The 81292-nt window shown below is 34.4% G+C and carries 71 protein-coding genes, 1 tRNA gene and 2 pseudogenes; 35 read left to right on the top strand and 39 right to left on the bottom strand.

What is annotated here, in order from left to right:
- Positions 1 to 2639: FmdE family protein (locus MXE27_RS10475; RefSeq protein WP_248612383.1), on the top strand; the 2639-nt coding region annotated here is incomplete at its 5' end.
- A 397-nt stretch (positions 2640 to 3036) separates the two neighbouring features.
- Here MXE27_RS10475 and hisB read toward each other — a convergent pair.
- From hisB to MXE27_RS10430, 9 genes are all read right to left on the bottom strand, one after another.
- The gene (gene hisB / locus MXE27_RS10470) at positions 3037 to 3624 is read right to left on the bottom strand and encodes an imidazoleglycerol-phosphate dehydratase HisB (RefSeq protein ID WP_248612382.1); all 588 of its coding nucleotides are present in this window, start codon (positions 3622 to 3624) and stop codon (positions 3037 to 3039) included.
- Positions 3590 to 3811 (bottom strand): ferredoxin family protein, encoded by a 222-nt coding sequence (locus MXE27_RS10465; RefSeq protein WP_248612381.1) that lies wholly within the window; start codon positions 3809 to 3811, stop codon positions 3590 to 3592. Before MXE27_RS10465 ends, hisB begins: the two co-directional genes overlap by 35 nt.
- Positions 3812 to 3870: 59 nt before the next feature.
- A complete protein-coding gene (locus tag MXE27_RS10460) occupies positions 3871 to 4566 on the bottom strand; it encodes a TOBE domain-containing protein (protein WP_248612380.1) in 696 nt (231 codons plus the stop codon).
- A gap of 57 nt (positions 4567 to 4623) precedes the next feature.
- Positions 4624 to 6183, bottom strand: coding sequence for a flippase (locus MXE27_RS10455; protein ID WP_248612379.1), 1560 nt, complete (start codon positions 6181 to 6183; stop codon positions 4624 to 4626).
- 168 nt (positions 6184 to 6351) lie between these two features.
- The gene (locus MXE27_RS10450; protein ID WP_248612378.1) at positions 6352 to 6954 is read right to left on the bottom strand and encodes a flavodoxin family protein; all 603 of its coding nucleotides are present in this window, start codon (positions 6952 to 6954) and stop codon (positions 6352 to 6354) included.
- Between the two features lie 93 nt (positions 6955 to 7047).
- The gene (locus tag MXE27_RS10445; protein ID WP_248612377.1) at positions 7048 to 8865 is read right to left on the bottom strand and encodes a DUF2070 family protein; all 1818 of its coding nucleotides are present in this window, start codon (positions 8863 to 8865) and stop codon (positions 7048 to 7050) included.
- A gap of 152 nt (positions 8866 to 9017) precedes the next feature.
- Positions 9018 to 10238 (bottom strand): bifunctional 5,6,7,8-tetrahydromethanopterin hydro-lyase/3-hexulose-6-phosphate synthase, encoded by a 1221-nt coding sequence (locus MXE27_RS10440; protein WP_248612376.1) that lies wholly within the window; start codon positions 10236 to 10238, stop codon positions 9018 to 9020.
- Between the two features lie 215 nt (positions 10239 to 10453).
- Complete coding sequence (locus MXE27_RS10435; protein ID WP_248612375.1) at positions 10454 to 10879, bottom strand: hypothetical protein; 426 nt, start codon at positions 10877 to 10879, stop codon at positions 10454 to 10456.
- 270 nt (positions 10880 to 11149) lie between these two features.
- The gene (locus tag MXE27_RS10430) at positions 11150 to 12451 is read right to left on the bottom strand and encodes a TrpB-like pyridoxal phosphate-dependent enzyme (protein ID WP_248612374.1); all 1302 of its coding nucleotides are present in this window, start codon (positions 12449 to 12451) and stop codon (positions 11150 to 11152) included.
- Positions 12452 to 12823: 372 nt separating this feature from the next.
- On the opposite strand from MXE27_RS10430, the gene MXE27_RS10425 reads away from it, so the two are divergent.
- The 8 genes from MXE27_RS10425 (at position 12824) to albA (ending at position 22857) form a co-directional block, all read left to right on the top strand.
- Positions 12824 to 13882 (top strand): DUF1786 domain-containing protein, encoded by a 1059-nt coding sequence (locus tag MXE27_RS10425; RefSeq protein WP_248612373.1) that lies wholly within the window; start codon positions 12824 to 12826, stop codon positions 13880 to 13882.
- Positions 13883 to 13913: 31 nt separating this feature from the next.
- Positions 13914 to 14570, top strand: a complete 657-nt coding sequence (locus tag MXE27_RS10420; protein ID WP_248612372.1) for a CehA/McbA family metallohydrolase — start codon at positions 13914 to 13916, stop codon at positions 14568 to 14570.
- A gap of 86 nt (positions 14571 to 14656) precedes the next feature.
- The gene (locus tag MXE27_RS10415; protein WP_248612371.1) at positions 14657 to 15460 is read left to right on the top strand and encodes a DUF63 family protein; all 804 of its coding nucleotides are present in this window, start codon (positions 14657 to 14659) and stop codon (positions 15458 to 15460) included.
- Between the two features lie 244 nt (positions 15461 to 15704).
- A complete protein-coding gene (locus tag MXE27_RS10410; protein WP_248612388.1) occupies positions 15705 to 17222 on the top strand; it encodes a 2-isopropylmalate synthase in 1518 nt (505 codons plus the stop codon).
- 58 nt (positions 17223 to 17280) lie between these two features.
- Entirely contained in the window at positions 17281 to 20100 is a 2820-nt protein-coding gene (locus MXE27_RS10405; RefSeq protein WP_248612370.1) for a PAS domain S-box protein, read from the top strand.
- A gap of 125 nt (positions 20101 to 20225) precedes the next feature.
- Positions 20226 to 20984, top strand: a complete 759-nt coding sequence (locus MXE27_RS10400; RefSeq protein ID WP_248612369.1) for a response regulator — start codon at positions 20226 to 20228, stop codon at positions 20982 to 20984.
- 97 nt (positions 20985 to 21081) lie between these two features.
- Positions 21082 to 22440 (top strand): nitrogenase component 1, encoded by a 1359-nt coding sequence (locus tag MXE27_RS10395; protein WP_248612368.1) that lies wholly within the window; start codon positions 21082 to 21084, stop codon positions 22438 to 22440.
- Between the two features lie 141 nt (positions 22441 to 22581).
- The gene (gene albA, locus MXE27_RS10390; RefSeq protein ID WP_248612387.1) at positions 22582 to 22857 is read left to right on the top strand and encodes a DNA-binding protein Alba; all 276 of its coding nucleotides are present in this window, start codon (positions 22582 to 22584) and stop codon (positions 22855 to 22857) included.
- 174 nt (positions 22858 to 23031) lie between these two features.
- On the opposite strand, the gene MXE27_RS10385 is transcribed toward albA, so the two are convergent.
- The 7 genes from MXE27_RS10385 to MXE27_RS10355 all read right to left on the bottom strand — a co-directional run bounded on the left by MXE27_RS10385 (position 23032) and on the right by MXE27_RS10355 (position 28555).
- Positions 23032 to 24261, bottom strand: a complete 1230-nt coding sequence (locus MXE27_RS10385) for a beta-alanine-activating enzyme beta-propeller domain-containing protein (RefSeq protein ID WP_248612367.1) — start codon at positions 24259 to 24261, stop codon at positions 23032 to 23034.
- A gap of 85 nt (positions 24262 to 24346) precedes the next feature.
- On the bottom strand, positions 24347 to 25567 hold the full coding sequence (locus MXE27_RS10380) for an ABC transporter permease (RefSeq protein WP_248612386.1): 1221 nt from the start codon (positions 25565 to 25567) through the stop codon (positions 24347 to 24349).
- Positions 25564 to 26655 carry an ATP-binding cassette domain-containing protein gene (locus tag MXE27_RS10375; protein WP_248612366.1) on the bottom strand — a complete coding sequence of 364 codons (1092 nt, stop codon included), beginning with the start codon at positions 26653 to 26655 and terminating at the stop codon, positions 25564 to 25566. Before MXE27_RS10375 ends, MXE27_RS10380 begins: the two co-directional genes overlap by 4 nt.
- A gap of 51 nt (positions 26656 to 26706) precedes the next feature.
- Positions 26707 to 27165: a PadR family transcriptional regulator gene (locus MXE27_RS10370; RefSeq protein WP_248612365.1), complete on the bottom strand. Its 459-nt coding sequence runs from the start codon at positions 27163 to 27165 to the stop codon at positions 26707 to 26709.
- A gap of 299 nt (positions 27166 to 27464) precedes the next feature.
- Positions 27465 to 27848, bottom strand: a complete 384-nt coding sequence (locus MXE27_RS10365; RefSeq protein WP_248612364.1) for an SHOCT-like domain-containing protein — start codon at positions 27846 to 27848, stop codon at positions 27465 to 27467.
- Between the two features lie 24 nt (positions 27849 to 27872).
- Positions 27873 to 28232 carry a DUF2089 domain-containing protein gene (locus MXE27_RS10360; RefSeq protein ID WP_248612363.1) on the bottom strand — a complete coding sequence of 120 codons (360 nt, stop codon included), beginning with the start codon at positions 28230 to 28232 and terminating at the stop codon, positions 27873 to 27875.
- Between the two features lie 14 nt (positions 28233 to 28246).
- Positions 28247 to 28555, bottom strand: a complete 309-nt coding sequence (locus MXE27_RS10355) for a hypothetical protein (protein WP_248612362.1) — start codon at positions 28553 to 28555, stop codon at positions 28247 to 28249.
- 268 nt (positions 28556 to 28823) lie between these two features.
- Here MXE27_RS10355 and MXE27_RS10350 point away from each other — a divergent pair, with 268 nt between their 5' ends.
- Together MXE27_RS10350 and MXE27_RS10345 are read left to right on the top strand one after the other, a co-directional pair.
- Entirely contained in the window at positions 28824 to 29585 is a 762-nt protein-coding gene (locus MXE27_RS10350) for a sugar phosphate isomerase/epimerase family protein (RefSeq protein WP_248612361.1), read from the top strand.
- Positions 29586 to 29708: 123 nt separating this feature from the next.
- Positions 29709 to 30314, top strand: a complete 606-nt coding sequence (locus tag MXE27_RS10345; protein WP_248612360.1) for a TMEM175 family protein — start codon at positions 29709 to 29711, stop codon at positions 30312 to 30314.
- Positions 30315 to 30361: 47 nt separating this feature from the next.
- Here the strand turns inward: MXE27_RS10345 and MXE27_RS12060 are convergent.
- Positions 30362 to 30499: pseudogene (locus MXE27_RS12060) on the bottom strand (acetolactate decarboxylase); the annotation flags it as partial.
- A gap of 270 nt (positions 30500 to 30769) precedes the next feature.
- Positions 30770 to 30940: an acetolactate decarboxylase gene (locus MXE27_RS12055; protein WP_425438291.1), complete on the bottom strand. Its 171-nt coding sequence runs from the start codon at positions 30938 to 30940 to the stop codon at positions 30770 to 30772.
- A gap of 190 nt (positions 30941 to 31130) precedes the next feature.
- Between MXE27_RS12055 and MXE27_RS10340 the strand changes: the two genes are divergently transcribed.
- A complete protein-coding gene (locus MXE27_RS10340) occupies positions 31131 to 31358 on the top strand; it encodes a hypothetical protein (RefSeq protein ID WP_248612359.1) in 228 nt (75 codons plus the stop codon).
- Here MXE27_RS10340 and MXE27_RS10335 read toward each other — a convergent pair whose 3' ends face one another.
- The 5 genes from MXE27_RS10335 to MXE27_RS10315 form a co-directional block, all read right to left on the bottom strand.
- Positions 31359 to 32162, bottom strand: coding sequence for an HAD family hydrolase (locus tag MXE27_RS10335; RefSeq protein ID WP_248612358.1), 804 nt, complete (start codon positions 32160 to 32162; stop codon positions 31359 to 31361).
- Between the two features lie 76 nt (positions 32163 to 32238).
- A complete protein-coding gene (locus tag MXE27_RS10330) occupies positions 32239 to 32874 on the bottom strand; it encodes a LysE family transporter (RefSeq protein ID WP_248612357.1) in 636 nt (211 codons plus the stop codon).
- Between the two features lie 76 nt (positions 32875 to 32950).
- A complete protein-coding gene (locus MXE27_RS10325) occupies positions 32951 to 33115 on the bottom strand; it encodes a hypothetical protein (RefSeq protein WP_248612356.1) in 165 nt (54 codons plus the stop codon).
- Positions 33116 to 33249: 134 nt separating this feature from the next.
- Entirely contained in the window at positions 33250 to 34236 is a 987-nt protein-coding gene (gene ala, locus MXE27_RS10320; RefSeq protein WP_248612355.1) for an alanine dehydrogenase, read from the bottom strand.
- A 212-nt stretch (positions 34237 to 34448) separates the two neighbouring features.
- Positions 34449 to 35153 (bottom strand): methyltransferase family protein, encoded by a 705-nt coding sequence (locus MXE27_RS10315; protein WP_248612354.1) that lies wholly within the window; start codon positions 35151 to 35153, stop codon positions 34449 to 34451.
- Between the two features lie 262 nt (positions 35154 to 35415).
- Here MXE27_RS10315 and gatA point away from each other — a divergent pair, with 262 nt between their 5' ends.
- Together gatA and MXE27_RS10305 are read left to right on the top strand one after the other, a co-directional pair.
- The gene (gene gatA, locus MXE27_RS10310) at positions 35416 to 36792 is read left to right on the top strand and encodes an Asp-tRNA(Asn)/Glu-tRNA(Gln) amidotransferase subunit GatA (RefSeq protein ID WP_248612353.1); all 1377 of its coding nucleotides are present in this window, start codon (positions 35416 to 35418) and stop codon (positions 36790 to 36792) included.
- A gap of 75 nt (positions 36793 to 36867) precedes the next feature.
- Complete coding sequence (locus tag MXE27_RS10305; protein WP_282731775.1) at positions 36868 to 38367, top strand: AAA family ATPase; 1500 nt, start codon at positions 36868 to 36870, stop codon at positions 38365 to 38367.
- Between the two features lie 247 nt (positions 38368 to 38614).
- Here MXE27_RS10305 and MXE27_RS10300 read toward each other — a convergent pair whose 3' ends face one another.
- The 4 genes from MXE27_RS10300 to sepS form a co-directional block, all read right to left on the bottom strand.
- On the bottom strand, positions 38615 to 39355 hold the full coding sequence (locus MXE27_RS10300) for an ATPase domain-containing protein (RefSeq protein WP_248612352.1): 741 nt from the start codon (positions 39353 to 39355) through the stop codon (positions 38615 to 38617).
- A 184-nt stretch (positions 39356 to 39539) separates the two neighbouring features.
- Positions 39540 to 40217: a 3,4-dihydroxy-2-butanone-4-phosphate synthase gene (ribB, locus tag MXE27_RS10295; RefSeq protein WP_248612351.1), complete on the bottom strand. Its 678-nt coding sequence runs from the start codon at positions 40215 to 40217 to the stop codon at positions 39540 to 39542.
- Positions 40218 to 40252: 35 nt separating this feature from the next.
- Entirely contained in the window at positions 40253 to 40636 is a 384-nt protein-coding gene (locus tag MXE27_RS10290; RefSeq protein ID WP_425438288.1) for a DUF120 domain-containing protein, read from the bottom strand.
- A gap of 241 nt (positions 40637 to 40877) precedes the next feature.
- Positions 40878 to 42473, bottom strand: coding sequence for an O-phosphoserine--tRNA ligase (gene sepS / locus MXE27_RS10285; RefSeq protein WP_248612350.1), 1596 nt, complete (start codon positions 42471 to 42473; stop codon positions 40878 to 40880).
- A 223-nt stretch (positions 42474 to 42696) separates the two neighbouring features.
- Here sepS and tfrA point away from each other — a divergent pair, with 223 nt between their 5' ends.
- A complete protein-coding gene (gene tfrA, locus MXE27_RS10280) occupies positions 42697 to 44346 on the top strand; it encodes a fumarate reductase (CoM/CoB) subunit TfrA (protein WP_248612349.1) in 1650 nt (549 codons plus the stop codon).
- Between the two features lie 4 nt (positions 44347 to 44350).
- Here the strand turns inward: tfrA and MXE27_RS10275 are convergent, their stop codons facing one another.
- The 3 genes from MXE27_RS10275 to MXE27_RS10265 all read right to left on the bottom strand — a co-directional run bounded on the left by MXE27_RS10275 (position 44351) and on the right by MXE27_RS10265 (position 51253).
- The gene (locus tag MXE27_RS10275) at positions 44351 to 45052 is read right to left on the bottom strand and encodes an HAD family hydrolase (RefSeq protein WP_248612348.1); all 702 of its coding nucleotides are present in this window, start codon (positions 45050 to 45052) and stop codon (positions 44351 to 44353) included.
- A 49-nt stretch (positions 45053 to 45101) separates the two neighbouring features.
- Complete coding sequence (locus MXE27_RS10270) at positions 45102 to 46391, bottom strand: amidohydrolase family protein (protein ID WP_248612347.1); 1290 nt, start codon at positions 46389 to 46391, stop codon at positions 45102 to 45104.
- A gap of 86 nt (positions 46392 to 46477) precedes the next feature.
- On the bottom strand, positions 46478 to 51253 hold the full coding sequence (locus MXE27_RS10265; protein WP_248612346.1) for a PAS domain S-box protein: 4776 nt from the start codon (positions 51251 to 51253) through the stop codon (positions 46478 to 46480).
- Positions 51254 to 51439: 186 nt separating this feature from the next.
- Here MXE27_RS10265 and hisG point away from each other — a divergent pair, with 186 nt between their 5' ends.
- A complete protein-coding gene (hisG, locus tag MXE27_RS10260) occupies positions 51440 to 52300 on the top strand; it encodes an ATP phosphoribosyltransferase (RefSeq protein WP_248612345.1) in 861 nt (286 codons plus the stop codon).
- Positions 52301 to 52324: 24 nt separating this feature from the next.
- Entirely contained in the window at positions 52325 to 53104 is a 780-nt protein-coding gene (locus tag MXE27_RS10255) for a fumarylacetoacetate hydrolase family protein (RefSeq protein WP_248612344.1), read from the top strand.
- A 1-nt stretch (position 53105) separates the two neighbouring features.
- Here the strand turns inward: MXE27_RS10255 and MXE27_RS10250 are convergent, their stop codons facing one another.
- The 5 genes from MXE27_RS10250 to MXE27_RS10230 all read right to left on the bottom strand — a co-directional run bounded on the left by MXE27_RS10250 (position 53106) and on the right by MXE27_RS10230 (position 58069).
- Complete coding sequence (locus MXE27_RS10250) at positions 53106 to 53495, bottom strand: DUF8058 family membrane protein (RefSeq protein ID WP_248612343.1); 390 nt, start codon at positions 53493 to 53495, stop codon at positions 53106 to 53108.
- A gap of 129 nt (positions 53496 to 53624) precedes the next feature.
- A complete protein-coding gene (locus tag MXE27_RS10245; RefSeq protein ID WP_248612342.1) occupies positions 53625 to 53828 on the bottom strand; it encodes a hypothetical protein in 204 nt (67 codons plus the stop codon).
- A gap of 46 nt (positions 53829 to 53874) precedes the next feature.
- Entirely contained in the window at positions 53875 to 56733 is a 2859-nt protein-coding gene (leuS, locus tag MXE27_RS10240; protein WP_248612341.1) for a leucine--tRNA ligase, read from the bottom strand.
- 171 nt (positions 56734 to 56904) lie between these two features.
- Complete coding sequence (gene cutA, locus MXE27_RS10235; RefSeq protein WP_248612340.1) at positions 56905 to 57249, bottom strand: divalent-cation tolerance protein CutA; 345 nt, start codon at positions 57247 to 57249, stop codon at positions 56905 to 56907.
- 28 nt (positions 57250 to 57277) lie between these two features.
- Complete coding sequence (locus tag MXE27_RS10230; protein ID WP_248612339.1) at positions 57278 to 58069, bottom strand: NAD+ synthase; 792 nt, start codon at positions 58067 to 58069, stop codon at positions 57278 to 57280.
- 208 nt (positions 58070 to 58277) lie between these two features.
- Here MXE27_RS10230 and MXE27_RS10225 point away from each other — a divergent pair, with 208 nt between their 5' ends.
- The 3 genes from MXE27_RS10225 to MXE27_RS10215 all read left to right on the top strand — a co-directional run bounded on the left by MXE27_RS10225 (position 58278) and on the right by MXE27_RS10215 (position 61062).
- On the top strand, positions 58278 to 59252 hold the full coding sequence (locus tag MXE27_RS10225) for a TRC40/GET3/ArsA family transport-energizing ATPase (RefSeq protein WP_248612338.1): 975 nt from the start codon (positions 58278 to 58280) through the stop codon (positions 59250 to 59252).
- Positions 59253 to 59619: 367 nt separating this feature from the next.
- Positions 59620 to 60645 carry a H(2)-dependent methylenetetrahydromethanopterin dehydrogenase-related protein gene (locus tag MXE27_RS10220; protein WP_248612337.1) on the top strand — a complete coding sequence of 342 codons (1026 nt, stop codon included), beginning with the start codon at positions 59620 to 59622 and terminating at the stop codon, positions 60643 to 60645.
- Between the two features lie 42 nt (positions 60646 to 60687).
- Positions 60688 to 61062 (top strand): cupin domain-containing protein, encoded by a 375-nt coding sequence (locus MXE27_RS10215; protein ID WP_248612336.1) that lies wholly within the window; start codon positions 60688 to 60690, stop codon positions 61060 to 61062.
- A gap of 1 nt (position 61063) precedes the next feature.
- On the opposite strand, the gene MXE27_RS10210 is transcribed toward MXE27_RS10215, so the two are convergent.
- Positions 61064 to 61696 (bottom strand): cobalt-precorrin-7 (C(5))-methyltransferase, encoded by a 633-nt coding sequence (locus MXE27_RS10210; RefSeq protein WP_248612335.1) that lies wholly within the window; start codon positions 61694 to 61696, stop codon positions 61064 to 61066.
- 301 nt (positions 61697 to 61997) lie between these two features.
- Here MXE27_RS10210 and MXE27_RS12050 point away from each other — a divergent pair, with 301 nt between their 5' ends.
- The 5 genes from MXE27_RS12050 (at position 61998) to MXE27_RS10190 (ending at position 69298) form a co-directional block, all read left to right on the top strand.
- Complete coding sequence (locus MXE27_RS12050; RefSeq protein WP_425438290.1) at positions 61998 to 62168, top strand: hypothetical protein; 171 nt, start codon at positions 61998 to 62000, stop codon at positions 62166 to 62168.
- Positions 62169 to 62435: 267 nt separating this feature from the next.
- Positions 62436 to 63623, top strand: a complete 1188-nt coding sequence (locus MXE27_RS10205; protein ID WP_248612334.1) for a redox-regulated ATPase YchF — start codon at positions 62436 to 62438, stop codon at positions 63621 to 63623.
- 297 nt (positions 63624 to 63920) lie between these two features.
- On the top strand, positions 63921 to 65324 hold the full coding sequence (locus tag MXE27_RS10200; protein ID WP_248612333.1) for an energy-coupling factor transporter transmembrane protein EcfT: 1404 nt from the start codon (positions 63921 to 63923) through the stop codon (positions 65322 to 65324).
- A gap of 196 nt (positions 65325 to 65520) precedes the next feature.
- On the top strand, positions 65521 to 66030 hold the full coding sequence (locus MXE27_RS10195; protein WP_248612332.1) for a hypothetical protein: 510 nt from the start codon (positions 65521 to 65523) through the stop codon (positions 66028 to 66030).
- A 508-nt stretch (positions 66031 to 66538) separates the two neighbouring features.
- The gene (locus MXE27_RS10190) at positions 66539 to 69298 is read left to right on the top strand and encodes a cation-translocating P-type ATPase (protein ID WP_248612331.1); all 2760 of its coding nucleotides are present in this window, start codon (positions 66539 to 66541) and stop codon (positions 69296 to 69298) included.
- On the opposite strand, the gene MXE27_RS10185 is transcribed toward MXE27_RS10190, so the two are convergent.
- On the bottom strand, positions 69273 to 71384 hold the full coding sequence (locus tag MXE27_RS10185; RefSeq protein ID WP_248612330.1) for a phage holin family protein: 2112 nt from the start codon (positions 71382 to 71384) through the stop codon (positions 69273 to 69275). The two genes, MXE27_RS10190 and MXE27_RS10185, sit on opposite strands and share 26 nt — an antisense overlap.
- A 1-nt stretch (position 71385) precedes the next feature.
- On the bottom strand, positions 71386 to 72273 hold the full coding sequence (locus MXE27_RS10180; RefSeq protein ID WP_248612329.1) for a metallophosphoesterase: 888 nt from the start codon (positions 72271 to 72273) through the stop codon (positions 71386 to 71388).
- Between the two features lie 115 nt (positions 72274 to 72388).
- Between MXE27_RS10180 and MXE27_RS10175 the strand changes: the two genes are divergently transcribed.
- A complete protein-coding gene (locus MXE27_RS10175) occupies positions 72389 to 72727 on the top strand; it encodes a hypothetical protein (RefSeq protein ID WP_248612328.1) in 339 nt (112 codons plus the stop codon).
- A 30-nt stretch (positions 72728 to 72757) separates the two neighbouring features.
- Complete coding sequence (locus tag MXE27_RS10170) at positions 72758 to 73771, top strand: potassium channel family protein (RefSeq protein ID WP_248612327.1); 1014 nt, start codon at positions 72758 to 72760, stop codon at positions 73769 to 73771.
- A 9-nt stretch (positions 73772 to 73780) separates the two neighbouring features.
- On the opposite strand, the gene sfsA is transcribed toward MXE27_RS10170, so the two are convergent.
- Positions 73781 to 74488, bottom strand: coding sequence for a DNA/RNA nuclease SfsA (gene sfsA / locus MXE27_RS10165; protein WP_248612326.1), 708 nt, complete (start codon positions 74486 to 74488; stop codon positions 73781 to 73783).
- Between the two features lie 149 nt (positions 74489 to 74637).
- On the opposite strand from sfsA, the gene cfbD reads away from it, so the two are divergent.
- From cfbD to MXE27_RS10125, 8 genes and pseudogenes are all read left to right on the top strand, one after another.
- Entirely contained in the window at positions 74638 to 75717 is a 1080-nt protein-coding gene (gene cfbD, locus MXE27_RS10160; protein ID WP_248612325.1) for a Ni-sirohydrochlorin a,c-diamide reductive cyclase catalytic subunit, read from the top strand.
- A 143-nt stretch (positions 75718 to 75860) separates the two neighbouring features.
- Positions 75861 to 76865: a sugar phosphate nucleotidyltransferase gene (locus tag MXE27_RS10155; RefSeq protein ID WP_248612324.1), complete on the top strand. Its 1005-nt coding sequence runs from the start codon at positions 75861 to 75863 to the stop codon at positions 76863 to 76865.
- A gap of 16 nt (positions 76866 to 76881) precedes the next feature.
- Positions 76882 to 77478, top strand: coding sequence for an imidazole glycerol phosphate synthase subunit HisH (gene hisH, locus MXE27_RS10150; RefSeq protein ID WP_248612323.1), 597 nt, complete (start codon positions 76882 to 76884; stop codon positions 77476 to 77478).
- Between the two features lie 29 nt (positions 77479 to 77507).
- The gene (locus tag MXE27_RS10145; protein ID WP_248612322.1) at positions 77508 to 78872 is read left to right on the top strand and encodes an AIR synthase-related protein; all 1365 of its coding nucleotides are present in this window, start codon (positions 77508 to 77510) and stop codon (positions 78870 to 78872) included.
- A gap of 66 nt (positions 78873 to 78938) precedes the next feature.
- Positions 78939 to 79361 carry a hypothetical protein gene (locus MXE27_RS10140; RefSeq protein ID WP_248612321.1) on the top strand — a complete coding sequence of 141 codons (423 nt, stop codon included), beginning with the start codon at positions 78939 to 78941 and terminating at the stop codon, positions 79359 to 79361.
- A 111-nt stretch (positions 79362 to 79472) separates the two neighbouring features.
- Positions 79473 to 79544, top strand: a tRNA-Arg gene (locus tag MXE27_RS10135).
- Positions 79545 to 79765: 221 nt separating this feature from the next.
- Positions 79766 to 80683, top strand: coding sequence for a hypothetical protein (locus MXE27_RS10130; RefSeq protein ID WP_248612320.1), 918 nt, complete (start codon positions 79766 to 79768; stop codon positions 80681 to 80683).
- A gap of 73 nt (positions 80684 to 80756) precedes the next feature.
- Positions 80757 to 81292, top strand: a pseudogene (locus tag MXE27_RS10125) (coenzyme F390 synthetase); the annotation flags it as partial.

Here is an 81292-nt window from a genome sequence, read left to right as displayed (position 1 = left end):
ACGCCATATTCAATATGAATGCAACAGCAGCCTACAAACTAGGGCGTGAAGTAACTAAAAAAGCAAACCAACTACTTAACTTCACCAACGCAGACAGCGTACTGGTTATAACAACTGCGGGTGTTCCTAAATTAAATGGCGAAACCAGTGAGTATTGTATTGAAGGTATACTAAATCAAGCGAATGGATTGATCACCTATGGTAAAGGTAATCTGTTAATGCTCAGACAATCTGCAACAGATCCTATTGATTTCGCATTCATAGTCAAAAAAGGAACCACTTTAAATGTTGTGGTTTTTTTAAATGGTACTACCAAGGTAGCATATCTGGGCACTATATCTGAAAACATGACTAAATCTCAATGGAACACATTTGTTGCAAATGTTACTGGAGAAAATGCGTTTGCATTCGCCAGTTTAGCAAATGCGTGGGCAGCTGGTGTTTCTACAGATGTTCTACTAGAAGCTGCTTTTCATGGACACGTTTGTGAAGGAACTTTAGGTGGATACACCATAGTTCAAACATTACTCCAATATTATCCTCCAATAAAGGCAACTTCTGGAGGTGCGGGTTCGCCTGGTGATGTAACTAGTTATAAGATTATTGGGGTTCCTGGAGGATCTGATGATGATGCAGTCATGTACTTTTTAGATGCAACTCCTGGTAAAAGTGGTTATGTAGGATTTGACACTACTTCTACTGGTGCAACTACTAACATGATTGGATTTATCCGATGGATCGATACAACCTACAAATTAGTAACCAATGCCGATGGAAGTCAGACCTATGAAGTAAATGTGGCTGGAACTGGGACTTTTATTGTAATGATCTTTGATAGTGAAGCTAATAAAAAACTTTTCCAGCAGGAAACTGGAGTTATTGTAAACGGTAGCTTAGAAGAGTTAAAATACAATACTTGGTGGATTAATAAGCTTAAAACAGATCCTGGAAGTCTGGTGAAAATAACCTACGAATTAGCTAACTTGACAGAAGAACAGTACTACTATATTGTGGGAACAGCATCAAACATAACATTCCCTACTGCTGTCAATGCAACTAACAAGGGTCAAGTCAGATTCCCTGCTCAAGAAGCACATGGATTGGACTTAAACTACATAAAATCTTTAAGTTTAATTTTGCCTAATGCTACCCGTGCCACTAACACAAGCACAACGACTGGAACATTGAACTATACTCAGATCAAGCAGATCGGTATAGATGCAGTAAACTTAGCTAAACAAATATTCCAAAATGAGATGGGTATTGATCTAGAAATAGATGATAAAGATCTAGCAGTATTTACATCTGCAGGATATGTCTATCTCAATGGTCAAACCACAGAAGCAGCTTGGGATGGAATCTATGAACTATTGGGCTCAAGATTAAGTAGATCAACTCTTTTACCAATCCACATGGCAATTTGGAAACCATTATGGTTTGCATTTGTTTTAAGAGGAGAGGATGGTGACACTTTAAGCACAATTTATCTCAGATACAACCCAGAAAATGGTACTTTCTTTATCGGAACCAACCCTGAGGGTGATCAGGTAAATGATATAGGACCTAATGCTTTAAACAACGCAACTACAGATACTAATCTGGGTAAATATGTTATCCCTGATGGTAACTACTTCAATATACAGAGTATTGCCAATGCATGGAGAAAAGACCCACCATTTGATCAGCTAATAACTTTCCTATTCCACGACCATGCTTGTCCTGGAGTACAACCTGGATTCTTTATAACTGATTATATACTAACCAATTATGCATTAACCGGTGATCAAATTTATAACTGGATGGCATCAAGTATATACTGTAAAGATGACAGTATAATCTATTTATTAGGTGTATCTCCGGGAATGGGAACCTACCTTAATCAGAGATTGACCAATGAAGAAACTGAATCAGAATTTTTGCTTGGTGGAACTGAAGAAGGAGTCTTGTTGATATGGGATCCTGCTACTAAAACTGCAAGAGCAGTTATTATCAGTTTCAAATGGCCGACTTATATTTTAGATGGTTTAACCACCAGCAATGCACAAAGAGCACGGATGATTGATGTATTCATTGATCTCTACAAAACTGGAACCAGCCCATATATGAATCAGGCCATGAGTATTGTGACATCTCATGATACTTATCTAACCGAAGATGAGTTCAACAAGATAAAACAGGGTGGAAACGAAACTACCAGCGCATTATCGTTCCTTAAGAACGTACCTTTAAGAAGTTTAGCAGCAGCTATAGCTCTTCAGGCCGGTTCTCAGAACAATAATGGCACTAGTAACAATGGCACTCATGTAGTGAATAATGGTGGTTCTACCAATAATGGTGGATCTTCCAATAATGGTGGATCTAGTAACACGGGTTCAACTAGTAATGGTGGTTCTTCTTCTAGCGGATCTACATCTGTAGGTTTAAGTTCCACACCAGTCAGTGCTGCATCTGAGACCACTACAGAGCCTACCGAGGAAGCAGGATCTTCCCCTCAAAAAGCTTACGAAGTATCAAAAGCAAGTACTTCAACTGACCCAAATAATTCCAACTGGTACATTTACGGTATAGTAGGAGTTCTAGCTTTAGGCGCACTAGTCGGCTTTGGATTCATGAGAGGCGGAATCAGCGGAAAAATCTAGATAAAAAAAACTAAACTTTTTAGGCTAAAAGCTGATGAAAATCAGCAAAAGCCACTTTTATTTTTTCTAAAATATTCTTATTGCCTATTTCTTAAAAATATACTGTTTAGCATACATCTCATATCCTCTTGATCGTATTCCGCATGCACATATCAGTATAATAATGACAAAAAGCATTCATAAAACTAAACAGAATTGATTCTACTATTGAAATAAACTTAAGAATAATTAAGTAAATTGGCAGTATTTTCACTTTAAAAATATACTTGATAATTGAAGACGTTATTAAAATAATTGGAATTTAAAAAAATAATAGTTCTAAATTAAAACATAATGCCTTTTTCAGATTTATAATAAAAAAATAATTTTTAAATTAAACAATCTTAATTTTAATTAATTACAGAGTTCCTTTTGTGCTGGGTATCTGGTCATGTTCTATTTTTACAGCATCCTTTAAAGCTCTTGATAGAGCTTTAAATAGAGCTTCAATCTGGTGGTGATCATTAATACCTTCAACACTGGCATTTATATTAATTCTGGCGCTGCTGGCAAATGATTCTAAAAAGTGTTCCACGTTTTCTGTGGATAAATCACCTACTTTGGCTTTAGTAAACTCTATGTCCACTACACAGTAACTTCTGCCGCTAATATCTACTGCAACTGTAGCCAATGCTTCATCCATGGGAACAATAGAATGAGCAATTCTTACTATCCCTTGTTTATCTCCAACTGATTCATTAAAGGCTTCCCCTAATAAAATACCCACATCTTCTACTGTATGGTGATCGTCAACCCCTATATCTCCTTGGGCTTTAATTTCAAGGTCAAAAAATCCATGTCTGGTAAATGATTCTAACATGTGGTCAAAAAATTCCACGCCTGTTTCAACTTCGTACTTTCCATTCCCATCTAAATCTAATGAAATATCAATGGACGTTTCGGAAGTTTCTCTACTCTTTTTGGTTTTCCTTTTCTTTTTCGACATCTGTATCCCTTAAAACTCTTATAGCGCCAACAGGGCAAATACCAGCACATAATGTGCAAACGTGACAATATTCAAGATCGGAAGCATGGGCAGTTTTATTTATGTGCCATATTTTACCCCCTTTGGGGCAAATTTGTTCACATTTTCCACAACCTGTGCATTTTTCTTCATCCACATCTATCCTCATATGTATTCCTCTAAATGATAATTTATAACTTATAACTTCTAAGTTATAAATTGTAATAATTAATTATTCACAATCGATATTGAAACAGCTTTAAATCCAATAAAAATATTTTTGCCTAAGTCTAATCCTAACTTTTCCTTAGAATATTGGGTAACATCTACATCAAGGCTGGATTCATTGCTTAAAATTACTTCAAGGCGCACCATTCCTTCATTTAATTTTAATCCAATAATCTGACCGGGCATGATATTTCTAATGCTTGATTCTTGGGGTTTAAGCATTACGATAATATCTTCAGGACTTATTAATAATGTAACATCATCATCTACATTGAAGTCCCGGCTTAAAGGTAAAATAATATCTTGTCCACTAAAATCAATATGCATTACTTTTTTTTCATTGTCAATGTTTTTCACACGTCCCGGTAACTCATTTAAGTCAGAGACTTTTTGCAAAACTTTATTAATTTTAGTATATTCTTTAATTATTTTTTTACCTAAACTGGATAATTTACTTCCCCCTCCTCCACCACGTCCACCTCTGGTGGTGAAAACAACACCATGGCCAACTGTTTCTTCCATTACTTCAATATATTTTAATGCAGATCGGTAGGGAATTCCTGTTTTTTTGGAGGCACCCATTATTGAGCCACATTTATCAATTTTTTTTAATAATTCAAAGCGGGTACTGTCCATAATCAGGGTCTTCCCATTTATATTCAGACTATACTCTGGTTTATTTCGTGCGTGGGCCATGGTTAAAACCTCTAACTATTAGATATAGTAATTCCTTTTCTATAAACTTATCCACATTTATGTGGAGTATTTCTCTATAAATTTAATAAACTTTTCAAAAATTCTTGAAAATGGGCCAATTTTCCCCCCAATTCTGCGCATCATCCGAATATCTCTTTTTTCAAATCCTTTAATTAAAGTAAACACGACTAAGAATATTAAAGGAGCTATTAAGATGGCTAAAAACAACCCTAAAATTGTTTGAGGAAGTAAAAATATTCCTAAACCCATTACTATGGATGCGAGAGTTATTTTAAGAAAAGCCATATATGGTGCTTTAATTTGGGTAATTTGAAAGGTTTTCCACATTACAACCATCATTATAATAAAAGTTGATATGGTAGTGGCTCCTGCTGCACCTTCAATACCAAATAAGGGAACCATTAGTACATTCAGCACAATGTTAATGGCTGTTCCTCCTAAAAGGACGTACATGGGTATTCGGGGATCTCCTATTCCTTGTGCTATACTGGAAGAGGTCATAAATAAACTGTAAAATGCCATTCCCATAACCAGAATGGTCAGTGCATTGGCACCATGAACATATTGGCTACCAAATAACAGATTTAGGAGTGGATATGAAAACAAGGCAATCCCTACACATATGGGAAATACTGTTAAAATAACGATTCGGTATGATTGAACAATATATGTCTCTAAAAGCGCTTTATCTTTTAAACTGAATGCTTCAGAAGCTGCAGGAAGTACGGCTGTAGCTACTGAAAGTGAAATTACCAGGGGAAGTCTTGCTATTGGGTCTGCTGTTGTATAATAACTGGCAAATTTAGTGGCCATGAAATAACCTATTACAAAAACGCCTACATCGTATATGGCCATTTCTGAAAGTGCAGTAATGATTACTGGAATGGAAAACTTCAAAAGATTTGCCATCAACCCTAATTCCTGGCGAAAATTGAATTTATTCTCAGGCTCGGGTTTAGGAAGATATTTGTATAAATATTTTTTAAATAGGATTACAGCGGATATTGCTGATGCCATAAAACCAAGACCAGTACCAATAACAGCCCCTGCAGCATAAAAACCTACTGAAACCAGGACCACAGCAAAAACAATCATGAAAATTTGTTCAACAGCACGGGTGGCCACAATATATTCCATTTTATAAAGTCCCTGAAAAGCACCTCTAAATGCCCCTACTATTACACTAAATGGCGTTATTAATGCTACAGCTTGTAAAGGATAAGCTAAAAGAGGTTTATGGAAAAATTCATTGGCAATGATTGGTCCAGCAAAGAACATGAATAATGAGAAGGTTATTCCTAAAAACATCATCAGCTTAAGGGAAGTGAAAACCACTTGTCTGGCCATTTGATCTTCGCCAAGGGCCTTATGCTGAGCTACGTATTTTGCAATGGCTGGAGGGAGTCCTCCTGCAGAAAGTATCTGAAAAATCCCTTGAAAAGGTAAGGTCAGCCCTACGAGCCCATATCCATCGGGACCTAAGAGTCGGGCCATTAAAACCCGATAAATATAACCTCCCATTCTAAATATGAGGTTACTGATCATTATGATAGTACTGCCGCGTAGTAATTTTGCCGTGCCCTTACTTGTGCTCATTGAATCACCGAAAATCTGAGAATTTTTTAAAAACTAATAATGGTTAATTGGATTAGATATTAGGGTATTGGTTAATAAACTTGATTGAAAATGGAATATAATTTTTGTAAAAAAGACGGCCCTTTCAGGGATTAAAGAAAAATAAGAAATTTTTATTTAATAATAAATTCAAGGTTTTTCATGGTTTGCCGGACCATATCTTTCTAAGTACCTATGAAACATATTTGTGGTTTTTTTTAAATTTTTAAAACCTTCTACATCTTCTTTTACTCCATTTAAGGTGTCCTGTGACCAGAAAGAAGCGCCTATGTTGGCTCCAAATGACCCCCCACTAACTGGGATTATTCCATTTAATATATAATACGTATGTATCTGTTGTAAAGCCAGTTCTTGGCCCCCAGAACGATCTCCTCCAACAGCAATACCCATTCCAATTTTTCCTCTTAAAAAATCATAATCTGCTGCACCCAGTGCACGACAACGGTCCATTACTGCTTTAATTTGAGCACTAATTCCTCCGTTGTACATGGGGGAGGCAATAATTATGCCTTGAGCTTCATCTAGGAGTTCATAAACTTCGAACATATCATCTTTAAGAAAACATTCCTTTTTACGAAGACAGTAATCACAGTGGCGGCAAGGCCCTATTTCTTTTCCTCGAACTCCAAAAAACTCGGCATGATACCCTTTATCTTCCATTTGATTCAAAGCTTCTTTCAAAACATAATCCGTGGCTTGTTTTCTTGGACTCCCACATATTCCCACAATCATGATAATTCCCTCTATTAAAGATTGTTTATAAGATTGTAATAAAATTTGTTTATTTATCCTTTGATTTTTTTATCGTTTTAGTCCTTCAAATAATCATGTGTTGGGGATGAGTATTAAAATAAATATGATTAAAAAGGCCAAACCTAATATAAGGACTCCAAAAATCCTCCCAACCGCCACTATAGAACTGATGGTTGTCATAAATCCAGTAGTAAATGTCGGGCCAAATGTTTTTATATTTTCTATTTCACAGGTTTTACCAGCTACTGAAACTGCTTCTAAATCATCTAAAGCTTCTTTTAAACAAAGATTTATTGAATCAATTATTTCATCATTTTTAGCATGTCCAACTGGATTATGTGCATTGGATAGTGTATTTACAGAATGTGTGTCACTGGTCATGATTTCAACATGATCAATATTTTCAGGTATATTCTCCATAATTTCTTCTCTAAATCCTCTAACCATATTATTTGCATCTAAAAGAACATAAGCTACTTTTTGACTTCGATTATTGTCATAACTTGTTTCTAGAATCATAACCTTAATTCCACTATCTCCTATACCATCTTCTTTTGATATACGGAGTAGAGGATCTTCAGCACACCCAACTCTAATTTTTCCATGCATTTTTGGAGTTTCAATACCTTCAATAGCTTTAATAATATCTTGAACTTCATTATTTCCGGGCAAAATCTCTGCTGCACCCTCTTTAAAACAATTATGGCAATCCACTATAATTGCATTATTTACCTTACAAGAAGATTTGGCCAAGTTCATTAATCCAAATCCAATCCCAAAATCAATATCATCTGCTCCTGATGGAGCAAATGTTAGCAAAATAAGTAAATTTTGGTTAAAATATTGTATTCCAATGATGGCATTGTTATGCTGCAATCTTATAAATTCACTGGTGTTTTCTGAATAATCCATATCTTTAAGAGCGTTTTTGACAACTTTTTCAATTTTATATATCTCTTTGGTGGAAACGGGATTGAAGTCATGGGTGCATGGGCCATGGGATACCATAGTAAACGTTTCAAATCTATTGGCTAAAATTGTGGGCATATTGGCTCCACCAAGATTACCTGCAGGCCCTGGATGGATACAGGGGGTTAAGAAAAGTGCTTTGATCCCGTTTTTCCCTTTAAAACTCAAAATTCCTATTAGCGAGGTTATGTTTTCTCCAAAATCCTCAAATAATTTTTCCATTTCTTGCGAATTATATGTAAAATGGGAAATAAATAGACTAAATAATTCTAATCCTTTAATGCCATAATTTCGTTTTATAGGGGATTCAATTACTTTTATAAATAGATATATGGCAACCATAAGTATAACGAATGCTATTAATGTTTTAATAATGATAATAGGGATTGTAGAATACGGTTGATTAATGATTGATGAGGTAAGTGCTAAAAAAGCGCCAATTATTAGAATAGGTTGAATGGCTGAAATTATACTGGATTTTAGAAAGTGCATATTGGATATGCCCCATATAACCATGATTCGTATTGTAAATGCGATATAACAACCTAATAAAAGATAATTCATAAAATATTCTGAAGAAGGGTCGTATAGTTCTGAACTCAATAGAGAAAATCCTGCGATTATTATCAGGGAAAAAAGAGACAATAACATGGAGTGTTTAAGCCGTATGGGATTCCCCTTTGAATAATCTATTAAAATTTTAGTTAAAACACCACTTATTATTGACATTGCTCCAAATATCAAAAAATAAGTCCCTAGTCTGTAAAAAGGGGATGTAAATTCGGTTAACATTAAAGAGGAGTTATCACTCAAATATCCTAAAAGTATGCTAATAATTATGATCGCTAAAATTGAAACTTTAGTCGAAAGCTTTGTCAAATGTTTTGTCAATCCAAGCACTTTACTATCAACATCCAACAAATAATCCCTCTAAAACAGGTTAATTTATCAATACATTTATTTGATGTTTTTATTATAAAAAAGATTTTCAATTATATGCTATCTTTAAAGTAATTATTTTTAAAAGAATAAAAAATTAATTTAAGAGCAGATTATGCTCTTATACATTTAATTTAGATTGATTCGTCTTCGTCCAAGGCCAATCTCATGGTGTCGGGGTCTTGCGGCATATGATCTAAGAAATCTTCGGCTGCTCTTCGAACATCTCTAGAACCAATTATGTATCTGCCGACAACGATGATATCTGCACCACTATCTAACGCTTCACCCACTTTTGCAGGAGTTATTCCTCCAGCGACTGCTACTAAACCATTTTTACCAATGAGTTCTTTAATTTCTTTAATGTTACCCCATTCGGTCATTTCACTCACATCTTCGCCACGTTCTGCTTTTAAAGTTTCTAAATCAACATTCCTGTGGAGTAAGACGATATCTGGTTTGTAATTAATGGTTTTGAGCTTTTCAACAAAGTTATCCACATTCATCATATCTAATATGGAGTATATGCCTTGTTTTTGAGCTTCATGGATAGCTTTGTCGATAGATTCTACAGTTCCAAGTCCTGAAATAGCTACTGCATCAGCAGTTTCATCTGCAGCCATTTTAACTTCTATTCGGCCAACATCTAGAGTTTTAAGATCAGCAATAATGAATGCGTCGTTTCTCATTTCTCTAATTTTACTGACGATACCTACTCCGAATTTTTTAACTAGTGGGGTACCGGCCTCCAGGAGTATTCGTTCTCGGTTTGGTAGGTTATTAATGATCCTTTCCATTTCATCCATATTGTCTAAGTCCAGAGCAACCTGTAAGTATGGAGGATTCCATAATCTCACGGCCCTGAATCCCATTATAGGATGGCTTCCTCTGTCTTTTTCACCTAAAACTTTACTGATGGATGGGTATTCTTCCATAGCCCTTCTTATTGCCAATTTTGTTGCCCCGTAATTGTACTGATATATTTTACGGTAATCTTCTGCCTCAGGGTGTATGAATACACTTACAATGATTACTAAATCTTCCACCTGGTCTTGAGGAATTATTCCTTCTTCCACGGCATCAGCCACTGCTCTTCCAACTGCAGTTTGGGCTGGACCAAATATTTTCTCCGCATCTTTCAAGTCTCCCACAGTCACTTTAGGAACAATGAGGGTAGCAGGTTTGGTCATGAGATTAGGACGAATCACTGAAAGTAGTGGTGTGTGTCCCAGGGAGAGTTGGGTTATACCATTGGCAAATGCTGCGCCGGCATGGCTCTCTTTATCTCCAATAATTAAATCAACGTGAGCGATTTCATTTCCGCTTCCAATTAAAGCTTCACCTATTTTATACATAAAAGTCCTCCTATGTTAAGTCTATGTTTAGTTTAGATATAAATAATATATCTTTACTATTTCCAACTTCGCATTTTATAAGATGATAAAAGTTCACTTCTCTTTTAATAATCTATAATTCTTTTTAATATATTTTATACATAAATTTAGCTTCAAAATAAGGAATAATAATAAAAAATAAGGTAAATTAAAAAAAATAGTCGTTTAAAAGTTATTTATTCAGAGGTACTGGTTGACCCATCTTCGTTTTTCTTGTCCGGGGTTTCGGTGTTCTCTGTTTTATCATCACTTTTATTGTCTGTTTTGTCGCTCTGGTCATTGCTATTATTGCTATTATTGCTGTTGTTGGTGTTCTTTCTATTAGATTTATTTGAGTAACTTGAAGAAGAACTATCTGTATTGGTAGTGGTTGGGGTGGTATTCGTGTATGTGCTGTTATTTGAAGTTATATTTGATAGTGGGTTTTCAAAATCTTCTGTTGATTCTCCACTGGATACATATAATAGGGCGGCATTAACTGCGCCAAGTAGAATAACTATTACTACCATAAAGGCAATAATGTAGTTTCGATTATCCCTCTTCTTTTTTTCACGTTTAGTTGTGCGTTCATATGAGGGCCTTAATGATGGTCCATTAGCCATATTTTCACCTGATATAATATTCAATAAGAATTATTGTATGATGATCAATTCTTAAATAAAAGGATAAGTCATGATGATATTTATATATATCGAAGAATAAATTGAACACAGTTTAAAATTCTTTATTTTAAAATAAAACATATATTCTTGGTTTAAACTAAGCTTATTCAATTATAAACCATTTTCAACATATATTGGCGCTGTTTTTACGAATAAAAGAAATATTAAAAGTTAAAAATAAACAATAAGGAAATTAAATTAATTTCCTGATTACTTGCAGTCATCAGGCAGAATTCCAGCCAAGTGATCTGCATAACCTTGTAGATCCAGCATTCCATGCCCTGAGAAACTGACGATAATTGTTTTTTCTTCTCCAGTTTCTTTGCATACTTTAGCTTCGTCCATAGCAACTTTAAGTGCGTGGCATGTTTCAGGAGCAGGAACAACTCCTTCTGCTTTAGCAAATGTCACCCCGGCGTTAAATATTTCATTCTGCGAAACAGTTCTACCTTCGACCAATTTTTCTTTTACTAGTAAAGCTACTTGTGGAGACATTCCATGGTATCTTAGACCTCCTGCATGCACTGAAGGGGGTATAAAGTCATGTCCCAGACTGTACATTTTCATCCGGGGGGTCATTCCAGCAGTATCTCCAAAGTCATAGCAATATTCTCCCTGGGTTAATGTGGGGCATGATTTGGGTTCTGCAGCCAGGAACTTACAATCAATTTTTCCATCGATCTGGTCTTTTATGAATGGGAAAATTGCTCCTCCAAAGTTACTACCCCCTCCTACACATCCAATCATCACATCTGGAGATTCATTTGCTATTTCTAATTGTTTTTTAGTTTCAAGTCCAATAACTGTCTGATGAAGTAAAACATGGTTTAGAACACTTCCTAATGAATAGTAAGCTTTCTCATTTTGTAGAGCTTCTTCCATAGCTTCGGATATAGCAATACCTAAAGATCCAGGGTGTTCAGGATTTTCTGCAAGAATTTTACGTCCAAATTCAGTTTCATTACTTGGTGAAGGAATTACATTTCCACCGTATAGTTCCATTATTGTTTTTCGGAATGGTTTTTGATTAAACGATACTTTAACCATGTATACTTTACATTCCAGGTCCATCATGGAACATGCCAGTGATAAAGCGGTTCCCCATTGTCCAGCACCGGTTTCAGTAGTTAATTTTTCAACTCCGTCCTGCTTGGCGTAATATGCCTGGGCAATGGCTGTATTTAGTTTATGACTACCTGTGGGTGAATAATCTTCCCGTTTGTAATATATTTTAGCAGGAGTGTCCAGCATATCTTCCAGGCCAGTAGCCCTAAATAATGGGCTGGGTCGTCCTATCATTTTGTAAACTTTCCGAACTTCTTTCGGGATTTTAATCCATCTTTCAGTGGACATTTCTTGCTCTAAAACTCCTTTGGAGAATATTTTAGGCAAGTTTGCCAGATTTCCTCCTTCTTCGGAGTCTTTATATTCTGGCAAAGGCACTGGTAAGTCTGCATTGATGTTATACCATTTTTTTGGAATATCTTTTTCATCGAGAGTTATCTTGTACATTTGATCACCTTTTCATTTTCAGTTCCCGTAATTTAATAACTAATTATTTTTATATTCTATGGATTTATTTAAACTTTCTTGTACATTTCTGTACATCACATATTGACTTATTACATTTTCTGTAGTAATTGTATAATATCTGGGCATTAATAAATCCCTTAAATTCATGTCCTGCACGTTATTTTGTTTAATATTTAATTAACGCAGAAAATAAATTCATTTCTAATTATTTAATAAATGAATATTCAATAAATTTTTTCATAATTTAATAAAATCCAAAGGAGATGAACTGCTTTTTTTTTTAAATATAATTTTATCAAGTATTCTGTTTATGACTAAAGTATATATTTTTATTTAAACTAAATTATTCTCATGAAGATTCTGGCAATAGATATAGGTACCGGCACCCAGGATATGATGTTACATGATTCTAATAAAAACATGGAAAATGCTATAAAAATGGTTATTCCTTCTCCTACGCATATAATGGCTAATAAAGTCCAAAAAACAGATCAAAATATTTATTTTGGCGGAGATATTATGGGTGGAGGCCCAATAAACCGCGCTATAAAACACCACTTAGAAAAGGGCCATAAAGTAGTTATGGAAGAAAATGCTGCTAAAACCATTCGTGATAATCTAAAAAGGGTAAAATCATTGGGAATCACGGTTTTACATGATGAAAAATACGTAAGTGAAAAATATCCTGATTTTAAGAAAATAGAATTGAAAGATGTGGATCTTGATAGATTTCAAGAATCTCTGGCATCATTTGGATGCGACCTTGAATTTGATTATTTAGGAATTGCAGTACAGGATCATGGCTATAATGAAAAAATGGGAGATAGAAATTTCAGATTCATGAAAATAAAAGAAAAATTAGATGAACCTCTCGCACCTGAAGAATTTGCTTACTGGGGAGATATACCGGAATATTTTACCCGGATGAAGGCAGTAGAAAGGACTTTATCTGGATTTAAACCACTATTGATGGATTCTAAATTTGCTGCTATGTGTGGAGCAACCTGTGATCCAAAGGTTAATAAGTTAGATAGTTATGTGGTTATGGATGTTGGCAATGGCCATACAACTGCAGCATCAATTTCTAACGGAAAAATAATGGGTGTTTTTGAACATCATACTGGCTCTTTAAATTCTGAAAAAATAGAAAGGTTCTTAAATAAGCTGGTGGACGCCACTCTTTCGCACGAAGAAGTTCATAGGGATCATGGGCACGGTGCATGGGTTTTAAATTCTATTGATGAGTTAGATAAAGTTGTAGTCACTGGCCCCAGAAGAGAGTTGGTAGATAAAACCAATCTACCTGTCTATCACGCAGCTCCGGCAGGGGATGTAATGATGACCGGGCCGGTGGGCCTAATTAAAAGTATAAATTATAAAATAGAGAATAATATTGAATTCATTAATTAATAAAAACAATTCAGGAATTTAAGTTGATAAAATGATAATCGATCCTCACATACACACTATTTATTCGGGAGACGCAACTGGAGCTCCTAGGGAGATTATAGAAAGAGCAAGAACTGTTGGGCTTGATGCAATAGCCATAGCAGATCACAACACTATGAAAGGGTCACTAATAGCACAGAGGGAAGTAAAGGATTTTAAAGATATCCTAGTAATTCCTGCTATGGAAATTAGTACTAATAAAGGACATATAGTGGCTTTAGGAATATATGAGGAAATTAATAAAGGTCTTTCTCCTGAGGAAACTTTGGAATTAATACATGAGATGAATGGGGTTGCTATTGTCCCTCACCCATTTGTGAGATATAGGGAGGGACTTTTCTGCAAAATTAAAGATTTAAAAGTAGATGCTATTGAAACCATGAATTCACGTTATATTTTTGGCTATTCCAACTGGAAGGCTAAAAAACTGGCTATTGAAAAAAACATACCTGAGATTGGAGCCAGTGATTCTCACTTTGTAGGTGCTGTAGGTAGTTGTGTTACTGATGTAGATGCTGATTTTTCTGTAGAGGACATATTAATATCCATAAAATCTGGAAAAACTACGGCTTATGGTGATCGCACTCCTCTTCCTTTGATAATTAAAGAAGTGATTAATAAGAAGATTAAAAGGGTTTATGAATATTAAAATATTCTAAAACCAAAACAACCGGTTAATGTTATATCTTGGTTATCATTCGATAGAATTAAATTATAAAAACATCCATTAATTTTATGCTTGGAGAGATAGCTAATTCATTGCCACAATTTATTCAAGATAATTTTTTATATCTTCATCCCGGGTACACGTTATTAAATACTATCGTATTTGGGCTTATTTTGGGATTATCTGTATTGTTAATTATCAAAATGTTTAAATGGATTGATAAAGATCCTGGAGATTTGTTTATACCATTAATCCCCTTTATATTTTTAGGATCCGGGGCACGTGCATTAGTCGATAATGGGATTTATCCCCTACACTTACTTCTGGTCACCCCTGGAATTTATGTCATGGTGGGATTTACAACAATAATTACTCTTTTAGGGTCGGTGTATCTTGAAAAAAAATTTAAATGGGATTATCGGTATATTATTTTCATTTTCGGGGTTATATTATGTATTCCTAATATGATTCATCTTCAAAACATAGATTTGACTGCAACAATCATGGTGTTAGGTGCTTGGGCACTTTTTACTGGAATATTCTACTTTTTAAAATCTAAATTAGATTTACTTAAAGAGAAATTTAATTTAGCAGTTTTATCTGCTCATTTATTTGACGCAGCCTCTACCTTTATCGCCGTTGACTTCTATGGATATGGCGAACAGCATGTCCTTCCATTGGCATTAACTAATATGGGGGGAACGGCCTTTGTAATGTTTCCCTTAAAGATACTGGTTATTTTACTTGCATTATATATAATTGACACAAATATTGAGGATAAAACGACAAAAAACACATTAAAATTAAGTATATTTGTTTTGGGGCTGGCACCGGGAGTTAGAAACTTTTTAAGTTTAATAACCGGTCTTTAAAATCTATTTCATTAGCAGTGATTTTTTAGAAAATCCATTATTTAGAATTTCCATAATTTTACTAAACAACTCTCTTTATTGATAATATTTTTATGATGGGTAGTTAATAGATTTATCATACATAAAATTTTGTCCAATAACTCAAAACCATTAACTAATGAAAAAAGAGGTTATGGATAAAAACCAGAAAATGCGCGGTTCAAATTGTTTAGAACCACAAAAGCCAAACCAACGAGGAATATCTATGTACATAGAAAAAGTGAAGAAAAACATGAATTTACCGGAAACGGTGCGTATACTCGATACCACCTTAAGAGACGGTGAACAAACACCAGGAGTGGCCTTAACCGTAGATGAAAAGATACGGATAGCCAAAAAACTGGATCAACTCGGTGTAAACACAATAGAAGCAGGATTCCCTGCAGCTTCAGAAGGAGAAAAAGAAGCATCTCGTGAAATATTATCCCTGGGATTAGATGCCCAGGTTTGTGGTTTGGCAAGAACTTTGAAAGTAGATTTAGATGCTGCAATTGATTGTGATGTAGATTATATACACACATTCATTGGCACTTCTCCTCTTCACAGAGAATTTAAGCTTAAAATGAGTAAAGAAGAAATTTTAAGTAAATCTGTTGATGCGATTGAATATATAAAAGATCATGGCATTATTGCTGAGTTTTCAGCAGAGGATGCTACTAGAACCGAATTTGATTATCTCTCTAAAATCTATAAATCTGTGGAAGAGGCAGGAGCAGATTATATTAATGTTCCGGATACTGTGGGCGTTTTAGTTCCTACTGCCATGAATTGGCTGATTGGGGAGCTAAAAAAAGATATAAATATTCCTATAAGTGTTCATTGCCATGATGACTTTGGACTGGCCGTTGCTAATTCTTTAGCAGCTGTGGAAGCCGGTGCTAGCCAAGTACACGCCACAGTCAATGGACTCGGGGAAAGGGCGGGCAATGCTTCTTTAGAAGAAGTCGCTATGTCATTAATAACTCGCTATGATATTCAACTGGACATGCGCACATCTCAACTGGTGAATCTCTCTGAATTTGTTTCAAGAATAACTGGAATCAAAATGCCTCCTAATAAAGCTATTGTTGGAGAAAATGCATTTGCCCATGAAGCAGGGATCCATGTTCACGGGGTACTGGAAAAAGCAGAAACATATGAGCCCATTACTCCAGAAATGGTGGGACACACCCGAAGAATTGTATTGGGAAAACATACTGGTGCTAATGCACTCCGATCTAAATTAGATGAGTATGGAATTGAAATGACCGAAGATCAGTTTTGCACAGTCTATGACCAAATTAAAAATCTTGGTGATAAAGGTAAAAAAGTCACTGACGCTGATTTAAAAGCTATAGCTGTAACTATACTTGGTCGGGCTAAAAAACAAATCGTTAAAATGGAAGGCTTTGCTGTTATGACTGGGGAAAATGTAATGCCCACGGCAACTGTAAAACTCCGGATACATGATGAAGTCAAAACAGCGGCTAAAGCAGGAGTAGGCCCTGTAGATGCGGCAATTAATGCTATACAAAGTCTAATTAGTGAAACTGCATATATAGAATTGAAAGAATATCATATAGAGGCTATTACTGGCGGAACCAATGCTTTAGCAGAAGTATTTGTTATAATGAGTGATCAGGATGGCAATAATGCTACTGGTCGATCAACTAGAGAAGATGTTGTAATGGCCAGTGTAGAGGCGGTTTTAGATGCAATCAATAAAATATTAATGGTAATATGATAAAAATAATATCATAACTTTAATATTTTTTATTTATCTTCATAGCCTGGTATCAAAAATGAATCTTCGTAAAAAAACTTTGGTTATGATTGGGGCTACTTTACTAGCTTTAGTTTTAATTCTTTTTGCAAGTTCTGAAGCTTTATTGATGAATGGTTTAGGCAATCTTGAAAAACAAAATATTGCTCATGATGTCAAAAGGGCTGAAAATGCGATTAATCAGGAGATATACTCACTAAACGGATTAAATGAAGATTGGGCATCATGGGATGATACTTATAATTTTTTAAAAGATAACAATACTAAATTTATAGCAAGTAATCTGGGAAATAGTACTTTTAAAAGTTTAAAATTGGATTTAATATTATTTTTGGATTCGGAAGGTAACTTGTTCTATGTAAGGGCCATAGATTCTAATGGGACACTTACTAGCATAGTTCCTTCGGGAATGGATAATTATATTTCTAACTCAAGTTCGCTGGTAATAAAAAATACTTCAACTTCGGTTAAAGGATTAATTAATTTAGATAATGGTCCTATGATGATTTCTGCTCAACCAATACTTACCAGCAATGGCAAAGGCCCTTCAAGAGGAACCTTAATAATGGGTCGGTATATGGATGAAGAAGGCATTGGAATCATTTCAAATATAACTCAAATTTCTTTAAAAGGAGCGGGTTTAAAAAATATGGCTAATGCCAGTGATGATTTCAAAACAGCTAAAACTTTTTTTAATGACGATAATCCTATTGTAATACAAAATTTGAATTCGGATTCTATTGCAGGATATGTAATATTGCAGGATATTGAGGGAAATCCGGCTATGTTATTGCGCGTAAACGAATCCCGATCTCTATATAATGAAGGACAAAATAGTATTTTTTATTTTATTTTAATGCTGATGATTGCAGGAGTAGTAATGGGATTATCCATATTATTTTATCTAGATAAAGCAATATTGTCCAAGTTATTTGTTTTAACTAATAATGTAAAAATAATAGGGAAAAGTAAGAATTTTTCAGGAAGAATACCGGTAAATGGGGATGGAGATGAACTTTCTCAGTTTGCCCAGTCTATAAATGTAATGCTGGAAAAACTTGAAAAATCACATATAATTTTGGCTAAAAGCGAAGAAAGGTTTAGACAACTAGCTGAAAATATAGAAGAAGTATTCTGGATTTTTGATGTTAATAAAGGCAATTTTTTATATTTAAGTCCTGCTTATGAGAAAATATGGGGACATAATGTTGAAAGTGTATGTAAAAATCCCAAAAAATGGATTGAATATGTTCATCCTGATGATAAATCTATTATAAAAAATTTTTTTCCATTTCCGCATAATAGTAAAGGGGATACCACAGTTGAATATAGAATAATCACTTCTGATAATGAAATAAAATGGATCAGATCTCACTTCTCGGTCATAACCGATGATCGTGGCGAAGTGAATCGATTAGTTGGTATTTCAGAGGAAATAACTGAAAGAAAAAAACATGAAAGAGAATTAGAGAATACTAAAAACCGGCTTGATTTTTTAATTTCGGCCACTCCCGCAGTCATATATACGGTGGATAATAATCCTCCCTATAAAACTAATTTTATCAGTGAAAATGTGGAAAAAGTACTGGGATATGATATTGAAAAATTCTTAGCGGATCCCTATTTCTGGACCAAAAAGATCCATCCTGATGATCTCCACCAAGCAGAGTTGGATATGGAATTGCTTGTAGAAAAAGGACACCATACTTATGAATACCGTATAAAAAAATCAGATGGAACTTATATCTGGTTGAGGGATGATGCAAATGTGGTTAAAGATGAAGAAGGCAAAGCTGTAGAGATTGCAGGTTATTGGATAGATATTACCAAACGTAAAAAAGCAGAAAAAGCCTTAGCTAAATCAGAAAGCATATATCGTACTATTTTTGAGAATACCGGCACCGCAACAGCAATGATTAAAAAAGACATGACTATTTCACTGATAAATACAGAATTTGAAAAATTATCGGGATACACTAAAAATGAAATTGAGGGAAGATTGAAGTACACTGACATGATTTTTGAAAAAGAATCAGAAAAAGTCGATGAGTGTCATCGCCAAAATATGGAATATCCTGATTTAAATCCCTGCAACTATGAAACTATACTGCGTGACCATAGCGGGGACCTTAAAAATATAATGGTTACTATTGCTTTAATTCCTGAAATGGAATATACTTTAGCTTCAATTATTGATGTCACAGAACATAAAAAAGCAGATAATAAAATAAGATCATCATTAAAAGAAAAAGAGATACTACTGCGTGAATTACATCACCGGGTAAAAAATAATCTCCAGGTAATATCCAGTTTGCTTTCTCTCCAATCCCGATATATAGACGATGAAGAAGTTTTAAATCTATTTAAAGATAGTCAAAATCGTGTTAAATCCATGACTCTTGTTCATGAAAAACTTTATCAATCACAGAATTTGTCGGAAGTGGATTTAAAGGTATATGTTAAAGAATTAGCAGGAGTGATATTCCGCTCTTATGGTGTTTCTACTTCCAAAGTGACATTAGATTTAGACATAGAACAGTCTGTAGAATTGAATACAGCTATTCCATTAGGATTAATAATCACCGAACTGCTTACAAACTCTTTAAAATATGCTTTCCCCTCAAAAGAATCTGGCGAAATAAAAATATCTTTTCATGAAAATGACTCGGGAAAATATGTTTTAAAGGTAGCAGATAATGGTGTGGGACTTCCTGAGGGCTTAGATGTAATGAAATCTAAATCATTAGGACTAAGGTTAGTTCGAACATTAGCTAATCAACTTGGCGGGGATATTGAAATCGGAAATCCTCCTGGGGCAAATTTCAAGATCATCTTTTAATAAATAAATACCATAAATTTAATAATAACTCTAAGACAATTAGGAATTAAACAAGTTAATTCATTTAAATATTTTAATATTTCGCAGGTGAATATTATAATCGAGTATGTAGGAAGGTGGAATAAATGTCTCGCGCAAAAATAATGGTCGTTGAAGATGAAATGATAACTGCAGAAGATATGAAGGATGGGCTGGAGGAATTAGGTTACAATGTAATTGCAGTTGTTTCAACTGGTGAAGAAGCGGTTAAATTAGCAGAAGAGATGTCTCCAGATTTGGTGCTTATGGACATTATGCTTGCTGGTAAGATGGATGGTATAGAAGCAGCAGAAAATATCAGGGGCCGTTTTGGAATACCGGTAATATATCTTACTGCATATTCTGATGAAAATACAGTGGCCCGTGCTAAGATAACTGAACCCTCAGGATATATCATTAAAGGCGGGGTTGACTATTTAAATAAGCCATTTGAAGAAGGGGAATTACATACTGCTATTGAAATTACTCTATACAAACATAAAATGGAATTAAGACTGCGTGAAAATCAGAGGTGGTTAGCCGCTGTTCTTAAAAATATTTCTGAGGCATTAATTGTGACGGGATCAAATCGCCAGATAAAATTCATGAATTACATGGCCGAAGAAATCACTGGATGGCTACAAGAAGATGCATTGGGAAATGACTTGATAGAAGTTTTAAATCCATTAAGTGGTCAACTAGCACTTCTAAAGATGGATGATGTTTCAATGGCTCGGAAAGTCGAACTTTCCAAGGAAATAATTAGAGATAAAGAGAACAATAGAATCACAATTCATGGTTCCATGTCCCCAATAAAAAACGAAAAAGGCGACGTGGAAGGATGGGTGATTGTATTTCGACAATGATTCCATAGGCCTTATTCAAGCCATATCTGCCCAATTTTTTTGAATTTTTGATTAAGTATGCAAATTTCAATATACTTGGGATAACATAATTAATAATATGGAACCCGTGCATACATGCAAATTATTTGGAGCAATACGAGCCATATTGGGTATTAAAAATGCTTTACCTATAATCCATGGTCCTGCAGGGTGTTCATACCATATTCGTTATTTATTGGGTCTTAGAAGCGGATCAAATCTTCAGCTATGCTCTACTGAACTTACTCAAGAAGATGTTGTTTTTGGTGCGGAAGAAAAACTTTCCCATACTATTTTGGAAGCAGATAATCTATACTCACCTGATTTAATTGTTGTTTTGAGTTCATGTTCTACCAGCCTTATTGGAGAAAATATTTTTAGAGTTGCTAAAGAATGCAAACCTAAAATAAAATCTGAAATTATTGCTATTAGTGCTGGGGGATTTGAAGGCGATCAAACTGATGGCTATATTGAAGTTATGATGGCTTTAATTGAATGGAGCATTTCAAAAATAAAATTGGATAATTCAAATGAGGAATCCCTTAACTCATTAAAAAATAATTATTTAGCAGCTGATCGTTTTAAGAAAAGAATTCCAGCAGTTAATGAAACCAATAAACCTCATATTTTAGAATCAGATACACAATTGAGAAAAAATAAAATATTTCCTCATAGAAATAAATTTTTAAATTTAATCGGAATATTTAGGGGTGGATTTGATTTATTTAATCTTAAAAAGACATTGAAACGCATGGGTGTCACATTAAACTGTGTTTTAACCGCTGGAAGTACTTTAGAAGATTTAAAAAGAATTCATCGTGCAAATTTAAATTATTCTTTGTGTGACATCTCGGGCATAGAACCATCTTTATTATTAAAAGAAAGATTTTCAACAGAATTTATGCATTATCCTTTTCCTTTAGGATTTTCCAATTCATATAACTTTTTTAAAAATATAATTGATTTTTTAGAGATAGAATACTCCTTGGAAAATGAAAAGAATGAATATTATGGAGTTATGAAAAACTATAAAGATAAATTGGCTGGTTATAAAGTGGCCATTATAGCGGGACCTACTCGGGGAACTGCTTTAATGGATTTCACTATTGAACTGGGCATGAAACCTGTTTTAATATCTTTGGATTTGTTGGGGAGCTACACTATGGAAAATCTAAACAAAATTATTGTAGATTGTGATGTATCTCCTGGTGACAAACCGGAAATTCTTCAAAAACCAGATTTAATGCAAATTAGAGATTTAATTAACCATAGCAAACCCGATTTAATAGTGGGTGGTATGGGCGAATTGGGATTGTCCAATGAATTTGAAATTCCTCTTCTGGATGTAATGCATGCTCAAGAGATTACTATGGGCTGGGAAGGGGCAGTTAAGACAGCAGAAAACATATATGATGTCTTGGATTCCGGCCAAAAATAATATAAAATGGATGTTAACGGTTAATACGGATTATTTTAAAGTATTTTCTTGAGTATTATTCTTTTGGAGATGCATATCACAAATTATATATAATATTGAGTTACTGAAACAAATATAGTCATTCTTTCGGAGGTTAAAGTGATGTCAGAGGAAAATGTTGTATACATTGGAAACAAGCCCGTAATGAACTATGTTTTAGCTGTAGTGACTCAAATGAACGGTGGAACTACTGATGTGGTTTTAAAAGCCAGAGGCAGAGCCATAAGCCGAGCAGTTGATGTTGCAGAAATTGTTAGAAACCGGTTCATCCCAGACATTGACGTAAATAATATTGACATTAGTACTGAGGAAATCATAGGTAACGAGGGAACAGCAACAAACGTTTCAGCAATTGAAATACTTCTTCGAAAAGATTAGTAGAATTAAAAAATGAAACTAAATAGTTTCATTATTTCTTTAATTTTTATTTTAATACTTAATTAGTGAAAACTATCAAATATCCTCTGATTTACTTATTTTCAAGAGATTAAAACTAGAAATAAATCTTTTTTAACTAACTCTTATAAAAAAAGAGTATATGAATGAAAAATATCATTCATTCTTTTTGCGTCGTTTCATAATGGTTCTAATAGCGATAAGGGCTATTATGACTAATATTACTATTCCTGCAGTATAGTAGGTAAATATGGAAGTAGGTCCCTGTTCCTTAGAACTGTTTAGAGAATAAACATAACCGTCGCCGCTGGCCATGTAAATTGTTTCGCCATAAACAACAGGGGAAGAACTTATTGGTGAATTGAAAAGGAAGTACCCGGGAGAATAAGTCCATTCTTCTTTACCACTGTATTTGTTCAGGACATAAAGTGTGCCGTCATCTGAACCAAATGCAATTTTATTATCAAATAATGCGGCAGTTGATTTAACAGCTCCTCCTGTTTTATAAGACCATTTAAGTGTTCCATCCCGAGTATCAAGACAGGTCATATTTCCTTCATCAGATCCAATAAATAAACTATTTTCATTTTTGTCGAGGGTAGGAGAAGATCTTACTTTATTTCCAAGGCTATATTTCCAGTTTAAAGATCCATCGTCACGGTTTACCGAGTAAATATTTCCATCATTTGATCCAACATACACAGAACCATTATAATATGCTGGTGAGGAATAAATGGCATCTCCTGCAGTATAACTCCAAATTTCATCTCCATTATCTGCATCTAAAGCAAATAACTTTCCATTAATTGATCCTACATATAATGTACCGTTTACAATAACTGGGGATGATTTAACTGCATTTCCTGTGTCAAACTCCCATTTTTTCTCACCATCATCTGTATCTAAAGCATATACTCGTCCATCATTGGATCCTACATATACTGTATTATTTAAAGCAGCAGCAGTCGATTCAATGGAGTTTCCGCTTTTGAATTTCCATTCAACATCTCCATTTTTTGAGTCCATTGCATATAAATAACCATCTTTAGATCCTACATATAAAGTATCGTTTTTCACTATTGGTGAAGCTATAATGGCCCCATCAGTATCATAATCCCATAATTTAGTTCCATCTTCTAAATTAATTGCATAAATATTTCCATTAGTAGATCCTATGTACATCATTTTATTAAATAAAGCTGCGGATGATTGAATCGAAGCACCAGTTTGGAAGTACCATGTTTGGGACGTAAAATCCGCATCTTCTTTTAAAAATCCAGTATTTTCTATATTTTCATGAAACATCTGCCAATCGACAGCTGAAACAGGACTTATTAAGATGCACATCATAACAAGTCCAATAATAATGTTTTTCTTTTTAAACATCTTATCACCATATTCTAAGAAATTAAGCATCAAATAAAGGAAATAAATGATTTCCTTAATTAATCTTTAATTCTTCAAGTTTGTATTATATGTCTCTGTTGAATTTAGTAACACCTAATGCGAAGAATAACAGGGTAAAACCTGCTAAAACAGCTATATCTAACCACACATCTCCAATACTAGCTCCTTTTAACATCACGGCTCTTAATGCATCATTAGCATAAGTTAAGGGCACGATGTAAGCAATTTTTTGGAATATCCAGGGCATAGTTTCTAGGGGGTAAAATACTCCTGAAACAAACATCATGGGCATGGTAAATGGCATCACCATTTGCATATAGTCTTCCTGTGTGCCCACGCGAGCAGAGATCATTATCCCGAATCCTACAAAACATAATGCGGAAAGCACCAGTAGTAACAATGTAAGTGCCATACTTCCCTTTATGATTATGCCGAATAGAAGTATGGCTGCTACAATTAAAATCATGGCCCTGACAGTTTCAATAATCAATTTCGAAATAATTTTGCCTCCAACGACTGTGGAAACACTGGTGGGGGTCATGAATAACCTGGCTAATTCTCCTCTTTCTCTCTCACCAGCAATAGATTCTCCCATACCAAACATGCAGGAGAACATTATAGTCATTGCCAGAACAGCAGGCACCAGGAAGTCAATATATTGGATGTCTCCATATATTTTGTCTATCTGGAAGTTAATAGTGTTCACCAAACTCTGGAAACTATTTGCAACACTCTGTGGCTGTGATGCAGCAGATTGTGTTGAATTCACCTGAACATTGGATTGATTACTTGAAGAACTTTGTAATTGCCCAGAACCACTATTTTGCATTTTTTCAATACCTACTTCGGCAGAAATACGACTAAATAATGATTGGGTGGCTGGAATAATTGCCTGACTCGCCATTTGATCTGAAGAGTCTACATAAAGCACAACACTCTGAGCCTGATTACTTGTTAAATTATCATAATTTGAGGGTAATATAATGGCGGCTTTCACCTGACCAGATTCAACCATCGATTTACCTTTATCGGGATCACTTATAATTCCTTTTACTTCATAAAGACTCATATTTTTAATTTCATTCAAAGTGTGGTTAGTAAGAGATCCATGACTTTGATCAACCACTACAACGGGTATATTTTCAAGACTTCCACCCATCCCATAACCAAAAAGAGTTATCATAATTATGGGAAACAACATTAAAGATATAAGGCGCGGTTTATGTCTCCAAAGAACCATTAGGTCTTTTTTGAGCATCCAAACGACCTTTTTGGTCTCCATTATTCTTCCTCCGTCTTATTTTTTTCTTTAGCCGTAACTTTCATAAAAACATCTTCTAAAGAGGGATCTTTGGTTGAAATAGAAGTGATATTTCCATTATTTTGCATGATAGTCCAGATAACATCATTAACTGCTGTTTTGCAGTTTTCATCCATTTGCATTATTATCCTACCGGAATGATGTTGGGTAATCTCGAATACAACAGGCAGCTTTGTTATTTCAGTAACTAGATTTTCGTCCAGATTGCTGACCATTATACTCATCTGTTTAGAACTATCCTCCTGGCGTTCTAACTCTGCAACTGCAGTTTTTAGGTCATTGAAAGTGTTTTCTTTTCCCACTGGATTTTCCTGCCCTATTTTATCAATAATTGTCCCTATTTTTGCTTTTTTCTCGGATTCTTCCTGTTTTATCATGGTGTCTTTGAGGCCTTGAGGAGTATCATATGCTGCTAAGACTCCTTGATTAATTATTCCTACATTATCACATAGTAGTTCGACCTCATACATGTCGTGAGAACATAAAATGATGGTATGGCCCTTTTCATTCAGTTCACTTATTAAATCCCAGAGCACTCTTTTTGTTGTGGGGTCAAGACCAATAGTAGGTTCGTCTAAAAACAGTATATCTGGCTGATGAACAAGACTAGCTACTACAGAAACTTTTTGCTTTTGTCCTCCGGACATTTGGCTTACTTGTTTGTCTGCAGCATATTTAATATCAACCAGTTCCATTAATTCATCAATTCTTTTTTCTTTTAAGTCACGAGGCATACCATAAAAGTCTGCACATAATTCTGCGTTTTCTCTAGCAGTTAAATCACCATAAAGGCTTACTAATTGGGGAACCATTCCAATTTTAGTTCTTACTTCATTTGGCTTTTTTTTCACATCATATCCTGCCACATTAGCAGTTCCTGATGTGGGGGATATTAGGCAAGTGAGCATTTTTATAGTGGTTGTTTTTCCAGCACCATTGGGGCCTAAAAAACCAAAAATGCTTTTGTTTGGAATTTTCATATTTAGTTCATCCACTGCCCGGAAATCACCATATTTTTTGGTGAGATCAAATGTTTCTATTGCATATTTCATTTTTTGACACATCCTTTGCATTGGTGGACCATTAAATTCAATAAATTAAAGTTATTTTTCATCTTCCGCTGGGATTTCAGACCAGAAATTTTCCCAAATTTTTGCAATATGCTCTTCTACAATGTATTTTATTTTAAGTACAGTTGCTTCGCCTTTGGGAGTGATTTCATAATATTTGACTTTTCTTTTTCCTTGACGTTCCCAGGTACCTTCAATAAGTCCTTTTTTTTCTAAATCATGGAGTATGGGGTAAACTAAGCTCGGTCCAGGTGGTTTAATTTTTTCATGCACATTTTTGAGGTTATAAAAATCATTGAGTTTATTCATTATTTCATAACCATGTGTCTTTTCTTTGTAGATCATCCAAAGAATTACAGTTTTTCCAAATCCTCTCATAAATCCTTTGATTATTTTTTCATCATATAGGTCCAAGCACATCTTTTCATTTTTAATAGATATTTGATTATCAACTTCATTTTCATTTTTTGAGGCTATTTTTTCCTCTTTCAATTAATTTCCCCCTATTTAAATCAATAAATATCACTATTTTATTTTTCACAAAAATTACTTACGATTTATTGATATATCATAAAACCGATATATTAGAATTGCGATATACTGATTATTTGATACAATATATAAATGTTTTCATGGCGGTGGGGATTTATAATATGAAATTCATTTAAAAAGAGCAAGTATCTTTTAATAAATCGTGGCCAAACAATTGCTGCCTTCTATTGGGACGCAAAAATTTAATAGAAAAATTTTGTCTGGATGAACCTATTATCAAATTCATCCATAGCTAGCAATTATTCTACATAGACCTTAATTTTCGTTTTATTCTCTTCATCTTCCACATCAACAATCTTACCTTCTGCTCCATTTTTCACAGCGTCGATAATTTCTTCTATATTGATTTGATCAAGGCCTGATTCCTTTAATTTAGGATCGTAGGTTTTTGCAAGTTTTAATCCCACATCTACTAGTGAAATAGGGATGTTAATATTTACTTTAGGCTTATCATCCATGGTTCTAACTCGAACCTTTAACCATTTCGCACCACTTTTAGGTATAATTTCGTCATCACTTTTTTCTAGAGCGCTAAGCAATTCCATGCCTTCCTCTGCAGTAATTTTTCCTTCTTCAACCATTTCTAAAATTTGCATTCTTTCTTCAGACACATTTTTATTCATATTTAACCCTCCTATTAAATATAATCATTCATTAAGCAGTTTTAAAGCTTCGTCCTTACTAATTTCTCCATTGCTGAGTTTTTCTAAAACCTCTTTTTGGTTAATGGATGTTTTATCAACTTTATGTCCCAAAGCAAAAATCACGTCATCCAGTTTATTCCTTACTGTGGGATAAGATATTCCTAATTCTTTTTCAATTTCTTTGATGTTGCCCCTGTTTTTAATAAAAACTTCAACAAAATATTGCTGTTCTTTAGTTAATCTGCAAAATTTGCATAACTCAAACTCCCCTTTTATAGTTGTTTCGCATTTTTTACAGTATATTTCCGTGATTTTTGTTTCATTTTGACAGATTGGGCAGTTTCCCAGCACTTCACGTTTCATAAATCTCTCAACCCTTATAATGTGTAAATTTTCACTACAATTTTTTCATTATTTTCGTCGTAGGCTTCAACATTTAACAGTTCAAATGGCTCCATGGCTTTCAAATTTTCAATAATGTAATCGACATCTTCACTATTCATTTTTTTTAAAAAATTAGCTATAACTGCACCTTTATTTGGCGTAGATTTATTATTTTTTGATTTTGGAGGACTATACTTGATAATTAATTTAATAATCCATTTAATAATCCCTAATCGTAGGGCGGGGATTGGAAATGAAAATTTGCCAGTTTTTATATATATTTTTATTTTTTTCGCCATCATGTTATTCGCCTAATTACGCTCACTTTAAATAATCAACTCAATCGGAATCTAACTTAATATTTTCAATTTGTACTATATAAATATATTGAATATATTAATATTAATTTCAATATTGTCAAATATAATATTAATATTTTTAATTTATCAGAGATTTTTATAGATTTCGAGTTTTTTTCTCTAGATAATTAAAAAACAATAAACTGATGATATTTCCAATTCGGTAATTATTAAAAAACTTAATAAAATAAAGAGGCTAAAAAAATAAAACATGAAAATTGGTTTTTCTACTCTGGCACTATTCATGAATTCATTTGAGTATTTTTTGGAAATTGCATCTAATGGGGGATTTCAATTAATGGAAATCTTATGTGAGGGTCCTTACTGGCCGCGTAATATGATAGCGAACAGTGGAAACTTAGAAATCTTTGATTCTTATGATATTGATATATTTCTTCATGCACCTACTATTGACATCAATCCTGCCAGTTTAAATCCAGGTATACGGGAAGAGTCCCAAAGACAGATGAAGGAAACTTCAGACTTTGCAGCTTTAATTGGGGCTAAAGCCATTACTACTCATCCAGGAATGATCCAGCGTCAGGAAGAAAGAGTTAGAAATTTTGCTATTAAACATGCAATAGTAAATCTCACTGAATGTGCTGATTATGCTCAATCAAGAGGAATCTTTTTTTCAATAGAGAATATGCCTTATCGCTACAAATATCTATGTAATACGGCGTTGGAACATGAATTTTTTGTTAAAAAATGTGGGTGTATGGCCACTGTAGACATGGGACATGCTAATACTACAACTCATCCTGCAGAATTTTTAAAGATTAAAAACACATATTACTATCATCTAAGTGATAATAATGGTGAAAAGGATCAGCATCTATCTTTGGGGGAGGGAAATCTTGATTTAAGTCTTTTAAAGGGTATTAAAAGGGGAATAATAGAACTTAATAATTACGATGCAGTTTTAAAAAGTAAAAAAATACTGGATGCGCTAAATGGTAATGAAATCAATTAAAAAACCATTTTTATTAACTTAATAAGGCTTATATTGATAAACTAAAACGGGTATATGTTTTGAGTTATATGCTATTAATTGTATTTTGTTAAATATTCTGTAAATTTTATATGGGGGTGTTTTATGAAAACTACTCAAAAACAACGATTAATGACTACTAATCGAATTGAAACCTTGGTAGATGGTATATTTGCTATTGCAATGACTCTTTTGGTTTTAACACTGGAAGTTCCGGATTTTCCTTCTCCTGTAACTAATGCCACTCTTCAGGCCTATTTATTAAGTATTTCTTCTAAATTTTTTATTTATGCTTTAAGCTTTATTTTACTGGCGGTTTTTTGGAGAATACATCATGTGCAATTTCATAATATAAAAAAGTCTGACAGTAAATTAATATGGATAAATGTAATATGGGTAATGTTTGTGGCTCTTGTACCTTTTTCCACGTCTTTGGTGGGAGATTATGGATCTTTAGAAGTTGCAGCTGTTTTTTTTAACATTAACATGTTTTTTATCGGAATATTGTCATTTTTCAACTGGTATTATGCTGTTCATCATGGATTGATGGATAATATGGTAATAAAAGAGTATAAACGGCATCTTAGATTGTATTTATTGTTACCTGTGGTTGCCATAATTGCTATTTTAATGAGCTTTATAATTCCTGCCTGGAGCCAGCTGTCTTTTATTCTTATAAGTCCATTTAAAATAATAAATGATAAATTATAAGATTATGCATCATTGGAAATCACCTGAACTTCTTCTATTTATTGAAGTTAACTGGGGCCTCTTGTGAGATTAAAATCAAGTACATGCCCTCCGGTGGTTTCACCAGCTGAGATAAAGTGCATGTTAAAATCCTGTTGATTGATAGAAACATGGGTAAGAGGACACCCGAATCCAACTAAAACTCCAGTAACATTTTTTTATAGAATACTGTCTGATTTTAATAATTTCGGATAAAGGATTCATTAAATCTTCGGAAGCTGGCTTATTTCGTACTGTAATGTGTTCAAAGGTACATGAGGCCGGGAAAACTAAAAGTTGGAACTTTTCTGGAAATTAGATGATGTATCTTGAAATGTTTGATAATTAACTGAATTAATTTTAAAAATTTGTCTTGGCTTGAATTTTGTGGCCATTGCAAAGGGAACTTCTAACTTGTCAGAAGCCCTTTTAATTTCTCATGTGAATTTTATTTGATAAATTATCCCATTTTTTATTACTATTTTTCCATCCATATAATTGAAAGTTCCACTCCCAGTATCGCCATGGCTTTTAAGTTCTCTGACTGTATCATGGCCTAAGTAATCACCATTTGCTAATGTGTTGAGAGTAGAAACTTGACATAATATATTCTAATCGTTTAAATCAGATGAAATGAGTATTTCAGGATTGATCCAACAGATATCATCATCATTAAAATTAAATAGATTTTAGGGGATTGCACAATTGCACAGGTTAATAAAATACTTAGACTAGGACTATAACTAAATTATGTATGGAGGTTAGTTAAACCTTTAAAAAAAATATGGGGGAGATTCCATGAGCTGTTACTTGAGGCACATGAAAAATGTCATGAAGGAAGCAGGTTTAGATCCGCAAGATAAATATGAACGAAAAGAAGTTGATCTTGCTATACGTCGGGTGGTTGGAGAAAAAGAAGATCAAAAATGCAATTTAGTGTGGAAAAAAGTAAAAATTTGGCTGCATGATGTGGAGAAATATACTGAACTAGTGGATGGATTGAAAGAGGAGTACGAACATTTATAATTAAAAATTAATATTGAGAATTTCTCGAATGTTGTATATTACTACGTCTGCAGCAGAAAAAACCTTTTCTGGAACGTCTTCTTCCTGTTGCAAAGTTAGAACACCAATATCTGCTTCTTCAAAAGCTAAAATATCATTAGAACCATTTCCAACCATCATAACTTTGTATTTTTCTTTTAATTGCCTAACGATTTCTTTTTTCCGTTTTGTACTTGCAGTACCAAATACATTGTTGGGGGGGATGGAAATAAATTGTGCTAATTGTTTTAAAGATCCTTTTCGATCACCGGATGCAATGAATATGTCTATATTCATTTTTTTAAGAGTATTTATTACTTCAGATACTTCTGGAAATATTTTACCACCTGCGGTTATCGTAAATTCAACTTTATTAGTATCCATATCCATAATAAATCCAGATCCGCTGCATATCTGGACATTGTATTTTTTATCCAGCACGGCTTTTATACTGTCCTGTATGTCTTTTATCGTGGAATTATCTTGCTTTAAAGATTTTAAAACGTCTTCTTTATTAACATCATTGGTGGAGTAACTGATATCAAAATCCACATTATTGTTTTTAATAAACTGGTAAATTGTTTGATCTCCCTTTGCATTAATCAAACACTTCGCAGGGTCTGTTTGCAATACTACAAGTGCTCTATTTCCAGTATAATCGACTATATCCATAGAATTCATATAATCGCAAATTTCACTCGTTTTAATATTTTTAAGAGCACGATAACGTTTTATTAAAGTTCCAGAGTTGTCAAATACAACAGCTTTAGGTTTCAGGGAATTCATACAATTGAAAATTAGTGGAATATCTATTTAAAATTATTTAATTTTTTGTCAGTATAAATAATTATTAAAAATTTTTTTAAATAAATCCCCATGAATTCATGAAGAAGTAACCTCCTACGCCAATTAAGAAAATTCCACAGATCTTCATAACATTTTTGTAAGTATTTTGATTCATTAGGCTGGTGCTTCTAGATGAGAAAAAGGAAACTGCGCTGAACCAAACGAGATCAGATGACCAGTGCCCAATTAAAAACCCTATTAGTCCTATAACTCCTGCCATACCCACTCCCTTAAATAAAAATGCGCCCCCTATAGTGGCCCACCATATAAAAAAGTAGGGGTTACTCACGCTTGTTACAATTCCACTTAATATGGATTGATATTTGGTTTTATCAACCGTTATTTCTTTGTTTTGATTTGAAATAGGGGAATTTTTTACTAATTGTAATCCCATGAGCATGAGGACAATTCCCCCAACTAATCCAATAATAAATGCGGCTAGGGGTGATCCAATAACCCCTCCTAAACCAGTCATGATTAATAGAACAATGGCTAATTCTACAAGCATGTGGCCGCTTACGATTAAGGGGCCTGATAAAAAACCTTTTTGCATGGAATCAGAAATAGTAACTGTTAGCATGGGCCCTGGAGCAATAGCACCAGATAATCCTACTAAAAAGGCAGTTAATGTAAATAAAGCTACATCTATCATTAAATCACTAAGAATATGTGTAAAAAAATCAGTTGAACTGATGGGAAATTTTATTAAAAGATTAATTTAAAAATTGCTAATTACATTCATTTAAAATTTTTGTAATTTCATTAAGGTGGTAATCAATTTCTTCGACCTGTTCTTTTTTAAAGGATCTAGAACGGCTTAAATATCTAAGGCGCTCAGAAACGTGGTTCATTTTATTAAGAATATCAGTAATGTATACTCTGTTCTGGTACATCTAAACACCAAATAAGTATATGTCAAACTAGAGTATATACTTGTGGTTAGTAAATTATGGGTCAAAGATTATTGTTATATAATAACCTAATAGAAAGTTCTTGTCTGTTTATTTCATAAAAAGAAATAAAAAATTCACTCCAGAAAATCAATGGAGCGACCTATCTTCATTTCAATTGCTTTTTCATAAACCGTCCAGGATGTGGCAATGTCCTGAACTGCCAGTCCTGTGGAATCAAATATGGTAATTTCTTCATCAGATATTCTGCCTGGGTTTTTCCCTATTATAACATCACCCAGATTACCTGCTAAATCCTGTTCCTGGAGCAGCCCCCTGCTAAATGGAACATTTATCTCTCCGCTGTGACTGGCCTGATCCCAGTTGTCAATGAAAACTCTTGACTTTAAAACTAATTCTGTTTCTAATTCTTCTTTTCCAGGTGCATCAGCCCCCATGGCATTTATATGGGTTCCTGGTGAAATCCATTCAGTTTTAATTACAGGGTGATCTACAGGTGTCACAGTCACAACAATGTCTTTGTTTTCTACAGCTTTTTGAGGAGAATCTACTGCTTTTACTGGGATATCGTATGTTTCAGACATTTTCTTAGCAAAGGCCTCTCTAGAAGAGCAGGTACGACAGTAAACTTCAGCTTCCTGAATATCTATTACTTCATTTAAGGCCATAAGTTGAGTATAAGCTTGTTTTCCAGCACCGACAAGCCCCAAAGTTTCTACATCTTTCCTTGCTAAGTATTTGGCAGCAACTCCTCCTGCTGCACCGGTTCGCATATTGGTAATCCAGGTACCGTCCATAATGGCCAGGGGGAAACCGGTTTCAGGATCCACTAATTCTATCATAGCCATTACCGTGGGTAAATCCTGTTTTTGGGGATTGGTGGGATGTACATTAACACATTTCACTCCGGATTCCCCCAAGTCCTGCAGATAGCAGGGCATAATTCGCAAATCCCCTTTTTCAAAAAATAAATATTCTTTGGCAGGCATCTGAACTCTTTTGTGGGCGTGTTCGGCATATGCCATTTCAACAGCATCTAAAACTTGATCCATCTGGATAAGTTCTTTTATTTCACTTTGGGTTAAAATTATAGTTTTTTTCATTGATGCACCTGATTTTTTTATCCAATCAGATATCTTAACTTCACTATTTTTACTAATCCCATTTCCACAATCCTTAAACTTAATTCAAGAATTTTGATGAAATCTTGTTGGTACTTTATAGGCAGTTTCCTACTTAAATGTTACTATTTGTGTATAATAATTCCTATTTTGTGAAATATTTAATATCTAAAATTAATCAACTAGAAACATATTCAAATCATAAATGGAACATTGGATTTATATTCTCCATATTCTGGATATTCTATTGTAATTTCTTTTTCTTCCTTTTTACAAACATCTAAATACTTATAAATCAATATGGGTGCAAATATTAAAGTTAATGGTGTAGGCCAACCAAAAAACCACCCTAAAATAATCAGTATGAATCCTAAATACTGCGGATGTCTGCTGTACTTATAAATTCCTCCGGTAACTAACCCGTGGTCTTTAGAATGGATATAAAGAGTTATCCAGGCCAGTAAAATTAGTATGGTCCCTATTAATATTAAAATAGAACCATAAATCATGGCCATATCAAAACCCAAACCCACCCCTAGAAAATTAACTTCTAAAACATTAGGTGGTAGTTGTGTTCCAGGGGTAAAAAAATATTTAGATGCCAGTAGGATTGTCAGTGGTATTCCATACATTTCCACAAATAATGATATAAAAAATGCCACCACCAGCCCGTATTCTAACCAACCGGCTTTCCGGCGAAATGACAGTGGAATTAAAAATGCGACAAATAACAATATAAAAAACAGAACAATTTGCCATTTTTGAGTAACCACGGCAGTTATCACGTTACTGGTCAAATAAGCGTAGAAATGTATGTAGAATTCTTGGAACCAGAATAATGGTATCAAAAAGAACATTAACAATATAATTCGCGGAATAATATTTTTTAAGGAGTTCATTTTTCCAGTACCATTATAATCTTTTAAATTAATGAGATAATTATATTCTAAATGAACTTCTATTTTTATATCATTGGATAATATAATATCTGTATAATATCTCAAATAGTAAATTTATAAAGAGTCATGTTAGTAACTACATTAGTAATAAATCATTGAAATAATGATGTTATACGTTATATTCACGTTTATATGGTTCATGAAATAAGTACTGTTAGGATTTTGCATGGACTTTCTTTTAAATGAATAATCGGGTGTTATTATGAATCTCCTGGAAAAATGTAAATCAATTAAGAATCATGAAATTACTGCCATAGATAATTTAAATGGATATGTTAAAGTAATTGAAGAAAAAAATCCGGACATTAATGCATTTCTAGAGATAAATCATGAAAAAGCCTTGAAAACGGCTGAAGAGATTGATTCTAGAATAGAAAATGGCGATAAAGTTGGAAAACTGGCAGGTATGGTCATTGGTATCAAAAGTAATATTAATGTAGAAGATTTCATCATATCTGCTGCTTCCAATACGTTAGAAAATTATCAGGGAAGTTACGATGCCACAGTCATAAAGAGAATAAAAGAAAACGATGGAATAATCATTGGAATGACTAACATGGATGAATTCGCAGCAGGAAGTTCCACTGAGTCTTCTTATTTCGGCCCAACAGATAATCCTACAGCACCGGGCCGTATACCTGGTGGGTCCAGTGGTGGAAGTGCGGCTGCCATTGCTGCTGAAATGTGTGATCTGGCATTAGGTTCTGATACTGGTGGATCAATTCGAAATCCGGCATCCCACTGTGGAGTCATGGGATTTAAACCAACCTATGGTGGAGTTTCCAGGCAAGGTCTTCTTGATTTAGCCATGAGTCTTGACCAAATAGGTCCTTTGGCTCGAGATACTTCGGGAATTGCTTTAATGTTAGATGTAATATCTGGAATGGATCCTAAAGAGTGCACTACTTTGGACTGGGAAGTACCACAGTTCACTTCCCTTGTGGAAAATGGTGAAGATTCACTAAAAGGAATGAAGCTGGGTGTAGTAAAACAATTCCAGGAAGTCACAGATGATGCAATAGTTAAAATTATTGAAAAATCCATTGATAAAATGAGCGATATGGGTGCAGAGGTAGTGGAATTAAGCTTTGATAATATTGATTTATGCCTACCTACTTACTACCTCATAAACTATGTGGAATTTTTCTCAGCCACCCGTAAATATGACGGCCGAAAATATGGATACAAAATAGAGGATGTTTGTGGTGAAGAAGTACTGCGAAGAATTCATATGGGTTCCTATATAAGTCAACAAGAATTCAGTGGAAAATATTATAAGAAGGCCTTACAGGCTAGATCCCTCATCCGGAAGGAAATAACCCAATTATTAAATGGAGTAGATGTCATTGTGAGCCCTACAGTTCCTAAATTACCACACAAATTAGGAGATACTTTAGAACCAATGGAAATGTACGCCTATGATGTATTGACTGTAATTGCAAACTTAGCAGGAATACCGGCATCCAGCCAAAAAGCAGGGGATGTAAATGGAATCCCTGTCGGATTACAAATGCAAGCAAAACCTCTGGACGATGACAAGATAATCCATGCTATGGCCGCATTGGAATCATCCTCTTAATTATTTTTTTAATTATTTAAATCTTAGTCAAATTTTCTTATTTAATTAAATGAGTTATGATAAAAGGCTGAAATCATGAAGATTGGACTAGTGCATCTTAAAGGAGCAGTCCCGGCATTTGAAAATTTTGGACACCTCCCCACTCATATAGTTGGACAAAACGGCATGGTTGAAGGGAATAACGCTCATAAAGTTTTAGATGGGTTAATAATTCCTGGTGGGAGTATAGTTGAATCAGGAAGTCTCACACCGGATTTGGCAGATGAGATAAAGAAGATGAATAGTCAGGGGAAATTCATTTTAGGAATATGTTCAGGGTTCCAGGTTCTTGCAAAAGAAACCGATATCGGTCGCAAATCACCTTGCCCAATAATAAAAGAAGGTCTGGGACTTTTAGATGTGAATTTTCAGCCCATGATCAGCAATGACCAGGTAGAGGCTAGGATAACAGATGAATCGTTTTTAACCCAGGGTTTGGTGGGTGAGAACATCAGTGGGTTCCACTGCCACACTTATGGTAAAATAGATGGTGATGCTGATCCTGTATTTTATTCCCATATTAGGCGGGTAAATTATACGGATGATCCTCAAGAAGTACTGGCAGGGGTTAAAAATCATGAAGGGAATGTTGTAGGAACCATGATTCATGGTTGCCTTGATAAAAACCCGCCACTGGTGGATAACATCCTGAATTACATTGATGCCAGTGAACAGGATAAGCTTCAAATAAAAACTGATAATCAGGAACTTTTAGATAGGTTAAAAGGTGAACTGGGTATAGGTACTGGGATAACTGTTCCTCCTTATAATAATACTTCAAAAAAACTTCCTTTGATGATCATGGTGGGAAGTACAGGTTCTGATTCGGGTAAAACATTTTTAAACACAGGACTTGCAGGGGCGCTGCGTAAAAAAGGACTTAAAGTAGGGATATTAAAAGTAGGCCCAGATATAAGGGATATCGTACCTGCTCTATATTTAATTAAAGAAGAGATGGAACCTCATTCATCAATAAAAATTGGAAATCTGGGATGGATGGACTTAGAAAATGTTTTAAAAAGTTTAAGTTCCTATGGTTATGATATAGTCCTTATTGAGGGAGTCATGAGTGTTTTCACAGGCATTTTAAATGAAAAAACTCCTTATTCATCTGCAGAAATTGCCAAAGCTGCTAATATTCCTATATTATTAGTTTCCGGCTGCAGTAAAGGAGGCATAGAAACAGCATCAGTGGATTTAATCTCTCACGCCATCATGTTACAAAAATTAGGCTTAAGTGTGCCGGGAATTATTTTAAACAGAGTTTATGATCCTGTAATATTTGAAAAAGCAGCAGAGTTCATTAAAAAATCTCTGGATGTAGAAATGGTAGCCAGTGTTCCTAAGGTTAAAATGGTTGAAAGGGGTAGCACTCCCGAGGTTGAAATCAAACTAGAAGATTTCTGTTTAGCTGCTCTTGAAACAGTTGAAAAATATTTGGATGCTGATGAAATATTAAAAATGGCTAAAACTCCACAATTTGGGAAGTATATGTCTATTGGCGATTTAGATAAGAAATTTGGTTCTTTTAGATAGTTAAATATTATATTTTAATTATTTGGCATATCTAATACTTTTTGAAAGTTTTAGACTATAGTCTAATAGATGATAAGTGAAAATTGATTTTGACTGTTTAGTTGGTAAAATTTTTGTATTTAATTAAATCATCAAAAATAAAACTGAAAAATTGTTTTGTGAGATAAGGTGAATGGGCCAATGGTTAGGTATTTAAAAGTAAAAATTAGAAAAAATATTTTTATTTTAAAAAATAGGGTTAAGTTGATTAACCCTCAAAATTGCCCTGTAATTCAGAATCTTCGCAATATTCTTCCCCATTCTGGATGATTATACCATCTGAGCCAATGTCATAAGTTAAAAACTGGGTAGGGGTTTTAGTACTCCTCATTTTTATTATATCCATAACTCTTTCCCGGCGTCCAGTATACGGGTTCTCCCTTCTCACCAGTTTAATTGCACCATAAACTGAGAAAAGAGCCAATTCATTGAATTCATTGGATGTTGCACTATCCAGTATAAGGACAGAGGTAATTCCTCTCTGTTTTAATTCATATACCAAAAGATCGAACTGATTTCTAAAATCATAGGGGGTTAATTTAGCAGTATATCCACCTAAACTGTCTATTATCACTACTTCAGTTTCGGGAGGTATGTCATGGAGTATTTTGGTGAAGTTACCTTTCATGGGATCCATATCCATACTTATCTCAGCCTCTGTGATTCTAGCCCTAATACCGGTTAATTCTACGAAAGTCAATAAACCTTGTTCTTCTAATTCTTGAGTGTTCCATCCAAATGAATTTGCCTGAACATGTAAATCATATGAATCTTCTTCTGCAGTTATATATGCGGTTGAATAACCGGCTTCACAGCTACTTATTGCAAATTTAAGACCAAAGATTGTTTTTCCACACCCTGCATCTCCAGTAATTAGCACGGACCTGCCATAGGGAAAGCCTCCCAAGGCATCATCTAATCCACCAATACCAATTTGAATTCTATCCATAAATACTTCCTCCATCTGATAAAATTAATTAGAATTAAAAAATTATTTATTATTAATACACATTATTATTTTGATCAATAGTTAATCAGTTAATATTATAATTTTATCTCCTTATTAAAATATTAAGCTAAGTTTAAATTAATTTATAAAATTATTAAAATATTAAAAAAATGAGAATTAGAATTTATAAACCTTTAAATTCTTTATATGCCTCAATTAAGTCAGCACCATTTAAAAAAACCAGACCATGTTCTTCTGCGTATTTTCTAGCATCATCAGTACTTAGTGAACCACCAGTAACATCGTCCATCATTTCACAGCACACTGCGACTTCTGTCAAACCGGCCATTTCCATGAGGGCTATGCTCATTTCGGTATGGCCCTTTCTTTTAAGGACGTGGCCTTCAGCGGCTCTTAAGAGCGTAACATGTCCTGGAGCTCTGAATAATTTTCCTAATTCTTTCTGAGTCCCTTTTTTACACATTAAGCCTAATTCTTTTATGGTGAATGCACGATCGTTGTCTGTAACTCCGGTGAATGTTTCGCGATGATTTAGAGTTATAGAAAATGCTGATTTTTCATCATATGGGATGTCTGTAGGGGATAATTCACTTAAAACTGGATATTTTTCTGCAGCGGCTTCCATTATGTCTGTCATAAAGGGTATTCCTAATTTATCTGAATTTTCTGAAGATAATGGTACGCAGAAAAGACCTCCTGCATCATTTCTCATTGTGGTCATGTGTTGAGGGGTCATAAATTCCGCTGCGACAATCATATCAGTTTCGCGTTCACGGTTATCGGCGTCAAATACTAGTACTATTTCACCGTTTTTTAATGCTTCTAAAGCTTTTTGAATCATGTAATCACTACCTGGATATATTTTAAAAAGAAATATCACTCTTTTATATTTAATGTCACACTATCGCCATCCCTTAAATGAAGAGATTTACGGAGACCTTCAGCGGCAACGAACTCTAAAAACTCTTCTGGATGAGTTGTTTTGGCTGGAAAAATGATAGCGCCTTTCACATTGTCCTGTAAATTTGCTTCAACCAACAAAACATTTCCAAAACCTTTTGAACCTTTTATAACTTCTGAATTTTTATTTTTAATTGAATGGATTTTATCTAAATCTTCTTTTTCAATTAAAATATTTAAAGTTCCCTTAAATGGAATAAAACCTAATTTATCTTTAAATTGGGATGTATATATGTCTTGTGACATGAAATACTCTCCTTTCCCTGATCCGGAAGTAATGAGACCATTTATTTTCATCATAATTCCTCTCTATTTCTATTATATTAAAATATTAATCTGGTTTTAGGTCCGTAAAACTCAGAAATTATTTATTTTTCCTATTAAAGTTCGCAATAATCAATTATCCGCACTAACTGTTTAAGATGTGGGAGTATGAAACTACTTACTCATGGCATGATATGTATAAGTTTCTATCATTAATTTTTACTAGTACTTGAAGTTTTATTATAAATTAAATCATCCTAATAATTTTTTAAATACTTTAAATCAGATTACAAACTAATGTTGAGAATATAGGCCCCCTAATATCAATTTCTTTATTATTTCCGGTTATATATTTCATAGCCACATTATCCAGCTGCAAATTTATATCTGAAAGGGAACGTGCAATGGTGCTTCTAATTGTAATTTCATTTCTTCCACTCACCACCATTTCTTCAATTTTGTAAGCAGCATCAGCGGCTAAAGATTCAATATAACTTATATTTGTAGGGATTCCTTTATTCAATGCATCTCTTATAAGTTCATTTTCCATTTTTCCTTCCATAGGAACTCCCACAATATTTCCATTATAAATATATATTTCATTGCTGGCTGCAGGTCCTAAAAGCTTAGTATTCTCCTCTTCTTCAACAGCTTTTAGATTGATTGGTTTGCCTAAAAATTCTCCTTCAAATATTTTAAATTCACAAGGGGATTCTGCAGATGCATTTTCTTTCCAGGCTTCTAAAATGCGGGTCATTAATAACTTCCCTTCTTCTGTCACAGGATAATAATTAATACGAAGCATGGTGGCTAAATCTCTATCTGAAAGTGATAATTTACGGTATATTTGGGGGTAAACCATCTCACGAATATCATTTTCTTGATGCAGCACCATAGCTATTCTTTCTGCACCTACTCCCAAATTCATCACTTCTTGGTCAATGCCATATTTTGCCAAGGCAATGGGCGAATAAAGTCCAAAAGTCGCGATTTCTACCCAATCTTTTAAGCGGGGATGATAACCATAAACCTCAGTTTGAGTTTCAGGTATGTAATATTTTGATTTTTTTTCGTCTGGAATGAATTTAAACTTGGAAAACCCAAAGTATTCCAATAAACTTTCTGAAACTGCTTTGCCCACATCTAAGGAGACATTCTCATCAACTATTACACATGATGCAGAGTGATAGGTCATAAGATGGCTGGAATCTTCTCTTTGTTCTCTTCTAAAACAACGATCAATTGAAAAGAGCTTCAATGGCAGTTGGGAGTTATTGTGGATGTTTTGCAGTGAGATAAACCAGCCAGAAGTCATGTGTGATCGGAGGGTGGTGCGGCTGGGCACGGGCTGCAGCTGATGAATTTCAGGGAAAACTCTCTCAAGAATCCTTAACCCCATATCGTCCTGTATTTCTAATGCATTAGAAACATCATGAACTAAATCGTCACCGGAGACATCTCCTTTTTTATACCCTCTAAAAACATCTTGCAGATTTTTCAGTAATTCCTCGTTCACATTCACGCCTAGACTTTCTATTTTTTCTATTTTATCCATTCCCAGTCCAATATCTGGCCGTGGCAGACCGGCTAGATAGAAACAACGGTCCAAAACTGCAGGAGCCTCTGGGCCGAACTGCTTGTAAACATGATCTTCTTCAATAAAAAGAGGATTTACAGTTTCTTGAAATCCTAATTGGAGATATGCTTGTCTAATTTCCCATATAGTATCGTATAATGTGTGAGTTTTCCCGGTGCAAAATCTTAACCGGGGGTACTGTTGATCATGGTGAGGGGGTTTCAAAAGTTTACCACTTTCAACCCAGGCCTTCTCAAAATCTTTTTTAGCAAGTTTAATAATCTTTTTCTTATTCAATTTATGCCTCCAAGTATTTTTAGAGTACCCATCGTAAAATTTAGAATTTTTATCATTTTGTATTTATTTATCTTTATTTTATATATTGGATAATGTTTAAAATTTTTATTTGGTTTTATTTATATTGATAGGATGCTCCATTTAGAGAGAATATTTAAGAATATTTTTTTAACAAAGGATGAAACCATAAAATTATAATAATCATGATAAGCAATTTCAAAACATGGAAAGCGAGATATATCAGTGTGATGTTTTAATCATTGGGTCTGGAGGAGCTGGCTGTAGAGCAGCTATAGAAGTTTCTAAATATAATTTAAAACCTATTATTATTTCTAAAGGATTATCTTTTAAATCCGGTTGTACAGGAATGGCTGAAGGGGGATATAATGCGGCTTTTGCATTTGTAGATAGTGATGATAATCCGGATATTCACTATGAAGATACTTTAAAAGGTGGGGGATTTCTTAATGATCCTGAATTGGCCAGAATATTAGTGGACGAATCTTCAAAACGATTGGTAGATCTAGAAAACTTTGGGGCCCTTTTTGATCGTCAAGAATCTGGAGAATTAAATCAGAGACCTTTTGGGGGCCAGAGATATAGGAGAACCTGTTTCCAGGGCGATAGGACTGGTCATGAAATGATTACGGCATTAAAAGAGGAAATAATTAAGCAGGGAATCGAAACTTTGGATGAGGTAATGATAACTGCTTTGATTTTGGATGAAAGTGGAAAAAAAGTTCAAGGAGCCGTAGGTGTATCACTAAAAGATTCTAGACTAATGATATTCCGGGCAAAATCAACTATTTTGGCTGCTGGTGGTGCTGGACAAATTTATCCAGTGACTTCTAACACTATTCAAAAGGGGGGTGATGGTTTTGCATTGGCTTGGAATGCTGGAGCCGATTTAATTGACATGGAACAGGTGCAGTTCCACCCTACAGGGATGGTATATCCTGATTCTCGAAAAGGGGTTTTAGTAACCGAAGCAGTTCGTGGAGAAGGAGGATTATTGCTTGATAAGGATGAAAACCGTTTCATGGGCAATTACGACTCTCGCATGGAATTAGCTACTAGGGATGTGGTTGCTAGGGCTATTTACAATGAGATAATGGAAGGAAGAGGTACAGAAAATGGGGGGGTATTTCTGGATGTAACTCACCTGGCCCCTGGGTTAATAGAAGAAAAACTGGAAACCATGCTGCTCCAATTTTTGGATGTGGGTGTGGACATTCGAAAAGAACCAATGGAAGTAGCTCCCACAGCTCACCACTTCATGGGGGGAGTTAAAATTGATAAAGATGGCAAAACCACTCTTAAAAATCTTTTTGCAGCAGGCGAGGTTACTGGGGGAGTGCATGGTGCTAACAGGTTAGGTGGAAATGCCCTAGCTGACACCCAGGTTTTTGGGCAAAGAGCAGGGGAATCAGCTGCAAAAAATGCTCTAAAATCAGATGATGGATTGAACAAGGTATTCATTGAAAGAGAAAAAAATAGGATAGAGGGTAAAATCAAAAAAGGAGATATTTCTCCTCAACAAATAAAAAAAGAACTTCAACAAACCATGTGGGAAAATGTGGCCATAATACGAACTGAAATGAGTCTTAGAATGGCTTTAAGGGTTATAAATCAATTAGAATCTCATTTGCAGAATATGGATGTTTCTGGGGAGTCTAAATTTAACAGGGATTTGCAAAATGCGTTAGAAGTTGAAAACATGATTGAAACAGCTAAAATGGTCATCACTGGGGCAGTATTGCGACAGGAAAGTAGGGGTTCTCATTATCGTGAAGATTTCTCTGAGACCCGGGATGACTGGAAAAAGAGTATAGTTTTAAATAGAAATGGCAAAATTGGTTTAATTCCAAGGTAATGAACTATTTTCTGATTTTCTTTTCTTTTTTTACAATTTCTAAAAATTTTTTAAAGTCATTTAAATTATCTAAAACAAAATCCGCACCACTGTCTTCTAATTCATTAATTGAGTATTCTCCGCTGGCAACTCCTATGGTGAGTACGCCTGCCATTATTCCTGCAGCCACATCCAGTGGAGTGTCACCAACAACAAAAATATTGTCTTTATCGGGAATAATCCCAAAATCATTTTTAGCCCTTTTTAAGGCTGTTTTAACCAGATTAGGCCGGTAATAACTGTCACTCCCAAAACCACCCAACTTGAAATAATGCCCCAGATTAACATGGTTGAGTTTAGCATAAGCAATAGTTTCCAGGTTACCAGTTAAAAGTCCCAAAACAACTTTTTTGTTTTCAAGCTCTTTTAGAAGTACTTGACACCCATCCATTACTTTAATTTTATCAAACTTCACATTAGCAATAAAATACTGGGAGAGACAATCAATAAAATCATTCTTCAAGGGACAGATTTCATTTTCATCAAGGCCTTCTTCAAGCAAAACTTCATGCATTATTTGAGGGTCTGTCTTTCCATGATAGTTAATTACATCAACGCAAGTATTTACATTAAAAATTTTTCTAAATGCATGGATAAATGCCTGGTGGTGACACTCAGATCTGTCAATTAATGTTTTATCTATATCAAATAGCACTAACTGCTTCATGAAATAACACCAAACACTTAATTTTCAATGAAGTTGGGATTCAAGTTTTTCAATCTTTAGAAAGCATCTCAACTGCGGCATTTTCAGCGATTTCAATAGCTTGGATTTCAGGGAAACTTATAACTTTTTTATTTTCCATTAAAATTTGCCCATTACAAATAGTGGTGTTAACATCACATCCATTGGCAGAATAAACAATATGGGATTTAGGATGTCTAAATGGAGTAAGATGAGATGTTTTCATATCTAAAAGAATCAGGTCTGCTTTTTTACCAACTTCAATAGTTCCCAGGTCATTTTTCATTCCCAAAGCATCGGCCCCATTTGCAGTGGCCATCTGAAACACTGTTTCTGCAGATAATGCTTCGGGATCCATATTATTGACTTTTTGCAGAAGGGCTGCCAGTTTCATTTCTTCTAAAATGTCCAGATTATTATTAGAAGCAGCGCCATCAGTACCTAGGGAAACACAAACTCCTTTTTTAATCATTTCATCAACTGGTGAAACTCCTGAAGCGAGTTTCATATTACTGGCCGGGTTATGGGATAATTTAACGCCTTTATTTTTTATAATTTCTACTTCTTCTGGAGAAAGATGCACAGCATGCGCTGCCAGAACATTTTCTCCCAAAAAACCAATATCATTCAAGTATTCGAATGGTCGTTTGCCATGTGCTTCTTTCACCTGCTGGATTTCATTCTCAGTTTCTGAAACATGGATATGGATGAGAGCACCATACTTGTCGGATTTTTCACGAACACCTTCTAGAAGTTCTTTAGAACAAGTATATGGTGAATGAGGTCCAAAAGCAACACTTATCCTTCCATCAGCGGCGCCATGGCATTTTTTTATTACCCTTTCAGTTTCTTCAAATTCTGCTTTTCTTTTTTCTCCATCACCTAAATCAATCATGCCATGACTTAAAACTCCTCTAAGTCCGGTTTCCTCTACAGCTCGCGCCACGTCATCCATAAAGAAGTACATATCGTTAAAGGTGGTGGTGCCTGATTTGATCATTTCTATACATGCCAAAAGAGCACCAGCATAACAATATTCTCCATTTAAATGGGATTCCATGGGCCATATGTGTTCATTAAGCCATACATCTAATGGCAAATCATCTGCTAACCCGCGTAAAAGTGTCATGGACAGGTGAGTATGGGTGTTAACCAGACCGGGCATCAAAATTTTATTCTCAGCATTAATTACTTTATCTGCATTAACATCAATTTCATGGGAAATTTCCACTATTTTATCATTTTCAATTAACACAGATCCTTTATTATGATTTCCGCCTAATATTTTAGCATTTTTTATTAAAATAGTCTGAGTTTCCATATTCACCGCCTCTAAATCATTAAAAACAATATTATTTTTGAATAGATAAATTTTTGCTTAAGAACCATTAAAGAAAAAATTATTATTTAAACCCTTTGGGAATACACCAGTTCTTTGAATGTAATTTTAAATAGTGCTCTGTTTTCACTTTTAATTTCCATGTTACCATCAATTTGATCTACTAAACTAGTAACTAAATAAAGCCCTAATGTAGGTTTTTTTTCCAGATCAATTTGTTTGGGAAATCCAATCCCATTATCTTGGACAATCAATTCATATTTTCCATTAAGTTCATGGAGTGAAATTCTAATCTCTCCATCGACGCTTCCTTCTGAAAAAGCGTGTTTTAAGCTGTTTGAAACCAGTTCATTTACAATTAGGCAGCAGGGAACTGCGGTTTCAATATTTACATAGATTTCATCTAGATCTGTTATTAAAAGAATTTTGCGAGGACGGGCGGAATATTGTTCAAACAGGTAATTTGATAATTTTTCAATATAAGTTTTTAAATTAACTTTGGAAAGTTGATCAGATTGATATAATAATTCGTGGACAATAGACATTGTTTTTATTCGATTTTGACTATCCTCAATCATTTCTAGAGTGTTTCTTTTAGAGTCCCAGTATTTTTGTAGATTCAATAAACTGGATATTATCTGCATATTGTTTTTAACTCTATGGTGGATCTCTCTAAGCAAGGTTTCTTTTTCTTCGAGAGATTTTTTTATTTCTTTTTCTGTATTTTTGTTTTGGATAGCTAAAGCATAAAATTCTGCAATTCTCTCAATAGATTTGATATCATTTTGGATATAATCTCTATTAGAATTGGCCAGTGCAATTTGACCCACTAATTTTTCCCTTAAAAATACGGGTACTGATAAAAATCGTCTTAATTTCACATGCCCCTCAGGGGTTCCGTGTGACGATTCGTGAGTTTGTGGAGTGTTGGTGAAAAATGATTTACCTGTATTTAAACAGTGTCCCCAAAGCCCCTCATATTTTCCTTGGACATTTTCCGTAAATGATCCTCTTTCTCCATTTATCATTACCTTACAATTGGCCATCATAGGGGTAAGTGTGTGTGCGATGTTGTATTTAGTTTGAGGATCTATGGATGAAACAAATCCTTGATCACTGTCTGTCAACTGTTTTGATTCTTTTAAAATAGCGAATGCAACGTCTTCTATTGTTGAATCAGGAGATATTATTGGAGAGTATATGCGAGCTAAGGCCTGAGTAATTTTAAGTTCCCTTCTTAATTTAATACGGGATTGTTTTTTATCGGTTATATTCAGTACTGACACTAAACTATTTTTAGTGCCGGGAATCATAGCAACGCTCATGTAAACGTCTATTATATCTCCATTTCGAGTTTTAACTCGACTTTCATAATTTTTAGGAACTTTAGTTGGATCAATTCGTCTTAGTTTGTGATATTTTTTCATTCTTTCTAACTGGTCTTTTCTAAAAAATTCAGTCCAACACATTTTATTTTCAATATTGTCTTTAGAATAACCTGTAAGTTTAGTAAATTCTTCATTTACCAATGATAATACCATGTTGTCTTCACTAATGGCCATGGCAGTACCTGTGTTTTCAAAAATGGCCCTGTACGTTGTTTCCGAAACCTTTAAAGCTTCTTCTGCTTTTTGACGACCCACTACTTTCCAGACGGCATCTATGAGTAATTCTAATTGTAGCAAATCGGTTTTAGTATAATCATTTTCTTTGTTGGCCACACCAACTACTGCTACAACTTCACCTTTACTAAAAACAGGAAGGGTCATGTATTTGTAAATGGGAGTATTTATCCGCCGATATCCTTTTTTAGGGATGTAAGACTTTTTAAAATCATTTAAAATTAGAGGGGTTCCTTTAAGGACGGTTTCACTCAAAACACCGGTTTTTTCTAACTCATAACTGTTATTTGATTCAGAAATAGAACATTCTTCCATAATGCTCTTAGAACAGCTTTTTAAGACAAATTGCTTTTTATATGGGTTATAATGATAAATATGACCTATTTTACTTCCAGTGAGCTCAATAGCCTTCTCAAGTGCATAATCCAATAAATTCTGGACTGATTTTGGAGTATACTGTAAAATTTTCACTAAAATTTTTAGTCTATTTTCATTTAATTTTAATTCTTCTTCCGTCTGTTTTTGTTTTGTTAAATCATCGTAAACTGCCACTAATTCTCCGGAGGGTAATTTGTAAATATAATTCTCACGCCAACCAGAGATTCTTTCGTCTTCATAAAAGGAAGTAGGGAATTTTTCAGGAGTACCTGTTCTCCATACTCGTTGTAAAACTTCCAATATTCCAAATTTTTCGGCACCCGGAAAAACTTCAGTAATTTTTTCACCAATTACATCTTCTCTATTCAGATTTTCTATTCTAGCACCGGCTTGGTTGAAATCTTTAAATATGAAATTTTTACCATTTTCCACGGCATCATAAACTGCAACTGCAGTGTTAATATTTTCAAATATCCCTTTATATTCTTGTTCTGATATTTTAAGAGATTTTTCAATATCTTTTAATCGAGTAATATCCGACATAACTCCAATCATCCCTGCTAAATTGCCTTCAGGGTCATTAAAAGTATTTTTTGTAAATAGGATATCGTGAATGGTGCCGTCACCATATTTAACAGGGGCCTCATAGATCTGGGTGCCTGGATTATCAAACAACTCTCTGTCTTTTTCATGGAATTTATTTGCTAAATCTAGAGGATTAATATCATAAACAGTTTTACCGATAATTTCTTCTTTATAAACACCTAATTTATCTTCAAAAGCTTTATTACAACCCTGATATTTGTAATCAGTATCTTTGTAAAATACGGGGCTGGGAATACTATCCATTAAGTACTGCAGAAAATTATACTGTTCTTTCAATGTTTTTTCAACATTTTTAAGGTCTGTAACGTCTCTAATAACACCTACTAAATATTTTTCTCCGGATTTATCAGTGTAAAGTATTTTTTTAGTGATTATGGTTCTTTTATCTTTGTTAACTGTGGTAATCTGTTCTTCATTGATATTTTCCTGCCCACTTTCAAATACTTCTTCATCTTTTTCCCAGAAGATATCGGCCTCATGGTGAGGGAAGAAATCATAATCTGATTTGTGTAATAAATCTTCTTTTGAATGACCTATAAACTCACAAAAAGCGTCATTTATCAAAATCCAACGATGATTCTTATCTTTTACAAATACTGGATCAGGTATCGAGTTAATAATTTTATCAAGGTAATTTTTGGATCTCCATATTTCGTCTTCCATTTTTTTCCTTTCACTTATATCTAGATTCATACCGATAATTCTCGTGGCAACATTGTTTTCATCGAATTCAACACCTTTAGCCACGCCTAAAATCCATTTTATAGTTTTATCCTTACAAATAACACGATATTCTATTTCAAAATTTTTTACTTTTTCTTTAATCTGCTTATTAAGCTTCTGGCTGATTTTTTCCCGGTCTTCAGGATGGATTAAATTAACCCAACTATTATAATTGGGAAAAAATTCATTTACCGCATAACCGAACATTTTGTAATATTCTGGTGAAAAGTAAACTTTTCCCGTTGCAATGTTCCAATCGAATATAGCGGCGTTGGCACTTTGCAAGGCTACTTTCAATCTTTCTTCACTACTTAATAGCTTGGATTGAGTTTTTTTCAATTCAGTAATATCTATAGCGGATGCTAACCATTCTTTCGTGCCTGGGATGGATACCACGGAAACATACATATGTAGCAAATCGCCATTTTTCTTAATAAAGCAAGATTCATATTTGGAGGGTACTGAAACATCGCCTTTGACTCTTTTTTGATGGTAATCTATCATTAAATCAATATAATCTGGATGGACGAATTCCATCCATTTCATCTTCCCTTCTACTTCTCTTTGGGAATAACCTGAAACTTTCTGCCACTCAGAGTTAACCATGAGTATTTTTCCATCACTATCAAAAAGTAATGTGGCCGATCCGGCGTGATCAAAAATAGTACGATATTTTTTTTCAGAATCAATAATTTTCTGGGCTGCTATTTTTTTATCGGTTATGTTCTGGCTGAAAACTGCTAACTTGGTAACTTTACCATCTTCAATTATAGGATTAATTCGGTGATGAAAATAAGCCCCTTCATATTCGCCTTCAAACTCAACGCTTTGCTTGGTTTTTATGGATGTTTTAAAATAGTTAGAGCGACAATCCATAAATTTCTGATCAACAATATTTTTGAGCTCAGTACCAACCATTTTTTCTTTGGTTAATCCAAAATAATTGGCAACTGTATTGTTGGCAGCCATTACAATTCCATCGGTATCAACTAAAAATAAAGAATCATTTGAAGAATCAAGTATGGCATTAGAAACTCTTTCACTATCTTTTAACTTTTTATCATTTTTGCTTTTATATATGGCAAGTTCAAGAGCATATTTTAGTTCATTAGGATCGTAAGGTTTTATTAAATACCCATAAGGTTGTGTATGTTTTGCTTTTTTAACAGTCGCTTCATCTGAATGGGCGGTTAAGTATATTATGGGGATATTATATTTTATTATCTCTTCAGCCGCATCTATCCCATCCATATCTCCTTTTAAACTAATATCCATCAAAACTAAATCTGGCATTATCTCTTTTGTTTTATCTATTGCTTCATGGCCTCTGGAAGCAACATAAGGGACTTCGTATCCCAATGATTCCAGTCTTCTCCTTAGATCTAGAGATTCAATGGCATCATCTTCCACTATCAATATTTTAAAAGGGGACATTAAATGCCTCGCAGCAACTACATAATACCATATGCAGTATAATATATGTGCCTCTTTTATTAAATATTCCAGCTTTTCCATAACTTACAAAAATCACAATATTTAAAATGAGATAGATAATGAATGGAATATTCAATACTTTAATCAAGTATATTCTGCAAATAACTATTTGATGAAAAATATGCTGAATTGCAGCAAATACTAATGGTTTATTGGGAACATATGCATAATTACTCATCTATTTAATATTATTTCGTGGTGATGATAATGAAACTTAGAATAGCTCTCCCCTCAAAAGGGAGGATAAGTGAACCTGCAGTTAACTTACTGGCTAAAGCCGGCATAGGTCTAAAGGATAATACTAATCGAAAATTATTTTCAGATACTTATCATCCGGATATAAGTGTCATGTTTACTCGGGCTGCAGATATACCTGAATTTGTTGCGGATGGTGCGGCGGATATGGGAATAACTGGTTTAGACTTGATTGAAGAAAAAGATGTGAATGTTGAAATATTAGAAGACCTAAATTTTGGGAAGGCAAGTTTAGTTTTAGCTGTACCCGAAGAATCACCTATCGCCTCTTTACAAGATATTAAATCAGGCACTGTTGTGGCCACAGAATTCCCTAATCTCACCAATAGATACCTTAAAAATAATGGCATTGATGCTAAAATTGTTGAATTAAGTGGTTCCACGGAAATTGCCCCATTCATTGGTGTAGCGGACATCATAACTGATCTAACTAGTACTGGAACTACATTAAAAATGAACCATCTGAAAATAGTTGATACAATATTAAATAGCTCCATAAAACTAATTGCTAATCCTCAAAGCTACCATGAAAAAGGAGAGATTATTGAGGAAGTACGTACTGGTATAAGGGGTGTAATGGATGCTGAAGGCAAGAAACTGATTATGCTCAATGTCAATGAAAATCAGCTTGATCAGGTTACCAAGGCTATGCCGGGTATGACTGGCCCCACTGTTTCCCGGGTTTTATCCAGTGATGATATAATGGCTGTCCATGCAGTAGTGGATGAACATGAAGTATTTAATCTTGTGAATCGCCTTAAAAAATTAGGGGCAAGGGACATTTTGGTAGTTCCTATCGAAAGGATAATATGATTTTTTTAAAGAATTGGTGATGAGTTGAAATTTTTAAGATTTAAAAAACGGGGAAAGATAAAAACAGGATATTTAAAGGGGGAAGAAATAATTGAAACATCTTTTCCAATTCTAGATGCATTGAAATCCCCTGAAAAAGCATTTAAATCAAGCATACAATCGTTCCTAAAAGAAGAAGTTCAAATATTGTCTCCGGTCATACCTTCAAAAATAATCTGTGTGGGTTTAAATTACAGGGATCATGCGCGGGAATTGAATATGGAAATCCCGGAAGAACCCATAATATTTATGAAGCCACCTTCAGGGATCATTGGTCAAGAAGATGAAATCATATATCCTCAAACATCTCAGGAAGTTGATTACGAGGCAGAAATGGCAATTATAATTTCGGATAAAGCCAAAAATGTAACTTCAACTGGGGCTGTGGATTTCATCGGAGGTTATACTGCGATGAATGATGTTACTGCTCGGGATATTCAGAGAAAAGATGGGCAATGGACAAGAGCCAAAAGTTTTGATACTTTCTGCCCGTTAGGGCCATGTATAGAAACTGAAATGGATCCAGATAATCAAAACATCTCTTTAAAATTAAATGGGGAATTTAAACAGAATTCCAATACAAAAAACATGATTTTTAAAGTAAGTGATTTGGTGGAATTTATATCGGATGCTATGACTTTAAATCCAGGGGATGTTATTGCAACTGGTACTCCTCCGGGGGTTGGGCAAATGTATCCTGGAGATTCAGTACAGGTCCAGATAGAAGATATTGGAATACTGGAAAATAAAGTTATAAAATATTAAATCAGGTTAAACGTTCTAATTTAATTTCATACTCTTTTTTAAAGTTTAAAACTAATGCTGCTGATGTTAAAATTAGAAATATGGCAAAAATCCCTACCAAAACAGGTTCTCCTTTTTGAAGGTAGTATCCCGGACTCATTATCAGAGTATAAAATAACATTCCCAGAGCAACTAAATTTAAATTGTAAGCTTTCCTTTTTTTCTTCAAAATACTGATTCCTGAAATTATTAGCATCATTGCAGTAGTGAATTCAGCTATTAAATGTAGAGTAATTTCGGCAGGTTTAACTAAAAATTCCCCTACTTGCCCTGTTAAAATAAATAGTATCCACGTGGCAGTTATTAAAATGCCCATAAAAAGGGAGTAACTTGCAACTATATTTCTTATCATCATTATAATCACTGTTTTTGATTTAAATATGGCGATTAATATATTTTAGCACATAATTATCTTTTAAAAAAGATGAAATTCTATTTTTAGCGAGGTATTATTTAAAAAATAGAAAAATCAAGGTAAATATCAACCATTTTTCATGGCCCATGGAACCCACAATGCAACACATAGGGCCCCTATAATAACTATTGATATTATAAACGCAGCTATGTTCTGAATGATACTGAAATTTTCAGCATAGAAAAATAGCCACAGTCCCAATGCCAACAACCACATAAAACCGATAATTATGGTGGCATATACTCGTTTAGCTTCTGGTTTTTTCTCCATTGAAAATCCTCCATAAATTAAAGTGTGGGAATAATATTTTTTACAATTATTCCATATAAATTGCAGGTTTATAGGGCATGGCATTTTTGGATTTACCTTCTGGATCATAGTCTGGTTCGTCATGAATACTAATTTCAGCGCCAGCTTCCAGGGAGACATAGTCAAGGGCATCAGTGAGTATCTGGTATTCATCCAAATAACCTACATATTTGATTCGGGTCATTTCTCGGCTTATTTTTTTAGCAAACTCTGCAATTTCTTTTTTATCGTCATGAACATTTTTTTGAATAGATTGCCCCATGATTCTACCAATATCAGGTCTACCTACTTCTTGGGCAATATCAAAAACTTCCCATTTCCATTTAGGCGCTAAATATATATGGATCTTGCTAGGAGCAACATCAACAATCTTTTTAATCTCCGAAATGTCCTGCACCAACCCCTGCACGATTTCTTCTGCTTTCTGGATATTTTCATCGATTAATTCTTCATCATAAACTGGCCATGGTGCGTTGGAAACAAATCCTTCTCCACCATATTTTTCCCATAGTTCTTCACATGTGTGGGGAGTGAAAGGGGCCAGTAATCTAATCCATGATTCTAGGACGGTTTTTAGTACTTCTGCAATCTTTAAACGCTCTTCTTCATCACTAAGGTGATGTTCTATACGGCGGAAATAGTGATCCATATCTTTTTTTAGGAGGAAAAGTGCATCTTGAACTGCTTTTCTGGTCTGGAATCCGTCTAAAGCTTCACTCGCCTCTTTGATTCTTAAATGGAGCTGTCCTAATATCCACTTACTTATAAATCGTTCCGGCGGATTAGAATTCATTTCAGCGAAATTCAAAGGTGATTCATTGATTTTCTCCACTTTTTCTGCAAATTCCACAAACCACTCTAACCGCCTTTTAGTTCCTTTAACTTCTTTTTCTCTCCAATCAAAGTCCTGCCACGGCTCGGCAGAAGACATTAAAAACAGTCTTACGACATCCGCGCCATGTTTTTCAATAGCATCAAAGAGAAGTATCACATTGCCTTTGGATGATGACATTTTATGTCCTTCTAAAAGGCCCATTCCAAAAACAACAGCTCCTTTAGGCCATTTATCTTCAGGAAATATCGCTGCATGATGGAATATATGGAATGTAAGATGGTTTCCTATCAGATCTTTTGCTGAAAGTCTCCAGTCCAGAGGATACCAGTAGTTGAATTCGTCCTGCATTTCTTTAGTGAGTTGTTCTGGCAGGGCAACATTGGTATTATGGCCTAGAAGAACCTTGTTAAATAATTCATCATTTAAATCATCAGGGTTGATATCTTTCATATATTTGGCAAGGGTATAGTAAGACATGTAAATTGTTGAGTCAGTTAAGGGTTCAATAAGCCATTGAGAATCCCAGGGGATTTTGGTTCCAAGGCCAATACGCCTGGAACAAGCCCAATCATGGAGCCAACCAATATAATACTCAAAATTAGCTCTAACTTCTTCGGGAATAATATTCATTTTTTCCAGGCAATTTCTGGTGGTATTTTTCCAGTCTTCATCAGAATATTTCATGAACCATTGGTCTTCCATGATTTTAACAACACATTTTCCACCGCAACGACAAATAACTGGCCTTTCTGCGAAGTCATACATTGAATCAGCTTTACCTTCCTCTTTTAAGGTAGCACTGATTTCATCTCTAACAATAGCAACTTTACCTCCAGCATAATCAGGAATGTGCGGGCTCATGGTACCTTTGGCATGTTCTATTTTGTAAAGTTCGTTAGTAGCATCCTTAATTTTAGGATCGTTCTGATTTTCAACTTTAAAACTTTCAATTACATCTTGAGCCGGAAACTCACCATAATCTTTAAGGGTTATCACATTAATGGGCTGAATTCTATCAACAATTTCTTTAATATCATATTTTTCTAGAACTTCAGCATTGTTCTTAAGATCATTTAATGCTATTAAATCTGCAGGAGCGTGGCCTGGAACTGAGAAAACCACACCACTAGCATATTCCGGGTCTACAAAGCTGGCAGGGAGAATGGGATGTTCTTTTCCAGTGACAATATTTTTAACCATCCTACCTATTAGTGGCTGTGGATCCACTTCTTCTATAATTTCCAGGTCTTTGCGTTGGTTTGATAAGTTAATGTAAGATTCTTTACTGATTAACCATTCTTCACCACATGTTTTAACCTTGAAATATTCAACTTCAGGGTTCAACCATAAATTTGTGGCACCATAGATTGTTTCAGGACGGAAAGTAGCAGGAACCAGATAATAGCCATCTATTTCAAATTTAAGAAGGGTTAGCTCATTAATTCCCACACCTTCTCCTTCTAGGAGGTCGTGATCACCCACTGGATTTTTACACTCTACACAGTATTTTACAGGGTGAGCTCCTCTTCTTACTAGTCCCTTATCTTTAAGCTGGCGAATTTGCCATTCAATAAATTTTTGATAAGATTCATCAGTAGTCCTAAATTCTCTTCTCCAATCTATGGAAAAACCTAAATGTTCCATTACGTTGTGATATTCGCTACTGAAATAGTTTACTATGTATTCTGGATCTGAAAACTTTGCAAGTTCTTTTTCGGGCACTTTATGGACGTTTTGGTAGATATTAAGTGTCCAAGGGTCTTGACGTTGTATCCGTTTAGCAATGCCTATAACTGGGGCCCCGGTTACATGCCACCCCATAGGAAATAGTACATTAAAACCTTGCATTCTCTTAAATCTGGCATAAACATCCGGAACGGTATAAGTACGCCCATGTCCAATATGCATGGCTCCACTAGGGTAAGGATAAGCTACAGTTAAGAATATTTTTTCCCGGTTATCTGGATCAGATTGAAATATCTTTGATTCTCGCCATTTTTTCTGCCATTTGATCTCCATATTTTTCTGCAATCGATCACCGCCATTGTAAAATTGATTTTTTTTAAAATTTAAAAGTATATATATTTTTAATAATGATAATTAGCTTCATGATTGACTATATTATAATTTATAAGTATTTAAACGAAGTATAATCCCATATTATGGTTCTAAGTAAATATTAAATACAATTATTTAATTAGTTTATTTATTCGAATAAGAATTATTTAAAGGGTCAGTGTCTACTTCTTTTTTTAACCAGTTGAAATATTCTCCAGACCCTGCTATTATTGGAAAAGCCACTATACATGGATTTTCATAGCTGTGAAGTTCTTTTGTACGGGTTATTATCTTATTAATATTTTTGGAAGTAGTTTTTAGCATTAAAATTGATTCTGAGTCTTCTTCCAGTTTTTCAGCCCACCAGTAAAATGATTTAATTTTTGGAATTATATTGCTACAAGCTGCCAATCGTTCTTCTACTAATTTTTTACCAATAAATATTGATTCTTCTTTACTGGAAGTAGTTATGTAAATTAAAGCGAACATTTAATCCTCTTTATTTAATTTAAGATTATTACCTTAAAACAGGTATTTCTGGAGAACACAATTTATGATTGGATTTTTTGACCTTTTCTCGAATTCTTTTAACGTCATTTGGAGAAATATCCATTTTTTTAGCAATTATTTCATCTTCCATACTTTGATCAATCATTAGATAAAGCAACTGGTCAAGGAGATTGTAAGTCATTCCCAACTCCTCTTCGTCTGTTTGCCCTGGCAACAATCCTGCGGTGGGTGCTTTTCTAATAATTTCTGCAGGAACTTCTAATATGGATGCAATCTGCCTAACATGAGTTTTATAGAGGTCTCCAATAGGGAGCATATCTACTCCTCCGTCACCATACTTGGTAAAGTAACCCACTAAAAGTTCGCTTAAGTTGCCTGTTCCTGCCACTAATAAATTCAAGGAATTAGCATGGTAGTACAGAATCATCATCCTTATTCTAGCTTTTAAATTAGCTTCTGCTAATTGGTTAGCTTCATGAGAACATAGCTCTTTAAATGGTTCTATTAAAGAATCTATGTGTATGGTCTCACATTCAATACCCAGATTTTCTCCAACCAACAGGGCATGTTTTATGTCTTCTGCAGAAGTGGTTTCACTAGGCATGATTAGGCCCATAACATTTTCTTTTCCTAATGATCTCTCACAGAGATAGGCAACAGTTGAAGAGTCAATGCCGCCACTCAATCCTAATACAACACCATTAGAATTGGATTCATCAACTTTTCTTTTTATAAACTCTTCTATTTTTGCTATACTGGTTTCTTCATTTATATTAGGAATGAGATTTATTTCTACCATATAATTCCTCATTAAGTAGATTATGTTTTAGTTTTTGAATTAATCTTATTGAATATTGTGTGCAGTATAATGTTTATAACTAATCATAAGATAAGTTTAAAAGCTAGAATAATATATTCGATATAACTAATATAAGAAGGAAAAACATATTCTCTAAATACCTTTTTATTCTGACTTAATTCAGTTAATGTAATATAGGAGGCATATAATGGCTTTTAAAGACTTATTTAAGTTTAACAAAGGAAAAACAACTTTTGTATTTGTAGGTGGAAAAGGAGGAGTAGGTAAAACAACAATGTCTGCAGCTACTGCAATTTGGATGGCAGAATCTGGTAAAAGGACTCTTATAATATCTACTGATCCAGCACACTCTTTAGGTGATTCTCTGGAAAGACCACTAAGCCACGTACCTACGTTCATTCAGGAAAATTTATATGCGTTGGAAATTGATCCTGAAGTTGCTATGGACGAATATCAGGCAAAAATGAAACAACAAGCGGCATTAAACCCAGGAATGGGTATGGATATGCTTCAAGATCAAATGGATATGGCTTCTATGGCTCCGGGAATAGATGAAGCAGCTGCTTTTGATAAATTTCTCCAGTACCTAACTACTGATGAGTATGATGTGGTTGTATTTGATACTGCACCTACGGGACACACTTTAAGGCTTCTTTCCTTCCCTGAAATGATGGATTCCTGGGTAGGGAAAATGATTAAAGTCCGAAAACAAATTGGGAGCATGGCTAAAGCATTCAAAAATATCTTACCATTCATGGGAGATGAAGAAGAAGAGGATAAAGCTTTAGAGGACATGGAAGTCACTAAAAAGAAAATAAAAGAAGCCCGAGCAGTAATGTCTGATCCGGAAAGGACTTCATTTAAAATGGTAGTAATTCCTGAAGAAATGTCCATATATGAGTCTGAAAGAGCAATGCAGGCTTTGGATAAATACAATATCCATGCAGATGGGGTAATTGTGAATCAGGTTTTGCCCGAAGTATCGGACTGTGAATTCTGTGAATCCCGACGTAAATTGCAACAAGAAAGATTAAAAATGATTCAAGCCAAATTTTCAGATCAACTGGTTGCTGAGGTACCTTTACTCAAGGAGGAAGCTAAGGGAATTGATACTTTAGAAAAAGTTGCTGAATTATTATATGGTAAACCTACAGGAGAATAATTAAAATCCTGTATTTTATTTTATTTAAAAAAACAATCATATAATCAATTTTTTCGGTTATAATTCTATATTTTTCCTAAGATTGGTTTTAAGGTTTAATTAATCTTGGAAATGTTTTTAAACTTCTCGCCTTAGGGTTTTTTTTTAAGTTAGTATTAAAATATTAATTAAATTTTATATATTTTTATTATTTTTGAGAATTTTAAATAGTAAAACAGAAAAAAGTTATTTGTATAAACATTTATCTTATCATTAAATTGGATAAAAAAATGAGATTTGTCAAAAATATTTACTGTACTAATTATAAAACTAGTATAGGAATTTTTTAAAAAGGACTCTAAATTTAATAATTATAGTGGTGATTAATATGAAAGTATCAGTATATGGTGCAGGAAACCAGGACCTTTATGTAAACCAATTAAAATTGCCTGAAAAATACGGCGGAGAAGCCCCATATGGTGGAAGTCGAATGGCCATTGAATATGCCAAAGCAGGCCATGACGTAATGTTAGCTGAACCTAATCGGGGAATGTTAACTGATGAGCACTGGAAGATTGTGGAAGAAGCAGGAGTAAAAGTAACTTCGGATGATGCAGAAGCAGCAAAACATGCGGAAATAGCAGTTTTATTCACTCCTTTTGGTAAAAAAACCTTTGAAATTGCTAAGGAAATAACCAAACACATGCCTGAAAATGGAGTTATTGCTAACACATGCACTGTTTCCCCAATAGTCCTTTACTATGTTTTAGAAAGAGAACTTAGAAGAGACCGGAAAGATATAGGAATTGCTTCTATGCATCCTGCGGCTGTCCCTGGAACTCCTCAGCACGGACACTATGTTATTGGAGGACATTCATCCAGTGAAATGGATATTGCTACTGAAGAACAAATTCAAAAATGCGTATCTCTAGCAGAAAGCTGCGGTAAAGATGCTTATGTCGTTCCTGCAGACGTATCCTCTGCAGTGGCAGATATGGGATCTTTGGTCACTGCAGTTACATTATCTGGAGTATTGGATTACTACTACATAGGTACTCAGATTATTAAAGCACCAGAAGAAATGGTTGAAAAACAAATTCTGATGACTTTACAGACCATCGCATCGTTAGTGGAATCTTCTGGAGTAAATGGTATGCTTAAAGCAGTGAACCCAGAACTGCTAATTAAGAGTGCTAAATCCATGCACTTACTGGAAGAACAGGAAGAACTGGATGCTGCTTTAAATACTCTGGATAAATTAGATGACAATGTAAAACAATGGATTGAAAAAGGTACCATCCAACCAACTAATCTTGTAGCAGCTCAAGCTCTGGCTAGAGAACTGCAGAACTTAATGGGCGAAACTGCAGCTGAAGGTACCATCAGAAGATGTATGAGAAAAATGTTTGAATAACTCAACATTTTCTATTTTTTAATTTTATTTTTAATGATTCACATGTTGATTAGAGATATAAAAACTGCTAAATATTTTGTAACAACTGATAAAACGACTTTATGTGAATTATTACACCCTCAACGTGAGGAAGAAGAAGTTAAAATGAATTGTAGTATTTCGTGCGCTACTCTTCCACCAGGGGATGTTTCTCATCCGCATCGTTTAAAAACTTCTGGTGAAGTATATGTTATTTTACAGGGTAAGGGTATAATGCATATAGATGATGAAGAAGCGTTTTTAGAACCAGGACAAGCAGTTTATATACCTCCCGGTGCCATGCAGTTTATCCAAAATATTTCAAATAAAGAATTAAAGTTTCTTTGTGTAGTATCTCCTCCATGGAGTGCAGAAGATGATGAAATATGTTTGGAATGATTTAATAAATAATCATAACGCACATATAAGTGAATTCACTTTTAGCTATTTCTTTTAATGTACCTGTAACCATTTTCTCATCAGGATAACTCATTCTCTCACAAACAGTTACTTTTCGTGACGGATTAATGCCATTGTCCAGTAAAAACTGAGCCATATCCTTGGTGCTGCGTGAGGGGAGAGTAATGGTCGGTCGACCATTATCTAAAATTTTTAATATCTCACTAAAGTCTTCCCTACCGTGGAATGTCATAAGATCTGCGCTGTCCCAGGGTAATTCTGCTCGAGCAGCACAGAGTTGTAGGGAACTGATTCCGGGAATAACTTCTAAATCAATTTCAATACCCTTTTCAGCAATTATTCTTTGTATTGGTTTTAAAACACCAGAAAAACCTGGATCTCCTGTTGAAAGTACACATACTGATCTTTCTTTTTTCACTAAATCCACAGCAAGCTCTAATTTTTCCTGCACATCTTTAACATTAAGTATGATTATTTCATTAGCTTCTGGAAAAAGATCCAACGCTCTTTCACTTCCCATGGTTATTTCTGCTGTTTTAACAGCTTTCTTAGCGGCAGGGGTTACAAAATCTGCAGATCCCGGACCTATTCCGGCTACAAAAAGTTTTGACATTTTATTTCCTCTTGAAATGTATTTTTAATGGATTCTTTGAGTTTAATATAATATGTACTTCTTTTTTGATAAACCTTAATTAAATTTGAGTTATAACTATTAATTGTGGTGAAAACTGTGACCAAGAAAAATTATCAAACAACATCTTCATGTATTCCAGGGATAAATCTCTTAAATGGGAATCCTCCTCTTAGGGGGGTATAAATAAAGCAAACTATTCTAATCAAATACTAAAAGAAACCAAAAAATTCAGTATTAACTTCCCACCTAAAGGACTGGTGAAAAGGTTGATTATTGTGGAATTGCATCGGGTAGGGATAAAGACAAATCCGAGTTATTTGATATTTACTGTGGGGAACTAGATGTTCCTCTAATAGAAGAATGCACTCTATCTTTAGAATGTAAATTAAGAGATATCTATGAAATGGAATCTCATGACCTTTGTTGGAGAGATAGTATATGCATACAGTGAAGAAAAGTATATGGGTGATGGCAAAATGGACCCTTTACTATTAACCAAAACTGGATAACTATGGAAAATGGGGTAAAAGGTAGTTAAGGCCTGGAGTATTGGGAGTTCATTGGAATAGATTCTGGAAATTCTTTTTTTATTTTAAAAATCCTTTTTATTTTTTTTCTTTAATCACAATCAGAAAACTTATGCCTATTGAATTAGATTATATAATAAAGCAATTAATTTTACATTTTCATATTATCAATTAATTCAAGAAGTGATATCATGCTCCAAATCGCAGTTACAGGAAAACCAAATGTCGGAAAATCATCATTCTTTAATTCAGCTACATTATCTGAGGCCGAAGTGGCGGGTTACCCCTTTACAACAATCGATGCAAACAAAGCAGTTGCCCATGTAGATACAAAATGTCCCTGCAAGGAATTAGAACTAGTTTGCAGCCCTAAAAATTCGCAATGTGAAAGCGGAAGAAGATTAATCCCGGTTGAACTTATAGATGTGGCTGGTCTTGTGCCAGGGGCTCATGAAGGTCGAGGTTTAGGTAACAAATTTTTAGATGAACTACGCCAAGCTAGAGTTTTCATCCATGTAATTGATGCATCAGGATCCACTGACGAAGAAGGAAGGCCCGTAGATGCGGGAAGCCATGACCCATTAGAAGACGTGGAATTTCTAGAAAATGAAATTACCATGTGGATGTATGCTATATTAGAACGTAACTGGGAGCGATTGGTTAGAAAAGCAATGTCTGAACGATTAGACATGGCAAAAGTCATTTACGAACAACTTTCAGGAACAGGCATCCGTCTAGAAGATATTATTGAAGCTCGAAGGGCAATGGAAACCGATTATACGGACTGGGAAAAAGAAGAACTTATTGGATTTTTAGATAAACTACTTAAAATTGCAAAACCCATGCTGATTGTGGCCAATAAAGCTGATTTACCCAGTGCCGCTGAAAATATTAAACGGCTGCAGGAAAAATATGATAATGTAATTCCAGCATCTGCTGAATCCGAATTAGCTCTTAATAGGGCAGCTCAAGCGGGGTTAATAAAATATCAATCGGGTGAAGATGACTTTGAGATACCGGAGTCGAATAAACTTACTGATAACCAGAAAAAAGCATTAGAATATATCCGAGAACATGTTTTAAAAGTTTATGGGGGTACTGGTGTTCAAAAAGCTTTAAATAAAGCAGTGTTTGAGTTATTGGACATGATTGTGGTTTATCCTGTTGAAGATGAACATAAATTCTGTGATCAAAAAGGAAACATTTTACCTGATGCTTTGCTGGTTTCGCGAGGTTCTAAACCAAGAGATATGGCATATGTAATCCATACTGATATTGGGGAAAAGTTCCTCCATGCAGTGGATGCCCGTAAAAACATGAGGGTGGGCAGTGACCACGAGCTGGAAGATGGGGATATAATTAGTATAATCACACGTTAGATGAGATTATTAAAATACATGTTATTTTTTTATTTTAAATAAATCCGTAGACTTTTCATTTTATTCTATATTATGAAATGTTGCATGTGATTATAAGTTTTTTAAATCATTTTATTTGATTTTAGTGGTTTAATTAGATTTTTTAAAGAGTTTTTTTATTTAGAAACTAAATTGGCTAATAATAGATTTACAAAACTTTAATAGAAAAATTTATATATTTTAACTTATACTTTTTACATTAGTATATATTAAGATTAAAAACTTTTATGATACGTTTAAAATAAATGGAGGGAATCAATGAATTTTCCTGAAAAGACACTTATAGTGGTTTTTTTGGTAGTAATTGTTCTTAATATTGTCCCAGCCCACGCAGTATCCGTTGGTGAAGTTAATAATAGAGTAATTGATGATCTTAATCGTTACAATAACTACGGATTTTGGGGTAAAATCTGGTATTTTGGTGAAATTTGCTCCTCACTAAATGAAGCAAACAATGAATATCAATCTGAAGTAAATAACCTTGCAGATCAACGTGAAATTATCAGTGAAGATTATCAAAATAAAAAATCTGAGATGAATGATATAAATTCTGATATTGAAAAATTTAAATCTGAGAGTGAAAAAGAATCTCAACAGAGAGAAAAAGATGCCAATGAAGCTAGGAAAGCTATAAATCACAATAAACAGATATATAATAAACATACAATTAAAAAAAGTAAAATTAACAGTTCTAAGTCTAAACCTTCAAAAACGATAAATGGTACTACTAAGATTAATGATACTAAGATTAATGATACTAAGATTAATGATACTAAGATTAATGATACTAAGATTAATGATACTAAGATTAATGATACTAAGATTAATGATACTAAGATTAATGATACGAGGATAAATGATACTAAGGTTAATGGCACGGATGTAAATAGTACAAATGGTACTAATAAAAGCCAAAATAACAATACTATTATAATTTCAGACCCTGCTCACAAAGATGCAGATAAATACATAAAAAAATACTTAAAAGATCACAATTTAAGCTACAAAGAACTAATAACCGATGTGCATGGTTTAAAAAAAGGTTATATTGTACAAATAATAAAAGGAAATGTTTTTAAATATTGGTTATATCAGAACTACAATAGTACTACTGGAATGGTTACATTAATCACTGGAAATGGAAATACAGTCAATATTAAATTGGAAAATTTTACAAACTCTTTCACAGGTTTATCCTATGAACTGAATGACACACAATTAAAAACATCTGATGCAGTAAAAGAAATACAAGCAATACAGATACAAAATGAACTAGAATCATATAATAATGTTTTAGCATTAGCAGAAAAACTTGATTCATGCACTGTCTTATTTGGCCAACTTGCACTTGCCTTAGGAGTTAGCAGTCTCTTATTTTTAGCTCATGCGGCGGTGTTTTTTTGCTTTGCGGGTATTATAGGTGTTTTTGCTATGTTAATAGGCGCCTTTTTCCCACCACTATTATTTATTATGGCGTTGATGTCAGGCATTTTGGTATTTCTATCTTTGTTATACGTGACCTTAGGTAAATTCTGCGCTCTTTTTTCATTAATATTCTTTGGTTTTCATGAACTGAATACCAATTTTTTACAGGGCACTATTGCAAAAATAAAAGATAACCAGAATAATATTGAAAAAAAATATAAATCTGAAGATTTATAATTTTTTTTTTTTTTTTTAATTGTAGTCATTTAAGTGCCTAATTTCTGAAATACGTAATGATATGATTTGATAATATGCATACGGGGGTATTTTCCTGCGAAATAAAACTAAAAAATCAGATAAATCTAATAAATTTAGTATATTAAAAAAAATTTTAATCATTTTTTTATTAATAGTAGTCATATGTACAGTTTTAATGATAAAGGTTAGTAATGGGGGCATATTTGACAATTTTAACTGTTCAAAACAGATTTCTGGTAATTACAACAATACTAATCATTTAATCAACGATAACGAACGTATTTTTGAATACACGGGTAATGGAACTTTCTGGGTAGGGGTAATTAAAGATACGAATAATGAAAACTTAAAACCGTTATTAGATCCTTTTGAAGACGATAAAAATTTTACTAACATTACAAAAGAAAACATCACTGTCAACGGGCATCAAATTGTTTTTGAAGTGCATACTATGGAAGTTGATCTAACGGCTATATCTTCTAGCCTATCTTATTTAAGCAAAAATAACATGAAAAATGGCATTTCCCGTCAACCATTTGCTAAATTTCAGGCTAAATGGCATTGTAACGAATCAAACTTGACCTTTGTCTTCACAGGTTTTGTTCCATATAACAAGATTCCTGAAATGAAACAAATGATAAAGTCCATTAAATGCCACAGTAAAAAACCATTTATTTTATTTTAAAAGTCTTATAACATATTTTTAATATAAGATGTGTTATAAGTAATATTCTATATTAATTTTTAGAGAGTTTTTATTTTTATTATAATTATTTCAAATTTCCTCAATAAAACTGGAAATTTATTTAAGTATTCAAAAGTGCTTATTTTACTACAATATTACTTTAAATAGTAAATAAAGACAATATCTTTCTTTTTTTGGGTTAAGGGATAATGTCCTGGATAAAAAGGAATATGAAAAAATTTCTTGTAGGGACCATGCTCATTTTTTTAGGATTACACCAGAGGGTTTCCTTATTTTAGGGAGAGTTGTGTCTAATATTTATCTGATTTTCGCTTAAACAACCGTATTATCTTTAGTTCCAAAGCATATGGAAATTAGTACTAAAAAATTCACATTCATTAATTTTCACTTTTTTTGGTTAATATAATATTATATTTTACAAACTACAAAAAAATTAATAGATTTTATTAAATGGATCAATTTCAAAAGGTACATTTCAAGTGTAATTATGGAGATTTACCAACTCTCTAATGAAGAAGTTTTCAAGAGATTAAAGACTTCAAATAATGGTTTGGATCATAAAGATGTCCAAAAGCGTTTAAAAGAGTATGGGCTAAATCAGATCAAGGAAGTTAAAAGAAAGTCATTGATCTATTCATTTTTAGCTAATTTTTATAATGTCCTGGCTTTATTATTGTGGATGGCCAGTATTTTGGCGTTTATTACTAATACTCCTCAACTGGGGATTGCTATTATGGGGGTCATCATAATCAATGCCATCTTTAGTTTCTGGCAAGAATTTGAAGCTGAAAAAGCCACAGAGGCATTGAAAAAAATTTTACCATTAAAAGCCAAAGTCATCCGTGAGGGATGTGAGATCGAAATACTGGCTAATCAACTAGTTCCTGGAGATTTTATGGTACTAGAAGAAGGAAATAATATATCTGCTGATGCCCGTTTAGTTGAAGCTTACCAAATGAAAGTAGATAATTCCACATTAACTGGGGAGTCCCGACCTGTGAGGAAAGTATCAGGCCCAGTGGAAGAAGAGGATAACTGCATTGAATCGCATAATTTAATATTTGCTGGTACCAGTGTAACTTCAGGATCTGGAAAAGCAGTTGTTTTTAAAACAGGAATTCAAACAGAGTTCAGCAAAATTGCTGCACTAACTCAGACTATAAAAGGAGAAACCAGTCCTCTACAAAAACAAATCTCTCGTTTGGCAAGGATAATTGCATTCATTGCTATTATAATGGGAATATCTCTTTTTATAATAAATCTTTACGTGGTTAGACTCCCTTTAGAACTAGCATTCTTATTTGCCATTGGTTTAACAGTGGCTAATGTACCCGAAGGACTTTTACCCACAGTAACAATGGCTTTGGCAGCATCTGCTAAGAAAATGGTGGGAAAAAATGCACTGATAAAAAGATTATCCAGTGTAGAAACTCTTGGATCTACCACGATTATATGCACTGATAAAACAGGGACTTTAACTAAAAATGAAATGACAGTACGTAAAGTATGGATTCCTGATAAAATTGTGGATGTGACTGGTGCAGGATATGAACCTAAAGGAGATTTTATTTGCAATGAAAAACCAGTTACCCATCGTGATATTAAAGAAATAAAATTATTGATGCGAGCAGCTTCTTTTGCCAATGATGCTAAATTAATTCCTCCTCAAGAAAATGATGGGTCTTGGGGTGCCCTTGGTGACCCTACAGAAGCTGCTCTTTTAGTAGCAGCTCAAAAAATTGGATTTAATTGGGAAGCAGAGATGGAGAAGATGCCTCGATTTTTAGAGATTCCCTTCGACTCAAAACGTAAAACAATGAGCTCCATCCACCAGAAGCCTGATAAAAAAGTAGTCTACATTAAAGGGGCCCCTAAAAAAATCATCTCTTTATCCAATTATATCTCTATAAATGGAAAACAAGAGCCTTTATCAGAAAAAAAGAAATCAGAACTCATTAAAAACCATGATGAACTGGCATCTTTAGGATTAAGAATTTTAGCGATGGGATACCGCAATCTCCCAGATGATCTAACAAAATTTTCTCCAGAAAATGTTGAAAAAGATATTACACTGGTGGGTATGGTTGCTATGCAAGATCCTCCGCGCCCTGAGATTAAAGATGCTGTGGCTGAATGTCATAGATCAGGTATCCGGATTATCATGATTACTGGTGATTATGGCCTCACTGCTGGGGCTATTGCCCAGGAAGTGGGGATTATTTCTAATATTGACTACCGAATTGTTAAAGGAAAAGAATTAGAACTTATGAATGATCAAGAAGTCATACAAATCCTTAAATCTGGTGAAAACGTTATTTTCGCCAGAGCAATTCCAGAACATAAAATGCGAATAGCTTCTCTTTTAGAAGAACAGGATGAAATAGTGGCTATGACAGGGGATGGAGTAAATGATGCTCCTGCTTTAAGAAAAGCAGATATTGGTGTATCTATGGGTATAACTGGCACTGATGTGGCCAAAGAAGCATCAGATATGGTCCTCACTGATGACAATTTTGCCAGTATAGTGGCTGCAATAAAAGAAGGCCGCACTATATATGAGAATATAAGAAAATTCATCACCTATATCTTTGCTCATGAAACAGCAGAAATAATCCCTTTTGTTTTAATGGTTATCTTCAAAATCCCACTCCCAATTACTGTAATGCAGATACTAGCCATTGATTTAGGCACGGATACATTACCTGCTCTGGCTCTGGGTAAAGGGCCTTCAGAAGCAGATGTTATGGATAGGCCTCCTAGACCACGCAGTGAAAGACTTCTAAATTTGCCCGTAATTTTAAGAGGATATATATTTTTAGGAATAGTTGAAGCTGTTTTAGTAATATCTGGATATTTCTGGGTACTTTATCGAGCTGGATGGACATTAGGTCAAGATTTAGCATTCACAGATCCACTATATCACATGGCTACTACAATGGTATTTTCAGGAATTGTGATGGCTCAAATTGGAAGCCTTTTGGCCTGCCAAACTACTCGCATGTCAAGTTTCAAGATTGGTTTGCTTAAAAATAGGTGGATTATATGGGGCATATTATTTGAAATAGTCGTTTTGCTGTCTATACTATATATTCCAGGATTGCAGGCTATATTTGGTACTATTGGGCTGGGGATTACTGAATGGATGTATATAATTACATTTGCCCCTATAATGTTATTTTCAGATGAATTAAGGAAATATTTGGTTAGAAAAAGAGAGAAAACTAATTTTTCTTTTGAATCTCCCTGATTTTGTTTTTCAATATTCGGTGCAATTCTTCGGCACCCACAATTTCTCCAACTTCTAATTCCCATGTTGTGGGGAACATGATGAATGGTTTTGATTGTCCCCCACCTAAACCTCCATGGCTTCCAACTAACTCTTCAAAAGCAGCTACTTCATCTTTTTCACTATCATAAAAACTATTTACCATGATATCTGGAGCATACTCAAAGGTACTACTTCTTAAAAGATGGGAAGATGCATTTTCTCCGAAGGGTTTCAATGGATTTTCACCATCTATCTTTCCAGATTCCAAATAATAAACTCCATTTCTCCCTATTGCCATAGGCCCCCATTGTTTTGAAAAAACCATAATGAATCCTATACCTTCGTGCTGAACTAAACCCGGTATTAAATCAGGGAATAATGTTTTTATATCCTCATATGATAATCTTTCTTTCCACTGGGTGAGATAGATTAATCCCAAATTTCCAGATGCAAGCACAATAACTTCTGCATCTTCTCCATTTTTGGGCACGGGCTTTCGAGAAACTTCATAATCTTTTATATATTCCAGTACTTTCCCTTTGGCGATAGAACTTTTTTTAATACTGTCCAGGGTAGTATCTACTACTTTTCGACTTTTACCTACAGCATAGTCCTTTTTATCTTTTATATATACTTTTCCACTGTCAAATGGTCCGGTTATTGCCTGGGAGAAATGATCTTCATTGGATGACAGTTGGCTGTATACATTAATTTCTTCAGGCAGCAGTTTCTGTACCAGATCTTCTAAACTCATCCCATATCTCTGTTTAAATGTAGCACCATTGCTTTGGCCATGGTCAGATTGCACCACAAAATAGTAGGGTCTTTTAGTGTATTTTGAAGCATTTTCAAGCCTTTTAAACTGTTTATCAAGGCCTTGAAGGGCATGGAAAGCGTCAGAATCCCTAATTCCGGAGTGATGGGCAATTTCATCGTAACCTAAATAAGTAGAATATGCAATATCTATATCTGAAGCTAGCATATCTCCAATAAGGGTGTAAGTTGTTATTTCCCTCAGAAAAACATTGGCACCTGCCCTTACAAATGCATAAATAAAACCTCTTTTTATTCGAGGCCTTATATCTTTATACCAGTGGGCGACTTGCGAAAACATATCTAACCCCGCATCAAAGAAGAATAAAGTAAGCATTCTGCCGAAATTGGAGGGGTTTGAGAAAAAGTAATACCAAGTTTCATTATAAAATTTAGAGAGTTTTTTTAATTTGCTGTAAGTGAATATAACATTTTCCGCATCACCGGAAAATAGATTAGACCTGCTAGCTCCATTTGATGCTAATAATCCTTTGCCATCGGAGATGCGTTTTTCGATTACGGGAGCATCTGATAGGCCGGTAGAAACCATTATTTTATTATTATTTGTCTTTTCAACCCATCTGAATGCGGGAAGATCTTTATTATTGCCATGGAGGATACCTGCTTGGCTGGCCCCTGTTTGACTGGATAAATCCGTTTCCCATGGAATTATTTTATGGATTCCGTCTTTTAACCACCGGGCAAGAGTTGGCATATGTCCCTTTTCGATTGCTTCTTTTAGGATAGTTTCAGATAGCCCATCAATTTCTAAAAATAATATGCCTGGGTAATCTTTGGGTTTTTTATGTTTATTTTTTATATTTCTCCTTAAAACAGCCCGGTAATATGATGTGTCGTCATCAAGGGTGATTAAAATGGAAAGAATAGTGGTGATTATTGCCATACTCAATGGGGTTAAAATCAAAGCCCAACCCTCAATACGGATTCCCGGAACAAAATTACTTATGGCCCATATTAAAATCCCGTTAATTATTAAAGCACCTATCCCCACAGTATAAACCAGAAAAGGCAGGAAAATACGGGATAAGAAAGGCCAAAACAAAGCATTGATAACTCCAAGCATGCTTACCACCACTACAGCTGTTTCCCAGTCGTTAATGGTAAGTCCTACTGATAGGTGGGCAATTAAAATAAAACCCAGTACTTCTCCCACCCATAAAATGAGTGTACGTCCTATAAAACCATATACTGTTTGTTTTTTAGGATTATACAAGGGGTTATAATTTTTCATTTTAAGCACCATCAACATTATTTATTTCCGGACTTTTTAGATGAAAAGTAGTAATCTCTGGAGGACAATTAATTCTAAACCAGAAAACATTGGTCCCCACTCCTCTACTGGTGTATTGTACCATTTCCCCTACACGGTACTCCCCTAAGGGGTACTTTGTAAAATGAGGTCCTCTGATGAATGTTCCAATTCCAGGGATTACAAATTGCCCTCCATGTGAATGTCCAGATATTTGGAGTCCAAAACGACCGGTCAGAGAACTGATATCTGCAAAATCGGGTTCATGTGCCAGGAGTACTGCAGGTCCACTCGGAGGTAGTTTGCCCATGACAATATCTAAACGATGTTTATTCAACATGACACTATCTACGCCAGCGATATGCAGCTCTGCTCTTTTATTTTTATTACATTTTTGAATGCTATAAACGTCATTACTCACATCCACTATACCACTTTTTTCTAACACTTTTCTAATCTTACTTGATCCTAACCAGTGGTCATGATTGCCTAAAACTGCGATAGAAATATCTAAGGGGTTTAAATTTTTTAAAGAATATTCTAAATGTTCTTCCATATCTTCAATAATATATGAAACAAAATCCCCGGTTATGGTCACCATGTCTGGTTTTTGATTATTAACCATTTCCACGATCCCATCTAAATGTTGGGGAGTTATCCATTGACCTAAGTGTATATCTGAAATATTCACAATCCGATAATTGTGGAATAATGGATCCAATCCCGGGAGAATGACATCAACAGGTATAATTTCAAAGTTTTCTGGCCGAAATTCTCCATACCCTATTTTATGGCGATATTTTGTCATCCCTCTTTGCATTTTCTGCCTTAGTTTCAATGCCCGTGGAAGTGTTTCTTTTTTCTTTCTCATGCAATCACATGCCCCGGATTTATATTCATTATCCCTTTTCATTTATTGTTATATATTTTTATAATAAGAATATAGAAAATATGCTATATTTCCATTTTTAATGGGGGTTTTTAAGATGAAACTAATGAATGGTATTCTAACAATTTTTTTAGTAATGGGTCTTTTATTGGCCCCGGGTTGTATTTTTGCTGATGATAGTTATGCTTTCCCTGGAGAATCTAAATCCACTTTCCAGTCTCATGATTTTAATCTACTTGAAAAAGGAGGGGGCAGTAGGGGTGGTAGTTTTAGTAGTTCCAAATCCAGTTCAAGTAAAAAAATCAAAATTGGTGATGGGGATGATGAAACCGATGATGTTGATGATGGTAGTGGATTTCCATGGTGGATCATAATTATATTAATAATTATTGTCCTTCTGATTATTGCCTTTGTGGTTTACAAAGTTTTCTTTTAGAAATATTTACTAAATTAAAAAGGTAATTGTATGGTTTTAATATTGGAGATAATCCGGAAACACTTACCTAAAGCAATACATCACAAGGCTACCAAAATTTTAACCCTGGTCCTGACAGTAATTGCTTATGGTACTATTGGATTCCATTTTATTGAAGGTCAATCATGGACAGTATCATTATATTGGACATTTATTACCATTGGAACTGTGGGATATGGTGATTACAGCCCTGAAACAACTTTGGGGATGTATTTCACGATAACTTTGGTCGTGTTGGGTATAGGGACCTTTGCTTTAGCTGTGGAAGTGGTATTGTCATTTTTAATTGAAAGACATCAAATGAAACTCATGGGGCTGATACATGTGGAAAAATCTAAACACGTGGTAATCTGTGGATGGACAGAAAGTACTATGGAATGTATGAAAGAACTTGGAAAAGAAAACTCGGTTTTTGTCTTGGATGAGGATGAAAATGTAAGAAAAAAAGCCATTAAAAATGATGCAACATTTGTGCACGGTGATCCAACCAGAATAAAAGATCTGGAAAAAGCCAATGTAAAAGGAGCCAAAGCTATAATTGTAGATATGGAAACGGATTCACAATCAATTCACTGTATTCTAGGTATCAGGAAAATTGATAAAAATGTAAGAATCATTGCTGAAGCCCAGCGATATGAAAACATAGAACAGCTTAAAATGGCGGGAGCTACTCAAATTATCTCTCCATTTGTTATATCTGGGCGCCTGATGCATAAAAGCATTGATGATGGGTACGAGGCCATGTTTGTCCAGGAAGTATTGGCTGAACATAGTAATCGTGAAATGAAGGAAGTTAAAGTACAACATGGATGTTCAATAATTGGAAAAACAATATTGGATGTAGATATTCACGAAAAAACAGGTATAGTTCTTTTAGGTATCGGAGAAAATGATAATTTAATTATAGATCCTCCCAGAGATTTTGTTATTAAAGAAGGGGATATCATGTTGGGTATTGGAAAATTAGATGAATTTAAGAAATTAGAAAAATTCTTGAACTCTTAATTTCTTATTTTATTTAAATTCAATTTTTAGTCTTTTCAATGGCTGTATATTCAGCGAATTATTTTTTAAACTGGTTTTAAATACGTAAGGCACTATATTAACTCCATTTTCATAGGATTGTTTCAAGGTTTTTGAAAAATCAGGATCAGTGGTGTAGTTAGGTGAAAAATAACTTGCATCTTCTTTCATAATTAAAAAAAGGACGGTTGAATCAAAACCTTGCTTTTTACCCTCTATCAACTCTTCTAAGTGCCTTTTACCTCTGGCAGTTGGGGCATCAGGGAATAGGGCGTGATGGTTTTTTACCAGAGTACATCCTTTCACTTCCACCAACATGTAACGATTTTTTGAGGTTAATAAAAAATCTAAACGGCTTTTACCAAACGTATATTCTCTTTTTTCAATAGAATAATCTTTGAATTCATCAACCAATGTTGATTCTATTAAATTTGCAGCTAAATCACTATGGAATCCAGAGTTAATCAGGACCCACATATTGTCCTTGAATACTGCAATAACATCAAAATTAGTTTTCCTTTTTGGATTTTCAGGAACTTTCCTTAAGAGTAATTTAACATTGGGTTGTAGAAGTTCTTTTAAACGTCCGGGATCTTTAAGATGGGCTAAATCCTCTTTGGTGTCATGGTAAAGGAATCTGACCGTAAACCGGTTGGGGCGCTCTAGAAAGTACCCCTGAATTAAGTTTTCTATTTTCATGTTATCCTAATTTTTTGGTTTTATATGGATGTAATACTATTGATAAATTTATATTGATTATATTTCTAATTAATGTATTAAGATGATTAATCTGGATTTATGACTAAAGTTAATAAATTATTGAAGTATTATTTTATGAGGTGAAATATTTGCATCCAAGACCCAGTCCTATCGCTGCTTCCCTTTATACTCTAAGAGATCTTAATGCTGACGTTGTAATTCTTCATGGCCCTCATGGGTGTTGTTTTCGTACAGGAAGACTATTGGAAAGTGATGGGGTGAGAGTACTTACCACAGCTATGTCTGAAAATGATTTCATATTTGGAGCTGGTGAAAAATTAGCAGAAACTCTTAAAAAAGCAAATGAAATGTTTTCGCCAAAATTAATTGGAATTGTAGGAACATGTGCTAGTATGATAATAGGAGAAGACCTTAAAGAGGCAATATTGCAGGCCGACATTCCTGCTACTGTACTGCCGGTGGAATCACATGGGGGTTTTGGTGAAGGGGATAATACAGAAGGCGCAATCATTGTTCTGGAAGCAGCAGTAAAAGAAGGTATTATTCCATCTGAAGAAGCAGAAAGACAGATTAAAATGCTGCGGATGGCAACAGAAATTGAAAAAACCAGGGGTATGGCTCAAGGTGAATATATAGCTCCTTCATTTGGAGACGATAAAAATGAAATCGCCTTAAAATTAATAAATGCTTTAAAATCTGGTAAAAAAGTGGCTATGGTACTAAATGCGAAAAAAGAAACTTCTTACCTATTTGCAGATGTATTAAAAATTCCTTATAATTCTATTAATCCAGATAACACTCCTTTGATAATTGCCAATCTGGATGATAATATTGGACTTCCCCGGATAAGGCAGCATGCAGGTAATATCAAGAAAGAACTTGAAAAAGAAGGAATCCAAATTGATTATATTACTGGTGGTTTGGATGAATATCCAGTTACTGCTGAAACCGCTGTGGAACTATTAAAAGAAGAAAAAATTGATTTTTTAGTTGTGGCCGGTGTGCCCCATGCTTTACCCATTGAAGAACTTAATTTGGAATCAGTGGCTGTAACTGATGGTCCTAGAATTGTTGAACCATTGAGAAAGTTAGGTTATTCTCACGTGGTTGCAGAACTGGATGCACATGCTAAAACACTGGGAACTGAGAAAATAGTTATGTCTGATTTTGGAGAGACCATACGAAATACAGTAAATCTGGAGAATTAGGACAATATTTTATTATTTTTTAAATAAGATAGTAAAAATTATTTATCAATATTCATATATGCAAATAAAGATTAATAATTAATGTAATATTAAATATAGATTATAATAGTAATACTTAAAAATTATTTAAAACTGGTGATAAAATGAGTAAAACAGTGGGTATGATTCTTTGTGGGGGCTTCGGGAAGAGATTAAGGCCGCTTACTGAAAAAGTTCCTAAACCATTAATTGAAATGAAAAAGGGGTATACAATTCTGGATAAGCAATTATTTGATTTTAAAAACGCAGGTGTTGGAAAGGCATATCTTTTGACTGGCTTTTTAAGTGATAAAATACAGGAAAGGTATGGTGATGAATATAAAGGGGTTAAAATTGAGTATGTTGAAGAAAAAGAACCTTTAGGTACATTAAATGCTATTAAGCTGGGCATGGATGCCATAGATAACAACAAGCAATGCGTAATTAGAAATGGGGATGTTGTTGCAGATTTGAATATGAAAAAAATGATCAACCTGGGTGAAAGTTCAGATTACCCCTTCTCTATATTCATAACCAAGATGCAGTCTCCATATGGTATTGTGGAGGTTAATGGCGACCGTTTGGTGGCATTTAAGGAAAAACCTATACTTGATTATTATATTAATGCAGGGGTCTATTTTTCAAAAGGACCAATTGATTTTGGAGATTTCGATGTTGGAGACATTGAAAAAACAGTTTTCCCCATGCTTGCTAAAGAAAATAAACTTGGATACTATAAAGAAGATGGTCTCTTCTGGATGGCCATCGATACCTCCAAAGAACTGGAAGAAATACGAAAAGAATACAGAAACAGGGAAGATAAACCTTGGGGATATGAAAAAGTTCTTATAAATACCGAAAAATATCTTACTAAAGAATTATTCATAAAAGAAGGATATCAAACCTCTTTCCATTATCATGAAAAGAAAGACGAGACCATGTACATTGTAAGTGGTGCAGGATACATTGAATTTGAAAACCGGAAAGAATACTTTGGTAAAAATGATACTGTGCGTATTGAACCAGAAGAACCGCATTCCATTGTTGCCATGGAAAATACCATTTTACATGAAGTTTCAACTCCTCACCTACAAGATACTGTCCGTATAAATGATTATTACACTCGATAAATTTAGGGGCAATTTCATGATAACTATAATAAATTATGGGAGTGGGAATTTAAAAAGTATCTGCAATGGATTTTTAAAAATAGGTATTCCTGCAGAAGTCACCAATGATCCTGCAGTAATTGAAGATGCGGATGCACTGGTTTTACCGGGAGTAGGGGCATTTGGGAGTGCTATGAACCACCTGGAAAAATACCGGACCAGCATTTCTAAATTCCTTCAACAAGAAAAACCTTTTTTAGGGGTTTGTTTAGGATTACAACTTCTTTTATCAAAAAGTGAGGAAAGCCCCGGTGTCAATGGTCTTGATATTATTCAGGGAAATATTATCCGTTTACCTCCAGGATTAAAAATTCCACACATGGGCTGGAATAAACTTGAACTGAAAAATGAATGCCCTATTTTAGATGGGGTTGATCAGGAATACATGTACTTCGTCCATTCTTACTATGCCCGTCCGGATGATGAGGATGTGGTGGCAGCCACAACACAATATGGGATGGATGTGCCTGCTGTTTTATGGAAAGATAATATTTTTGCCACCCAATTCCATCCAGAAAAAAGTGGTGAAGTGGGATTGAAGATTTTGAAAAACTTTGTAAAACTTTTAGATTAATTACACATATTCAAATTTAAGGTGATTAAATGGACATTGAAGGCTTTGCTCGGGATAAAATCCAGAAAAATAATCATGATGTAGTTGAATCAATACTTGCAGATAGAATAATGGAATATAAAGAAATAAACCATGATAATGCGCGTTTAATGGCCCGGGCAGTATTGGAAGAAGTTACAAACACCTTAAAAATCCATGAAAGTGAAGACGAATTTTTAAAAGAGATAATTGGTTTCAATGAAGCCCAGGTGGGTATGGGCGAGATGGGTGTGGGGTCCAGGGGAGCTGGAGATTTCTTTGTCCACAGAAAAATTGCAGAAATTGTGGCCAGTACTCAAACTGGAGCATTAATCAATCCCACAGCTCAAGACGATGGGGGAGTAGTCAAATCAACAATCAAAGGAGAAGATGTGTATATAACAACTGCAGTAGATGGTATACACTCAAGACTAAGTGAATATCCATTCTTAGGAGGATTCCATGTAGCAAGAGCATCTTTAAGGGATGTATGTGTTATGGGGTCTGATCCGGTGGCAATCATAAGTGACCTTCACCTAGCAGATGATGGGGATGTGGGGAAACTTTTCGATTTCACAGCAGGTGTAGCTGCTGTATCTGAACTGGTAAATGTGCCTATTGTGGCTGGAAGTACCCTCCGTGTTGGTGGCGATATGGTTTTGGGAGACCGGCTGGTGAGTGCAGTGGGGTCGATTGGTGTATCTCCATATCCTCCAACGGCTAGAAAAAGGGCAGAAGCTGGAGATATTATACTATTGACTGAAGGATCGGGTGGAGGCACTATAACCACCACAGCTATTTACCACGGCCTGTTCGACGTTGTATGGGAAACTATGGATATTAATTTTATCCAAGCATCCGAGGCCATAATGCACGCGGGACTCCTTCCAGAGGTTCATGCGATGACTGATGTAACTAATGGAGGGCTTCGAGGAGATGCTCATGAAATCGCAACAACTACTGGTCTTGGAATGGAATTTTCTCACGAAAAAATCAGGCAAATGATTAATCCAAAGGTTTTGGATATGTTGGATAGTCTGAATATTGATCCTTTAGGCGTATCTGTTGATTCATTAATGATAATCGCACCTGAAGATGTGGCAAGGAAGGTAGAAAAAGTTATCTCTCAATCAGGAGTTAGAGTGTCTGAAATAGGTGAAGTGGATAATACTGGAGTTCCCCGCATGATTAAAGATGATGGTGGGGTGGAAGAATTAAAACCACTATTTAGAGAAGCGGCTTATACTAAAATTAAAAAACTGGTAGGGGATACGACTCCAGAAGACTTTGAATTAATGAAAGAAAAAGTTGAAAAAGCTGCACAAGAGTCTATACATAAGAAGAATAAGGTGGTAAAGGCCATTAGAGATAATTAAAACCATCTTATTATTTTTTAACCATTCATAATACTTATTGGTTTTAATTTATTATACGGTGTTTCTATGGATCAAAAAGGTTTTTTAATTTCAATGGATGCTATTTTAGGACTTTTAATTTTCATGGTGCTTATGGGGGTAGTAACTAATGTGAACATTTTTACTTCTCATAGTTATTCTCAGGAAAAGGGTTTTACTTACTCTGCACAAGAATCAATGGAATTAATGGCTAATCACAATGATTCTGGAAAAGGCTCAATTCTAGCCCAAATAGCTAATAAATTAGGAGCGGGGGAAGAAAAATCGGCAGAAAAAATCGCAGAAGAGTTTCTAAATAATAGTGGTTATGAAAACTACAAATTTTGTGTGATTAATCAGCCTAATAAATCAACGATTACATCTAAAGGGGATATTGACGGTTCTAAAAATGTTAATTCTGCAATCCGAAGATATGGGGATTACACTTTTCAACTTTATGTGGGTAAGTGATAAACTAAATAATTAAATACTAAAAAAAACTAACCATTTGAATACAGTACTAGGTTTTATATGCTATTTTATTGTTTGGTGCTGGAAATCTAATTAATTATGTATGAATACGCCCTGATAGTGTAGTGGATATCACTTAGGATTGCGGATCCTATAACCCGGGTTCAAGTCCCGGTCAGGGCACTAGTTTTATTCTTAAATCTGTAAATATTATTTTTTGTCATTTAAAAATAGAATAAAATTATTAATCATATTTGGATTAACATTAAATATTATTTTCATCATTACAAAAACTTCACTACTCAAATACATTATGGGGAATCAAAATTAAATCATAAGTATTTTATACTATTTTAATAAATATATTCTAAAAAGTAAGTGCAGGTTGTTTTCGGGGGATATAATTGATTAGTCCAGTATTAGAAAAGGATTATGAGTGGAATAAGAGGGCTATTGGAGATTTATTTAAACAATTAAATACTTTAAAAGTAGAAGGCCTCAGTGAACTTTTAACTGAAATTAAAATAAATTGGGAGTCTGGGTTTTACGGTGAATTATTAATTGCTTTCAATTCAACTGAAAAGATGAAAATTAGTCGTGACTTAACATTCAACGAACTAAGAAATAACCGCGTGATGGCCCTGGCAGAACAAAACCTGCCTAGGGGGGCTATGGATATTGGGCTTACTTACATAGATAAATTCAAACCCATGTATCCTTTCATGGAAACTGTTTATTATATGGGTGCTAATCGCCCACTTGAATGGGAAGACTTTTTAAATGTTTATTTTAGTGGTTTGGATTCCCGCATAATATTTGCACTGGACAACTTTGATGAAATAGAATTTACACCTCAGTTCAATGCCAGATTCTTTAGACAGCTTGGAAAAATCAGTTTAACCGGAAGGGCAATGGAACTTTCACACAAATTATCCAGATTAATGAAGTGCATTGGAGAACACATTTCCTGGCTAAATTTCAAAGATTTCTCCCAGTATTACTGTCCCTTAGAAGAAGGATTTGTAAATTTTTTAGCAGCATGTTCGGCTATGATTGATAAAAGAGATACTATACTAGTTGAAGATATTATTAAAGGATATACAACTTTTTTTAAAATTATACATTCAGATCTCATGGATTATAAAGCTCCGGGGAATATAATTGAAAATATACCCGAATATAAAGGTTATCTAGTCTGTGAAGGGTGCTCTGGTTACTATGCATTACACCCAGAAGAATCTCCAGACGATTTCACTGCCTGCCAGTGTGGGGGCAACCTGCTATTTAGGGAAAAACTGGATACTAAGCTTACAAGCCATTAATATTTTTAAACATCAACTATTTTTAACTTTAAAAACATAATTTATTATCACTGTTTTAGAGGTAGTGGATAATATGGGCTCTTACTTCAACACTGAAATTGAGACTATGGATCGGGGAGATTTAGATACTTTAATAGAGGAGAGAATAAGATACACTGTAAAATATGCTTATGATAATTCTCCTTTTTACCGGAAATGGTTTAAAGAAAATAAAATAAGTGTTTCAGAGATTAAAAGCCATGAAGATTTGCGAGAGTTACCAATTATAACTGGTAAAACTATGAGAGAATCTCAGCCACCGGATACCCGTGAATTTGAATTTAAATGCAGTTCCTGGAAAGATATATATACTATACATGAAACCAGCGGGACCAGTGGCCGACCTAAATCTTTCTTTTTAACTTGGGATGACTGGCAGAGATATGCTGAAAAATACGCCCGTTCATTTGTATCTCAGGGATTTGGGCAGGGGGATAGGGTTGTGGTCTGTGCTTCGTATGGGATGAATGTAGGGGCCAATACTATGACTTTAGCCGCCCAAAAAATAGGGATGACTATAATACCTGAAGGAAAATGCACATTTCCAGTCAGGATTATAGAACATTATCA

Source organism: Methanobacterium alcaliphilum (genome assembly GCF_023227715.1).
In the GTDB taxonomy this organism is placed as follows: domain Archaea; phylum Methanobacteriota; class Methanobacteria; order Methanobacteriales; family Methanobacteriaceae; genus Methanobacterium_E; species Methanobacterium_E alcaliphilum.
The sequence above is the reverse complement of the archived record's forward strand: the minus strand, read 5'-3'. Positions and strand labels throughout refer to the sequence as shown.

Excerpts from the sequence above, each read along its gene's own strand:
- hisB (WP_248612382.1), bottom strand. The coding sequence starts at position 3,624 with ATGTCGAAAAAGAAAAGGAAAACCAAAAAGAGTAGAGAAACTTCCGAA.
- MXE27_RS10465 (WP_248612381.1), bottom strand. The coding sequence starts at position 3,811 with ATGAGGATAGATGTGGATGAAGAAAAATGCACAGGTTGTGGAAAATGT.
- MXE27_RS10460 (WP_248612380.1), bottom strand. The coding sequence starts at position 4,566 with ATGGCCCACGCACGAAATAAACCAGAGTATAGTCTGAATATAAATGGG.
- MXE27_RS10455 (WP_248612379.1), bottom strand. The coding sequence starts at position 6,183 with ATGAGCACAAGTAAGGGCACGGCAAAATTACTACGCGGCAGTACTATC.
- MXE27_RS10450 (WP_248612378.1), bottom strand. The coding sequence starts at position 6,954 with ATGATTGTGGGAATATGTGGGAGTCCAAGAAAACAAGCCACGGATTAT.
- MXE27_RS10440 (WP_248612376.1), bottom strand. The coding sequence starts at position 10,238 with ATGTATAAAATAGGTGAAGCTTTAATTGGAAGCGGAAATGAAATCGCT.
- MXE27_RS10435 (WP_248612375.1), bottom strand. The coding sequence starts at position 10,879 with ATGGCTAATGGACCATCATTAAGGCCCTCATATGAACGCACAACTAAA.
- MXE27_RS10430 (WP_248612374.1), bottom strand. The coding sequence starts at position 12,451 with ATGTACAAGATAACTCTCGATGAAAAAGATATTCCAAAAAAATGGTAT.
- MXE27_RS10425 (WP_248612373.1), top strand. The coding sequence starts at position 12,824 with ATGAAGATTCTGGCAATAGATATAGGTACCGGCACCCAGGATATGATG.
- MXE27_RS10420 (WP_248612372.1), top strand. The coding sequence starts at position 13,914 with ATGATAATCGATCCTCACATACACACTATTTATTCGGGAGACGCAACT.
- MXE27_RS10415 (WP_248612371.1), top strand. The coding sequence starts at position 14,657 with ATGCTTGGAGAGATAGCTAATTCATTGCCACAATTTATTCAAGATAAT.
- MXE27_RS10410 (WP_248612388.1), top strand. The coding sequence starts at position 15,705 with ATGTACATAGAAAAAGTGAAGAAAAACATGAATTTACCGGAAACGGTG.
- MXE27_RS10405 (WP_248612370.1), top strand. The coding sequence starts at position 17,281 with ATGAATCTTCGTAAAAAAACTTTGGTTATGATTGGGGCTACTTTACTA.
- MXE27_RS10400 (WP_248612369.1), top strand. The coding sequence starts at position 20,226 with ATGTCTCGCGCAAAAATAATGGTCGTTGAAGATGAAATGATAACTGCA.
- MXE27_RS10395 (WP_248612368.1), top strand. The coding sequence starts at position 21,082 with ATGGAACCCGTGCATACATGCAAATTATTTGGAGCAATACGAGCCATA.
- albA (WP_248612387.1), top strand. The coding sequence starts at position 22,582 with ATGTCAGAGGAAAATGTTGTATACATTGGAAACAAGCCCGTAATGAAC.
- MXE27_RS10385 (WP_248612367.1), bottom strand. The coding sequence starts at position 24,261 with ATGTTTAAAAAGAAAAACATTATTATTGGACTTGTTATGATGTGCATC.
- MXE27_RS10375 (WP_248612366.1), bottom strand. The coding sequence starts at position 26,655 with ATGAAATATGCAATAGAAACATTTGATCTCACCAAAAAATATGGTGAT.
- MXE27_RS10365 (WP_248612364.1), bottom strand. The coding sequence starts at position 27,848 with ATGAATAAAAATGTGTCTGAAGAAAGAATGCAAATTTTAGAAATGGTT.
- MXE27_RS10360 (WP_248612363.1), bottom strand. The coding sequence starts at position 28,232 with ATGAAACGTGAAGTGCTGGGAAACTGCCCAATCTGTCAAAATGAAACA.
- MXE27_RS10355 (WP_248612362.1), bottom strand. The coding sequence starts at position 28,555 with ATGATGGCGAAAAAAATAAAAATATATATAAAAACTGGCAAATTTTCA.
- MXE27_RS10350 (WP_248612361.1), top strand. The coding sequence starts at position 28,824 with ATGAAAATTGGTTTTTCTACTCTGGCACTATTCATGAATTCATTTGAG.
- MXE27_RS10345 (WP_248612360.1), top strand. The coding sequence starts at position 29,709 with ATGAAAACTACTCAAAAACAACGATTAATGACTACTAATCGAATTGAA.
- MXE27_RS10340 (WP_248612359.1), top strand. The coding sequence starts at position 31,131 with ATGAGCTGTTACTTGAGGCACATGAAAAATGTCATGAAGGAAGCAGGT.
- MXE27_RS10335 (WP_248612358.1), bottom strand. The coding sequence starts at position 32,162 with ATGAATTCCCTGAAACCTAAAGCTGTTGTATTTGACAACTCTGGAACT.
- MXE27_RS10330 (WP_248612357.1), bottom strand. The coding sequence starts at position 32,874 with ATGATAGATGTAGCTTTATTTACATTAACTGCCTTTTTAGTAGGATTA.
- MXE27_RS10325 (WP_248612356.1), bottom strand. The coding sequence starts at position 33,115 with ATGTACCAGAACAGAGTATACATTACTGATATTCTTAATAAAATGAAC.
- ala (WP_248612355.1), bottom strand. The coding sequence starts at position 34,236 with ATGAAAAAAACTATAATTTTAACCCAAAGTGAAATAAAAGAACTTATC.
- MXE27_RS10315 (WP_248612354.1), bottom strand. The coding sequence starts at position 35,153 with ATGAACTCCTTAAAAAATATTATTCCGCGAATTATATTGTTAATGTTC.
- gatA (WP_248612353.1), top strand. The coding sequence starts at position 35,416 with ATGAATCTCCTGGAAAAATGTAAATCAATTAAGAATCATGAAATTACT.
- MXE27_RS10305 (WP_282731775.1), top strand. The coding sequence starts at position 36,868 with ATGAAGATTGGACTAGTGCATCTTAAAGGAGCAGTCCCGGCATTTGAA.
- MXE27_RS10300 (WP_248612352.1), bottom strand. The coding sequence starts at position 39,355 with ATGGATAGAATTCAAATTGGTATTGGTGGATTAGATGATGCCTTGGGA.
- ribB (WP_248612351.1), bottom strand. The coding sequence starts at position 40,217 with ATGATTCAAAAAGCTTTAGAAGCATTAAAAAACGGTGAAATAGTACTA.
- MXE27_RS10290 (WP_425438288.1), bottom strand. The coding sequence starts at position 40,636 with ATGATGAAAATAAATGGTCTCATTACTTCCGGATCAGGGAAAGGAGAG.
- tfrA (WP_248612349.1), top strand. The coding sequence starts at position 42,697 with ATGGAAAGCGAGATATATCAGTGTGATGTTTTAATCATTGGGTCTGGA.
- MXE27_RS10275 (WP_248612348.1), bottom strand. The coding sequence starts at position 45,052 with ATGAAGCAGTTAGTGCTATTTGATATAGATAAAACATTAATTGACAGA.
- MXE27_RS10270 (WP_248612347.1), bottom strand. The coding sequence starts at position 46,391 with ATGGAAACTCAGACTATTTTAATAAAAAATGCTAAAATATTAGGCGGA.
- MXE27_RS10265 (WP_248612346.1), bottom strand. The coding sequence starts at position 51,253 with ATGGAAAAGCTGGAATATTTAATAAAAGAGGCACATATATTATACTGC.
- hisG (WP_248612345.1), top strand. The coding sequence starts at position 51,440 with ATGAAACTTAGAATAGCTCTCCCCTCAAAAGGGAGGATAAGTGAACCT.
- MXE27_RS10250 (WP_248612343.1), bottom strand. The coding sequence starts at position 53,495 with ATGATAAGAAATATAGTTGCAAGTTACTCCCTTTTTATGGGCATTTTA.
- MXE27_RS10245 (WP_248612342.1), bottom strand. The coding sequence starts at position 53,828 with ATGGAGAAAAAACCAGAAGCTAAACGAGTATATGCCACCATAATTATC.
- cutA (WP_248612340.1), bottom strand. The coding sequence starts at position 57,249 with ATGTTCGCTTTAATTTACATAACTACTTCCAGTAAAGAAGAATCAATA.
- MXE27_RS10230 (WP_248612339.1), bottom strand. The coding sequence starts at position 58,069 with ATGGTAGAAATAAATCTCATTCCTAATATAAATGAAGAAACCAGTATA.
- MXE27_RS10225 (WP_248612338.1), top strand. The coding sequence starts at position 58,278 with ATGGCTTTTAAAGACTTATTTAAGTTTAACAAAGGAAAAACAACTTTT.
- MXE27_RS10220 (WP_248612337.1), top strand. The coding sequence starts at position 59,620 with ATGAAAGTATCAGTATATGGTGCAGGAAACCAGGACCTTTATGTAAAC.
- MXE27_RS10215 (WP_248612336.1), top strand. The coding sequence starts at position 60,688 with ATGTTGATTAGAGATATAAAAACTGCTAAATATTTTGTAACAACTGAT.
- MXE27_RS10210 (WP_248612335.1), bottom strand. The coding sequence starts at position 61,696 with ATGTCAAAACTTTTTGTAGCCGGAATAGGTCCGGGATCTGCAGATTTT.
- MXE27_RS10205 (WP_248612334.1), top strand. The coding sequence starts at position 62,436 with ATGCTCCAAATCGCAGTTACAGGAAAACCAAATGTCGGAAAATCATCA.
- MXE27_RS10200 (WP_248612333.1), top strand. The coding sequence starts at position 63,921 with ATGAATTTTCCTGAAAAGACACTTATAGTGGTTTTTTTGGTAGTAATT.
- MXE27_RS10195 (WP_248612332.1), top strand. The coding sequence starts at position 65,521 with ATGATAAAGGTTAGTAATGGGGGCATATTTGACAATTTTAACTGTTCA.
- MXE27_RS10190 (WP_248612331.1), top strand. The coding sequence starts at position 66,539 with ATGGAGATTTACCAACTCTCTAATGAAGAAGTTTTCAAGAGATTAAAG.
- MXE27_RS10185 (WP_248612330.1), bottom strand. The coding sequence starts at position 71,384 with ATGAAAAATTATAACCCCTTGTATAATCCTAAAAAACAAACAGTATAT.
- MXE27_RS10180 (WP_248612329.1), bottom strand. The coding sequence starts at position 72,273 with ATGAGAAAGAAAAAAGAAACACTTCCACGGGCATTGAAACTAAGGCAG.
- MXE27_RS10175 (WP_248612328.1), top strand. The coding sequence starts at position 72,389 with ATGAAACTAATGAATGGTATTCTAACAATTTTTTTAGTAATGGGTCTT.
- MXE27_RS10170 (WP_248612327.1), top strand. The coding sequence starts at position 72,758 with ATGGTTTTAATATTGGAGATAATCCGGAAACACTTACCTAAAGCAATA.
- sfsA (WP_248612326.1), bottom strand. The coding sequence starts at position 74,488 with ATGAAAATAGAAAACTTAATTCAGGGGTACTTTCTAGAGCGCCCCAAC.
- MXE27_RS10155 (WP_248612324.1), top strand. The coding sequence starts at position 75,861 with ATGAGTAAAACAGTGGGTATGATTCTTTGTGGGGGCTTCGGGAAGAGA.
- hisH (WP_248612323.1), top strand. The coding sequence starts at position 76,882 with ATGATAACTATAATAAATTATGGGAGTGGGAATTTAAAAAGTATCTGC.
- MXE27_RS10145 (WP_248612322.1), top strand. The coding sequence starts at position 77,508 with ATGGACATTGAAGGCTTTGCTCGGGATAAAATCCAGAAAAATAATCAT.
- MXE27_RS10140 (WP_248612321.1), top strand. The coding sequence starts at position 78,939 with ATGGATCAAAAAGGTTTTTTAATTTCAATGGATGCTATTTTAGGACTT.